We start from the raw sequence: 112,357 nt of genomic DNA, 5'->3' as shown, positions 1-112,357 counted from the left end.
AGATCGTCGGGACGGAGGTCCTTCCCTTCGACGACGCGACCGAGGCACGAGCCGCCGTGGCAGAGGTTGGAGCAGCATGAGCGAGGCCAAGACCGTCCTGTGGACCGCCGAGGACGCCGCCGCCGCCACCAGCGGTCAGGCGACGCGCTCCTGGGCGGCGACCGGGGTCAGCATCGACAGCCGCAAGGTGGCGCCGGGCGACCTGTTCGTCGCCATCAAGGGGCCGAACTTCGACGGACACGACTTCGTGGCGAAGGCGCTGGAGGCCGGCGCCGCCGCGGCGCTGGTCAGCACCGTGCCGCCCGGCGTGCCGGGCGACGCCTCCCTTCTGGCGGTGGAGCAGGACACGCTGGCGGCGCTGGGCGATCTCGGCCACGTCGCGCGGTTGCGCACCCAGGCCAAGGTGGTGGGCGTCACCGGCTCGGTCGGCAAGACCAGCACCAAGGAAGCGCTGCGCCACGTCCTGTCGGCGCAGGGCCGCACCTTCGCCACCGAAGGCAGCCTGAACAACCATTGGGGCGTGCCCCTGTCGCTGGCCCGCATGCCGGAGGACAGCGAGTTCGGCGTGTTCGAGCTGGGCATGAACCACGCCGGCGAGCTCGGGCCCCTGTCGCGGCAGGTCATGCCCGACGTCGCGGTCATCACCACGGTCGAGGCGGCGCATCTGGAGTTCTTCGACTCCGTCGAGGCGATCGCCGACGCCAAGGCCGAGATCTTCGAGGGCATGAACCCCAACGGGGTCGCCGTGCTGAACCGCGACAACCCGCATTTCGGGCGCCTGCTGGCCGCCGCGCGCACCCAGGGGCTGAGCCGCATCTGGAGCTTCGGCTCCCACGCCGACGCCGACGCGCGTCTGGTGGACTGCTCCCTGCACGCCACCTGCAGCGCCGTGACCGCGATCGTCCGGGGCGAGCGCATCCAGTACAGCCTGGCGCTGCCCGGCCGGCATTGGGTGATGAACAGCCTCGCCGTGCTGCTGGCGGTGAAGGCGCTGGGCGCCGACGTCGCCGCCGCGGGGCGCGCGCTGTCCACCATCGCGCCGGTGAAGGGCCGCGGCACGCGCAAGCGCGTCCAGTCCGCCCGGGGCGCCTTCACCCTGATCGACGAGAGCTACAACGCCAGCCCCGCCGCCATGGCCGCGACCTTCGCGGTGCTCGGCAAGACCGACCCCGGTGCGGGCGGCCGGCGCCTCGCCGTGCTGGGCGACATGCGGGAGCTGGGCGACCGCGCCGACGCCCTGCACGCCGCGCTGGCCGAGCCGCTGCGCGCCGCGCATGTGGACGCGGTCTACGCCTGCGGTCCGCACATGCGCGCCCTGTTCGACCGCCTGCCCGCCGCCAAGCGCGGCGCCTGGACGGAGACCAGCGCCGAGCTGGCCCCCCTCCTGGCCGGCGTGGTGCGCGGCGGCGACGTGGTGCTGATCAAGGGGTCGCTGGGCAGCCGCATGGCGACGGTGGTGGACGCCCTGTCCGCCCTGGACACCAAAGACGACAAACAAACCGAAAAGAACAACAACGGCTCCTCGCCCGCGGCTGACACGGATCAGACCGCGGCGCAGGGCCACAAAGGCTGACCGCTTCACGATGCTCTACAACCTGCTCTTTCCCCTGGCGGACGTCTTCACGCCGTTCAACCTGTTCCGGTATCTGACCTTCCGGACGGGGGGCGCGGTGCTGACGGCGCTCGTCATCAGCTTCATGTTCTTTCCGCGCCTGATCGCGTGGCTGAAACGCAAGCAGGGCGAGGGCCAGCCGATCCGCTCCGACGGGCCGGAAAGCCATATGAAGAAGAAGGGCACGCCCACCATGGGCGGCCTGATGATCCTGATCGCCGTGTCGATCAGCACGCTGCTGTGGGTGGACCTGACCAACGCCTACACCTGGATCGTGCTGCTGGTGACGATCGGTTACGGGCTGATCGGCTTCGGCGACGACTATCTGAAGCTGACCAAGCGCAACACCAAGGGCCTGTCGGGCCGCTTCCGCCTGACCTGGGAGATCATCATCGGCGTCTCCGCCGCCGCCGCCATCATGTATGTGTCGGCGCCGCCGCTGTCGGGCGGTCTGGCTGTGCCCTTCGTCAAGGACTTCCTGATCCAGCTCTCCTGGTTCTTCATCCCTGTCGGCGCCTTCGTCATGGTCGGCGCCTCGAACGCGGTGAACCTGACGGACGGGCTGGACGGGCTGGCCATCGTGCCGACGATGATCGCGGCGGGCTGCTTCGGCCTGATCGCCTACCTCACCGGCAACGCGATCTTCGCCAACTATCTCCAGATTCACCATGTGCCCGGTGCTGGTGAGCTTGCCGTTTTCTGCGGGGCTCTGGTCGGTGCGGGCATCGGATTCCTCTGGTACAACGCGCCCCCCGCCATGGTCTTCATGGGCGACACCGGCTCGCTGGCCCTCGGCGGCGCGCTGGGAGCCGTCAGCGTGGTCACCAAGCACGAGATCGTGCTGGCGATCATCGGCGGCCTGTTCGTGCTGGAGACCGTGTCGGTGATCGTCCAGGTCGCCTCGTTCAAGCTGACCGGCAAGCGGGTGTTCCGCATGGCGCCTCTGCACCATCACTTCGAGAAGAAGGGATGGGCGGAGTCCACCGTGGTCATCCGCTTCTGGATCATCGCCTCCATCCTGGCCCTGGTCGGCCTGTCCACGCTGAAGCTCCGCTGAGGGTCGCCGCCCGATGATCAACCTGTTCTATATGGAAGGACTGCCGGTGGCGGTCATGGGGCTTGGCAAGTCGGGCCTCGCCACGGCGGAGGCACTCGTTCAGAGTGGCGCCGACGTGTGGGTGTGGGACGACAACGAGTCCAGCCGCGCGGCCGCGCTCGCCAAGGGCTACAAGGTCGTCGACCTGACCACGGCGGATCTGACCGAGCTGACCACCATCGTCTGGTCGCCGGGCATCCCGCACACCCACCCCAAGCCCCACCCGGTGGCCCTGCGCGCCCGCGCCGCCAACATCGAGCTGGTCTGCGACATCGAGCTGCTGGCCCGGTCGGAGCGCGATTCGGCCTACATCGGCATCACCGGCACCAACGGGAAGTCCACCACGACGACCCTGATCGGCCATGTGATGGAGGCCGCCGGGCGGCGCATCGCGGTGGGCGGCAACCTGGGCACCCCGGCGCTGACCTTCCCCTCCGTCGGGGCCGGCGGCAGCTACGTTCTGGAGATGTCGAGCTACCAGCTCGAGCTGACCTACTCGATCACCTTCGACGTCGCGGTGCTGCTCAACATCACGCCGGACCATCTGGCCCGGCACGGCGGCATGGACGGCTACGTCGCCGCCAAGAAACTCGTCTTCCACCGCCAGACCAAGCCGCGCACCGCGGTGATCGGCGTGGACGACCCGACCTGCCGGGCCATCTGGGAGGACCTCAAGGCCAAGGACGACCAGGTGATCTGGCCGGTCTCCGCCCTGGGGCCGGTGGCCGGCGGCGTCTACGCCGCGGACGGCTGGCTGGTCGACGACACCTTCGGCGCCGCGGAGCGCGTGGCCGAACTGGCTGCCTTCCCGGCGCTGCTCGGCACGCACAACTGGCAGAACGCCGCCGCAGCCTATGCCGCCTGCAAGGCGGCGGGCGTGCCGACCCCGGCCATCGTCGCCGCCATGACCACCTTCCCCGGTCTCGCCCACCGCCAGCAGCTGGTGCGGACCATCGACGGCGTGCGCTTCGTCAACGACAGCAAGGCGACCAACGCCGACGCGACGGAAAAGGCGCTGGCGACCTTCGACCCGATCTACTGGATCCTCGGCGGTCAGGCGAAGGAGACCGGGCTGGACGGGCTGGAGGCCTACGCGCCGCGCGTCCGCCACGCCTTCCTGATCGGTGAGGCGTCGGACCGCTTCGCGGTGTGGCTGGAGGCCAACACGGTTCCGCACACCCGCTGCGGCACGCTGGACGTGGCGGTCAACGCCGCGGCGGAGCTGGCGCTGGCCGAGGCGCTGCCCGGCGCCTGCGTGCTGCTGTCGCCGGCCTGCGCCTCCTGGGACCAGTTCGCGAATTTCGAGAAGCGCGGCGAGGCCTTCGCCGACGCCGTGAACCGCCTCGAAGGCAACGCCGTTCCGGGGGACCGCGCCTGATGATCACCTTCGACCGCACCGACCAATCCGTCTTCGGCCGCTGGTGGTGGACGGTGGACCGCTGGCAGCTCGCCGCGCTGGCGGCGCTGATGGCGCTCGGCACGGTCCTGATCACCGCAGCCAGCCCGCCGGTGGCGGAGCGCATCGGCATCCAGGACACCTTCTACTTCGTCGAACGCCACCTGATGATGCTGATCCCCAGCGTCGCCATCATGTGCGGCGTCTCGCTGCTCAGCCCGCGCGGCGTGCGGCGGGCGGCGCTGGTGGTCTTCCTGATTTCGGTGGCGATGGTCTACGCGACGCTGGTCGTCGGCGTCGAGATCAAAGGCGCGCGGCGCTGGATCCACATCCCCGGCCTGTCGATCCAGCCGTCGGAGTTCGTGAAGCCGGCCTTCGCGGTGGTCGGGGCGTGGCTGTTCTCCCTGTCGCGCACCAACCCCGGCTTTCCCGGCACGATCCTGTCGATCCTGCTCTACGGCCTCACCGTCGGCGGCCTGCTGCTCCAGCCCGACCTGGGCATGACGGTGGTGGTGTCGGCGGTGTGGTTCTCGCAGTTCTTCCTGGCCGGGCTGAACATCATGCTGGTCGGCGGGCTCGGCGTGCTGGGCGTCGCCGGCCTCGTCGGCGCCTACTTCACGCTGCCGCACGTCCACAGCCGCATCAACCGCTTCCTCGACCCGTCGAGCGGCGACACCTATCAGGTCAGCCGCTCGCTGGAGGCCTTCGCCAACGGCGGGCTGATGGGCACCGGCCCCGGCCAGGGAACGGTGAAATATTCGCTGCCGGACAGCCACGCCGACTTCATCTTCGCCGTCGCCGGCGAGGAGATGGGGCTGATCTTCTGCCTGATCATCATCATCCTGTTCGCCTTCATCGTGCTGCGCGGCTTCGCGCGGGTGTTCAACGACACCAACTACTTCGTGCTGCTGGCGGCGAGCGGCCTGCTGATCCAGTTCGGCCTCCAGGCGGCGATCAACATGGGCTCCGCCCTGCATCTGATGCCGACCAAGGGCATGACGCTGCCCTTCATCTCCTACGGCGGCTCCTCGCTGCTGGCGCTGGGCTTCGGCATGGGCATGGTGCTGGCGCTGACCCGCAAGCGCTTCGGCCCGGCGGAGTGACGCGCATGGCCGACACCCAACGTCCTATTGTCCTCGCTGCCGGCGGCACCGGCGGGCACTTCTTCCCGGCGGAGGCGCTGGCGCGCGAGCTGCTGGCCCGCGGCGAGGCGGTGGCGCTGGTCACCGACAAGCGCGGCCAAGCCTTCGGCGACAGCCTGCCGGAGGTGACGGTCCACCGCATCCGCTCCGCCGCCCCCGGCGGCAACCTGCTGGCCAAGATGAACGCGGCGTGGCAGATGGGCCTCGGCCTGCTCGGCGCCAACGCGCTGATGCGCCACCTGAAGCCGGCGGCCGTCGTCGGCTTCGGCGGCTACCCCTCCGTCCCCACGGTCTACGCCGCCGCGCAGGGCCGCGTGCCGGTGATGCTGCACGAGCAGAACGCCGTGCTGGGCCGCGCCAACCGGATGCTCGCCGCCGCCGCCCGCCGCATCGCCGTCGCCTTCCCCGAGGTCGCCGCGGTGAAGGAGGAGCACCGGCCGCGCCTCGTCCGCACCGGCAACCCGGTCCGCCCGGCCATCGCCGCCAAGCGCGACGCCGCCTACGCCGTTCCCACGCCCGGCGGCCCCGTCCGCATCCTGGTGATGGGCGGCAGCCAGGGCGCCCGCGTCTTCTCCGAAGTCATCCCCGAAGCGCTGGGCCGGCTGCCCGCCGCGCTGCGCGCCCGCATCCATCTGGCGCAGCAGTGCCGGCCCGAGGACCTGGAGGCCGCTCGCGCCGCCTACGCCGGCATGGGGCTCGGCGGGCTGGAGCTGGAGAGCTTCTTCCGCGACGTGCCGGACCGGCTGGCTGCCTGCCATCTCGCCATTACGCGGGCCGGCGCCTCGACCATCGCCGAACTGACCTGCATCGGGCGCCCCGCCATCCTTGTGCCATATCCCCATGCCATGGACGACCACCAGACGGCCAACGCGCGGCAGCTCGCCGCCGCCGGGGCCGCCTGGGTGATGGCGCAGCCGGATTTCACCGCCGACGCGCTCGCCGCCCGCCTGACGGCGCTGCTGGAGTCGCCGGACGCGCTGACCGCCGCGGCGCAGGCCGCCCACGATTGGGGCATGGCCGACGCCGCGCGCCGGCTGGCCGACGCCGTGCTCGACATGATCGCCAACCCCAACCACGCCCGAACCAAGGAAGCCGCGGAATGATCAAGGCAACGCGCAGCACCATCGCACGCCCCCGCTCGTCCCGGCCGTCCCGGTCCCTGGGCGACTGGCCAGCGGACATGACGCGGACCGAAGGCGCCTGGAGCAACCGGCCAGACTGCCCGCTGCTGCCCCGCGCCGGCGCCGGCTTCCTGCGCGACCGCCTGCACGTCACGATCGGTTCCCAGCCCCTTCCCTACGGCCTGTCCGACATGGCCGTGGACGCCACCCTCAGCCTGATGCTCCGCCGCGGAAAGTAATCCAGACATGCGCGCCCTCCCCCTCTCGATCGGCACCATCCATTTCGTCGGCATCGGCGGCATCGGCATGAGCGGCATCGCCGAAGTGCTGCGCAACCTCGGCTACACCGTCCAAGGCTCCGACCTGGCGGAGAGCGCCAACGTCAAGCGCCTGCGCGGGCTGGGCATCCAGATCAGCATCGGCCACCGCGCGGAGAACATCGCCGGGGCCGCGGTCGTCGTCGTCTCCTCCGCCGTCAAGCGCGACAACCCGGAGGTCGTCGCCGCCCGCGCCGCCCTGGTCCCGGTGGTCCGCCGCGCCGAGATGCTGGGCGAGCTGATGCGCCTGAAATGGGCCATCGCCATCGGCGGCACCCACGGCAAGACCACAACGACCTCTATGGTCGGCAACATGCTGGAGCACGCCAACCTCGACCCCACGGTCATCAACGGCGGCATCATCAACGCCTACGGCACCAACACGCGGCTGGGCTCCGGCGACTGGATGGTCGTCGAGGCGGACGAGAGCGACGGCACCTTCATCAAGCTGCCGGCCTGCATCGCCGTGGTCACCAACATGGACCCGGAGCATCTGGACTATTACGGCACCTTCGACAACATGCGGGCCGCCTTCGACAGCTTCGTCCAGAACATCCCCTTCTACGGCTTCGCGGCACTCTGCATCGACCATCCGGAGGTGCAGGCGATGATCCCGCGCGTGTCGGACCGTCGCATCATCACCTACGGCTTCAGCCCGCAGGCCGACGTGCGCGCCGTGAACATGCGGCTGGGCACCGAGGGTGCGGAGTACGACGTGGTGATCGACGACCGCCACACCGGGGAGAGCCGGACGATCATCGGCGTCCGCCTGCCGATGTACGGGCCGCACAACGTCCAGAACTCGCTGGCCTGCTTCGCCGTGGGCAACGAGATGGGCCTGCCCGACGTGGTGATGCGCGACAGCATGGCGAAGTTCCAGGGCGTCAAACGCCGCTTCACCAAGACGGGCGAGTCGAACGGCATCACCGTCATCGACGACTACGGCCACCACCCGGTGGAGATCGCCGCCGTCCTCAAGGCCGCGCGCACCGCCGGCACGGGCCGCACCATCGCCGTCGTCCAGCCGCACCGCTATTCGCGCCTCGCCAACCTGTTCGAGGAGTTCTGCACCTGCTTCAACGACGCCGACGCGGTGATCGTGGCCGACGTCTACGCCGCCGGGGAGCAGCCGATCGAGAACGTCAACCGCGACAGCCTCGTCGAGGGGCTGCGCATGCACGGCCACCGTCAGGTGCTCGCCCTGCACGGCCCGGACGAGCTGCCGCAGCTGGTCCGCGAGATCGCGCGGTCCGGCGACCTCGTGGTCTGCCTGGGCGCCGGCAACATCACCCAATGGGCCAACGCCCTGCCGGGCGAGCTGGACAAGCTGTCGGGCAAGGCGTGACGGATCGTCCGATGACAGCCACCACCGCCTCCCTCATCGACCGGATGCCCGCCTGCCGCGGACGGCTGACCGCCGCGGCACCGCTGGCCAACGTGACGTGGTTCCGCGTCGGCGGGCCGGCGGAGGTCATGTTCCGGCCGGAGGACGCCGACGATCTGGCGGGCTTCCTGGCCGGACTGCCGGACGACGTGCCGGTGACGGTGCTGGGCGTCGCCTCCAACCTGCTGATCCGCGACGGCGGCATTCCCGGCGTGGTGATCCGGCTGGGCCGCGGCTTCGCCGGCATCGCGGCGGACGGGCTGACGCTGGAGGCCGGGGCCGCGGCGCTCGACCTGAACGTCGCCGCGGTGGCGCGCGACGCCGGCGTCGCCGGGCTGGAGTTCCTGTCGGGCATCCCCGGCACCATCGGCGGCGCGCTGCGCATGAACGGCGGCGCCTACGGCCACGAGATCAAGGACGTGCTGGTCTCCGCCCGGGGCGTGACCCGCCGGGGCGAGCGCGTGTCCTACGACAACGCCGGCATGGGCTTCACCTACCGCCACGCCGGGGTGCCGGAGGACGTGATCTTCACCGGCGCCACCCTGCGCGGCACGGCCGGCGACCCGGCGGCGATCGCCCGGCGCATGGCGGAGATTTCCGAGCAGCGCGCCGACACCCAGCCGGTCCGCTCCCGCACCGGCGGCTCCACCTTCAAGAACCCGCCGGGCCACAAGGCGTGGGAGCTGATCGACCGGGCCGGCTGCCGCGGGCTGACCATCGGCGGCGCGCAGGTGTCGGAGAAGCACTGCAACTTCCTCATCAACCAGGGCACCGCCACCGCGGCGGAGCTGGAGGCGCTGGGCGAAGAGGTCCGGCGCCGCGTGTTCGAGGCCTCCGGCGTCACGCTGGAGTGGGAAATCAAGCGGGTCGGCGTGCCTTTGTCTCCCTCCCCCGCCCCGGGGGAGGGCTGGGGTGGGGGTACCGCCGAGAATCACGGCGCTGATCCTTGCTCGACCCTCACCCGGCCGGCGGAGCCGGCCACCCTCTCCCGGGACGGGAGAGGGAACAGCGGAGACCTCGCATGACCAACAAGAAGCATGTCGCCGTCCTGATGGGCGGCTGGTCGGCGGAGCGCGAGGTGTCGCTGGTCAGCGGCGCCGGCGTCGCCAAGGCGCTGGAGGAGGAAGGCTACCGCGTCACCGCGGTGGACGTGCAGCGCGATCTGGAGGGGTTGCTGCGCGCCCTGACCGATCCGCGCCCCGACGCGGTGTTCAACGCCCTGCACGGGCGCGGCGGCGAGGACGGGACGATCCAGGGCGTGCTGGAGTTCCTCGGCATTCCCTACACCCATTCCGGCGTGCGCGCCGCCGCGGTCGCCATGGACAAGGCGATGACCAAGGCGCTGCTCGCCCCGGTCGGCGTGCGCTCGCCCAAGGGCCTCGTTCTGACCAAGGGCGAGCTGACCGGCGGCGCCCACCCGATGCCCGCCCCCTACATCGTCAAGCCGGTGGACGAGGGTTCGACCGTCGGGGTCACGCTGGTGCGCGAGGGGCAGAACAGCCCGGTCGGCGACGCCTGGACCTTCGGCGAGCGCGCCCTGGTCGAGGAGTTCATCCCGGGCCGCGAGCTGACCGTGGGCGTCATGGGCGGGCTGGACGGCGAATGCCGCGCCCTGACCGTCACGGAGATCCGCTTCGAAGCACAGGTGTATGACTACACGGCTAAATACAGCGCCGGTCATGCCGTTCATACTGTGCCCGCGCAGATTCCCGAGAACGTCGCGGAAGAAGCCAAGAGGTTGGCGGTCCTGGCCCACCGGACCCTGGGATGCCGCGGCGTTTCGCGCAGCGACTTCCGCTGGGATGATCGTAAAAGTGGGACCGACGGACTCTTTTTCCTGGAAATCAACAACCAGCCGGGCATGACGCCGCTGTCGCTGGTTCCCGAACAGGCCGCCGCCGTGGGGCTCACCTACGGGGCTCTCGTCGCTTGGATGGTGGAGAACGCCGCATGTCAACTCGACTGAGCATCGATCCGCAGTTCCGCGCCGGCTTCGGGGGCTCTGCGAATCGGGCCCGCGATGACAGGCCCGTGCCGCCGCGCGCCATGGCGAAGTCGGCCCAGAAAGGCAACCGCCGCCGCGCCTGGCCGCGCTGGACCCGTCCCGCGGTCAAGGCGGCCATCCTGCTGACGCCGATCCTGGTCGTCGCCGGCATGGCCGCGTCGGCCTGGCAGCGTGGCACCTTCGCCGAGACCACCGCGGCGTTGCAGGAAAGCCTGATCCAGACCAGCGCGTCCGCCGGCTTCGCCATCGCCGACGTGCTGGTCGAGGGCCGGACCGAGACCGACCCGGCGTCCATCCTGCGCGTGCTCGGCGTGCAGCGCGGCGACCCGATCCTCGCCGTCACGCTGTCCGACGCCAAGGAGAAGCTGGAAAGCCTGCCCTGGGTCGCCTCGGCCTCCATCGAGCGGCACCTGCCCGGCATCCTGTTCGTCCGCCTGACGGAGCGGCAGCCGATGGCGATCTGGCAGCACGACCGCAAGTTTACCGTCATCGACCGCGAAGGCCGCCCGCTGGCCGACGCCACCGAGCTGGCGCGGCGCGGCAACCGCCGGATCGAGACGCTGCCGCAGGTCGTCGGCGCCAACGCGCCGATGCAGGTGCCGAAGCTGCTCGCGGCCCTCGACAACGTGCCGGCGCTGCGCGACAAGGTGAGCGCCGCCTCCTGGGTCGGCGACCGCCGCTGGGATCTCAAGTTGAAGAACGGTGTCGTGGTGAAACTGCCGGAAGCCCGCATGCCGTCCGCGCTGCGCCAGTTGGCGGAGATGGACGCGACGGGACAGGTCCTCGACCGCGACATCGTGGCCATCGACCTGCGCCAGAACGACCGCGCCGTGCTGCAGACCTCTGCCACCGCCGTCCTGCCCTGGACGGAGGAGGAGAACAAGAAGAAGCCGGGCAAGAAGACGTGATCCTCCGCCACTCCTCTTTTTGAACCCCTCTTTCTGAAACGCGAACGACCGGACGCATCGAGGCCATAGGGTTGTGCTGAACATGGGCTTCAACGGGGCGAAAAAGCCAAAACGAGCCACCCGCGGCGGGATCATCGCCGCGCTGGACGTCGGCTCGACCAAGGTGTGCTGCCTCATCGCCCGCGTCGAGGATGCGGGGGCCGTGCGCATCCTGGGGATCGGCCATCAGATCGCCACGGGCGTGCGCGCCGGCGCCATCATCGACATGGAAGCGGCGGAGACCTCCATCGGCGCCGCCGTCCATGCGGCGGAGCAGATGGCCAACGAGACGATCCGCGACGTGATCGTCAACGTGTCCTCCCCGATCTCCCACGGCTTCAACGCCGAGGTCGCCGTCTCCGGCCAGGAGGTGACGGACGGCGACGTCCGCCGCGCGCTCGCCCACGCCCGCAGCCTGCAGGTCGGCCCGGACCAGGCGCTGGTCCACGCGATCCCCGTCGGCTTCGCGCTGGATGGCAGCCGCGGCATCCGCGACCCCAAGGGCATGTACGGCGAGCGGCTGGGCGTGCAGGCACACGTCATCACCTCGCCCGCCGGGGCCGTGCGCAACCTGCAGACCTGCGTGGCCCGCTGCCACCTCGACATCGAGGGTTTGGTCGCCAGCCCCTACGCGTCCGGCCTCGCCTGTCTGGTCGACGACGAGATGGAGATGGGCTCCGCCTGCATCGACATGGGCGGCGGCACCACGACGATCTCCGTCTTCTCCGAAGGCACGCTGGTCTGGTCGGACTGCATCCGGCTGGGCGGCAACCACGTCACCAACGACATCGCGCGCGGGCTGACCACGCCGGTCGTCCATGCGGAGCGCATGAAGACGCTGCACGGCAGCGCCATCACCAGCCCCGCCGACGAGCGCGAGATGATCGACGTCCCCCAGGTCGGCGAGGAGGAGCGCCTCGGCGCCAACAACCTGCCGAAATCCTATCTGGTGCGCATCATCCAGCCGCGGCTGGAGGAAATCTTCGAGCATGTCCGCTCGCGGCTGGAGCATTCCGGCTACGCGAAGCTGGTCGGCCGGCGCGTCGTCCTGACGGGCGGCGCCAGCCAGTTGCCGGGCATGCGCGAGCTGGCGCAGCTGATCCTGGACAAACAGGTCCGCATCGGGCGACCGACGCGGATCACCGGTCTGAACGAGGCGCAAGGCGGTCCGTCCTATTCGACCGCCGCGGGCCTTCTTCTCCACGCCGTGCGCAATCCGGCGGAACTTCCCGTGGCGGGCCATGAGGCTGGCGCCGGCACGGGGTTCTTCGGGCGCGTCGGCCTGTGGCTGCGGGAGAACCTATGACTTTACCGACATTGGTTCTCGGCCCGAAAAAGGCTCCCGCCGCACCACCGCATTCCTGCCTAAAAACACCACCCGGACCCAACCGGGCAAAGACCCGCGACGCAAAGCATCGAACCAATCAAAAGGTTGTGGAGGCCATAACATGATCAACGTGACCATCCCCAGCATCGAACCCGAGCTGAAGCCCCGCATCACCGTCTTCGGTGTCGGCGGCGCCGGCGGCAACGCCGTGAACAACATGATCAAGTCCAACCTCGAAGGCGTGGACTTCGTGGTCGGCAACACCGACGCGCAGGCCCTGAAGGGCTCGCTCTGCGAGAAGCGCGTCCAGCTCGGCACCACCATGACCCGCGGCCTGGGCGCCGGCTCCAAGCCGGACGTCGGCCGCGCCTCCGCCGAGGAACAGCTCGAGGAGATCATCGGTCACCTCGAAGGCGCCAACATGGTGTTCATCACCGCCGGCATGGGCGGCGGCACCGGCACGGGTGCGGCTCCAGTCATCGCCCGCGCCGCCCGCGAGCGCGGCCTGCTGACCGTCGGCGTGGTGACCAAGCCCTTCCATTTCGAGGGCGCGCACCGCATGCGGCTGGCCGAATCGGGCATCGCCGAGCTGCAGCAGTATGTCGACACGCTGATCATCATCCCGAACCAGAACCTGTTCCGCATCGCCAACGAGAAGACGACCTTCGCGGACGCCTTCAAGATGGCCGACGACGTTCTGCATTCCGGCGTGCGCGGCGTCACCGACCTGATGGTGATGCCCGGCCTCATCAACCTGGACTTCGCCGACATCCGCTCGGTGATGACCGAGATGGGCAAGGCGATGATGGGCACCGGCGAGGCCGGCGGCGAGCGCCGCGCCATCGAGGCCGCCGAGGCCGCCATCTCCAACCCGCTGCTCGACGACGTGTCGATGAAGGGTGCCCGCGGCGTCCTCATCAACATCACCGGCGGCTACGACATGACCCTGTTCGAGGTCGACGAGGCGGCGAACCGCGTCCGCGACGAGGTCGATCCGGACGCCAACATCATCTTCGGCTCGACCTTCGACAGCTCGCTGGACGGCGTGATGCGCGTGTCGGTGGTCGCCACCGGCATCGACGCTGCGGCCATGTCCAACCCGCGCACCCTGCACCCGGTCAACCTGTCGCTGGTCTCCGACCGCAACGGCGGCAACGGCGGCGCCAAGAAGCCCGCCGGCGCCGCCGGCCTGACCCAGGCCGCCCCGGCTCCGCTCGCCTCCCCCGGTCAGGTCGCCCCGGCGATCCCCGGCGCCGGTCTGGCGCCGCGCCCGATGGGCGGAGTCGCGCAGCCCCAGGTTCAGCAGCCGCACCCGTCGGAGTTCCAGCAGCACGTTCCGGTGCAGCAGCCGGCGCCGCAGCCGATCCAGCAACCCATGGACCCCATGGCTCAGCACGCCCCGCAGCATGCGCCCCACCCGCACATGCCGATGGGCCATGACGGCATGCAGCCGGTGGAAACCGCCCCGGCCCGCAACGTCGCCACCGGGCCGCTGCACAGCGAGCGCCGCGACGGCCACTTCATCGCCCCGAAGGCCGCCGATCCCGGTCCGCGCCAGTCCTCGGTCCCGATGTCGAGCCAGCTCGCCGCCGCCGCCCAGGCGGAGCCGCCGGCCCGCAAGCCGAACTTCCTGTTCGGTCTGGTCACCGGTCTGGCCGGCCGCAAGGCCGATCCGGCGCCGCAGCCGGCCCCCCAGCCCCAGCATCAGCCGCACCACCATCAGCCCCAGCAGCACCAGCCGCAGCACCAGCAGCCGGTGATGCCGCAGCCGCCGATGGCCGCGCAGCAGCCGCCGATGCAGGCCCCGCGCCCGCAGGCGACGGGCGTCGACGGCACCACCCAGAGGATCGACGAGGAAGCGCTGGACATCCCCGCCTTCCTGCGCCGTCAGGCCAACTGACGCGTCACCGAGGCTGGCCCAATTGATCTGAGGGCAACAGCAACCCGCCGGTCGCCGCCGCCTCTTTCGAAGCGGCACCGGCGGGTATCCACAACCTGTTAGACTTCAACCGCCTCCAGAGCTTCGCAAGAACGCTCCGGGGGCGGTCTTTTCGTGTCTGGGGAGCGCCCTGGTTCGCGCCCGGCGACGGTGCTCTACCGCCCTGCAACAAACGGTAACAAAGAGTGATTTGTCGTCCACAGGGGGCAGTGCTACCTAGCATATGCGGCCATAAGCGCTGACCCGCCCCTCCCAAGAGAGACCGGCGGCAAGTCGCGGACCGATCGCACAAAGACCAAGATTGAAACGGGACAGACACCGTGGCTCAGAATCGCATCAAGACCGAAGGCATGCTGCAGCGTACCCTGGCGAAGCCGGTGCGTTGCTCGGGCGTCGGGCTGCATACGGGCGCGACGGTCACCCTGACGATTTCCCCGGCCGAGCCGAACAGCGGCATCGTCTTCCGGCGCACCGACCTCAGCGGCCCCGCTGCCGTGATCCCGGCACGCTGGGACCATGTGGTCGACACCAAGCTGTGCACGGTCATCGGCAACGCCCACGGCACCACCATCGGCACCATCGAGCATCTGATGTCGGCGCTGGCCGGCTGCGGCGTGGACAACGCCCTGGTCGCGCTGGACAACATCGAGGTGCCGATCATGGACGGCAGCGCCGCCCCCTTCGTGGAGGCGATCGAGCGCGTCGGCACCGTGTCGCAGAACGCGCCGCGCCGCGCCATCCGCATCCTGAAGCCGGTCACCGTGACCGAGGGCAACAAGACCGCCACCTTCACGCCCGACCACACGACGGGGTTCAGCTTCGAGATCGACTTCGCCAGCAAGGCCATCGCCCAGCAGAGCCACGAGGTGGAGCTGGACGCCGAGACCTTCCGCGACGAGATCAGCGCCGCCCGCACCTTCGGCTTCCTGCACGAGGTCGAGGGCCTGCGCAAGATGGGCCTCGCCCGCGGCGGCTCGCTGGACAACGCGGTGGTCATCTCCGGCGACGAGGTGATGAACGAGGGCGGCCTGCGCTTCGACGACGAGTTCGTGCGCCACAAGATCCTGGACGCGGTCGGCGACCTTTACTTGGCCGGCGCGATGTTCGTCGGCCACTTCCACGGCGTGCGCTCCGGCCACGCCCTGAACAACCAGCTGCTGCGCGCTCTGTTCGCCGACGCCAGCGCCTGGTGCTACGAGACCCCGCCGAGCACGGCTCTGCCGGGCGCCGTCTGGCACGCGACCGAACGGCTCGCCGTCGCCTGAGACGCGCCTCACAGGTCGGGTTTGCCCCTGCCCTCCCCTTCCGGGGAGGGCATTTTCGTTTAGTGCACCCCCCTCCCCTCTCGGACTCGCGCTTGAGGAGTTTCGTGCGCACTCCCCTCCCCTTCCGGGAGTAGGAGAGAATGATGTCTGCGCCGCTTTTACCAGAATTAAAGAACTATTGAATTATATCAATACTTTATGTGGTTTTTTTAAGTCTTCGACTGAGGTGAGGGGGCGAAATCCCCTCTCCCCTCCGGGGAGAGGGTCAGGGTGAGGGGGGTGCGCTTTTGCCGAACACACCACCACGCGCATCCCCCTCACCCTTCCCACGCCGGTGCGGCGTGGGCCCCTTCCCTCTCCCCGCTTTCGGCGGAAAGGTCCGCCTGCCGCGTCAGCGCAAACGTCGTTTGCGCGTGAGCGGAGGGGAGAGGGCCACTCATTCACTGCTCCGCGGCGTAGGCGCCGAAGCGGGTGTCTTCCTTCAGGATGTGCTTGCCCAGCCAGTCGGCGCAGAATTCGAACACCTCGTTGCCGGTGATGGTGTCGCGCTGGGCGTGGAAGCGTTCACGGTAGGATTCGACGTTGCGCGTCAACGTGTCGTGCAGGGCCTTATGCGCGGCGAAGGTCGGATAGTTGGCCTGGGCCATGTGCGCTTCTTCGCGTGCGAAATGATCCTTGGTGTAGTGGATCAACTCGTCCAGGATCGCTTCAACGATGTCAGGGGAGGCGCGGTTTTCGTCTGCGCCCAGCTTGTTGACGATGTCCACGAGAACGCGATGATCCTCATCGAGTTCTTCGATGCCGACGCTCATCCAGCGCGACCATTGAATGGAGTCCATAGCGATCCCCCGTCTCGTTTTTCTTATGGTGCTTAGCCCCTTTTATGGAACCGCCGGCAGTGAGCGTCAACGCGGCACTCGGCCGCGCCGCCCCTCCCCTTCCACCTCTCCCCTGCCGTCCCCCGTCAACCGGCGATCAGTTCGGCCCACTCCTGCTCGCTGAGGATGGTCACGCCCAGGTCGCGCGCCTTGGCGGCCTTGCTGCCCGCGTCCGCCCCGCAGATGACGTAGTCGGTCTTGGCCGAGACCGAGCCGGCGACCTTGGCGCCCAGCGACTCAGCGCGGGTCTTCGCCTCGGTGCGGGTCATGGTCTCCAGCGTGCCGGTGAAGACCACCGTCTTGCCGGCGACGGGGGAGCCGCTGGCGGCCTTCGGGCGTTCGGCGTCGGCCACCCGCACGCCCTCGGCGCGCAGGTCGTCGATGATGGCGCGGTTGCGCTCCTCCTGGAAGAAGCCGGCCAACTCCTCCGCGGCGACCTCGCCGACGTCGGGGATGGCGACCAGTTCGCCCCAGCCGGAGCCGGGCTGCGCGGCGACCGCGGCGAGCATCGCCGCCTTCCACTCCGCCAGGGCGCCGTAGCGTTCGGCCAGCGCCTGGGCGGCGCGGCTGTCCACCTTCTTGATGCCCAGCAGCTTGATGACGCTGTCCAGCCGCAGCGCCTCCTGGCCGGCGTAGAAGTCCAGCTTCGGCAGATTCTCCGGGTCGGCGAACCAAGCGAGCAGAGCGTCGGCCTTCACCGGGCCGAGCCCGCTCAGCGCGTGCAGGTCGCGCCATGCCTCCCCCGGCATGTTGGCGACGGCGCGCTCCATCCCCTCCAGCCAGCCGTCGATCGAGCCGTATTGGCGGGCCAGCGACTTGGCGGTCACCTCGCCGATGTGGCGGATGCCCAGCGCGAAGATGAAGCGGTGCAGGTCGATGCGCGCGCGCCGCTGGTTGATGGCGGCGAACAGGTTCTCGACCGACTTCTCCTTCCAGCCCGGACGGCCGAGGATGGCGATCTCCACCGCCGCCACCCGGCGCTCCAGCGTGAAGATGTCCACGGGGGAGCGGATCAGCCCATCCTCCCAAAACTCCTCGATGGTCTTCTCGCCCAGCCCTTCGATGTCGAAGGCGTTGCGCGACACGAAATGGCGCAGCCGCTCCTTGGCCTGGGCGGCGCAAATCAGGCCGCCGGTGCAGCGGCGCACCGCCTCGTCCGGCTCGCGCACGGCGAGGCTGCCGCAGACCGGACAATGGTCGGGGAAGACATAGGGCACGGCGTCGGCGGGGCGCTGCTCCGCCACGACCCCGACGATCTGCGGGATCACGTCGCCGGCCCGCTGGACGGTCACCAGGTCGCCGATGCGGACGTCCTTGCGGGCGATCTCGTCCTCGTTGTGCAGGGTGGCGCGGCTGACCACCACGCCGCCGACGGTGATGTCCTCCAGCTCGGCCACCGGGGTCAGGGCGCCGGTGCGGCCGACCTGGATGGTGATTCCCTTCAGCCGGGTCTGCGCCTGCTCCGCCGGGAATTTGTGGGCGATGGCCCAGCGCGGCGCCCGGCTGACGAAGCCCAGCCGCTGCTGAAGCTCCAGGCTGTTGACCTTGTAGACCACCCCATCGATGTCGAAGGGCAGCGCCGAGCGCTCCTCGCCGATCTTGCGGTAATGGGTCAGCAGCGCCTCGGCGCCGTCGCACAGGTTGGCCGGGCGGTTCAGCGAGAAGCCCCAGCCGCGCAGCCGCTCGCGGATGCCCCACTGGGTGTCGGCGATCGGCTCCGACAGCTCACCCAGGGCGTAGCCGAAGAAGCAGAGCGGGCGCGACGCGGTGACCGTCGAATCCTTCTGGCGCAGCGACCCGGCGGCGGCGTTGCGCGGGTTGGCGAACAGGTCCTCCCCCCGCTCCGCGTAGGCGCGGTTCATGCCCAAGAAGTCGTCGCGGTTCATGTAGACCTCGCCGCGCACCTCCAGCACCGCGGGATAGGGCGCCTCCAGGGTCTGCGGCACGTCCCTGATGGTGCGGACGTTGGCGGTCACGTCCTCGCCCTCCGTGCCGTCGCCGCGGGTGGCGGCCAGGACCAGCCGGCCGTTCTCGTAACGGAGCGAGCAGGACAGCCCGTCGATCTTCGGCTCGGCCACGAACTCCAGCGGGGCGTCGTCGGACAGGCCGAGGAAGCGGCGGACGCGGGCGACGAACTCGTGCGCCTCCTCCGGCTCGAAGGCGTTGCCGAGCGACAGCATGGGCAGCGCGTGGCGCACCTTGCGGAAACCCGCCGCCGGGGTCGCACCGACGCGCAGCGAGGGCGAATCGGCCCGGCGAAGCTCCGGATAGCGCGCCTCGATCCCGTTGTTGCGGCGGACCAGCGCGTCGTAGGCGGCGTCGGAAATCTCCGGCTTGTCCTGCTGGTGATAGAGCCGGTCGTGGTGGGCGATCTCCTGGGCCAGCGCGGCCAGTTCCGCCTGCGCCTGCTCCACCGTCAGCTCCTCCACGGAGATGCTGCGGAGCGCGGCGGGGGTATCGAACAGGTCGTTCATGGCGGGTCTCTTCGGTGCCTTCTTATGGGGATGACGCTGGGGGACGGTGCTGTGGATCGGCGGGCGCCGCCGGGGGCGCAGCATAGCGCCGCGGGGGCTTGCCGTGGAGTCCGGCCTGTGCCGGTCTGGCATTTGGCCCCCATCGCACCAACCTTGAAACCGCAGACCTTGAGCAGACCTGGAAAGATGCGGGGGCGCGAGGGTTGCGTGTATGATGAGCCGGCGCCCGTGAACGGATGTGCTGCATGACCGAGCCGACCAGCCGTGCGACCGCCGGCAGCCTGACCATCGACGATCGATTCGTCATCGCCGCGGCGCTCGACCGCATTCTGTACGACGATCCCGACCATTTCGCGACGGCGGACGCGCGCCTGCTGCGCCGCATGATTCCGCGCACCCGCTCCGCCTGGCTGCGGCTGGGCTTCCGCGCGGAAAGCCAGGGGCCGTCGATGTCGGGCCGCGCCGCCGGAGTGGGCGACGTGAAGATGGACGGCGACAAGAAGGTGGTCGAGGGCGGCGTGGGCGAGGCCCCGGTCTGGCGCTGCGGTCAGTACAAGATCTCCAACCACGGCGACGACCTGGAGATCTGGCAGGTGATGAGCGACGAGTTCGCCGAGGAGCCGAAGGGCGCGCGCCTGGAATACGGCCCCACCGGCGCCCCGGAACGCCTGACCTTCTTCCAGCCGCGGGATTTGGAACTGCGGATTCCCTTTACGGGCATCGCCGTCGGACTGCGCCTGGGCGGTTGGCAGCCCTGGAAACGCGCCGCCTGACACCAGCCTGGGCCTGGGCCTGGGCCTGGGCCTGGGCCCGCTTGCCGCACGCAACGGTGTTGATCCGCAAACAATTCCAATAAGAGGCCAGCCAGTCCGCCGACTGGCCGACGGCGCGCGGTCGGTCATGGCGTCGGTCGATGACGCCTTCCTCATCCCCGCTCAATTGATCGGGACGACGGAGGGGATGCGCGCCGTGCCGGACAGGCGCCCTGTCATACGGCCGGCGCATGAATGCGTCCATGATCGGCCGGCCGTATGACCCTCTCGCACATTGCTGCACAATGTGCTTCCGGGTTGAACCAAGGGCGTTTGATGGAAGGCATCAAGCGCCCTTGGTATCACACATGATCCCCCTGCGCCAGGCGGCGTGACGGGCGCCCCGCCTCAGGCGGCGTCGAACGGGTGCAGCGGGTCGGGATGATGGTCCATCAGCGCGGCGTGGGCATAGGCATCCGCCGTCAGGCCGACGTCCGCCATGGCGAAGGCGGCATCCGCATGGACCGGCGCCGCAGCCTCCAGCCCCTGGGCGACGAGATGCTGCCACACGGTGTCCTGCCCGTCCGCGGACTGGCTCGCGGACAGGGCCGACGCCACGGCGGCCGTCCCGGCGGAGGGAAACCATGACTTGTCGGCGTCGACCACCAGCGTGCCGTTCCACCACAGGCCGGCCTGCCCCTTCACCACGTCCTTCCCGTCGAGCGCGCCCTTGTCGTAGGTGACGTTCGACGCCGTGGGAGCGACGGCATGGCCGTTGATGGTGAGCTTGTTGACGAACAGCGAGCGGTCCTGCCCGTTCACCACGGCGTCGTTGTCGTACTGGACCTGCACCTTGTGGGCCTGATCGGCGGTCAGGTTGGTGGCGAATGTGAAGTCCTTGGCCGCGGTGCCGACCGTGGCGCCGCCGATGGCCTTGCCGTCGACCAGCAGGTTGAAATGGGCGTTCACCCCGCCCGCCGCGACACCGGAGGCGTTGACGGTGATCGTCGTGTTGGCGGGCGCATCCTGGGCCGGAAAATCCTTCGCCGGAGCGTCGACCACGAGCGTGCCGCCCCACCACATCGACGACTGGCCCTTCACCACGTCCTTGCCGTCGAGTGCGCCCTTGTCATAGGTGACGTTGGCGGCGGTCGGGCTGTGGGCGGTGCCGTTGATGGCGATCTTGTTGACGAACAGGTTGCGGTCCTGGCCGTTCACGAAGCCGTCGTTGTCGTACTGGACCTGCACCTTGTGGGCCTGGTCGGCGGTCAGGTCGGCGGTGAAGCTGTAGTCCTTGGACGCCGAATCCACCGTGGCCTGCCCCACCGTCTTGCCGTCCACCAGCAGCTTGAAATGAGCGTTCACCCCGCCCGCCGGTGCGCCGGAGGCGTTGACGGTGATCGTCGTGGCGCTCTGCGCCGTGGGAACCGGGGCGGACTGGGCGATCTTGGCCAGCAGGGCGTCGGTGTCCAGCTCGAAATAGCCGGCGGTGCCCATGGCCTTGCCGGTGCTGCGGGCGAGATCGAGGAACTCCCCCTGGGTCAGCCGGGTGCCGGTCTGCTCCACCCACGCCTGCTGCGCCTGCGCCACCGCCGCGGTTACCGCCGGGGCGGCGAAGGAGGAGCCGTTCGCCGTGTAGGTGACGCCCGAGAGATTGGTGATCCGCACGTCGGTGCCGTCGGCGCAGACGTCGGTCAGGGTCGGGCTGCGCTGCGCCCAGGACGGGAAGGCGCCGTCGCCGGTAGAGGCCGAGACGCAGATCTGGTTCACGTCGGCCGCGTAGCTGGAGACGCTCTGCGACGCCCCGCCGTCGCCGCTGTTGCCGGCGGCGGCCACGGTCAGCACGCGCTTGGCGGTCAGCGCCGCCAGTTCGTCGGAGATCGAGGTGGTGGCCGCGGTCGTCTGCGCGCCGCCGCCCAACGACAGGTTCACCGCCGTGATGTTGTAGGCGTCGGCGTTGGCGACGACCCATTGCAGGGCCTTCTCGATGTTGGCCTCGCTGGCGCCGCTGCCGTCGTCGGGCATGACCTTCAGCGCGATGATGCCGACGTCGGGCGCGTTCTCCAGGATCTCCGCGGTGACCAGGGCGCCGTGCGTGTTCGCGTTGGCGACCATGACGTCGTTGTCGTTTCCGTAGAAGTCATGCTGGTAGACCAGCCGGCCCGTGTTCCAGGCGGAGGACAGGCCGCTGTCGATCACGACGACGTTGCCGGCGGAAGCGGAGCTGTTCGACATCTTGCCAACCTTGTTCGTTCTTGGGAGAACAGCGCCCGTTTCCGGACGCGCAAGGCTGGACTATGCGTGTTTTGCTGTGGCCGCCGTATGACCGCTGCGGGCGATTGCTGTGACCTGGACGGAGGATTTAGCCCTCTCCCCTCTGGGGAGAGGGGAGAGAGGCATTCCGCTACCCCCGCCCGGCGATCAGACTGTCGGCGGCGGCGCGGGCCTCGGCGGTGACGGTGGCGCCGGACAGCATGCGGGCGATCTCCTCGCGACGGTCGTCGCCGTCCAGCTCGACCACGCCGGTCGTCACCTGCTCGCCCTTCACCGACTTCTGCACCTTGAGGTGGATGGAGCCGCGCGCGGCGACCTGCGGGCTGTGGGTGACGACGAGCACCTGGAGCCCCTGCCCGAGCGTCTTCAGACGCTCGCCCACCGCGGCGGCGACGGCGCCGCCGATGCCGGTGTCCACCTCGTCGAACACCAGCGTGCCGACGGTCGAGGTCTGGGCCAGCACCACCTTCAGCGCCAGCATGAAGCGCGCCAACTCGCCGCCCGACGCGATCTTGTTCAGTGCGCCGGGGGGGGAGCCGGGGTTGGTGGCGACCTGAAAGGCCACGCGGTCCATGCCCGACGCCGTCCAGTCCGATTCGTCGGCCAGCGGCTCGACCAGCGTGCGGAACTTCGCCTTCTCCAGCTTCAGCGGGGCGAGTTCGGCGGCGACCGCCGTGTCCAGGCGGCCGGCGGCCTGCTGGCGCTCCCGGCTCAGCGACTCGGCGGCCTTGCGGTAGGCGTCGCGGGCGACCTCCGCCTCACGGGCGAGGCGGGCCAGCAGATCGCCCTGATCTTCGATCAGCAGCAGACGGTCGGCCATGTCCTTGCGCAGGGGGGCCAGCGCGTCCACGTCCACCCCGTGCTTGCGGGCGGCGGCGCGCAGGGCGAACAGCCGCTCCTCCAGCTTCTCCAGGGCCTGCGGGTCCATGTCCACGTCGGAGGACACGGCCTGGAGCCCGGCGATGGCCTCCCCCGCCTCGGTCGCGGCGCGGTCCAGGGCGGCGATGACCGGGTCGAGCTTGCCGGCGGCCTTGTCGGCGATCCGGCTCAGCGTGCGGATGGCCGAGGACAGGGCGCGCTCCACCCCGCGGTCGCCCGACAGCTCGCCATAGGCGGCGTTCAGGGCGTCGACCAGCTTCTCCCGGTGCATCAGCACGGCACGGGTCTCGGCCAGTTCCTCTTCCTCGCCCGGCTTGGGAGCCAGCGCGTCCAGCTCGGCCACGGCGTGGCGGAGATACTCCTCCTCCGAGCGGGCGCGGGCGATCTCGGCGGCGGCGTTGGCGCGCGCGTCCTCGACCTGCCTCCACGCCCGGTGGGCGGCGGCGACCTGGGCGGCCTGGCTGGACAGCCCGGCGTAGGCGTCCAGCACGCCGCGATGGGTCTGCGGATTCAGGAGGCCATGGGTGTCGAACTGGCCATGGACCTCGACCAGCTCCTCGCCCAGCCGCTTCAGCAGGCCGACACCGACCGCCTGGTCGTTGACCCAGGCGCGGCTGCGCCCGTCGGCGCTGACGGTGCGGCGGACCACCAGCCGCTCCTCGGGGTCGAGCCCTTGCTCCCTGAGGATGGCGAGCGCCGGGTGGTCGCCGGACAGATCGAACTCCGCCGTCACCGACGCCTGATCGGCGCCATGGCGGACGAGGCCCGAATCGGCCCGCGCACCCAGCGCCAGACCCAACGCGTCGAGCAGGATCGACTTGCCCGCACCGGTCTCACCGGTGAGGACGCACAGACCCTTGCGGAAGCCCAGCCCCAGCCGTTCGATCAGGACGACGTCCCGGATCGTCAGCGACGCCAGCATGGATCGTCCTAGAACAGGGAGCTCCAGGCTCTGCTGATCCAGGACTTCTCGTTTCGCTCCGGACGCACGTTGGCGTCCACCAGCAGTGCGTAGCTGTCCGTGTACCATTCGCTGCCGGGGAAGTTGTGGCCGAGCACGGCGGCGGCGGTCTTCGCCTCGTCCGTGATTCCCAGCGCCAGATAGCACTCCACCAGCCGGTGCAGCGCCTCAGGGACGTGGGAGGTGGTCTGGTAGTTTTCAATCACCATGCGGAACCGGCCGATGGCGGCGGTGTACTGCCCCTGCTTCAGATAGAAGCGTCCGACCTCCATCTCCTTGCCGGCGAGATGGTCGTTGGTCAGGTCGATCTTGATCTTGGCGTCGCGGGCGTACTGGCTGTCCGGGAAGCGGCGCACGACCTCCGACAGCGCATCGAGCGCCAGACGGGTCATGCGCTGGTCGCGGCGGACGTCGGTGATCTGCTCGTAATAGGACAGCGCCCGCATGTAGTAGGCGTAGGCGACGTCGGGGCTGCCCGGATGAAGCTGGATGTAGCGGTCGAGCGCCAGGATCGCGTCGTCGTACTTCAGATCCTGGTAATGGGCGTAGGCCGCCATGATCTGCGCCTTGCCCGCCCATTCGGAATAGGGGTGCTGGCGCTCCACCTCGTCATAGAGCTTGGCGGCCACCTTGAACCGCTCCTCCCGCATGGCGGCGTCGGCCTCTTGGTAGATCTGCTCGGCCGGACGCTCGACATACTGGTCCTCGGGTTTGGTCGAGGAGCAGGCGGTCAGGGCGGAAGCCAGGAGGAGGGCCGCAAGCGGCAGACGGGAAAAACGGCAGGGCATGGTCGTCGCGGTGCTTTCGAAGTTGGCCCTATATAGCACGCCGGGGCGCGGGGGCGGCAAGCCGCTTCGGCGAACAAATTTCGAACCTCGCCGCCGTGAGGCGGCCGGGCTCTCCGGAACGGAGGCCCGAATGGTGGTCCGGTCAGCCGAACTGATCAACCAAAGAGGGCGTCGATGTCGGCCTGGCTGATGTTGCCCATCTCCTGATGGTCGGCCGGGCCGTGCAGCTCCAGCGTTTCGTCCATCTTGGTGACGGTGGGCGGCAGGGGCATCGCCTCGAACTCGCGCTTGTTCCAGTGGCTCATCATCGCGTCGACGCGCTCTTCGATGAAGGACAGGGCGCGGACGACCTTGGTGATGCGCTGGCCGGTCAGGTCCTGGAAGTTGCAGGCCTCGTAGATGCGGACGATCACGTCGTTCATGTCGTTGACGCGGTCGGCGTGGTAGCCCTCCGGCAGCGACGACTTCAGTTCGTGAACGACCTCCTCCAGCTCCTCGGCGCAGGCCATGATGGTGTTGGTCGCGGCCTCCGTCGCCGAGACGACGGCGTTCAGTTCCTGCGACGCCTGCACGAACTTGTCGTCGCCGGCCAGCGGGTGGCGGATCGCCGCCATCTCCACCTTGGTGGCCTTGATCCGGCCCGAGATGTCGGCGATCTCGACCTGGATCTGGTCGATCTGCTGGGCGTCCATGGTCAGGAAGCGGTCGAGCTTCGCGCCGAGGTCGCTGATGGCGCGGATGACGTCGCTGTTGTCCACGGTGACCGGGCCGGACGGCAGCGACGCCAGCGCCGGCGCCAGGGCGGAGGCGTCATCCACCACCGCCTGATAGGGATTGCCGGTCCGGCGAGCCTTCTGAAGCTCCGCCATGAAGGGTTTCGAGAGATTCCTCATGCGGGCTGCGCCTCTTTCCGAAGGGACGTCCGGGGCGTCCGTGCACGCCGGCCCGTCTGGTCAGGACTGCCCGCCAAAGCCGGCATCGGCCCGGCGGGCGACGATCGTCATAGCAAACTTCATGTCCCAATTCGCCCGCCGATTGGAGCGGCGGCAACTCTTCACAAATCCGACGCCGAACCGTCTTGTTGACCGTGAGGTCAGCCGAACAGGGCGTCGATCGCCGCCTGATCCAATGGCGCCGGAGGCTCGTCCGCCGCGGGCGGCGGGGCGGCCGCCGGCTTGGCAACCGGCTTGGGGGCGGGCTTGGCCGCCGAGGCGGGCTTCGGCACCGGCTTCTTGGCGGCGGGGACCGCAGCCGGAGCCGGGGCGGAAACCGGCGGAGCCGCAGCCGGAGCCGGACTGTCGAACAGGCTGTCGATGTCCGCCTGACTGGCCTTCGCCGGAGCGGCCGGCACAGGGGCCGAGGCCGGGGCCGGGCTGTCGAACAGGTTGTCGATGTCGGCCTGACTCGCCTTGGCTCCAGTCTGGGCCGCCGGGGCGGGGGCCGGAGCGGGTGGCGGTTCGGAAACCGGCGGCGGCGGTGCCGCCATCGCCGGGCTGTCGAACATGCTGTCCACGTCGGCCTGGCTGACGCCGAGGCCGTCGAGCTGGGGACCGTTCAGCAGATGGGAGTCGGGCCGGGTGTCCGTGTTTTCCTGCGCAATCTGGAGGCCGGCGAGCTTCTCGACGCCCCAGATGTTGATCATCGCGTTGACGCGCTGCTCGATGTAGCGGAGCGCGTTGACGACCTTGCTGGTGCGCTGGCCGGTCAGGTCCTGGAACGAGCAGGCGGTGAAGATGTTCGTCACCTCCCCCTCGATCTCGGAGCACAGGCCGGGGTCGGCGCCGTCCGCCTTCAGCTTGCCCGACAGGTCCATCAGCCGCTCGGCGGCGTTCAGGATCTCGAAGGACGCGCGTTCGGTGGAGATGACGATGGCGTCCAGCTCGTTGGTCGCCGACATGATCTTGTCGCCGCCGGCGTCGGGCGGACGCAGGGCCGCGACCTCGCGCCGCGCCTGCTCGATGGAGGCCGCCATCTCCATCAGCTCCAGCCGCAGCACCTCGACGTGCTTGGAGGCTTCCACCGCCTCGCTCTGCTGATGCCAGGAGCTGCGGAACTCCAGCAGCATATTGCGCACCTCCTCCGCCGCAGCCCCATGGGCCCGGCGGTGGAAGCGGCGCAGGAAGGCTCGCCCCTTTGTGGTGCGGGCGATCGCTTCCTCGATCTGGTCGAACTCTTCCTCGGAAAGCTGCGGAAGCTGATCCAACCCAACCACTCCTTACCCGCCGATGACGGCCTGAATCTTCTGCTTCAGGGTGTCGGCGTTGAAAGGCTTGACGATGTAGTTGTTCACACCGGCCTGCTTGGCGGCGATCACGTTCTCGGTCTTGCTTTCGGCGGTGACCATGATGAACGGGGTCGAGGCGAGCTTGGCGTCGGCGCGGATCTCCTTGAGGAGCTGCAGACCGGTCATCGGCTCCATGTTCCAGTCGGAAATGATGAGGCCGAACTTGCTCTCGCGCAGCTTCTGCAGGGCCGAGACGCCGTCGCCGGCCTCGTCGATGTCCGTGTAGCCGATCTGGGTCAGGAGGTTCCGCACGATGCGCCGCATGGTGGCGTAGTCATCGACGACAAGGATCTTCATCTACGCGTCTCCGCATTCTTCCGTTGCTAGGCCCCGGCCCGGCGTTCAGCCCGCCCGGCGCGGCATGGCGTGCGCCGAGGTCGGTCTGGTCCGACTGTGATGCCTTAAGTCTGCCGAAAAGTCATCCCTCACGGCGACAGTGACGCACGCCCGTAAATATCGGGTTACCAAGACCGCCGAATTTCCGCCGCGCCCCGACGCGATGAGGCATCGTTTGAGGGCACGGGCGAGCGTCCGGCGGCGGCCCGAACAGGCATGCCCCTGCGCCGGGTGGGGACCTTGCCAGATTTCACAGGCGAACGCACGGGCTGATTCTCGCTCCATACGCCCCCACCCGCCGGCAATGGTCCACCCCGGGCCATTTCCCTCAATCGATGATCGGGGAGGTCGCCTGTCTCAACCATTGCGTGATACCACCGCCCTCCTCACCCGCGACCCGAGGCTCCAGCGCCTCGCGCACGTGGGTGTGGTAGGCGTTCAACCAGGCGATCTCCGCCTGGGTCAGCAGCGCCGGCTCGACCAGATTGCGGTCGATCGGGGCCAGGGTCAGCACCTCGAACCCCAGCATGGGCCGCTCCGCCATGGGCAGGTCGAGCGGCTGGACGACGATCAGGTTCTCGATGCGGATGCCATAGGCGCCGGTCTTGTAGTAGCCGGGCTCGTTGGACAGGATCATGCCGGGCTGCAGCGCCACGCTGTTCGGCACCTTGGAGATCCGCTGCGGCCCCTCATGCACCGACAGGTAGCTGCCCACCCCGTGGCCGGTGCCGTGGTCGTAGTCCAGCCCCAGGGACCACAGGGGCAGACGGGCCAGCGTGTCGAGCTGCGACCCCGTGGTGCCGCGCGGGAAGCGCGCCGTGCTGACGGCGATGTGGCCCTTGAGGACCAGGGTGAAGCGCTCGCGCATTTCCGGGGTCGGCGCGCCGATGGCGATGGTGCGCGTCACGTCGGTGGTGCCGTCCTGATACTGGGCGCCGCTGTCCAGCAGGAACAGGCTGCCCGGCTCCAGCCGGCGGTCGGTCGCCTCCGACACCCGGTAATGGACGATGGCGCCGTTCGGCCCCGCCCCGGAGATCGTGTCGAAGCTGAGGCCGCGGAAGCGGTCGTTGGCGCGGCGGAAGGCCAGCAGCCGCTCCGCCGCCGCGATCTCCGTCACCGTGCCCGACGGCGCCTCCCGCGACAGCCAGTGCAGGAAGCGGACGAGCGCCGCGCCGTCGCGGATGTGGGCGGCGCGGGTGCCGGCCAGTTCCGCCTCGTTCTTGCAGGCCTTGGGCAGGGCGCAGGGATCGGGGTCGCGCTCCAGCTTGGCGCCGGCCATGTGCAGCCGGTCGAAGATCCAGGCCGATGTGCCGGCCGGGTCGGCCATCACCTTGCGCCCCTCGCGCCCCAGCCCGTCGAGCGCGGCGCCCAACTCGTCCGGCGCGCGCACGGCGACCTGGTTGCCGAGGTGGGATTCCACGCCCGGCGCCAGCTTGCGGCGGTCGATGAACAGGTCCACCTGCCCGTCGTCCTTCAGGATCGCGAAGGACAGCGGCAGCGGCGTGCAGGGCACGTCCGCGCCGCGCAGGTTGAGCAGCCACGCGATGGAGTCGGGCTGGGTCAGCACCACGGCGCCGATGCCGTTGCGCGTCAGGTCGCCGGCGATGCGGGCGCGCTTGTCGGCGGCGCTGTCCCCGGCGAAGGCGATGTCCTGGGCGACCACCGGTGCCAGCGGAGGCGGCGGCTGGTCCGTCCACACGCGGTCCACCGGGTTGTCCGGGCAGGGCACCAGCGATAGGCCGATGCGCTCCAGCTGCTGGCGGGTGCGCTCCACCCAGCCGGCGGTGTGCAGCCACGGATCGTAGCCGAGCCGTCCGCCGCGCGGCAGCGCCTCCCCCGCCCATTCGGTCAGCGGATCGTCGACCAGATGCCGGTATTCGTAGAGGTCGCCCGACACCTCCGCCTGGACCTGCAGGGTGTAGCGCCCGTCCACGAAGAGGGCGGCGCGCTGCCGCCCCACGATGGCGTGGCCCGCCGACCCGGTGAAGCCGGTCAGCCAGGCGAGGCGCTGGGCACGCGGCGGCACATACTCACCCTGATGCTCGTCGCCGCGCGGCACGATGAAGCCGTCCAGGTCGGCGCGCGCCAGGACGCCGCGCAGGGCGGCGATGCGGGCGGCGTAATCCGGCGCCCCGGCGGCGCGGCCAGCGGCGAGACAGCTGTCGGCAAGTTCGGCCTTCAGGGCGCGGAGCTGCCCGGCGAGATCCTCGGGAAGGCTTGCCCCGACCAGAACCATCCAGCCGTCGGGATCCTCCCCCTCCGGCGCGGCAAGCACCCCGGCGACGAGGCTGCGGATGTCCGCGGGGGTTTGGGGCAGGCCCGCTTGGGCCAGGAGCTGCGCCAGGGTTTCGTCGCCGCGGTAAGCGCTGGACACGGGGGCTGATCCTCATCCGGTGAAGCCGACCGCGACAGGCTAGGCAGGGACGCCCCACCGCGCAAGCGTGGGAAAGGGCATAGCCGCGCGAAAGCCCCCGGACGGCTCTACAGCCCGGAATCGTCGGGCAGGCCCAGCCGCTCCAGGACGCGCTTGCGTGCAAGGCCGCGGTCGACGTCGGGCACATGGAGCAGGCCGCCGATGCGGCGCAGCAGATTCGCCTCCAGGTCGTTCAACTCGCCGTCGGCGTAGGCGACCTCCCACAGCATCTCGATGATCCACAGCCGCTTGTCCGGCGGGCAATGGTCGTTGATCACCGTGACGTAGCGGTAGTAGGGGGAGGCGCCCTCCGTGTCGAACACGGCGGCGGACAGCAGGTCCTGCGCCTCTTCCTCGCTCAGATGGAAGTGGCGGCGGGTGACGTCGAGGATGCGCTCGCGCTCCGCCGGGGAAATGGAGTTGTCGGTGCGTGCGGCCTCGACCAGAAGGGCGGCGGCGGCGGCCTCCAGCCTGTGGCGGTCGTCGCCGGGGTCGTTCTCCTGGAACAGCGCCCTGATCCGGTTCAGCATCGGTCCTCCGCAGATCGTCCATATGTCCGCAAGACATTGGCGACGGGGGGACCGAAATCCAGGGGTGTCAGCCCTTTACGGCTTTCCGCTTCGGGCGCTTCACCACAAGGGTGGTCCATTCGCCGACCGGGATGCGCGCAACCAGATGCAGGCCCTGCGTGCGGTGCGCCTGGATGACGTGGCGTTCCTGCCGGTTCAGCAGGCCGGCCAGCACGGCCACGCCGCCGCGCTGCAGATGCCGCTTCAGCTGCGGCGCCATGCGGGCCAGCGGACGGGCCAGGATGTTGGCGGTGATCAGGCGGTAGGGTTTGTGCCTGCCCACGATGGCGGTGTGGTAGCCGTCGCCGCCCTGCGAGCGGATGCGCGCCTTCACCCCGTTGAGGGCGGCGTTGACGCGGGTGACGCGCACCGCCTCCGGGTCGATGTCCACGGCGGTGACGGGGACCCGCCAGCGCTTGGTCACCGCCAGCGCCAGGATGCCCGAGCCGCAGCCCATGTCGAGCGCCCCGCCCCGCCCGCGGTGCGGCAGCGTCATCCGGCGGGCCAGCCGGTCCAGCGCCATCAGGCAGCCCTTGGTCGACCCGTGCTCGCCCGTGCCGAAGGCGGTGGCGGCGTCGACCAGCAGCGGGATGCTGCCCGCCGGGACAAGTCCCTCATGGTGGGACCCGTGGACGAAGAAGCGCCCGGCCTGGATCGGCGGAAAACCCTGATAGCTGTGCGACACCCAGTCGATCAGGGGCAGTTCCTCGACGATCAGCTTCGGCTCGGGGATGCCCACGGCCTCGGCCAGCACGGCGACGCGGGCGTTCAGCCGCGGCTCGTCCGGCTGCCCGTAGACCGTCGCCTCGACCAGCCAGTCGCCATGCTCCTCCAGCTCGAAGGTGGACACCGCGTCGGCATGATCGCCAATCGCCTCGGCGAACGCGGGGGCGTGGGCTTCGGGAATGACGAGCGCGATGCGCCAGAGCTTGGAGGAGGACATGGGGAGAGGTCGCCAATGGTGGGGTGGTCGTTGTCTAGGGAGAGACTTAACCACAGAGGCACGGAGACACAAAGATTTCCTGCACCCAAACGCACGCGCACCGTTGCCGCGTCCCATCACCGCATCAACGGACGAATCGCCGGATGCCGTTCTTGATTCGTGGAACGTTGAAATTGATCAGAAGGCCGACCCGTGTGTCCGTCAGCTTCAATTAGGTGAGGAGTTGCGCGTCGTGGACAGGCAGCAGCCTTTCCACCGCCTTCACCTCGACCACGACCGTTCCCTCGACCAGCAGATCGATTCGGAACCCTTCATCGAACCGCAGCCCGTCATAGACAACGGGAATGACCAATTGCCGGCGGGTGTGAAGACCTCGCTTACGCAATTCGTGCTCAAGGCAGGTTTCGTACAGGGACTCCAACAAACCCGCCCCCAACGTCGAATGAACGGCAAAGGCTGCATCCACAATCATTCCCGTCAAGCTGTTGAGCGATGGAGAGAGGGCTTCCTCTCGAATAATCTCTGTGCCTCCGTGTCTCTGTGGTTCATCGCTCCTCATCGATAGACGCTCCTCACCGTCCCGACAACCGGTCCGCGATGTCGTGCATTCCCTGCTCGCGCAGGATCGCCTGACGGTGGCGGATCAGGCGGCGGGCCAGCGCCTTCTCCGCCTCGGCACCACCGAGCAGGCGCCCTTGCGGATCGCGCAGATGGGTGGCGAGGTGGTCGGCGAACAGCGCCTCCTTCTTCGGGTCGCGGCGGTCGAGCGGCTGGGTGCCGTTCAGCGATTGCTGGATCCGTTCCAGCAGAACGGCGCGGCAGCACGGTGCGCGCCCCTGGACGATCAGCGCGCCGACATGGGCCAGCAGGGGGCTGACCGGCTCGCTCTTCGGCTGCGGGTCGCGGCCCAGGATCAGGTCGGCCAGCGCACACAGCCCCAGGGCGAGGTTCGGCTGCGCGCCGAGAAGCTCCTTCACCAGCTCGGCGGAGCCCAGCGCGTCGGCCATCACCCCGTCGAGCAGGGCGAGGTGCCGCGGCTCGACCTCCGGCCCGATCAGGTCGAGCAGCATCTCCAGCTTGCCGGCCAGCGAATTGCGGTCGGCCAGATGGACGGTGAGCTGGCTGAGGAAGGCGAAGTCGTGTCCCTCCTCCCCCACCGCCATGACCAAGGCGCGGCTGGACCGGGACAGGTCGGCGGGATCAAAGGCCGGCAGCGCCTTGCGCTCGGCCTGGACGTCGCGAGCGCGCGCCATCACCACGTCGGCAAAGGCCCGCAATTCGCGCGCCCGCGCCGGCACCGCGACGCCATGGCGGTCCGCATGGTGGCGGGCCACCGCCTGGAGCGCCGCACCCAGCAGCAGGCCCTGCTCGTCCAGTTTGCGCAGGTAGGTCCAGGAATGGAGAAGCTCGGTCGGGGTGATGCGGAATTTGTCGAGGAAGGGGCGCAGCAGCCGTCCGATGACCACCCGCGACTCGAACCCGTAGAGATCGCCGGGGGCCGTGCAGTAGGGCGCGCCCTCCGCCGTGCCGCCCAGCGTCATGGGCTTGTCCGTCACCACCGGAACGGCCTTCTGGAAGATCACCGTCTCCAGCGACAGCCCGGCCAGCGAACGGAACTTGAGGGTCTTGACCTCCTCCACCCCACTGACCGCCAGCCAACTGCGGGCAGAGGTCAGGGCCCGGCGCTCGTCGTCGTAGGTCCCCTCGATCGTCCAGCGGCCCTCGCGGCGGATCTGGACCTCGAACGCGGTGCTGCTCTTGCCGAACACTGGGCGGGTTCCGTGGTTGTGGGCGCGCTGTCGGAACCCCACCAGTAGCCGAACGCAGCCGCCGGACCTGTGATGACCGTCACCGCGGCGGGGCGCTGCGGCAATCGGTCACCCTGCCCTCACCAACCCGCCCCCTGATTTTGTCAGCCCGCCTTCTCCGCCGGCACCACGAAGCTGTCCATCACCTTCTTGCTGCCGGCCTGATCGAAGTCGATCTCCAGCTTGTCCTGGTCGACCGCCGTGACGGTGCCGTAGCCGAACTTCTGGTGGAACACCCGCGCGCCCTTCGGGAAGGGCGCGTTCGGGCGGGCGCGCGGAGCGACCTGATAGGAGCCGCTGTCCAGCGTGATGGTGCGCGGCGACGAGGGCTGCTGGCGGCCCGCCGCCTGCTGGCCGGCGCGGAAGGCGGCGTAGCTCGACGAATCGCGGAAGCTCCCTCCCCCGCCGAAGCTGTTGCCGGCGTTGCCGCCGGGATAGAGGCCGCTCGCCGCCTCCGCCTCGACGTCGCCGCCGGGGATCTCCTCGACGAAGCGGGAGGGGATGGCGCTGACCCAGTTGCCGTAGAGCCGCCGGTTGGCCGCGTGGCTGATGTAGGCCCGCTTGCGCGCCCGGGTCAGCCCGACATAGGCGAGGCGGCGCTCCTCCTCCAACCCAGCGATGCCGGTCTCGTCCAGCGCGCGCTGGTTGGGGAACACGCCCTCCTCCCAGCCGGGCAGGAAGACCATGTCGAACTCCAGCCCCTTGGCGCCGTGCAGGGTCATCACCGTGACCTGATCGACGCCGGCGGCCTCGGCGTTCTCCATGACCAGGGCGACATGCTCCAGGAAGCCCGACAGGTTCTCGAACTCCGCCATGGCGGTGATGAGTTCCTTCAGGTTCTCCAGCCGGCCCGGCGCCTCGGGCGTCTTGTCCTCCTGCCACATGCGGGTGTAGCCGGACTCGTCCAGCACCATGCGGGCCAGTTCAGTGTGCGGCATGGTCGCCGACAGGGTGCGCCAGCGGAAGAAGTCCTGAAGCAGGTTGCGCATCACGCCGCGCACCTTGGGCTTCAGCTCGTCCGTCTCGGTCAGCGCCCAGCCGGCCTCGGTCAGCGGCATCCCGCGCGACCGCGCCGCCTGATAGAGGCATTGCAGGGCCGCCGGGCCGACGCCGCGCTTGGGCACGTTGACGATCCGCTCGAAGGCCAGATCGTCGTCGGGCGAGTTGACGACGCGCAGATAGGCCAGCGCGTCGCGGATCTCCTGCCGCTCGTAGAAGCGCGGGCCGCCGATCACCCGGTAGGGCAGGCCCAGCGTGATGAAGCGCTCTTCGAACTCGCGGGTCTGGAAGCCGGCGCGGACCAGCACGGCGATCTGGGCGAGCGACACGCCCTGGCGCTGGAGCGCCTCGATCTCGTCGCCGACCCAGCGGGCCTCCTCCTCGCCGTCCCAGACGCCGCGCACGCGCACCGGCTCGCCGCCGTCCGCCTGGGTCCACAGCGTCTTGCCGAGCCGCCCCTTGTTGTTGGCGATCAGGCCGGAGGCCGCGGACAGGATGTGCCCGGTGGAGCGGTAGTTCTGCTCCAGCTTGACGACCTTGGCACCGGGGAAATCGGCCTCGAAGCGCAGGATGTTGCCGATCTCCGCACCGCGCCAGGCGTAGATCGACTGGTCCTCGTCGCCGACGCAGCAGATGTTCTTGTGGGCCTGCGAGAGGATGCGCAGCCACAGATACTGGGCGACGTTGGTGTCCTGATACTCGTCCACCAGGATGTACTTGAACTTGCGGTGGTATTCCGCCAGCACGTCGGGATGCTTCTGGAACAGCGTGATGTTGTGCAGCAGCAGGTCGCCGAAGTCGCAGGCGTTCAGCGTGCGCAGCCGCTCCTGGTAGGCGCGGTAGAGCGCCACCACGCGCCCGCCGGCCACGTCGCCGCCGTCGCCCTCGTTCAGCCGGTCCGGGGTCAGGCCGCGGTCCTTCCAGCGCTCGATCACGCCCAGCACCTGCCGCGCCGGCCACTTCTTGGAATCGACGTTCGCCGCCTCCAGAAGCTGCTTGATCAGGCGGATCTGGTCGTCGGTGTCGAGGATGGTGAAGTTGGACTTCAGCCCCACCAGCTCCGCATGGCGGCGCAGGATGCGCGCGGCCAGCGCGTGGAAGGTGCCCAGCCACCAGCCCTCCGGTTCGATCCCCATCAGATGGGCGACGCGCTCCCGCATCTCGCGGGCGGCCTTGTTGGTGAAGGTCACCGCCAGGATCTGAAAGGCGGCGGCGCGGCGCGTCATCAGCAGATGGGCCAGCCGGGTGGTCAGCACGCGCGTCTTGCCCGTGCCGGCGCCGGCCAGCACCAGAACCGGGCCGTCCAGAGCCTCGACCGCCTCGCGCTGCACGGGGTTCAGCCCGTCCAGATAGGCGAAACGCTGCGCCGGCGCGGGGGCCGAAGCGCCCGCGTGGCTGAGGGGATCATGGCCCAGCGGATCGTCGTAGGCGTAGGGATCGGACATGCGGCACCGGAGTTCCTGGGCGGGCTCCCCCGCGGTCGGGAGACGCCCTTCGTCGAAAGAGGACACCGTATATAGCACGCCCCCCGGCCCATCGAACCCCTTCCCTCGACGGAACGGCCGGGACGCTCCGCCAATCGGCATGGGACTAGGCCCATGGGCCGAAATACGCGTGACCAGCGCTATGCCTCACCCCATAGCGGTGGTCTTATCTCAATGGCCCGAAGTCACATCGGCCATAAGAGCCCAAGAATCACCCGCAGTCACAGACAAATCACAGGCTGAACCGAATTCAGAACCGAATGATTATTCCGCGTGGGACATTCGTGAATGGTTCGTTGGACGGTTTGTCTTATTTCGGCTTAGGGCATATGCCCATTGCGAGACATAGTTTTTCCTTTGGGGAAATTTTCTGTTCCGCAAATCCGGGGTAAGGTCCAATCAGATCGTGGCACCCCGGAACCAAACGGACAGCCGCGGAGAGCGGCCCTCCCACCGGACCGGATGTCCACGGAGGCGCCAGACGAACGACCGAATTGAAACAAACAGAGGGCGGGTAGGAACAATGGACCCCGTGAACGTTTTCCTGATCGACGCGAACAAGCTCTTCCGCGAAGGCATGAAGCGTCTGTTCGAGAACACGCCCTTCAAGGTGATGGGCGAGGCGGGCACCCTGCGTGAGGGTGTTCCGGCGGTCGAGGCGGCGGGCACCCAGCCCGACCTGGTCCTCATCGATCTCGTCAACGGCGGCGAGGACGAAGCCGACCAGCTTCGCGCCCTGCGCGACGGCCATCCCGGCATCCGCGTCGTCATCCTGACCACCGACCTTTGCACCCGCCGCCTGTCGGGCGCGCTCGGCGCCGGCGCCCATGGCTACCTGATGAAGGACATCGCCTGCGAAGCGCTGATGCAGTCGCTGAAGCTGGTGATGATGGGCGAGAAGGTGTTCCCCACCCACCTGGCCGAGCTGCTGATCAACGGCCGCAGCGAAGAGCTGGCGACCGAGGTCCCGGCCCGCCGCAAGGGCCTGTCCCAGCGCGAGATCCAGATCCTGCGCTGCCTGCTGAACGGCAATTCCAACAAGATGATCGCCAACCACCTCCACATCACGGAGGCCACGGTGAAGGTTCATCTGAAGAGCCTGCTGCGCAAGATCAACGCTTCGAACCGCACCCAGGCGGCGATCTGGGCGTTGAACAACGGCATCGGCGATCAGCCGGCGGAAGCCGCCGGGGTCAACGCCAGCGTGGTCTGACGCATCCTTGCGGTTCTGCTTTCCCGGCACCGACAACGCCGGCCGCGCCATCCCGCGGCCGGCGTTGTCGCATCCGGAGCAACCGTTTTGGATGCGGCGGCACGCCATAGGTGGTGTGCCATAGAACCAAAGGCCCTCTTCCGCCTCGAAATGATGATGGCTATTTCGGCAATACGTTCCGAATTTGTTTGGATCGCAGCCCCGACACGATGAGCATCATGGAAGCCAGCGCGGAAAAGCCGACCCTGAACGTTCTGCTTGCCGACGATCACCTGCTGTTCCGGGACGGGCTGCGGCGTCTGCTCGCCCAATCCGACGACAGCATGGTGTTTCACGAGGCGGGGACGTTCGACGATGTCCGCCGCCTCTGCGACGGCGCCATCGCCTTCGACCTCATCCTGCTGGATCTCGGCATGCCGGGATGGAACGGCTTCTCCCTGCTCGGCGACATCCACCAGCGGCTTCCCAAGGCGCTTCTGGTCGTGGTGTCGGGATCGGAAAAGCGGTCGGACCTGCTGGCCGCGCTGGAGAATGGCGCCGCCGGCTTCATCCCGAAGTCGAGCAGCGCCAAGGTGCTGATGGGCGCCCTCCAGCTCGTGCTCGCCGGGGGCGTCTATCTGCCGGAACAGGCGATCCGCGGCGACCGGATGACCGACAGCACGCCGCACGCCGGCAACGGCGCCGGGGAGTCCGATCCGATGGGGTCCTTGGCCGACGGTGCGGGCGACCAGCTGACCCCGCGCCAGCGCGACGTGCTGAACCGCCTGCGCGACGGCAAGTCCAACAAGCAGATCGCGCATGAGCTGGGCCTGACCGAAGGCACGGTGAAGGTCCATGTGACCGCCATCCTGCGCCAGCTCGGCGTCCGCAACCGGACCCAGGCGGCGATCACCGCAAACGGTTTCTGACCGGGCGCCCTTTCGCAGCCCCTCTCAGGCCCCTCCGCGCTCCACCGAGGCGACCAACGCGGCCAGGGCGCCGCGGATGGCCGATTCGTGCTTGGCGGGCAAAACCTGCTGCCCGGGGACGGTCACCACGGTCAGGTTGCGGCAACCGGTCAGACGCTGCTCCAGAAAGGACCCGCCCGCAAAGCCGTCCGGCATGTCCTTTCCCTGCACCAGAGTGACCGGCACGCGGATCGCGTCGAGCGCGGGCGCCATGGCCTGAAGCTCCGCCGCGCTGTCGCGGACGACGGGCGGCAGGATGCGGGCGGCGATGCGGCGGAACATGCCCGGCCGAGTTGCCTCCTCGGCCATCGGGTCGATCAGCAGCAGGCCGCCGACCAACTCCGGAAACTCCAGAACAGCCCGCAGCGCCACCGGCACGCCGCCGGCGCTGCCGATCAGCAGCGGCTTGCGCGAGCGGCGGAGCGCCAGAAGCGGACGCAGCGCCGCCGCCGGCACGCCGGGGTCGCCGCCGCGCAGCCGGGAGGCGCCGTTGATCGGCGTCGGATCGGGACGCGGCACGGCCACCCATTCCTGCCCCGCCGGCACGGCGCGCAACAGGCGGGTCCAGGCCCTGGAGTCGCTGGACGTCGCGTGGATCAGGATGATTCGCCGCCCGGCGGGATCGCCGGCGACGATGCAGCCCGGCCCCATCTCCCGCGATGCGCCGCAGCTTGCGGTTGGCACTTCGCCCGGCGACGACGGCACGAGGCCGAACGCGGCTCCCGCGGGCCGCCCGGCGCTGCTGTGTATGGTCAAGGCTCCGCTCCCCGATTCCCGAACACGTCGCGGAGATCGTCTCCGCCGATTGACAGGGAGCCTAATGGAGGGTTCGCAGCCCTGTCCCGTACCATAAAAAGGCCCGAAATGGCGCGAACGGTGGCTGCAAGTCACGAAAATCGCAGGTTTTTACCCCAATTGTTGTGCAGTCCCGCCATTCCTGGCGGAACCCGCACAATGACCTTGCAACATCAGTGAATGGTGTTGCCGTCGGGGAGCGCCTCGACCGGACGGTCGTCGCGCGGCTCGGACGGACGGTGCAGTTCGCGCATCAGGTCCCGCCAGTCCGGCGACCCGCCAAGCTGCTGGATCAACTGCGTGGAGAAGGCGAAGACGGCCATCTCCAGCGGCCCGTTGTCCTCGGCGTGGGCGTTGACGGTCAGGCAGGATTCCGCGGCGCTGACGAAGATGGCCGACGCGATGGCCACCCCTGCGCCCGGTTCGGGCAACGGCACCGGGACCGGGGCGAACCCGGTGGTGCGCAGCACCGACAGGTTTTCCACCAGCAGGCGCGTGCGGATGGCGGTGTCGATGGCCGCCCCCATGGTGTAGCCGGCCTCCGACTCCGCGGCGGAGCGCAGCAGGCGCAACCCCGCGATCACCCCATGGGTGACGTCGGCGGTGCCAGCGCGCTTGAGAGCCGCGGCGATGGCGGTGCCGAGAATGGCGGTGACCACCGGCGCCATGCTCTCGGCGTCGTCGCCCATGACGGCGGCGTCGGTGGACTCTTCGTGGTTCTGGACCTCGTTCATGCGGCCTCCGATCCGGTGATACCCTGGATGGCGTGCGGCGCGGACCCCGATTCCCTGCGGAACCGCTTTTTGCTCAAAGGTCCCTCGTTCGATCTGTGGCTTTTCCGGAGGGCATTCAAGCCGCCGGAAGCCGGGAGGGGCTGAATCTTTCGATACGCCACTTTCGCCGATCCCTCCTCTGGGCGAAGCCACCCGCCATCCCCACATGTGCGGGCAAAAGGAGAAACACCCGATGCCCTTCCTCAGCCTTCTTCTCAACATCCTGTGGGTGGTGACCGGCGGCATCTGGATGGCCGCGGGATGGCTCCTCGCGGCCGTTCTGATGGTCCTCACCATCGTCGGCATTCCGTGGGCGCGATCGGCCGTCACGATCGCCTGGTACACCCTGTTGCCCTTTGGACAAACCGCCGTCCGCCGGGATGAGTTCCGTGGCCGCGAGGACATCGGCACCGGCCTGCTCGGCACGCTGGGCAACATCCTGTGGTTCGTGCTGGCCGGCTGGTGGCTGGCGCTCGGCCATCTGGTGGCCGCGGTCACCCTCGCCGTCACCATCATCGGCCTGCCCTTCGCCTGGGCGCATCTGAAGCTCGCCCTGCTGGCCCTCTGGCCGGTCGGCACCGAGATCGTGACGGTGGACGAAGCGGAATCCCGCCGCCGCCTGCTCGGCCGAGGAACCTACTGAGCGGACGGCTCCCGTTCCGCCATCCGCTTCAGCATGACCGACGCCCGCCAGAAGCCGAGGTCCGCCCCATCCACGAAATGCACATGCCGGTCGGCGGCGAGGTCGCCGACCAGGCAGGTCACCGTGGACGCCGACGCGCGCGCCGTGCCGTAGCGGATGCGCCCCGCCGCCGCATGGCTGGCCAGCATGGCCTCGATGGCGCCGGCCTCCCCCTCCGTCACGTCCAGGACGAGACGCGGACCGCCGGCCGACTTGCGGAAGTCCGACCGTTCCGCCATGCCGCGGCGGTAGCGCTCCGGATCGAAGCCGGCCAGCCGCCAGCCGCCCCCCAGCATCGCGGCGAGCAGGGCGGATTTCCCGAGAATCGACAGGGCGCAGGCCAGCCGCCGGCCGCGCGGGCGTGTCCGCGCCTCCAGCCACAGCGACCGCCAGGAGGGCGGCCAGCGCACCGCCAGCCGCTCCCCCATGCCGAGCGGCGCCGCCGAGGCGGTCGGCACGATCCGCTCGATGTCGGCCTGGACCCGGGCCAGCACCGGCAGCCCCGGACCGCCACCGGGCAGCGGGTCGACGATCACGCACAGGATCACCCCGCGCCCGCTGTCCACCGGATTCCAGCGGCAGGACACGCTCTCCAGTCCGGTCAAGGGGCCGGGCCGCGGCTCCAGCCGCCAGCGCGGATCGGCCTTCACCCAGGCGTCCGCCGCGGTGACTCCGCGCCCGAGGAACAGGCCGAAGGCGTCGCCGTTGCCGAAATCCTGCAGGGCGACCAGAACCTCCAGCCCCTCGTCGAGAAGCGCCCGCACGGGCACGAGGCCGACCCGCAGAGGCACGTCCATCTCCGTCCCGGCCCAATGGGCGAGCGCCGCCAGCGCCTGCTCCGCCGCCGCGCGGCGGCCCGGCGGGACCGCGGCGATGGCGCCATCCCCGCCGAACTGGCAGGCGGGGGCCTGCTCCGGCTCCCGCACCGCCTCCGACAGGACGGCGACCACCGCGGCGGCGACGAAATTCACGTCGCGGTGCCGCCCCTCCCCGGCCAGACGGGTGCTCGCCACCACGTCGGCGACGGCCAGCGACCAATCGCCGTCCAGCGCCGCATAATGGGCGGGGTCGGCGGCTTCGGCGGTGAAGTCGCGGATGGACGGCAGAAGCATCGCCTTCCTCACGCCAGGAGTTTCCGGGGACGGGCCGCTCCAGTCTACGCCCCGGCCCGCGCCCTGTGAATCACCCCCGTGAAGCGTTCCCTGAACCCATCCGCAATGGACCCATCCCGGATTGTCGGTCCAACCCGTCCGTTCCATCGTTCCGCCGTCCAATCCGGGGAGGAACGCCATGGGATTCGCGAGCGACTGGAAATCCGCCAAGACGACGTTTGAGACGGCCACCGGCAAGAAGAAGCCGAGCGCCAAGTTCATGGGCGTCTTCCACAAGTCCGGGCTGGAGGACGTGACCAAGGCGCTCGACACCGCCCTTGGCAAGAGCGACGCCAAGGCGCTGGAGAAGGCGCTGCTCGACTATGTGAAGAGCGCCACCGCCTATCAGACGACGCTGGAAAAGTCGGCCAAGGCCGAGGGCGTCGCGACCATCGCGGCGGAGCTGAAGAAGCTCGGTCAGTCGCTGGACGACATCGGGCGCCGCGCCGGCGTGGCCGTCAACGAGCGCATCGCCGAGATGCGCGAGGACGCCGAGGCGGAAAAGGCCAAGGAGGTCGAGGAGCAGGGCAAGGCCGCCCGCGCCATCGCCGACAAGGCCGCTGTGCAGATCGACGGGCTGCTGAAGACCACCAACGCCGACGTCAAGCTGCTCGATCAGGCCGCCGCCAACGCCGACCTCGCGCTGCGCAACGTGCTGGAGGCCCAGGGGGCGGGCAACGCCAAGGAGGCGAAGGCCCAGGCCGCCGCGGTCCAGACCGCCGCCAAGGCGGTGGATACCCAGGCCAAGAAGATCGCCGCCACCGCCACACAGGCCGCCAAGCTGTTCTCCCAGGCCAAGGCCGCCGTCGCCAAGATGAAGCTCGACCCCAAGCAATATGGGGGACGCGACCCGGCCCAGGGAGCCTTCGACCGGGCCGACGGCATCGTCATGAAGCTGGACCAGATGAAGGATGAGGCCGCCGAGGCCGCCACCGAGGCCGCCGGCATCGTCAAGGAAGCCGCCCAGGCGCTGAAGGGCGCCCTGGACCTGCGCGCCACCTATCTGGCGAGTTGCCGCAAGCTGGCCAAGCGGGCACAGGACGCCGACTCCTTCTACGACACGGTCGCCCGCGACGTCGGCGGGCAGGCCGACCGCGCGCAGCAGGAGCAGATGGTCGCCGACGAGGCGGAGGACGACAAGCGGGCGGCCTCGATCAAGACGGCGACCTTCTACGTAACCCAAGTGCGCCAGCAGGCCGCCCAGGCGAAGAAGGAGATCCTCGCCGCCGCCAACGAGATCACCGGCACCCGCAAGTCCTTCCCGTCCATGGTCTCCGACAAGGACCCCGACTTCGGCCCGCTGCTCGCCGCTGCGAAGGTGTCCCTGGACGGGCTCAAGGAATCGCGCGCCGCCCTGACCAAGGCCGAGACCAAGATCGACAAGGTCGAGACCGCCCTGAAGAAGCTGGGCTAGAAGCTGGGGTAACAGGCCCGCGCGAATCCGCCCGTGCCACCCGGAGGGCGTGGGCGGATTCGCGCGCCGTCACATCATGACTTCGGTCAGGCTGTCCATCACCTCCTGCTCGTGCTCGATCAGCATCAGTTCCTCGCCCATGAAGTCGCGCATGGACACGACGCCGACGACGCGGCCGTCGCGGACGACGGGCAGGTGGCGCAGGCCATGGTCGGCCATCCGGCGCAACGCCTCACCCACCGTGACGTCGTGGCCCACGGTGACCGGGCACGGGGTCATCACCGCCGACAGCGGGGTCTGATCCGGATCCAGCCCATCGGCCACCACGCGGTCGGTCAGGTCGCGCTCGGTGAAGATGCCTTCGATCTGCTCGTCGATGGAGGCGGTGACCACGACGGACGCCACATGGGCGGCCTTCATCTGCCGCGCGGCGTCCCGCACCGTCGCCCCCGCCGGAAGGCTGACCACGCGGCGGCGGTTCATAAGATCTCCGATGTTGCGATGCATCATGGCTTTCCTCCTCCAAGTGCGGATGTTTCGGAAGACCACGGCGGCTGTTTTCTTTTGCGGACCGCCGCGCCGCGCCTCGTCGTCGGTTCCTGCCTCCTTTCGCTGTTCATTTGCAGACGCGAAGAAGATGCTGCATCCGCGAAATGCCGAAACGGGCGAAGTTTGTCCACAGACCTATTTATCAAGTGTTGAAAAGGTAATCACTTTCTCATCACTTAACGAGCAAAGCCACCGCAAAGCAACGTCATGGTTGCCATGACGGCGCAACATGCGACAAAACCACTCACCATTGGCTGGCGGCGGTGGTTCTGGCATGAAAAATCAGACCTTTTCCGCTGGCGGATCAGGCTTAACCATTATTAAAGGAAATAGGTCCGAAACTCCGGACAATTGCAGTTCTGTCACGATGTTGTCTGGAAGGGGCCTGGGCCGCCATGTCGTGGTTGTCGAAATTGAGCGGACGAGGCAAATCCACCGCCGCTTCCACGGCGTCCGCCAAGGAACGCCCCACCGATCCCCCGACCATCCGGATCGACAGCCACGAATATGTGCCGGAGGAGTTCGTCCTCGGGTCTTTCCGCATCCGCCCCTATGACGGCGACTTGATCGCCAAGCAGCAGTTCGACTTCCGCATCCTCTTCCGGCTCGGCGAGGAACATTCGGATTTCGCCTGCCGGGGCGTCGTCGTGAAGATGGACGAGCAGGCCGGTCTGGTCGCCCGCTTCCACCAACCGCCGCCGGCTCACACGCGCAAGTTGATCGACTACCTCAAGCTTTGGAAAGGCCTGTAGAAAGCAGGCGCCCCCTCCGGCAAAACGAAGGCCCGCCGTCTCACAACGGCGGGCCTTCTTCCTAGGCGGCATCAACCAGAAGACCGCCGGTCAGGCGGTCTCCAGCGCCTTGCGGCTGTGCAGGGCGATCATCTGCTCCTCGTCGGTCGGGATGACGTAGACGGGGATGCGGCTGGTCGGGGCGGAGATCAGCGGGCCGTTGGCCTCGTTCGCCGCCGGGTCGATGACCACGCCGAGCCAGGCCAGCTTGTCGCCCACCCGTGCCCGCACCGGGGCGGAGCGCTCGCCGATGCCGGCGGTGAAGACCAGCGCGTCGATGCCGCCCATGGACGAGGCGAGCGCGCCCGTCTCCTTGGCGATGCGGAAGCAGAACAGCTCCACCGCCTCCTCGGCTTGCGGGTCCGCGCTGTCCAGCAGGGCGCGCATGTCGTTGGAGAGGCCCGACACGCCGAGAAGCCCCGACTTGTTGTAGAGCAGCTTCTCGATGGCGTCGGCGCCCATGCCCTTCTGGCGCATCAGATAGATCAGCACGCCGGGATCGATGTTGCCGCAGCGGGTGCCCATGGGCAGCCCGTCCAGCGCCGTGAAGCCCATGGTGCTGTCCACGCTGCGCCCGGCGTGGATGGCGCACATGCTGGCGCCGCTGCCCAGATGGGCGACGACCACGCGGCCGTCGGCCAGCTCCGGAGCCAGCTCCGGCAGGCGGCGGGCGATGTACTCGTAGGACAGGCCGTGGAAGCCGTAGCGGCGCACGCCCTCGTCGGTCAGCTCCCGCGGGATGGCGAACATCTGCGACTGCCAGGGCTGGCCGCGGTGGAAGGCGGTGTCGAAGCAGGCGACCTGGGGCAGTTCCGGATGGGCCTCGGCCAGCGCGCGGATGGCGGCGAGGTTGTGAGGCTGGTGCAGCGGAGCCAGCGGGATGAAGCCCTCAAGCTCCTCCATCACCGCCGGGGTCAGCAGCACCGGCGCGGCGTGGCGGGTGCCGCCATGCACGACGCGGTGGCCGGCGGCCAGCAGCTTCGCGCCGTCCAGCCGCCCTTCGATCCACTCCAGCAGGAAGGCCAGCAGGGCGGTGCGGTCGGACGGCTCGCCCGCCGCCCAGACCCGCTCGGCCAGCGGGCGCTTGGCGGCGTCCTTGGCCTCGAACCTCGGCTCGGTGCCGATGCCGGAGATCTGGCCGTTGATCGTCACCCGCAGCCCCCCCGCCCCGCTTTCCCGGAAGACCGAGAATTTCAGGCTGGAGGAGCCGGCGTTGATGACCAGGATGGCGTTGCCGCCACCCGCGTTCTGGCTGGTCATGACGGGTGCCCCTCTCACTCGGCCGCGGCGGCGGCGCCGCGGCGGCGGGCGGCGGCGGCCAGGACGGCCACGGCGCAGGATGCCAGACGGGTGCGGACGTTGTCGGCGCGGCTGGTCAGGATGATCGGCACGCGGGCGCCCAGAACGATGCCCGCCGCGTCGGAGTTCGCCAGGAAGGAGAGCTGCTTGGCCAGCATGTTGCCGGCCTCCAGGTCGGGGACGAGCAGGATGTCGGCTTGGCCGGCGACCTCGGACACGATGCCCTTGGTGCGGGCGGCCTCCAGGCTGATGGCGTTGTCGAAAGCCAGCGGGCCGTCGAGGATGCCGCCCTTGATCTGGCCGCGGTCGGCCATCTTGCACAGCGCGGCGGCCTCCAGCGTCGAGGCGATCTTCGGGTTCACCGTCTCGACCGCCGACAGGATGGCGACGCGCGGCGTCTCGACGCCCAGGACCTTGGCGAGGTCGATGGCGTTCTGGACGATGTCGACCTTGTCTTCCAGCGTCGGGTAGATGTTGATCGCCGCGTCGGTGATCAGCAGCGTGCGCGGGTAGGTCGGCACGTTCATCACGAAGACGTGGCTGAGCCGCCGGCCGGTGCGCAGGCCGGTCTCCTTGCGGACGACCTCGGCCATCAGCTCGTCGGTGTGCAGGCTGCCCTTCATCACCGCCTCGCACTCGCCGGAGCGGGCCAGCCGGACGCCGGTCTCGGCCGACGCGTGGGAATGCGCCACATCCACGATGCGGTAACGGCTGATGTCCAGCCCATGGGCCTCGGCGACCGACTTGATCTTGGAGGCCGGGCCGATCAGCACGGGGTCGATCAGGTTGGCCTCGGCGGCCTCGACCGCGCCCTTCAGCGAGCTTTCGTCGCAGGGATGGACGACGGCGGTCGGCACCGGGGGCAGCGATTCGGTCTTGCCCAGCAGCTCGTCATGGCCGTCGTGGCGGATGACCTGGACCTGCGGCAGCTCGTGCGCGGCGCGGCGGACCTTGCGGGTCGGCGCGATCACCTCGGCAAGGCCGGAGACGACCTCCTTGCCGTCCTGGTTGCGGGCGACGCAATCGAAGACGACGATGTTCTTCTCGGCGTGCTTCTCCTTGGCGGTGACCGTCACGGTGATGACGTCGCCCAGGCCCACCGGGCGCTTGAAGCGCAGGTCCTGGCCCATGTAGATCGTCCCCGGGCCCGGCAGCAGCGTGCCGAGGACGGCGGAGATCAGCGAGCCCGACCACATGCCGTGGCCGATCACCTTGTGGAACTGGCTGTCCGCCGCATACTCCTCGTCGAGGTGTGCGGGGTTGATGTCGCCGGACACCGTGGCGAACAGCTCGATGTCGGACATGGTCAGACGCCGCGACAGGCTCGCCTGCTGGCCGATCTGGATTTCCTCGAAGGTGACGTTCTCGATCATGGCTGAGCCGTTCTTGCCGAAGTCGGGGGTGGCGGGCGCGGTAACACGGTCCATTGGAGAAGCTCCTCAATCGGATAGCGGCTCGGAATCGCATGATTCCCGGGCCGAATCCTCCCGGCCTGCGGATCGCCCTGTCGTCCGCGGCCTTTTTGTTGGACCCCTGGATCAGCCGGCCCGGGAAGAGCCGCCCGCCAAGGGCCGGTTCGGGGTGCCCTGAATAGCGTGGCACCGTGAAAGAGATGTGACAGGGTGGCGCATTTCGCGGTTCCGTTGCGGTGCAACAATGTCGCACCCCTCTGTCGCCACCGATCGCGCCGCCTCGCCGCACCCCACGCCGCCCGTCTTTGCCGATCGGCGGAAATGTCGTTCCGTCACGGTCTTACGACGGCCCAAGGTCTCGCCCCATGACCTATGTCAAGCGGTTGGAGGACGGAGTCCGTTTACTTTCCGGTAACACAATCCGCTCGCGCAGCATTGTATCACTGAGCAGGCGCAGCATGGCAAGACCTTGCGGGTTGGAGCGCAGGATTGGCGGAACGTTGAGCTTTCCGTGAGAAATTGACTATGGGATCCACCCACCCCTGCCGATTCCGCGACGCACACACACGCCGTGCGCATGGCAGGAGGCTCAGGCGCTCGCCACCGACGTGGTGGGTTCTTCGGGCAACGGGTTGTGACGGTCGCCGACCATCACCACGGAAATGGAGAAGACCGTGCCCTTGCCCACACGGGACCGCACGTCGACCTGATGGCCCAGGATCTGGGCGGTGCGCCGGACGATCGACAGCCCCAGCCCCAGCCCGCGCCCGCTGTCCCGCTGGTCGGTGCCGCAGCGGTAGAAATCGTCGAAGATCAGCTTGAGCTGGTCGGCGGGAATGCCCGGCCCGGTGTCCCACACCTCGACCAGCGCATGCCCGTCGCGGCGCCGGCAGCCCAGCAGGATCGTCCCGGTTTCGGCGTAGCGCAGCGCGTTGACCAGCAGGTTGCGCACCATGCGCTCCAACAGCACCGGATCGCTGAGCACATAGGCGGAGGTCGGCACCATGCGCAGGACCATGCCCTTGCCGGACGCCTGCTCCGCGAATTCGCGGTTCAGCCGGTCGGCGATGTCCTGGAACGGGAAGACGGTGGGACGCGGCTTGACGTTGCCGGCCTCCAGCGCGGAGGTGTCGAGCAGCGTGTTGAGCAGCGTGTTGCCGGCGGCGATCGCCTCCCCCAGCTTGCCGGCCACCTCCAGCTGCTTGGCGTCCGACAGGCGGGCGGACAGGATGTGGTGGAACAGGCTCATGGCCTGGAAAGGCTGGCGCAGGTCGTGGCTGGCCGCGGCGAGGAAGCGCGACTTGGCCCGGTTGGCCCGCTCCGCCTCGGCGTGGGCCTCGGCCAGCGCCTCGCGGATGCGCACCCCGTCGGAGATGTCGATGGCGGCGCAGATCACGCCCGACACCACCCCGGCATCATCCCTCAGCGGCTCGACGATCAGGTCGAACACCTGTTCCTTGCCGGGCGCCGCCCCGACGCGGACCTCCTGCCGGGAGCCGGTGCCGGTGTCCAGCACGGACCGCTTGACCGCGTCCAGCCGCGCCGCGTCGTCCGGCGCGTGGATGTCGGTGTTGGTCCGGCCGATGAAGGTTTCCGCCGCCCGTCCGGTCTGCGGGTTGTACATCCACATGTAGCGAAGGTTGCGATCCAGGCTGAAGACGGCGACCCGCGAATGGCGCAGCGCCATGCGGAACCGTTCCTCGCTTTCGCGCAGCGCGCGGGCCATGGCGGCGCGGGCGCGGGCCTCGGTCACCAGAAAGCGCTTGGCCTGGGCCTCGCGCCGGGTGTAGCCGGCCAACGCGCCGGTCAGCAGAAGCCCCATCGCCACGACGATCCAGGCCGGATAATCCATCGGCGCCAGCCGCGGTTCGGGCGGAATCGCCAGCACCAGGGTCCAGCGCCGCCCGCCGATCACCAGATCGCGCTCGAGCACCGCCTCGCCGTCCTTGCGAAGCTCGCCGAAGGGAACGCCCTCCTGGTTCGCGGACGGAACGGCGAGATCGCGGGACGCCAGGACGCGCCCGCCGGCGCCCGCCGGCCCGTCAAGCAGGTACACGGCCCCGTGCAGGCCGTCCACACGGTTGCCCGCCTCCTCCAGAAGGCGGGCGATGCCGAAGACCGAGGAAACGTAGCCGGCGACCTCCGCGCAGCGGTCGGCCCCGTCCATCTCGTCGACGGGGTAGCGGTAAACGGGAAGATACAGGCCGATGCTGCGCCCGGCCTCCCCCCGCGGACGCGGCGGCAACGCCTCCGTCGCCGTCAGGTCGCCCGACGCGCAGGCCCGCGCCAGCACCTCCGCCCGGTTGGGCAGGGACAGGATGTTGATCCCCTGCCCGAAGGCGCCGCCCCGCTCCGGCTCCATCAGCGTGTTGACGAACAGATCCCCCTGGGAAGCCGGGGGGGCCGTGCCGGGGACGCCGTCGCCCGTCTCGCCCGCGTCCCGGACGGCGAAGTCCCGGCGACCGGCGGCCCGCATCGCCGCCTCCAGCGCGGGAACCTCCGCCGCGGGCACCCGGCTTACCCACGCGACCGACCACAAGCCGGGATAGAGCGGCATGATCGGCCGGACCGCCGCCGAGAATCCGTCGCGGGTGGCCGGACGGGGGTCCGAAAAGGCCGAGCGCAGCGTGCGCAGCAGCAGCGCATGGCTGCCGATCCGCTCCGTCAGGGCATCATGGAACTGGGCGAACTGCCGCTCGTGCTGCGAGCGCTCCGCCTCCCGGTTGGCGGCGCGCATCTGGAAAAAGGCGCCAAAGGTCAGCGTCAGGCCCGCGGCGACCAGCACCGGAACCGCAAACGAGACCCGCCCCCTTCTGTCCAGCAGCGGCATTGCACCCGTTCCCAACGGCGTTTTCACCAAAATCGTCGGATCATCCGACTATAGCAAGCGGCCCGGCACCCCGATAATGGAAAAGCCCTCATCCTCCCAAATGGATAGTCGGCTCCGGCGAGGACACGGGGCGTCCCGACTATTGATTGTCATTTGCAGAGGGATTGCGCACTCATTTCGATGTCAATTCTGCAATACAAGGCGCCATGCTGCGCCCAAGCATCGGCAGCGACACGAAACCTTCTCAGGACTTCAGGCGCTCGCGGCCGAGAAGCCGTGCCACGGCGCCCCGCAGGGCCATCGGCGCCACCGGCTTGTGCAGCAGCGGATAGCCGGACAGCCGCGCCTCGCGCAGGCGCATCGGGTCGGTGTCGCCGGTCAGGATCAGGCCGGGCAGCGCGGCGTCGAGCGCCTTGCCGATCTGACGGATGGCGACGATCCCGTTCATCGCACCCTTCAGCCGCAGATCGGAGATGACGAGATCGGGCGCCTGCGGACCGGGGCCCAGACGCTCCAACGCGGCATCCACCGAGTCCGCGGCGATCACCGCGCAGCCCCATTGGCCGAGCAGCGCGCCCAGCGCCTCCAGCACCATCGGGTCGTCCTCGATGACGAGCACGCGGGCGCGGCTGACATCCTCGCCGGGCGCCATGGCGTCGACTCCGGCAGGCCCGGCGGGCTCCGCGAGTGCCGACGGCTCGTCCGCGCCGTCCGCGGCCCGCGGCACCAGAACCGCCAGCATGGTGCCGCGACCGGGCGCCGAGTCCACCTCCAGCTGGTGCCCAAGCCGCCGCGCCAGCCCACAGGCCAGCCGCAACCCGAGGTCGATCACCAACGGATCGCCCGCCCCGTCCGGGCGCCGGAACTCCTCCCGCAGGGTGCGCAATTGTTCGGGCAGCAGGCCGCGCCCGGTGGACCACAGTTCGATCCGCAGGTCCGGTCCCTGGCGGCGGCAGCCGAGCACGACCCGCCCCCGCTCGGTGTGGCGCAGGGTGTTGGCGATGAATCCCTGGAGAATCCGCTCAAGAAGCGAAGCGTCGGTGGCGACCCGCACCGAACAGGGCAGCACCGAGAAGCGCAGCCCCCGCCCGTCGAAGCGCGGGGCCGCGTCGAGCGCGATCCGAGTCAGGAGGCCGTTGACCACGGGCGCGCCGATGTCCGGCTGGACCAGACCGGCCTCCAGCCGCACGAGGTCGAAATGCCCGTCCACCATGCCGCGCAGCGACTGCACCGCGTTGCCCATGGCGTTCAACAGGTCGCGCGCCGCCGGATCGTTCAGGGCGCCGCCCCGCCCTGCGGCGCTCTTCCCGCCGCCGCTGGCCGCCCCGTCAAGCCGCCCTTCCAGCGCCCCCAGCAGCAGCGACAGGGCGGCCAGCGGCTGGCGCAGGTCGTGGCTGGCCGCGGCGAACAGGCGGCCCGACAGGTCGGCTCCCGCCGTGGGCCCGTTCGCGGTGGCGCTCTCTCCGGCCGGGCCCTCTCCAGCGGTGCGACGGACGAACCCGCCGCCGCTGAGCGGCCAGTCGATGACGGTGTGGCCGGCCGGCAGACCGCGAAAAAGAGGAGCCAGCGTTTCCGGCAGGGCGCCCTGGACCAGCAGGCGCCCGGCGCTGGGCAGCGCCTCCGCCTCCTCGTTCCAGGCGGACAGCCGGTCGTTGGCGTCGAAGACCAGGACCGCGCCACGCCGTCCCGCGCCTTGCCGATATGCTCCCTCGCTCGTCACGGGCGGCATCCCCCACTGCGTGCACGCGGTTTTCCCGACGACCGCAAGCGGCCCGGTGCAATCCAGGCTACGGAAGCGGCGTCCAGGATCAAGCCCGCCGTTCGTCCGACCCCTGCAGGATAATCGGGCCGCAGCATGCCCCCGCCGCAAGAACGATCCGGCACAACGCCCGAAGCCGCTGGGCTCCCGAACAGTTCGGTGCATTTTTATATAAAAGTCAAGAAAAGGCACTGAATTGACGTCACAGCCTCACAATAACACGATGGATTGTCGCAATTTGTCGGTTGCATGTTTCTCGAATCTTTTCGACTATGCGACCAATGGATGCCGTAACCGAAACCCCTTTCCGCGACCGACGACCGGAGGCGGCGACGCCGGCTGGCGCGGAGCATCCTGCGCTTTTGGACGGTGGAAGGCCGGGCGCCGGTGAATTGGCCGGTGATGCGTTGGCGGGTGCAGCGATGGCGGCCCTCGCCGACGGAATCGGCGTTCTGACCGCGGTCCACGACGCCACGGGCGCCATCGGCGATTTCGAATGGCTGACGGCCAACCGCGCGGCGGAACGGCTGTTCGGGCACCCCCTGGCCGGGCGCCGGCTGCGCGCGGACGATCTTCAGGATGGTGGGGAAGCCGGCCTGTTCGCCAGCCTGGCCGACTGCCTGGCCGAGAAACAGGCGGTGCGGCGCCTGGTGATTGCTCCCGGCGGGGCGCGCTGGCGGATCGCCGCGACCCCGTTCGACGCCGGCATGGCGGCGCCATCCGTCTGCGTGACCCTCGTGGAGCTTGGCCCCGAGGTTCCCGCCGTGCCGGAATCGGACCGCGCCCACCGGGCGAAGGCCGAATTCCTGGCGCACATGAGTCACGAGCTGCGCACCCCGCTGAATGCGGTGCTGGGTTTTTCCGAAGTGCTGCTGGCGGAGACTTTCGGCCCGCTCGGTTCCCCCCGCTACCGAAGCTACGCCGCGGACATCCACGCCAGCGGCACGCATCTTCTTTCGCTGATCGACGGCATCCTCGACCTGTCGCAAAGCGAGACCGCCCGGACGGAGATGCAAGAGGAGGCCATCAACGTGGCCGACGCCGCCCGTCAGGCGCTGACCCAGGTGGGCGACAAGGCCGCGGCCCGCGGCGTGGACATCGGGGAGGATCTGTCCAGGGACCTGCCCCTGCTCTACGGCGACGCCCGGGCGCTTCAGCGGATGCTGACCAACCTGCTGTCGAACGCGGTGAAGTTCACCCCGTCGGGCGGGCAGGTGATGCTGTCGGCCAGCCCCATGCCGGACGGCGGAATCGGGCTGATGGTGGCCGACACCGGCGCCGGCATCGGTGAGGACGAATTGGCCCGCGTCCTGGAGCCCTTCGGCAGTGCCGACATGGCGGTTCCCCGCGGCGCCACCGGGACCGGCATCGGCCTGCCCGTGGTCAAGCGGCTGATGGAGATGCACGGCGGTCGCCTGGACCTGTACAGCGAACCCGGCGCGGGCACGACCGCCATCCTGATGTTCCCGCCGCGGCGCAGCCTGCCTCATTCCACCTCTCACGGGGCCACCTCTCACGGGGCCACCTCTCACGGGGCCAGCTCCTACGGCATGGCCCATGCGGGAATCCGCGCCTGACCCTTTCGCGCCGCCCGGATCGACGAAAGCCCCTTGGCAAAGGCGTGAAGCCGGGTCATTGTGCCGCTTCGTTCCCGAACTGTTCCGTTTCACATGGCCGATATCCTGTTGCAGGGCGATGAGCCGACGATTCCGGCGAGCGGCGCCGTCCCGATCTTCCGTGGGGTGCGCCGGGCGTTGGCCGCGCGCGGCTTCGTCAGCATGGCGGAGTTCCGGCTGGCCAGCGGCCGCCGCGCCGACGTTCTGGCGATGGACGGCGCCGGCACCGTCGTCATCGTCGAGGTAAAAAGCTGCGCGGCCGACTTCCGCTCCGACCAGAAATGGCCGGAATACCGGGACTGGTGCGACGCCTTCTACTTCGCGGTGGACGATGCCTTTCCGGCGGAGCTGATTCCCGACGACTGCGGCCTGATGGTCGCCGACTCCTATGGCGCTGAAATCCTTCGCGAGGCGCCGGAACACCGGCTGGCCCCGGCCCGGCGCAAGGCGCTGACCTTGCGCGCCGCGCTCACCGGGGCCGGGCGCCTGCACCGGATCGAGGACCCGTCCTGGACCCAGGACACCTCGCCGGTGTGATTGCCCCCGGTTTGATCGTCCAACGCGCGATTGCCCGGTGCGTGATTGTTGGGTGTGACCGAAGTCCCATGGCAAACCCTCGTCAAGCCGGTGTAAGCTCCACCGAGAACGGGAACGGTCGGGCGGACATGCACGCACAGGATGCCAGCCCATCCGCCGAAGCGGAAGCGCGCCATGAACGCCGCAACCTGCGGCTGGGCGCCCCCTGGATTGGGACAACATGGCTCGGCACATCTCGGATCGGCGCACTGGCACTGGCCGCGCTGCTGTCCGGTGCCAGTGCCGGCGGTTCCGCATGGCTCGCCCTGGCCGAGATGGACGCCCGCGCGCGCGGCCAGGCCGCCCGCAGCCTGGATGAAGCACTCGACCTCATGCGCGTCGCGGCGTTGGCCGCCGGGCTGTCCTCCAGCGCGGCCGAGCTGGAAGCGGCGGGCACCGCCCAGCGTCGGCTGACCGCCCACAACGCGCTGCGCCAGAGGACGCAACAACTCGCCGCCATGCTGGAGGCCCTGCCAAGGGATTGGCGTGCGGAACTGCGGTTCGCCGCCTTGGCCATCCGCGCGGAAGCGGACGAGCTGAACGCCACGGTGGAACGCCGTCTGGCCGGGCAGAGCAGCCTCCAGGACCTCACCGAACAGGTGGCGGGCCGCAGCGAGGCGCTGGCGCAGGCGCTCGCCGCCGCGCACACGCCGTCACCGGGCGCCGAAACGATGCGCCGGATCGACGCCTCACGGCAGGCGGTGGCCCTCCGGCTGCTCGCCGCCGGGTCGGCGCCGGCCTCGGCCAGCTCCGCACGGTCCGAATTCCGCAAGGCCGCCGGGGCGCTGTTCGACGCGCTGAACGATCTGCCGATCGATGCCGCCAGCCCGCGCCGCGCCGACGCCGCGCGCCAGCTTGTCGCGCTGGGAATGGACGAGCAGAACGTCTTCGACCTCCGGCAGGAGCAGGAGGCGCTGACCGCCAAGGCGGCGGGGATCGCCACGCTGCTGGGCGGCACCGCCAGCGACCTCGCCCATCGGGCCGGCCGCGGCGCGCTGGCCCTGCGGGACGGGCTGCGGGACGGGCTGGATGGTCCGATCACCCAACGGGCCGGGGTGGACCTGTCGGCCGCCGCTCCTGCCGGTGTCGGGCTGCTCACCGGGCTGGCGGTCTTCGCGGTCGGCTTGGGCGTCGCGCAGACCCGCGCCCAGCGCACCGCGCCGCCCGATCCGGACAAGACGGAGCCGGCCGGCCCGACGCGCGAACGGCCCTCGCTGCGCATCCTGCTGGCGGAGGACGAGCCGGTCAGCCAGCAGGCCGCGGCGATGCTGCTGCGCCGCGCCGGCCACGCGGTGACGGTGGCGGGCGACGGGCAGGCCGCCGTGGCAGCGATGGAGCGGGAGCGCTACGACCTCGTGCTGATGGACATGCAGATGCCGGGCATGGACGGGGTCGAGGCGACCCGCCGCATCCGCGCCCTGCCCGACGGGGCCGGAACCGTGGCGGCGGGGCTGCGCATCGTCGCGCTGACCGCCTCCGCCCTTCCCGACGTGGCGGAGCGCTGCCGGGCGGCGGGGGCCGACGCCGTCCTGGAAAAGCCGCTGCGTCTGTCCGCGCTGGACGCCCTGCTGGACCGCCTGTCCGCCGCCGCCGACGACGACGACGACGACGCCGACGACAACGACGCCGCGGGCATTCCCCCTCCGCTGGACGGCGACCCCGGCCTTCCCGTGTTCGAGGAGGACGCCATCCGCCAGATGCGCGAGCATCTGCCGGCAGAGCGTGTGGCCGTCCTCGTGGCCAACACCCTCGTCACGTTGCGTGGTTACCACGCCGCCCTGAAGCAGGCCTGGAACGCCGGCGACCGGGCGACCACCGGGGCCATGGCCCACAAGATCGCCGGGGTCGCCGGCATCTATGGCTGCATGGCGCTGCGCGGCGCGGCGCAGGCGCTGGAACGCGCCCTGGACACCGGGGAGGGCGACCCCGACGCCCTGTGCCGTGCGCTGGACACCGCGGTTCCGCCAGCGCTCGCCGCCTTGGACCGGTGGAGCGGCGGCTAACGCACCGCCACCGGCTGGCTCGGCCCCTCGCCCTCCGGAATGTCCGAGCGGCCCGCGCCCAGATCCTTCTGCATCATGACCACGTCCAGCCAGCGCCCGAACTTCAGCCCCACGGCCTCGACCACGCCGCAGGTGCGGAAGCCCAAGGCGGTGTGCAGCCCGATGGAGCCGGCGTTCTCCGACCCGCCGACCAACGCCACCATCTGGCGGTAGCCCTGCGCCACGCAGCGGTCGATCAGCGCCTGGAGCAGCAGGCGCCCGAGGCCCTGGCCGCGCGCCTCCTCGGCGATGTAGACGGAATCCTGGATGGTGAAGCGGTAGGCGGAGCGGACGTGGTAGGCGCTGCCGTAGGCGTAGCCGAGGACCGCGCCGTCGCGCTCGGCGACCAGCCAGGGCAGCCCGGCGCCGGTGATGGCGCGGAAGCGCGTCTCCAGCTCCGCCACGTCCGGCGGCTCCTCCTCGAAGGTGCCGACGCCGTGAAGGACATGGTGCTCGTAGATTCGCTGGAAGGCGGGGACATCCTCGATGCGGGCGTCGCGGATGGTCGGTGCGCTGGTCATGGCCGGATGAATCCGAAGGATGGGCAGGTCCACCATCCTGCCGCACGTATTTTGCTGTCGCAACCGTGCCACCCAGCCGATATGTACAGAACTGGAACGCGCTGTGTGCAACAGGGCTTTAGGGCAGGTCTTTTCAGGGCAAGGGGTTGGAAGCGATGAAGATCAACGGCCGGACGGTGCTCGTCTGCGATTGCGCCCACAGCATGGCGCTCGACGGCAAGGCGTTGGCCAGGGCCTGCGGGGCCGCGGCGGGGGCGGAGGGCGAGCTGTCCGTCGCCACCCAGCTCTGCCGCACCCAGCTCGACCGGTTCGAGGCGCGCGTGGCGGAGGGCGCCCCGCTGCTCGTCGCCTGCACCCAGGAGGCCCCGCTGTTCGCGGAGATCGCGGCGCAAGACAACCCGGACGCCGCGCTTGCCTTCACCAACATCCGCGAGCGCGCCGGCTGGTCGGACGAGGGCGCGCTCGCGGGGCCGAAGATCGCCGCCCTGCTGGCCGAGGCGGCCATGGACATCCCGCCGACCGGCACCATCACCCTGGCGTCGGAAGGCACCGCGCTGGTCTACGGCACCGACGAGCGCGCCATCGAGGTGGCCCGGCAGCTGTCCGGCAGCCTGGACGTCACCGTTCTGCTGAAATCCCCCAAGGACGTCGCCCCGCCGCGCGTCATGGATGTGCCGGTCTTCAAGGGCACCATCCGCGCCGCCAAGGGCTGGCTCGGCAACTTCGAGATCGTGGTGGACGACTACGCCCCGGCCATCCCGGCCTCGCGCGCCGTCCTCGGCTTCGAGCCGCCGCGGCACGGCGCCGCTTCGCGCTGCGACGTCATCGTGGACCTGACCGGCGGCGCCCCGCTGTTCCCCGCGCACGGCAAGCGCGACGGCTACCTGCGCCCCGACCCCGACAGCCCGGCCGCCGTCGCCAAGGCGGTGTTCGAGGCCGCCGATCTGGTCGGCGAGTTCGAGAAGCCGCGCTACATCGACTTCAAGGCCGACCTCTGCGCCCATTCGCGCAGCCGCAAGACCGGCTGCACGCGCTGCCTGGAGGTCTGCCCGACCGGCGCCATCACGCCGAACGGCGACCATGTGGCGATCGACCCGCACGTCTGCGCCGGCTGCGGCTCCTGCGCCTCGGTCTGCCCGACGGGGGCCAGCACCTACGCCCTGCCGCCGCTCCAGACCGTCTACGAGCGGCTGCGCACGCTGCTCTCCTCCTACGCCAAGGCCGGTGGGACGGAGCCGGTGCTGCTCGTCCACGACCCGCGGCACGGCGACGAGATGATCTCGCTGATCGCGCGCTACGGGCGCGGCCTGCCGGCCCGCGTGCTGCCCTTCGCGGTGAACGAGGTGACGCAGCTCGGCTTCGACGTGTTCGCGGCGGCGCTGGCCTACGGCGCGGCGCGGGTGCGCGTCCTGGTCGGGCCGGGCAACGCCGGCGAGACGGCCGGGCTGGCCAGCCAGATCGGTCTGGCCGAGACGGCGATGGCGGGCCTGGGCTACGGCTCGGGCCGGGTGTCGATCATCGACGCGCAGGACCCCGACGCGGTGGCCGCCGAGCTGTGGAGCCTGCCGCGCGAGGATGCCCCCGCTCCCGGCACCTTCCTGCCGATGGGCGGCAAGCGCACCGTCACCATGCTGGCGCTGCGCCACCTGCACAAGGTCGCTCCGGAGCCGGTGGAGGTCCTGCCGCTGCCGCCGGGCGCCCCCTTCGGGCGGGTGCAGGTGATGACGGAGGGTTGCACGCTCTGCCTGTCCTGCGTCGGCGCCTGCCCGACCGGCGCGCTGCTCGACAACGCCGACAAGCCGATGCTGTCCTTCTCGCAGGACGCCTGCGTGCAGTGCGGCCTGTGCAAGACGACCTGTCCGGAGAAGGTCATCGCGCTGGTCCCCGAGATCGATTTCCGCGACAGCGCCCGCGGCGCCAAGGTGCTGAAGGAGGAGGAGCCCTTCTGCTGCGTCAAGTGCGGCAAGCCCTTCGCCACCAAGTCCTCGATCGACAAGATCGTCGCGGTGCTGGCCGGACGGCACGCCATGTTCGCCACACCGGAGGCCGCCGACCGCATGCGCATGTGCGGCGACTGTCGCGTGGTGGACCAGTTCGAGCGGGGCGACTCGCCCTTCGCGCTCGGCGCCCCGCGCGCGCCCCGCACCACCGAGGACTATCTGCGCGAGCGGGAACTGGCCCAAAACGGCAAGGACGGTGGCCCGGACGGCGGCAGCATCCACTGAGCGCTTCCGTCCGAACCGTGCACGGTGCCGGGATTTGATCCCCGTCAAGTCCCGGCGCCGCGCGCCGTGGTCTGCTGCGCCTGAAATTCCAGGTGGCGAAAAATCCGCAACTCGGACCTATATATCAGGATCGGGTTCGGGGTCATAATCGCCGCCCGGACTGCACGATACGGACCCCCTTGGGGAGAAGCCTGACGATGACGACCGTTCCGCCGACCGCCGCCGCCCCGCTCGTCGATCCTTTTGGGCGGACCGTCAGCTATCTGCGCGTGTCCGTCACCGACCGCTGCGACCTCCGCTGCGTCTACTGCATGGCGGAGGACATGAGCTTCCTGCCCAAGGCGGAGGTGCTGACGCTGGAGGAGATCGACCGCGTCTGCTCCGCCTTCGTCAAGCTGGGCACCCGCAAGCTGCGCCTCACCGGCGGCGAGCCGCTGGTCCGCAAGGGCATCCACGAGCTGATCCACAGCCTGGGCCGCCATGTGAAGGCCGGCGACCTGGACGAGCTGACCCTGACCACCAACGGCACCATGCTCTTCAAATATGCCGGCGATCTGGTGGAGGCCGGGGTGCGCCGGATCAACGTGTCGCTGGACACGCTCGACCCCCACAAGTTCCAGGCAATCACCCGCTGGGGCCGGCTGGACAAGGTGCTGGGCGGGCTCCAGGCCGCCAAGGAGGCGGGGCTCCAGGTCAAGATCAACACGGTCGCGCTGAAGGGCGTGAACGACGACGAGTTCCACCGGCTGGTCGGCTGGTGCGGCGAGCAGGGCTTCGACCTGACCTTCATCGAGGTCATGCCGATGGGCGAGATCGGCGACGAGGCGCGTCTCGACCAGTATCTGCCGCTCAGCCTCGTCCGGGCGGAGTTGGCCAAGCGCTGGACGCTGGACGAGATCGACTACCGCACCGGCGGCCCGGCCCGCTATGTCCGGGTGGCCGAGACCGGCGGGCGTATCGGCTTCATCACGCCGCTGACCCACAATTTCTGCGAAAGCTGCAACCGTGTGCGGCTGACCTGCACCGGCACCCTCTACATGTGCCTGGGCCAGGAGGACGCCGCCGACCTGCGCACCCCGCTGCGCCTCAGCGACGACGACGGACTGCTGGTCCAGGCGGTGCGCGACGCCATCGCCCGCAAGCCCAAGGGCCACGACTTCATCATCGACCGCCGCCACCAAGGCCCGGCGGTGCCCCGCCACATGAGCGTGACCGGCGGATGAGCCGCCCGCAGGCGAGCACCTTTGCCCCTCCGGGGAGAGGGGACTTGACGTGCAACAGCCCCGCCCTTTGACCGAAGCGGCCTTCTGCAACCGGGCATCCTGCGCTATGGTCCCCCCGACATGACCGAAACCGCCGCCAAGCTGCCCGCCGATCCAACCCTGGACCCGCTGGCGCCCGATTCCTCGACCCGCAAGCCCGCCGACCTCCGCATCGCCTTCTGCGCGGCGAACACGGAAGAGGCGATGCGGGCGCGCACACGGCTGGTCCACCGCTATGGCAACGCGCCGCTGGAGGACGCCGACGTCGTCGTGGCGCTGGGCGGCGACGGATTCCTGCTGGAGACGCTGCACCGCGCGCTGAAGCGCGACGGGCAGAATCCCCCGCCCGTCTATGGCATGAACCGGGGATCGGTCGGCTTCCTGCTGAACGTCTTCCGCGAGGACGAACTGGCCGAGCGGCTGGCCAGCGCCCAGAGCGTCAAGCTGCACCCCCTGCGCATGAGGGCCACCCGCTGCAACGGCGAGCAGGTGGAGGCGCTGGGCATCAACGAGGTGTCGATGCTGCGCGAGACGCGGCAGGCCTCGAAGCTGCGCATCACCGTGGACGGCGTCGTCCGCCTGCCGGAGTTGATCTGCGACGGCGTGCTGGTCGCCACCCCCGCCGGCAGCACCGCCTACAACCTGTCGGCCCACGGGCCGATCATCCCGCTGGGCGCCGGGGTGCTGGCGCTGACGCCCATCAGTTCCTTCCGGCCGCGGCGCTGGCGCGGCGCGCTGCTGCCTCACAGCTCCAAGATCACCGTGGACATCCTTGAGGAGGTCAAGCGCCCGGTCAGCGCCGTGGCCGATTCGACCGAGGTGCGCGAGGTCATCCGCGTCAACGTGGAGGAGGCCCGCGACGTCACGCTGACCCTGCTGTTCGACCCGGAGTTGAACTTCGAGGAGCGGATTCTGATGGAGCAGTTCTCGCCGTAACGCTTGTTTCCGGCGTCGCCCTTACTCGGCGGCGCGGCGCTCGGTGTTGGCCTGCGCGTGGGCGCAGATGCGGCGGGTCAGCGTGGTCAGGTCGGCCTGGAGCCGGGCGAAGCCCTCGTTCCGCTCCAGCGTCTCCTCGTTCATGTAGAGACGACGGTTGATTTCGAGCTGGAGGGAATGGCGGCCCCGCGCCGGGTCGGAATGGCGGGACACCAGTTCCACCCCCTTGAAGGGATGGTTCCGCGCGACCTTGTAGCCGAGCCCGGTCAGCACCCGCTCGACCAGCGCGGTGAAGCCCGGCTCGCAGGTGGTGCCGTCGCGGTCGCCCAGCACGAAATCCATGCCCAGCTTGTGCGCCGCCCCCGGCCCGACCGCGGAGGGCATGGAGTGGCAGTCGACGTGCCATACGGCGCCGAACCGGGCGGCCAGATCGTCCATCACGCTGGACACCTGGAAATGATAGGGACGGTAGTAGCGGTCGATGCGCTCCGCCACCTCGGCCGCCGACAGCCGCCCGTCGTAGAGCGGCATCCCCGGACGGCACAGCGTGCGGATCAGCCCCATGCCGGCGGCGCTCTTCTCCGTCGGGCGCAGCGGCTCCGGCCAGCGCCCGTCGAGAATCGCCGGGTCGATGTCGTCGATGGCCCGGTTCGCGTCGATGTAGGTGCGCGGGAACAGGGCGCAGAGCAGCGTCGCGCCATGCTCCGGCGCGTGGGCAAACAACTCGTCCACGTGGGTGTCCTCGGCCTGCCGCAGGGTGGACAGCGGGCAGACGAAGGCGAAGTCGCGCGGGTAGACGGTGCCGCTGTGCGGTGAATCGAAGAACACCGGCAGGCGCGGGACGATCGGATCGTTGCGGACGAGCACGTCCTCGATCACGAAACTCATGGCTGACCCCGGTGTACCAACGGCTCCAACGCGCCACGGCACCTGCCCGGATGGCATAGCGTGGCGCTGCGGCGGATGGATTCGGGTATAGACGATGGCCGGGTGTCCGTCGACCAAAAACCGTCATACACCGGTAAGGCAAAGGACATGATGGACGCGTGGAAATGGCGGGGCTGGCGCACCGCCGGACTCTCCGCCATACTGACCATTCGGCGAAAGCGCCCGGCACCGGCCAGACCCGCAGAGGCGAGATCCGCTTGACCGAATCCCTGCCACCGATCGAACTGACGCCGCCGGACATCGGTCCCTACCGTCGTGGAAACACCGGCATCGACCACGTCACGACGCTGGACTCCGGGCGCCCCGGCCCGCAAGCCGTCATCGTGTCGCTGATCCATGGCAACGAGATCGGCGGCGCGGTGGCGATGGACCGGCTGTTCCGGATGGGCATCCGGCCCACCCGCGGGCGGCTGACTCTGGTCTTCGCCAACACCGCCGCCTATCAGAGCTTCGATGCCGAGCGTCCCTACGCCTCCCGCTTCGTCGACGAGGACATGAACCGCGTCTGGTCGCCGGAGGTGCTGGACGGCCCACGCGACAGCATGGAACTGCGCCGCGCCCGGCAACTCCGCCCGGTGTTCGACGCCGCGGACGTCATCCTCGATCTGCATTCCATGACGGCGGACACCCCGCCCCTGACGCTGTGCGGACGGACCGACCGCGCCCGCGCGCTGGCCCGCCGGCTCGGTTACCCGGCTTGGGTCGTCGCGGACGAGGGGCACGCGGCGGGGCGGCGGATGATCGACTACGCGGATTTCGCCGCGGCGGACGGGAGGCGCACCGCCATCCTGGTCGAATGCGGCCAGCATTGGCGGAACGAGACGGCGCTGGTTGCCCTGGAAAGCGCCATGCGTTTCCTGCTCGCCCAGGAGATGATCGACCCGTCGCTGGCCGACCGCCACATCCGCCGCCACCCCGATCCGCTGCGCACCGTCGAGGTGACCGAAGCGGTGACCGCGGAAACCGACGAATTCTTCTTCGACCAGGCCTATGTGGGGATGGAGATCATTCCCCGCGCCGGAACGGTCCTCGGCCATGACGGCAACCGCCCGATCGTGACGCCTTACGACGACTGCGTGCTGATCATGCCGGCGCGGCGCCCGAAATCCGGGCAGACCGCCGTCCGGCTGGGGCGGATCGTTCCTTGAACCGGACACAACGAGCGGCATGACCATCGGACCGGGGCTCCGCCCCTTCGCGCTCGCCCTCGCGCTGGGGACGGCGGGGGGCGCGCTGTTCAGCTATTTCCATCTGCCGCTGGCCTGGATGATCGGCGCCATGACCGCCACCACGGTCGCCGCCATGGCCGGTGTTGCGCTGCATGTGCCGAAGCCGCTGCGCAACGCCATGATCATGATCCTCGGCGTGATGCTGGGCAGCGGCTTCACCCCGGATATCCTGGGGCGGCTCGGCGAGTGGAGCCTGTCGCTGAGCGCGCTGGCCGTCTATCTCGTGCTGGCGACCACGCTGGGGGTCCAGTATCTGCGCCGCGCCGCCCGGCTGGATCCGCCGACCGCTTTCTTCACCGCCACCCCCGGCGGGCTGAACGAGATGGTGATGGTCGGCACGCAGATGGGCGGCGACAGCCGGACCATGGCGCTGTCCCACGCGCTGCGGGTGATGCTGGTGGTGCTGGTCATCCCCTTCGCCTTCCAGGCGCTGGGGCTGTACGACCCGGCGCGGCGCGGCGCGCTCGGCCCGCCCCTGCTGTCGCTCGCCCCGCTGGATGTGGCGCTGCTATCCGCCTGCGCGCTGGGCTACCCCCTGGCGAAGCTGCTGCGCATCCCCGCGGCCCAGATCGTCGGGCCGATGCTGCTGTCCGCCGCGATCCACCTCGCCGGGCTGACCGAGGGCAAGCCGCCGGGCGTTCTGGTCGCCGCCGCCCAAGTGGTGATCGGCGCGTCGCTGGGCTGCCGCTTCACCGGGCTGGACATTCGCCGCATCGGGCGCGACGGGCTGACCGCGCTGGGTCTCACCGGGCTGATGCTGCTGGTCACCACGGCGGCGGCCTGGATGGTCGACGAAGCGACGGGGCTGGGGCTGGCCGCGCTGATCCTCGCCTTCGCACCGGGCGGGCTGGCCGAGATGACGCTGGTCGCGCTGGCGCTGAACATCGACGTGGCGCTGGTCGCCACCCACCACATGGTGCGCATCATCCTAATCGTGACGCTGGCCCCCGGCTTTTACCTGCTGTGGCGCAAGTGGCGGTCCCGCCGCGGCAAGACCTGACGAATCGCCACGGGCTCGGCCGGCCAATCCGCCGCACACGCATGTGTGGAGTTTCCGTTGCGCCCGTCCCGCACCCCGTGCGAGGTGGAGGCGCGGACGGGTGGTGAAGCGCCACCACCCCGCCGCTCAACGAGGAGGCTCGGAGGATGAAGGAAATCCTCGGTCTCCTGATCCTGCTGCTTCAGATCGTCAAGGCAATCCTTGATCTTCTGAACCGACAGTGATCGGGCCGGGAGGCGGGGGATTCCGGCCCCTGCCTCCCAAGCCTGATGATGGCGCCGCGTCCGCCCGATTGCAAGCCATCCGATCATTTCACGGCAGGCTTACCCTTTTCCCACTGAGGGTTCGTATCGATCAGCGGCACGCTGGAGATGGACATCTTCGCCGAAGCGTCCTTCACCTGCCGGCTGTAGACCACATAGATCAGCGTGTCGTTCACCCGGTCGTAGATGCGGCGGATGGCGATGGACTTGAAGACCAGGCTCTTGCGCTCGGAGAAGACCTCCTCGCCCTTCTGCGACAGCTCGATGTCGCCGATCACCAGCGGCCCGGTGCGCCGGCAGGCGATGGAGGCGTTGGACGGGTCCTCGAACCAGTTTCCCTTGGTCAGCCGGTCGAGCACGCTGCGGTCGAAATCCACCAGATGGCAGGTGATGCCCTTGACCTTCGGGTCCTCGATCGCCTGCACCTGAAGCCCGTTGCCGGTCCAGTCGTTGGAGAAGCGCCCGACGACCGGATCGTCGGCCAAAGCAACGGTGGAGGCGGCCATCGGTGGCAGCACGGATAGCGCCAGGACCATCAGGCCGCGGCGGATGTTTATCGAAGGGAACGGGCTGCGCATCTCGTGGAACTCCGGTCATCGCGAAGCGGGGCCGCGTGGGCGCGGTCCTGGAATACCCCTAAATCGGGCGGGGGTCCGGCGCCGTCAAGCGCCCCCCGGCCCGCTACTCCCGGAGTGCCTGCCCCCGATGAGCGACCGCACGATCGATCCACCCTTGACCCCGCCGCCGGAGCCGGTGACCGAGCCCCTGCCCCCGGCCCGGAACCCCCGCGACCCGGTGCGGGTGGCGGTTGTGGGGCTGTTCGTCATCGCGCTGCTGTTCACGCTGTATTTCGGGCGCGACGTTCTGCTGCCGATCATGCTGGCGCTGATCCTCAGCCTTCTGCTGCGCCCCTGCGTGCGCGGCCTCTACCGGCTCGGCCTGCCGGAGGCGCTGGGCGCGGCGGTGGTGGTGATCACGGTGTTCGGCGCCGGGCTGGGGGCCATCTACACGTTGGCGACCCCGGCGACCGAATGGGTCAACCGGATGCCCCGCGTGGTCAACGAGTTGGAGTTCAAGCTGGGCGACATCCGCGAAGGGATCGACCGCGCCCGCGAAGCCTCCCGCCAGATCGAGCAGATGGCCTCCGACCGCAACGGTGCCGCGCGGGAGGTGGTGGTGCGCGGCCCGTCGCTGGCCGAACAGGTGCTGCATCAGGCGGAGGCGGTGATCGCCAACGTGGTGATCCTCCAGGTGCTGCTCTATTTCTTCCTGGCCCGCGGACGGCAGAGCCTGGAGGCGCTGATCGGCACGATGCGCGACGTGGATGACCGCGTGCATTACGCCATGGTCGCCGCCACGGTGCAGCAGAACATCGCCGCCTATCTGGCGACCATCACGGTCATCAACATCGGGCTCGGACTCGCGACGACGCTGGCGATGTGGCTGTGGGGGGTGCCCAACGCGGCGCTGTGGGGAACGCTCGCCGGACTCATCAACTACGTCCCCTTCATCGGGCCGGCGGTGATGACGGCGGTGCTGTTCCTGGTGTCGGCGCTCACCTTCGACGGGGGCGTGCAGATCTTCGGACCGCCGCTGACCTTCGTGGCGCTGACGATGATGGAGGGCAACTTCATGACTCCGATGATCGTCGGGCGGCGGCTGGCGCTGAACCCCATCGGTGTGTTCGTGTCCATCCTGTTCTGGGGCTGGATGTGGGGCATTCCCGGCGCGCTGCTGGCGGTGCCGATCCTGGCCATCCTGAAGATCCTGTTCGACGCGCACGAGCCGCTGAAGCCGATCGGCGCCCTGCTGGGCTGACGCTGTAGCTCTGGCCGGGGCGGCCCCGCCGTGGCATGGTCCGAGGGAGGAAACGACCGGATGGGAGGTGGGGTGATGGTGCTCAGCGGCTTGACGCTCTTCGTCATCGCGCTCCTGATCTTCGCGCTGGCGCTGGTTCTGTTGGGGGTGCGGACCGTGGCGCAGGGCCAGGAATGGACGGTGGAGCGGTTCGGCCGCTACACCCGCACGCTCCAGCCCGGCCTGCATCTGATTCTCCCGCTGATCGACCGCATCGGGCGCAAGCAGAGCATGATGGAGACGGTGCTCGACGTGCCCTCGCAGGAGGTCATCACCCGCGACAACGCCATGGTCACGGCGGACGGCGTGGTCTTCTTCCAGGTGATCGACGCCGCCAAGGCCTCCTACGAGGTCAACAATCTGGAGCTGGCGATCCTGAACCTGACCATGACCAACACCCGCACGGTCATGGGCTCGATGGACCTGGACGAACTGCTGTCCCAGCGCGACCAGATCAACGCCCGCCTGCTCGGCGTGGTGGACGAGGCGACCAGCCCCTGGGGCGTCAAGGTGACGCGCATCGAGATCCGCGACATCCAGCCGCCGCGCGACCTCGTGGACAGCATGGCCCGCCAGATGAAGGCGGAGCGCGACCGCCGCGCCTCCATCCTGGAGGCGGAGGGCCAGCGCCAGGCGGCCATCCTGCGGGCGGAGGGCGCCAAGCAGGCCGCCATCCTCCAGGCCGAGGGCCGGCGCGAGGCCGCCTTCCGCGACGCCGAGGCGCGGGAGCGCTCCGCCCAGGCCGAGGCCGAGGCCACCCGGCTGGTCTCCGACGCCATCGCCGGGGGCAGCGCCCAGGCCATCAACTACTTCGTCGCCCAGCGCTATGTCGATGCTCTGACGGCGGTGGCCGCCGCCCCCAACCAGAAGGTGCTGTTCATGCCGCTGGAGGCCGCCAACGTGATCGGCGCCATCGGCGGCATCGCGGAGATCGCCCGCGAAGCCTTCCCGAACCGCCCTGTGAACCAACCGGCGTCCTCCGGAACGGCCGCCGCCCCGCCGCCGGCACCGCGCAGCCCCTGGAATCGCGATGAACGGAATCGCGACGACCGGAATCAGGACGAACCGAACAGGCGCGATGCGCCGGTGCCGCCGGTGTCGTAGGATTGGACGAAATCCCGAAGGCGGGCCCGCGATGATCGAATTCTGGCACTGGTGGGTTCTGGCCGTGCTGTTGGGGGCACTGGAGACGGTGGCGCCGGGAGCGGCTTTTCTGTGGCTGGGCGGGGCCGCCGCGCTGGTCGGCTTCGTGCTTCTGGTCTGGCCGTCCCTGCCGTGGGAGCATCAGGGGTTGCTGTTCGCCCTGCTCGCCATCGCCGCGCTGGTGGGAACCCGCTTCCTATCCCGCGGGTCAGCGCATACGACGCACACGCCGCATCTGAACCGCCGGACGGCGCAATACATCGGGACGCTGCACACGCTGGACGGCCCCATCGTCAACGGGCGTGGCCGGGCGCAGATCGGCGACGGGCTTTGGACCGTCGAGGGACCCGACCTCCCCGCTGGAACCCGTGTCCGCATCGTCGGGGCCGAGGGCACTCTGCTGAAGGTGGAGAAGGCCTAGGCGCCATCCGAACCGCCGCGTCGGGGCTTCGGCGAGGTCGTGCCGGATCTGTTCGGCATGGCGTTCCAACCGTTGTGCCAGAGCGTCCATGCTGCCGTCGCCGGTGGCCGCCGCGCGCTCCGCCGCCTGACGGCTGAAGGCTTCCAGTTCCCGCGCCATGGCGCGGTAATCGGGCACGTCGCCTCTCGATCCGGATGTCCCGTCCATGGCCCCCGCCATGCTGCATTGCCGCAAACTACGAGGGTATGCTGGCACAGCGTGGAGGGGTCTGGAATCAGGCTTACGGCGGGTCCGGCTTCTCTTTCGGCACAATAAACAGGGCCGTACGGCCCTTTGGCCTATGTCATTCTGGAGAGCGGAGGCGTCAGTCGATCAGTTCGTCCAGGGTCGCGCGGACGACCTGCACGATCTCCCCGCCGAAGTGGCCCACGCCGAGGTCGCGGGCGCCGACGATGATGGACAGCTCGCGCTCCGTCGTAGGGGCGAATCGAGCGATTTCCGGCACCAGCTCGTCCGGCAGCACGGCGTCGCGCGACAGCCCTTCGCGAGCCGCCGCGCGGTCCCGCCAACCGTTGAGGGCGGCGTTGATAGCGGCCTCGATCTGGAGGGATTCCTCCTTGCGCTTCAGATCCTTGTAAAGCACGAGAATGCGCCAGGCGCCGTCGGCGTAGGCGGTTTCGATGCGTTGCACCTCGACCGCGCGCAGGAAGGAGGAGAGTTGCCCTTGGGCCTCGTCCGCGCTCGCGTCGGGGATCATGAAGGTGCGGATTTCGGTGCTCATCCTGTTCCTCGATGCGTGCCTCGCCTTTCGCGCAAGACTACACGAAAGCGCCAGCATCCGGCTACTCCGGCACGATCCGGACGGATGCCCCCTTCGTCATAGGAAAACATGGCGGCACACGGGACCCTGCTCCCTCCCGGAGTGTTTGAATCATAGGACACCGCACATCGCCGGGCACACCGCTGGGAGGAGCAGAGGGACCATGACCGGGCCTGTTGAACCGCAAAAGCACCGGACGGACCGGACCGGGCCGCAAGCGAAGCCGCGGCGGTTGTGGATCACCTTGCTGGCGGTGATCCCCGCCCTGTTCGCGGCCGGGACGGCGGGGGCCTTCTGGACCGGCTACAGCCTCCACGACCGGCCCTTCGCCTGGTATAACAGCAACCGCATCGCCGCGACGGCGGAGCGGGCGGCGCGGGACCTGTCCCCCGTCGTGGTGGTGGCACTCGGCGACTCGGCGCTGCGCCACGCCACCCTGGACGAGTCCGGAATGGCCGCGCTGGCGGCGAAGCACGGGGTGGAGAGCCTGCATTTCCTGCGCATCGTCCACGACCACGCCCGCATCGAGGACTTCGAACCGCTGCTGGGCGGCGTGCTGAAGCTGAAGCCGGCGCTGGTCCTCCTGGACGTGGACCTGCTGTTCGCGGAGCGCAGCGAGGTCGCCGGGTTGCGCCGCTACGGCGCGCACCTGACCGAGGTGGCGATGCTGGGCCGCTCCTACCTGCCCGACCAGAGCGCCCTGCAATACGCCAAGCCGTGCCACGCCGTCGGCCCGCAGGGCTGGACCGCCACCGCCGCCGACCGTTGGGTGGAGACCCGCGACGCCGCCGTCCGGATGAACGACGCCTCGCCGGCCTTCGACCGGGTGCGCCGCTTCGCCGATCAGGCGCGCGCCGCCGGGGTCGGGATCGCCCTGTTGCTTCCGCCCCGCCCGGCGGCGGTGGAGGAGCGGCTGTACGGCGCGGGCAACGGCTACCGCCCGGCGGCGCTCGACCGGCTGAGCGGGCAGGCCGACCTGCCGCTCTGGCGATTCCCCGACTCGGCGCGTCCCGAGCCGGCCAAGGCGTCGGCCTTCTGCCGCAGCGGCATGCTCGGGCCGGAGGGCCGCGATGCCTATTCGGCATGGCTGGCCGGCGGAATCGCCGAACGTCTGTCGCATCCAAGGGTGGAAGAGGCCGCGCTGCAATAAGATCCGGCCATCCCGGCCGGATGATGCGCCCCGAATAACCCGATGCTGACACGGCAGCGTCATCAAAGTGCAATTCCCGGCGACCTAGAATGCGCCCGCATCCCCGCCGGCCCCGGAGCCCACCGGGCCGACCGGCGGGGGATTGCGCCTCTCTTCGGCCACGGGTGAACCACAGATGAGCGCCGCCATGGATTTCTCCGTCCGCGAGGCCCCGGCCAGCACCGAGATCGTGCTGAGCGGGCGCATGACCTTTGCCGACCACGACACCTTCCGCGACGTCATCGCCACCTTCGAGCGGCCGGCGGGGCACCGGGTGATCTTCGACCTGTCGCGGCTCGACTTCGTCGACTCCTCCGGCCTCGGCATGTTCATCATCGCCCGCGACACCGCGCAGCGGCGCAATCTGGACTTCGCGATCCGCGGCGCCCGCGACGAGGTGCGGCGCCTGATCACGATCGCCAAGTTCCACACCATGTTCAACATCGACGACTGACGCGGCGGCGACGGACGCGATGGGCCACATACGCGCCGTGGCGGTGCCACCCGGAACGGAGGGCGACGACGCTCCACCCCGCCCCGCCCGTTCCGGCGCGGGCACCTCGGTCTACGGGATGGAACTGGGCATCCCGCTCGGCGGCTGCCGGGTTCTGATCGCCGACGACAGCGCCTTCAACCGCAAGACGCTGACCCGCTTCCTGCAATGGGCCGGCATCACCCAGGTGGCCTTCGCCTCCTCCGCGGAAGAGGTGATGGAGCGGCTGGAAAGCTTTGCCCCCGACCTGCTGCTGCTCGACGCGGCCATGCCGCGGATGGACGGCATCGGCGTGTGCCGCAGCCTGCGCGGCGACCCGCGCTGGCGCGACCTGCCGATCCTCATGCAGAGCGCGCTGCACTCCGACCAGATGAGGACGGTCTGCTTCAGCGCCGGGGCAACCGACCTGATCGCCAAGCCGATCAACCCCGGCGAATGCATCGCCCGCGTGCGCTACCACCTGGAGCGCCGGTCCATGGTGCAGGAGTTGCGCGCCTTCCACGAGCGGGTGGAGCGCGACCTGCGGCAGGCCCGCGCCATGCAGCTCGCCCTGGTGCCGGAGCCGGCGGAGCTGGCCGCCCTCGCCGAGCGGAACGGGCTGGCGGTGGACTCGGTCTTCCGCGCGTCGGACGAGATCGGCGGCGACTTCTGGACGGCCTTCGCGTTCGACGGGAGCCGTGTCGGGGTCTTCGCCGCCGACCTGTCGGGCCACGGCATCGCCGCGGCGATCAACGCCTTCCGCCTCCACACGCTGCTCACCCGCACCCCGCCGGAGGAGATGCGCGACCCGGCCGGCCTGCTGCGCCAACTGAACGGGCGGTTGTGCGAGATCCTGCCGCTGGGCCAGTTCGCCACCGCCTTCTATGGGGTGATCGATCGCGCCGACGACACGTTGCTCTACGCCGCCGCTGCGGCTCCCAGCCCCCTCCTGGCGACCAACTTCGGCTTCCAGCCGTTGGACGCGTCCGGCCCGCTCCTCGGCGCCTTCCCGGACTCGGCCTACACGAACCAGCGCGTGCCGCTGCGGCGCGGCGACAGCCTGTTCCTCTATTCCGACGGGCTGAGCGAAGCCCGGGACGCCGACGGCGCCATGCTGGGTGAGGACGGCCTGCTCCGTCTGGCCGAGCGCGCGGCGGCGGACGCTCCTGACCGCCCCCTGCCCGCCCTGATGACCGGCCATGCCGCAATCCATGGCGAACACTTGAACGACGACGTGACCGCGCTCTGGATCACCCGCCGCTGACGCGCCACAGCAATTTATCCATTGGCCCCATATCCTTATTCGCGTTATGGATATTGCTGCGTCGGGCGACGTGTAACAGGAGACGGAACGGATATGGCTTCGATCATGATCAAGAAGGCCGGCGAGGGCCTGATTTCCCAGGCTCACCGCAACGCCGACGTTGGCCCGACCAGCGGCAGCTCGGTCGTGTACGAAATTCTCAACGTGCCGGCGGGCGTGTCGGTGGACGACATCATCGCCGCCTTCAAGACCTTCAAGCCGGTGGACAAGAAGTACGAGTACGACTACGCCGAGCTGTCCAAGTAAGGCGCTCGTTCGCCCTTCCCGCGGTTCCCGCAAGGGCGGAAACCGCGGGAAACGGCCTTTACCCCTTCTTGGGGAAGCGCTCGATCCAGCGCTCCAGTTCCGCCACATGCTCCGCCTCTTCGGAGGCGAACTCCTCGGCCATCATGCGGACCTCCGGGTCCGTGGTGGTGGTGGCCACATCGGCGTAGAAGGCGTGCCCGCGCTTCTCGCTGTCGAGCGCCAGCTCCAGCGCGTAATCCACCGTCATCAGATAGTGCGAGCCTTCCATGGAGGCCGCTTCCGGGCTCTCGTCGTCCGGCCACTGGAAGTCTTCCGGGGCGAGCACCGGCACGTCGCGGAAGGCGGAGCGCTTGCGGGCGTCCGCCAGATGCAGGCGCGAGAACTCGGCCATCTTGGCGAAGAAGGCCGCGACGTCCGCGTTGCCGTAGGTCTTCATGGCCTCCGACAGGTCGGCGAAACGGTTGGCGGCGTCCTCCTCCAGCGCGCAGGCGTGGGCGAGGAACAGGGCGGGGTCGTGAATGTTGGCCATAGGGTCCCGAGATCGTTAAGTCACAAATGGATTGTGGTTATTTGAACCATAACGCCTTGTTGCGAAAGGTTCTCGGATCGCTGGCCGGTTGCGGATCATTGCGACGATTTAACGCACCCCTCATTCATCCGCGCTTGGTGCCTCAACCCGCCCGGCCTAGAGATCCTGAAACATCGTCACGAACGGCAGGGGATGTCCGCCATGAGCGCCGCGCACAACGGATTGAAAGGCCATCCGGCGAACGGCCTGCACCCTGTCGCCCTGGGGCACGAGGATCTGGAGCGGCTGCACCTTCTGCGGCAGCACCGGCGCGAGACGCGCGGCGCGGGGACACCGGCGCGCACGGCGGGCCAGTGGGTGGCCGACGGGGTGGCGGCCCTGGTCGGGTCCTGGCGCTTCATCATCGTCCAGTCGGCGCTGCTGGCCCTGTGGATCGGCGCCAACGCGCTGGGCTGGGCCAGGGCGTGGGACCCCTATCCCTTCATTCTGCTGAACCTCGTCCTGTCCTTCCAGGCGGCCTATACGGCGCCGATCATCATGATGAGCCAGAATCGGCAGGCCGACATCGACCGCAAGCGGGCTAGCCAGGATTACGACGTGAACCTGAAGGCGGAGCTGGAGATCGAACTGCTGCACCAGAAGATCGACCTGCTGCGCGAGCAGGAGATCGCCCGGCTGACCCGCATGGTGGAGGACTTGACCGAAGCGCTCGCCGCTGCCAGGAACACGGCGCTGCCGCCCACACCAACGACCTGACAGCCACCATGAGCATCCCGCCCCTTCCCATCGATCCCGTGCTTCCCGAGCTTCTGGCCGCGCTGGACGGGGGCGGCGTGGCGGTGCTCCAGGCGCCGCCGGGGGCGGGCAAGACCACCCGCGTGCCTCTGGCCCTGCTCGACCGCCCTTGGCTGGCTGGGCGCAAGGTGATCGTGCTGGAGCCGCGGCGGCTGGCCGCCCGCGCCGCCGCCCGCCGCATGGCCGCGATGCTGGGGGAAGGCGTCGGCGAGACGGTCGGCTACCGCGTGCGGCTGGACACCAGGGTCGGCCCGAGGACCCGGATTGAGGTGGTGACCGACGGCCTGTTCCTGCGCCAGCTTCAGGAAGACCCCGAACTGCCGGCGGTCGGCGCCGTGCTGTTCGACGAGTTCCACGAGCGCGGCATCGACAGCGATCTGGCCCTGGCCCTGGTGCAGGAGGCGCGCGGCGCGCTGCGCGACGACCTGCGGCTGGTGGTGATGTCGGCGACGCTGGACGGCGGCCCCGTCGCCGCCCTGCTCGGCGACGCCCCGATGGTGACCAGCGAGGGCCGCGCCTTCCCGGTGGAGACCCGTCACCTCGACGCCACCACCACCAGCAACGGCACCGGCACCCGCATCGAGGACGCCGTGGCCGCCGCCGTCCGCCGCGCGTTGCGGGAGGAAAGCGGCAACGCGCTGGTCTTCCTTCCCGGCGCGGGGGAGATCCGGCGGGTGCAGAGCCTTCTGGAGGCGGCGGACCTCGGCCCCGGCACGGTGATCGCCCCGCTCTACGGCGACCTGACGGCGGACGCCCAGGACCGCGCCATCGCCCCCAGCCCGCCGGGCACGCGCAAGATCGTGCTCGCCACCCCCATCGCCGAGACCAGCCTGACCATCGAAGGCATCCGCATCGTCGTGGACGGCGGGCTGATGCGCGTTCCCCGCTTCGACCCGCGCAGCGGCATGACGCGGCTGGTCACCACCAAGGTCTCCCAGGCGTCGGCGGAGCAGCGGCGGGGCCGCGCCGGCCGGCTGGAGCCCGGCGTCTGCTACCGCCTGTGGCCGGAGCCGTCGCACAAGGCGCTGGCCGCCTTCACCCCTCCGGAGATCATGGACGCCGACCTCGCCCCGCTGGCGCTGGAGCTGGCGGTGTGGGGCGTGTCCGACCCGGCGTCGCTGGCCTGGCTCGACCCGCCGCCCGCCGCCGCCATGGCCCAGGCGCGGGAGCTGCTGCGCGAGCTGGGGGCGCTGGACGCCGACGGAGGCATCACCGCCCACGGCCGCCGCATGGCCGGCTTCGGCGTGCATCCCCGGCTGGCCCACATGATGCTGAAGGGCAAGGCGATGGGGCTGGGCGCGCTGGCCTGCGAGGTCGCCGCCCTGCTCGGCGAGCGCGACATCGTCCGCGCCCAGCCCGGCTTCCGCGACGCCGACCTGCGGCTGCGCGTGGAGTTGCTGCGCGGGCTGGACGATGACGGCCGGGTGCGCGGCGCCGGGCGCGGCCTGACCGTGGAGCGCGGCGGCGCCCAGCAGGCGTTGAAGCAGGCCCGCAACTGGAAGCGCCAGTTGGGCGTAAAGGGCAATGGTGGCGATCTCGGCGCCACCGGCCTGCTGGTCGCCCTGGCTTATCCCGACCGCATCGGCCAGCGCCGCCCCGGCGGCAGTACGGGCGGTGCTGCCGCCCAGTACCGGCTGTCCAACGGGCGCGGCGCCTATTTCCAGGACGCCGAGCCGCTGACCGCCGAGGACTGGCTGGCCGTCGCCGACCTGGACGGGGCCGCCCGCGAGTCGCGCATCTTCCTCGCCGCCCCGCTCTCCCTGGCGGAGCTGGAGGACGCCTTCGCCGAGCACATCCGCAGCGAGACGCTGGTCGCCTGGGACGGGCGGGAGCAGACGGTGCTGGCCCGCCGCCGCCGCATGCTGTTCGCCCTGGCGGTGGACGACAAGCGCCTGCCCAACCCGCCCGCCGAGGCCATCGCCGCCGCCATGCTGGAGGGCATCCGGGAAATGGGGCTGACCGCCCTGCCCTGGACCGACGAGCTGCGCAAGTGGCAGACGCGCGTGCTGTTCCTGCGCCGCCGGGAGGGGGAGGAGTGGCCGGACGTCTCCGACGCCGCCCTGCTGGAGACGATGGAGGACTGGCTGGTGCCCTTCCTGAACGGCGCCTCGCGCCGCGCTCATCTCGACCGGGTGGAGTTGGGCAACGCGCTGCGCGGGTTGCTGCCCTGGGCGATGCAGCAGCGGCTGGACAAGGAGGCGCCGACCCACGTCGAGGTGCCGAGCGGCTCCCGCATTCCCATCGATTACAGCGGGGACGAGCCGGTGCTGGCCGTCCGGCTTCAGGAGATGTTCGGGCTGGCCGAGACGCCGCGCATCGCCGGTGGGCGGGTGCCGCTGCTGCTCCATCTGCTGTCCCCCGCCCGCCGTCCGGTGCAGGTGACACGCGACCTCGCCAGCTTCTGGGCCAATGCCTACAAGGCGGTGAAGGCCGACCTCAAGGGGCAGTATCCCAAGCATCATTGGCCCGACAACCCGCTGGAGGCCGAACCCACGGCGCGGGCGAAACCACGCGGACGATAACAGGAGGGCGGTCATGGCGATCATCGGGGTGATGGGGTCGGGGCAGGAGGAATGGGCGGATTACGCGGAGCCGCTCGGCGTTTGGATCGCCGGGGCTGGGCACGACCTGCTGACCGGCGGCGGCGGCGGGGTGATGCGGTCGGCCGCGCGGGCCTTCCACGGCACGCCGGGGCGCCGGGGCCGCTCCATCGGAATCCTGCCGTCCGAGCCCGACCCGGTCCGCGGCCATGCGCCCCTGCCCGGTTACCCCAACCCCTACATCGACCTGCCCATCCTGACGCCCTTCGCGCGCAAGCCGGCCGGCGCGCCGCCGACGGAGCTGAGCCGCAACCACGTCAACATCCTGACCAGCGATGCGATCGTCGTCCTGCCGGGCCGCCACGGGACCTTGGACGAGGTGCGGCTCGCCCTGCGCTTCGGAAAGCCGATGATCGGTTTCGGACCAGAGCTTGACTTTCGGGCCATGCCCGCCGAATTGCGGACAACCGGCGACTTCGGAACGGTCACGGCCTTCATCGCGGACGCCCTGTCCCGCCGCTGACCCTCCGTTCCCGAAAAACGCGACCTGTGGCAGGATGGCGGGCATGGATGCGCAAGGGATTCTCGACCTCAGCCGCTGGATCGCGGAGGCCGGGCTGCGGGGGGTGCCGGAGACGGACCTCGTCGGCGGCTTCTGCGAGCGGCTGGTCGCGGCGGGCGTGCCGCTGACCCGGACGGTGGTCGGGGCGGACACGCTGCACCCGACCATCGCCGGCCATGTCGTCACCTGGGACAGCAGCGGGCGCAACGCCGCCGAGGTGCGCCGGACCGAGTATGGCGGCGACGGCAGCGATCCCGACATCGACGAGAAATGGCTGCGCAGCCCCTTCCACCGGCTCTACACCTCCGGCGAGACGATGCTGCGGCTGCGGCTGACCGACGGCACGGAAGGCGGCGAGTTCCCGATCGTCGACGAGCTGCGGGCGCAGGGCGCCACCGACTACATGGCCATCGTCAACCGCCTCGGCCCCCGCGCCGCCATCGGGGAGCTGGACTGCATCTTCTCCTCCTGGGTGTCGCACCACCCGGACGGCTTCAGCGACGCCCAGCGCGACGCGCTGCTCACCCTCACCGGCAGCCTGGCGCTGGCGCTGCGCGGCCACGCCATGGCGAACATCGCCAACACGCTGGCCGAGACCTATCTCGGGCGGGACGCGGGCCACCGGGTGCTGCGCGGGCACATCCGCCGCGGCGTCGCGGAGGAGCTGGACGCCGTGCTGTGGTTCAGCGACCTCCAGGGCTTCACCCGCATCACCGACACCGCCGCCCCGGAAACCATCCTGCCGCTGCTGAACGACTACGCGGAGCTGGTGGTGACGGCCATCCACCAGCACCACGGGCAGGTGCTGAAATTCATGGGCGACGGCATTCTTGCGGTCTTCGACCGCTCCAGCGCCGAGGACGCCTGCCGCGCCGCCCTCGACGCGGCGGAGGAGGCCCGGGAGCGCTGCAAGGAACTGAACAGCCGCCGGTCCGCCGCCGGGCTGCCGGTGACGCGCTTCTATCTCGGGCTGCACCAGGGAAAGGTGTTCTACGGCAACATCGGCGGGGTGGATCGGCTGGACTTCACTGTGGTCGGCCCCGCGGTGAACGAGGCCAGCCGCATCGCCGCCATGTGCCGGTCGCTCGACCAGGACATCCTGCTGTCGTCCGCCTTCACCGAATCCGCTCCGGAATGCCGGCAGCGGCTGATCTCGGTCGGGCGCTACTTGCTGCGCGGGGTGGGCCGCCCGCAGGAGCTGTACACGCTGGACCCGGAAGCATCGCCCCCACCCTAACCCTCCCCCGCTGCCGCAGGGGAGGGTTGGGGTGGAGGCAAACACGCGGCCCCACCCTGCCCCATCACCCCCCGATGCCGCTGGGCGCGGTGACGGCATGCTCCTTCAGGATGGCGTCGGACAGGGCCGACACCTCGACGAGCTGGACCTCGTAGCCCCACAGGTTGGCGATGTGGCGCAGCACCGCCTTGGCGTCGCTCTCGTCCAGCAGCACGCCGTTGGTCACGCGGTGGTGCAGGATCAGCTTGCGGTCGCCCGCCAGATCGACGTCGACGATCTGGATGTCCGGCTCCAGGAAGCCGAGGTCGTACTGCCGCGCCAGCAGCTTGCGGATGCCGCGGTAGCCGCGCTCGTTGTGGATGTTCTCGACCAGCAGATAGGGGTCTTCCGCGTCGTCGCGCACGCTGAACATCTTGAACTTCCGCATCAGGTGCGGGCTGAGATACTGGAGGACGAAGCTCTCGTCGCGGAAGTTGGCCCAGGCGTCGCGCAGGGCGCCCATGCCGTCGCCCCGCCCGGCCAAGTCGGGGAACCAGTAGCGGTCCTCGTCGGTCGGAGTCTCGGCGATGCGCTGGATGTCCTGCATCATCGCGAAGCCCAGCGCGTAGGGGTTGATGCCCGAGAAGCGCTGGTCGTCGAACTCCGGCTGGAACACCACCGAGGTGTGCGAATGCAGGAACTCCAGCATCGCGCCTTCGCTGATCATCCCCCGCCGGTGCATCTCGTTCAGGATGGTGTAGTGGGTGTAGGTCGCACACCCCTCGTTCATCAGCTTGGTCTGCTTCTGCGGGTAGAAATACTGGGCCATGTGGCGGACGATGCGGAGGATCTCGCGCTGCCAATGCTCCAGCCGCGGCGCCTTCTTCTCCAGGAAATAGAGCAGGTTCTCTTCCGGCAGACCGAGAAGCTTCTTGCGCTCCGACACCGACTTGGACGGGCGGTTGCCGCCGACGGCGGCCTTCGGCACGGTGCGCCACAAGTCGTTGAAGGTCTGCTCCTGATACTCCTGCCGCTCCCGCTCGCGCTTCTGCTCCAGCCGCAGGTCGAGGCTGCGCTTCTTCGGGTACTTGTGCACGCCCTGGTTCATCAGCGCGTGGGCGGCGTCGAGCACCCGCTCCACCGCGTGGTGGCCGTAGCGGTCCTCGCATTGGGCGATGTAGGACTTGGCGAATTCCAGATAGTCGAGGATGCCCTCGGCGTCGGTCCACTGCTGGAAGAGTTGGTTGTTCTTGAAGAAGTGGTTGTGGCCGAAGGCGGCGTGGGCGATCACCAGCGTCTGCATCGTCATGGTGTTCTCTTCCATGATGTAGCTGATGCAGGGGCTGGAATTGATGACGATCTCATAGGCGAGGCCGCGGTAGCCCTTGCGGTAGAGCATCTCGTCGCGGGCGAAATGCTTGCCGAAGGACCAATGCTTGTACATCAGCGGCATGCCGATGGACGAATAGGCGTCGAGCATCTGCTCGGCGGTGATGACCTCGATCTGATTGGGATAGACGTTGAGGCCCATGTCCTTCAGGGCGATGTCCTCGATGGCGTCGTAGACGCGCTTGATCTGGTCGTAATCCCAGTCCGCCCCGTCGTAGAGCAGGCTGTCGGGCTTGTCGATCACAGCGGTCATGCCTCGCATCCTCTCAAAACTCTATGGGGTGTTGGCCCCGATTCTCTGCTTCGGCCTTGCGGTGGCGGGCATTGCCCCCTCCCTAGCCCTCCCCCGCTACGCGGTGGAGGGAACCGGCCCCCTCTCCCGCGCAAGCGGGGGAGGGTTGGGGTGGGGGCAATCGCTTTTACGCCCCCGCCTTCTCGCGGGCGAACAGGTCGCGGAAGACCGGGAAGATCTCCCGACGGGAGCGGACTCGGCGCATGGCGATCGGCAGGTCCGGCCCTTGGACCGTCTTGTAGGTCCGCCACAGCTCCGTCTCGCGGCCCAGCGCCGACAGGCCCATGTTGTGCTCCGCCGCCACCTCGATGTAGGCGAAGTACTGGCACAGCGGCAGGATGCCGTCCCGCAGCAGGCCCGCCGACCGCGCGTTGTCCGACGACATGTTGTCGCCGTCCGACGCCTGGGCGGCGTAGATGTTCCACTCGTTCTCCGGATAGCGCTCCTTGACGATGCGCTGCATCTCCTCCAGCGCCGTGGAGACCACGGTGCCGCCGGTCTCGGTGGAGTAGAAGAACGTGTCCTCGTCCACCTCCTTGGCCTCGTGGGTGTGGCGGATGAAGACGATGTCCACCGAGCGGTAGCGCCGCTTCAGGAACAGGAACAGCAGCATGAAGAAGCGCTTGGCGAGGTCCTTCATGTGCTCGGTCATCGAGCCGGAGACGTCCATCAGGCAGAACATGACCGCCTGCGCGATGGGCTTCGGCACCGTCTCGAACCGGTTGTAGCGGACGTCGATCGGGTCGATGAAGGGGATGCGCTTGGAGCGGAGATAGTGCCGCTCCAACTGGTCGCGCATCTCCCGCAGCTTCTCGGGATCCTCACCGCGGTCCTCCGCCTCGCGCAGAAGCGCCTCCAGCTCCAGCATCTCCGCCGGCTTGGGCCGCTTCAGCGCGATGCGCCGGCTGAGGCTGTTCCGCATGGTGCGGACGAGGTTCAGGTTGGCCGGCGAGCCGGTCACCGAATAGCCCGCCCGCGTCAGCGAGTGGGATTCCGTCTGCTTGACCTTCTGCTTGACGAGGTCGGGAAGCTCCAGGTCCTCCAGGAAGATGTCCAGGAACTCCTCGCGGGACAGGACGAAGCGGAAATCATCGTCGCCCTCCCCGTCCGGACTGCCTTCGTTGCCGCCGCGGCCACCGCCGCTCTCGGGCCGCGCGATGGTGTCTCCCTCCACATACTCCTTGTTGCCCGGCACGACGTAGTCGCGCACGCCGCCGGCGCCGGAGCGGTGGAAGGAGGGCTCCCGCACGCCGCCGGTCGAGATGGTCACCTTCTCGCCGTTTTCGATGTCCTGGATGCCGCGTTTGCCGGAGGCATCCCGCACCGCCTTCACCACCTGCTCCTTGGCACGGCGCAGGAAACGCTGGCGGTTGGCCAGGCTCTTGCCTTGCGGATTCAGGCGACGGTCGATGATGTTCATCAAGGGGGAGCCCCTCCTACCCGTTCACGCTCGTGTGGCGAAGCGGGCCGTCAGCCGGCCTGCTTCACGCGCATGTACCACTCGACCAACCGACGGACCTGCCGCTCGGTGTAGCCGCGCGACATCATGCGCGACACGAACTCGTTGTGCTTCTTCTCGGTCTCGCCGTCCTTCTTGGACCCGAAGCTGATGACCGGAAGCAGATCCTCCACCTGGGAGAACATGCGTTTCTCGATCACCTCACGGATTTTCTCGTAGGACGTCCAGGAGGGGTTGCGCCCGGCGTTCGCCGCCCGCGCGCGCAGCGCGAACTTGACGACCTCGTTGCGGAAATCCTTCGGGTTGGCGATCCCGGCGGGCTTCTCGATCTTGGTCAGCTCCTGGTTCAGAAGCTCGCGGTTCATCAGCTGGCCGGTGTCCGGGTCCTTGAAGTCCTGGTCCTCGATCCACGCGTCGGCGTAATCCACATAGCGGTCGAACAGGTTCTGCCCGTAGTCGCTGTAGGATTCCAGATAGGCCTTCTGGATCTCGTTCCCGATGAACTCCGCGTAGCGCGGCGCCATCTCGGCCTTGATGAACTCGATGTACTTCTTCTCGGTGTCGTCGGGGAACTGCTCCCGCTTGATCGACTGCTCCAGGATGTACATCAGGTGGACGGGATCGGCCGAGATCTCGTTGGAGTCGTAGTTGAAGGTCGCGGCCAGGACCTTGAAGGCGAAGCGGGTGGAGATGCCGTCCATGCCCTCGTCCACGCCCGCCTGGTCGCGGTATTCCTGCATGGACTTGGCCTTGGGGTCGGTCTCCTTCATGCTCTCGCCGTCATAGACGCGCATCTTGGAGTAGAGGCTGGAGTTCGGATGGTCGCGCATGCGCGACAGCACCGAGAACTTCGCCAGCATCTCCAACGTCGACGGGGCGCAGGGCGCGGTCGCGAGGTCGGAGCTCTTGACCAGCTTGTCGTAGATGCGCTGTTCCTCCTGCACCCGCAGGCAGTAGGGAACCTTGATGACGCAGATGCGGTCGATGAAGGCTTCGTTGTTCTTGTTGTTCTTGAAGGACTGCCATTCCGCCTCGTTCGAGTGGGCGAGGATGATGCCCTGGAACGGGATGGCGCCGATGTTCTCCGAACCGACGTAGTTGCCCTCCTGGGTCGCCGTCAGCAGCGGGTGGAGCATCTTGATGGGGGCCTTGAACATCTCGACGAATTCCAGCAGGCCCTGGCTGGCCCGGTTCAGGCCGCCGGAGAAGCTGTAGGCGTCGGGATCGTTCTGGCTGTAGACCTCCAGCTTGCGGATGTCGACCTTGCCGACCAGCGAGGAGATGTCCTGGTTGTTCTCGTCGCCCGGCTCCGTCTTGGTGACGCAGATCTGGCGCAGCTTGCTGGGGTGCAGCTTGACGACGCGGAAGCGGGAGATGTCGCCGCCGAACTCGTCCAGCCGCTTCACCGCCCACGGGCTCATCAGGCCGGTCAGGCGGCGGCGCGGGATGCCGTAACGGTCCTCCAGCAGGTCGCCCATCTCGTCCGGGTTGAAAAGGCCGAGCGGGCTTTCAAAGACCGGGCTGATCTCCTTGCCGGCCTTCAGGACATAGACCGGGCATTTCTCCATCAGCGACTTCAGCCGCTCCGCCAGCGACGACTTGCCGCCGCCCACCGGTCCCAGCAGATAGAGGATCTGCTTGCGCTCCTCCAACCCTTGCGCGGCGTGGCGGAAGAAGCCGACGATCCGCTCGATCGTCTCCTCCATGCCGTAGAAGTCGGCGAAGGCCGGGTAGATCTTGATCGTCCGGTTCATGAAGATCCGGCCAAGGCGCGGGTCCTTGGCGGTGTCGACGATTTCCGGTTCGCCGATGGCGGCGAGGATGCGCTCCGGCGCGGAGGCATACATCATCGGGTCGTCGCGGCATTCCTGGAGGTATTCCGTGAGGCTCATCTCGACCTCACGGCGCCCCTCGTAGGACTGTGTGTAGCGCGTGAACAGTTCGTCGGCCGGGAACATTCCGCTCTCCGTGTCTCTTAGTCCGATGCGTCGGGGCTGCCGCCGGGGGACCCGGGCGGCGGGGGCGGCACCTGCCGCAGGTGCGAACTCTGGGGCGTCACGGACACAACGGTCCCGCGGCACCCCCGCTCACCGTCGAAAGCCAGACCTTTTATCCAGTTGCGGTTCAAATGAAGCGCCCCCTTCGGAGTGCTAAACTCGAATGCTTCAAAACTGAATGTAATGCTCGACCTAGAGCTTTCCAGGAGGAAAGCCTTGATAGTCTGAAAAGAGAGGCGGCCGGACACCCCGGTCATCAGTAATAGACCACGCGGCCGGGTTGTCCGAAAAGGCCGGGGTGCAAGCACCGGCGGGATGGATGGCAAGAAGAACGAAGGTCGACAGGGCTGAGACTTGCAACCGGCTTCCGGAGCGCGGCCCGGATGCCGTTCGTCGGGGACTCGCTGGACCTTGCCGATCACCCATCGACCTCCAGTGCATCCATGCGCCTTAACCAACTAAGGCGCTACGGTTAACAACGAGCGTGACGGATATTCCTTAACAACCCGCTTCCGCGTCCATCGCCGCCGCCTTGCCTCACGATATTAACGCATGGGCGACGGGCATGGTCCACACCTTCCAAAGAAGGATGGTGAGCCTCATCACAGCAGATCAACAAGGCAGAATTTGGATGAGCCGCCTTTGCCATTGCGGCGCACAATCGGCAGGGGATCCGGAAGACGGCTGGAATCAAGCACTTGGCCGCGTTCTTGCAGTCCTGCCACAGGTTGGGGAAAAAGTGTGACCGGCGGGACCGCCCTTGGCCGTCCCGCGTCCTCAGCCGAGCTTGGCGCCCAGCGTGCCCTTCAGCGACTCCGGCGTGGCCGGCTTGACGATGAAGGTGTCGGCGCCGAAGGCCGCGGCTTCGTCCATGCGGCTCTGATCGGCACGGTTCGTCATGAAGACCACCGGCAGCGCGCGGTGACGGGCGTCGGGGCTGGCCCGCAGGGCCTTCAGGAACCCCAGCCCGTCCATCGGCTGCATCTCCACGTCGCAGACGACCAGATCGGGCGCGTGCGTCTGTACGGCTGCCAACCCGGCCTCGCCGTCGGCGGCCTGGTGAACGGTGCGGAAACCCAGCGTGGCCAGCATCTTCGCCAGCACCATGCGGGTGAAGCTCTCGTCTTCGATCACAAGAACCGAAAAATCCCCGAACGCCGCCGGCATCGCCCTGTTCCCCCAAGTCCGATAGGCCGTGTGTGTACGCCGCATGCACGCCCTTTGCAACCGGCTGGCCGGCTGACCGGGAACGGCTCACGGAAGAACGGTTGCACGGCGGGGGGTGCTGCGGCTACACGGAGTCGCATGAGCTTCCTCGACCACATCCGCGCGTGCAACGCGCACGACCTCTCCGGCTTCCGTCCGTTCGAGCTGGAAGGGCATCGCCTCGGCTGGGTCCGCCACGCGCTGGCCGAGCAGCTTCCCGGCGTCGATCCGGGCTTCGTCGTCACCGCCGACCGGGTGACGCTGGCCCCGGAGGTCCGCGATTTCGAGGCGCGGTCCTCGGTGCTGGCGCACGCCGCCCAGTTCCTCGTCGAGACGGGGACGGTCTCCGCCCTGCGCGGCGAGTTCTACCCGGTCATGCCGGCCTGGGGGGCGGAGCCGCTGATGCGCATCGACCGCGCGGTTGTGGCGCAGTTCGGCACCCCGGCCTACGGGCTGCACGTCAACGGCTTCGTCCGCCAGCCGGACGGCGGCCTGTCGCTGTGGATCGGACGGCGCGCCAGAGACCGCGAGGTGGCGCCGGGCAAATTGGACAACCTGATCGCCGGCGGCCAGCCCATCGGCCTGACGCTGGCGGAGAACCTCGTCAAGGAAGCGCAGGAGGAGGCGGGGGTGGACGCTGCCCTGGCGGCCCGCGCCGTACCCGTCGGGGCCGTCACCTACCGCATGGAGACGGAGGCCGGGCTGAAGCAGGACACGCTGTTCCTCTACGACCTGGAACTCGACGCGGATTTCGTCCCGCGGAACACCGACGGCGAGGTCGAGCACTTCGAGCTGTGGCCGCTGGACCGCGTCGCGGAGTCGGTGCGCACGACGAAGGACTGGAAATTCAACGTGCCCCTCGTCGTCATCGACTTCCTCGTCCGTCACGGCTGGCTGACGCCGGAGGAACCGGACTATCTGGAGATCGTCACGGGCCTGCGGCGGTAGACGCCGCAACCTCGACGGTCACGGCCACGGTCACTCCGCCGCGGCGCGCGCCCGCGCCTCCTCCAGGTGGGACGACAGCTCCGACAGGGTGACCGGTTTGTGCAGGACGGTGAAGCCGCTGCGCCGCGCCTCGCGGATGCGGTCGGGACTGGTGTCGCCGGTCAGCAGGATCGCCGGGATGAGGTCACCGGCGAAGGCGTGGATGTCGCGGATGGCGTCCACCCCCGTCCGGCCGTAGCGCAGGCGGTAGTCGGCGATGATGACGTCGGGAAGCCGCTCCGCCCCGTCGAGTTGGCGCAGCGCCTCCTCTCCCGATGCGGCGGCCAGCACATCCCACCCCCATTGCTCCAGCACCAGCCGCAGGCTTTGCAGGATCAGCTCCTCGTCGTCGATGATCAGCGCCAGCGCACCGGATCGGTCCAACGACGGCATGGCGCGTTCCATCGCGTTGGGATTCCAGGAAGCGTGCAAGGGAACCTCCACCGTAAAGCAAGTGCCCCGCCCCGGACGCGACCGCACGCGGACGGGCAGGCCGAGCAGATGCGACAGCCTCTTCACCACCGCCAGCCCGAGGCCGAGGCCGCGGCTGCGGTCGCGCTCCACGTTGCCGAGCTGAACGAACTCTTCGAAAATCTCGTCGAGCTTGTCGGTGGGGATGCCGACGCCCGTGTCCGCCACCTCGATGCACAGCATCATGCCCCGCCGCCGACACCCCAGGAGGACGCCACCCGAAGCCGTGTAGCGCACCGCATTGTCGAGCAGGTGGCGCAACAGCCGTTCCAGCAGGGCGGCGTCGCTGCGGACCTGCGCCTTCAGCGGGCGCACCCGCAGCTTCAGCCCCTTGGCGGCCGCGCGCGGGCCGTAGTCGGTCTTCAACCGCTCCATCATTTCGGCCAGCGCGAAAGGGGCCATGTCGGGCGAGACGATCCCGGAGTCGAGCCGGGCCACGTCCAGCAGCGCATCGAGCAGGCCGCGCATCGCCTCGACCGCCCGGTTCATCGTCTGGACCAGCGGCAATTACGGATGATCGGACAACCGCTCCGCCAGGACCGCGCCGAACAGCGTCAGCGACTGGGCGGGCTGGCGCAGGTCGTGGCTGGCGGCGGCCAGGAAGCGCACCTTGGCTTGGCCGGCGCGCTTCACCTCGTCCCGCGCGGCGCGCAGAGACTCGCCTTGTCCGCGCAGCCGTGCCTCCACGGCCATGCGGCGGCTGGCGTCCGTCGCGGTCATGACGATGCCCCCGGCCTCTCCGCCGGACTCCGCCGGCAGCGGCGTCAGCACGATGTCGAGCCAGTTTCCGTCACCCGTCAGGGCCAGTTCCTGGACCAGCCCACGGCCCGCGGCGGCCATCGCCTGGGCGAAGCGCTCCGCCGCGTCCTCCCGGCCGCCCCAGACGAACGCGCCGGCCATGGCTTGCCCGATCAGCAGATCTTGCGGGCATCCGATGGCGCGCTGCATCGCCGCGTTGAGATCGACAATGCGTCCTTGCCGATCGAGCAGGGCAATCGCCACGCCGATCGTGTCGAAGACCCGCCGCAGTCCGGCGGGGTCGGCGGGACGACGGTCGCCCCCCGCCACATCCTCCTCTCGCATCGCTTGCCCCCTTCGGATTGCAAGCCGGCCAACCGTTTGGCGCCATCCGTTGGGCAGGACAAACAATCGGTCGAGATTCAAAAGATACGTGCAAGAGGAAGAAGATTCCAGGCGACCCGCCTCAAACGGATAGATTTCCCGCCACTGTAATACACAATTGGTTGTAGATCATAACTCTTCCGGAAAGCCGGACAGGGCGCGCACCGCCGCCGCCGTTCGCCCCGTTTCCCGAAGAGATCGCAAGGTCTTGGCGTTGTCGCGCTTGGCAAGGCGCTCACCCCGTTCATTCACCATCAAAGAGTGATGATGATAATCAGGAGCGCCGACTCGAAGGAGTTCCTGAAGCAGGCGATGCACGTGTGTCGCGAAAAACAGGTCGTCGCCACGGGTCACCAGGGTCACACCCTGAAGATGGTCGTCCACGGTGACCGCCAGATGATAGCTCGTCGGGGCGTCCTTGCGGGCCAGGACGACGTCGCCCAGGATGCCCGGCGTGGCATCCTGCCAGCCGCGCCGCCGGTCGTGCCAGCGCAGCGGCCCGGTCATGGCCATGGCCTTTTCCACATCCAGCCGCAGGGCATAGGCCGCGCCCGCGGCGATGCGATCCTGCCGTTCCAGGTCCGACAGGCCGCGGCAGGTGCCGGGATAGAGCGGACCGTCCGGCCCGTGCGGCGCGTGGCCGGCGCGGGCGATCTCGGCGGCGATGTCCTTGCGGGTGCAGAAGCAGGGATAGACGGCGCCCAGATCGGCGAGGCGCGCCAGCGCGGCGCGGTAATCGTCCAGATGCTCCGACTGGCGGCGCACCGGCTCTTCCCAGGTCAGGCCCAGCCAGGCCAGATCCTCGCGCAGGTCGCGGTCGAACTCGGGACGGCAGCGCTGCGGGTCGATGTCCTCGATGCGCAGAAGGAAGCGCCCTCCGGCCTTGCGGGCGGCGGTCCAGCCGAACAGAGCGGAATGGGCATGCCCGAGGTGGAGATGGCCGGTCGGGCTCGGCGCGAAGCGGGTGACGACGTCGGTCATCCCCGCCTTATACCCCAACCGCGCCCGGCCTGCATGCGGGACTACGGGCGCAACGGGTGGGGGTGCAAAGGGCGGTCAGATGTAGGGGCAGTCAGATGTAGGGGCGGTCAGATGTAGGGATTGTCCTTGATCGGCTCGACCGGGATGTCCTCACCCTCCAGATACATGGCGAGGCGGCGGCGCAGTTCGCGGTCGAAGGCGTCGATGCGGCGCTGGCGGTCGCGCTCCTCGCGCTCGGCGCGTTTCTCGGCAAGGTCGATGATCGTGGCGCTCATGGATGTTCCCTTTGAAAGCGTCCCCCTAGGGCGCTGCCACCATCCCAGAGCATGGTTAACGCTCAGTAACCACGATGTCGGAAAATGCACGATCAAGGCTTCACAACCAAATGTCACAGGCATCCTGCCGGTCGCCCGGAAACGTCGGAGCCCTGCCCATCGAAAGGGTTACAGGATCGTGAAGAAATGACGCAGTGCGGCGCGACATATTGAGTTCGAACCACAAATCAACTATGTATCTGGTGTTCTGGTCACCCGGCGGCGTGTCATCCCGCATGGGGGAGCGGAACACCAGACAAGGTTCCAGACACGTCTCAGATAAGGGAGTGGCCATTGGCTCCACCACCCGATCACTGTCCGGCCCTGGTGCTGAACGCCGACTTCCGGCCGCTCAGCTACTTCCCCCTGTCGCTCTGGTCCTGGCAGGAGGCGGTCAAGGCCGTTTTTCTGGACCGGGTGAACATCATCTCCGAATATGACCGCGTCGTCCGATCCCCCACGTTCGAGATCAAACTGCCGAGCGTCATTTCGTTGAAGGAGTTCATCCCGGCGACGCGGCGGCCGGCCTTCACCCGTTTCAACGTCTTCCTGCGCGATCGCTTCACCTGCCAGTATTGCGGCCACCACTTTCCCACGCAGGAACTGACCTTCGACCACGTCATCCCACGGTCGCGCGGCGGGCGCACCACCTGGGACAACGTCGTCACCTCCTGCTCGGCCTGCAATCTGGCGAAGGGAAACTGGCTGCCGCACAGTTGCGGCATGATCCCCCTCAGTCCCCCGTTCCAGCCGAGTGCCTACCAGCTTCAAGAGAACGGACGTGCATTCCCGCCAAACTTCCTTCACGAAAGTTGGCGGGATTTTCTTTATTGGGACACCGAACTCGATCCGATGTAGAAACGCCGCAATCGGGAAGAATGGACCGGGGAAGATTTGGGTATGGACGACGAGAATCCCTGCGTGGGCATCTGCATCATCGGCGAGGACGGCTATTGCGAAGGCTGCGGGCGGAGCGAGGACGAGATTTACGGCACGCCGCCCGCCCCGGCGCCCACTCCGGCCTCTACTCCGGCGCAGACTGGAGCGGACGGCAAGGCCGCCTGAGTCCGCTCCGGTTTCCGCCGGAGTGGGCGCCGGTCACACCCGCTCGGCCACCCAGATGACCGCCTTGGTGCCGGCCTTGATGGCGGCGGACAGCACCGGATAGGCCGGGGCCTGCTCCGCGCCGTTGAGCAGGCCGATGTCGCGGTGCTCCACCTCCTCCGCCTGGAACTTGAGGATGGAGGTCTTCAGCTCCTCCTCTTCCGGGCCGAGGTGCTTCAACTGCGCCTCGTAATGGCCGTCGATGACCTGCTCGACGGCGACGGTGCAGGCCATGGCCGCCCGCTCGCCCATCACCGCCGTCCCGGCGCCCAGCAGGAAGCCGGCGACGTGCCACAGCGGCTGCAGCACGGTCGGCCGCACCTGACGGGCGACGAGCTGCTTCTCGAAATACTGGAGGTGCTCCAGCTCCTGGTCGGCCATGTGGCGCAGGGTCTTGGCGTGCCGCCCCCGGCCCATGACCGAGAGCTGGCCTTCGTAGATGCGCTTGGCCCCATACTCGCCGGCATGGTCCACGCGCACGATCCGCGCCAGCCGCTGTTCCGGGGTCGGGTCGCCGGGCAGGCGCCCGCGCGGGCGGGGCCGCGGAGCGGGCGACTCGCCGGCGGACGGGGGGGCGGACGGGGCGGAAGCGGCGGCGATGCTGATGGCAGTGCTGTCGGGCGGGGTCATGCGAAGGTCCTGGAAACCGAGGTCCGGATGTAGGCGGCGCGGGCCGCCGCGAAGGCGAAGGCGGACAGCGCCAGCGAAATCACGACGTTGTAGCCCGCCATCGAAATCCCGAACAGCGACCACGCCACTTCGTCGCAGCGGGTGACCGGGGCGGCGAGCACCTGGGCGCGCAGCTCCTCCAGAGTCTGGGGCGCGCGTCCGCTGGCGCCGCAGGCCGAGGTGCCGGCCCACCAATGCTGCTCCACCCCCACATGGTAGGCGGCGATCCCGGCGCCGGCCAGAAGGGCCAGCCCGCTCGCCACCAGCAGCGCATCGCCCAGCCCGCGCCACTGGCGGAACAGCAGGGTGACGATGCCGAAGGCCATCACCGCGCCGTAGGGCACGCGCTGCCACAGGCACAGGACGCAGGGCTGGTAGCCCAGCACGAACTGGAAAAACAGCGCGGCGGCCAGCACGCCGGCGCTGGCGATGGCCAGAAGCCCGGCGGTGTAGCGCGGATCGTCGATGGGGAGGCGGTTCGTCATGCGGGTGAGATTAGCGCGCCCCACAGGCTTAGGCCAGACACGCCGACGCGTCCGCACAAAACACTTTGTCCCAGGGCGGTTTCCCCTCTATATAGCGGGCACCGGTCGCCGCAAGCGCCGGGTCCGGCAGGCACCGTGCGGGCGTGGCGGAATTGGTAGACGCAGCGGACTCAAAATCCGCCGTCCTCACGGATATGTCGGTTCGAGTCCGACCGCCCGCACCATCTTCCCTCCTGTGCCTGTTCCACGGACCGCCGCAAGGCCACATCCGCCCTCCCCGCCTGTTTCTGCCAGACGGCCCCGGATTTGGGGCAGCGAGCGGAGGATTCGACCATGGACATCACCCGGGTTGGCGCGCAGCCATCCGTCACCGGACCGGCCGACTGGTTCACCGGCACGGTCCGCATCGACCCCATCATCCAGGCCAACGCCCCGGCCCGCACGGCGGCGGCCAGCGTCACCTTCGAACCCGGCGCCCGCACGGCGTGGCACACCCATCCCCTGGGTCAGACCCTGATCGTCACCGCCGGCTTCGGCCGGGTCCAGCGCGAAGGCGGCCCCATCGAGGAGATCCGCCCCGGCGACGTCGTCTGGTTCCCGCCCGGCGAGAAGCACTGGCATGGCGCCTCGCCGACCACGTTCATGACCCACATCGCCATCCAGGAGCAGCTTGACGGCAAGGCCGTCGATTGGATGGAGAAGGTCACCGACGAGCAGTACGGGGCGTGAAGCGGCGGAAACGGCCCCAAGACCTCATTGCCATTGCGGGCTTGTTCCAAAGTCCAATTCGGCGGCCCGACCCAGCCCCTTAAAATGCGCGGCATCGACCGCCGCCGCGACCGGCGCCGCGGAGTTTTGGCTGGGGAGCCATCTCACATGACCGTTTCCAGATTCGTCATCGCCGCCGCCCTTCTGCTTGCTGCCGGCACGGCCAACGCCGAAAGCGGGCCGCAGCCCAAGACGGCGGAAGAGGCCGCCGGCAAGCAGATCTTCCATCAGTGCGCGGCCTGCCACTCGCTGGATTCCAGCAAGAACGCCTTCGGCCCGAGCCTGTACAACGTCGTCGGGCGCAAGGCCGGCTCGATCCCGCGCTTCGACTATTCCAACGCGCTGAAGGCGTCCAACATCACCTGGACCGAGGACAACCTGCGCCACTGGATCGCCGGCAACGACAATTTCGTGCCGGGCACCCGCATGCGGCACGTCGCCATCACCGATCCGGCGGAGCAGGACTATCTAATCGCCTTCCTGAAGTCGCTGAAGCAGTAAGCATCGAAAAGCCGGTTACGGTGCGGCGACCGGAACCGGCTTCCCGTCCTCGGTCGGCAGGCCCGCCTCGGCCCAGCCGTCCGCCCCGTCGCGGTACCAGAGGACGCGTCGGTAGCCCATCTCCAGGGCGCGCTTGCCCGCGTTCCACGACATCCAGCAATCCGCCAGACAGTAGAACAGCAGGCCGCGCCCGCGGTCGCCGCCGGTCAGCCGCTCCAGGTTGGCCCGGAAATAGCCATCCAGCTCGGGCGTCAGCGCCCCAAGCCCGACGTTGGGAAGCCAGACGCTGCCGGGGATCTGCGGAAAGGGCTTCGCCACCAGCCAGGGGCCGCCGGGCAGCGTGCTGCGGTCCAGCTTCATCACGTTGATGGGAAGAGCGGCACCCGACTCCACCAGCGCGCGGGCCTGCGCCGTGTCCACCGTTTCGGCACCGGGCAGCGAGGCCGGAGTCGGCGACCGGTATTCGGTCATCCGGTAGCCGTCCGGCACCGGGACAACATCCGCCGCGGCGTCTCCCGCCGGCCCGGCCAGCAACAGCGCCAACCCGGCGGCGCCCAGCCATCCTGCGCGCACCACGTTCCCTCCCCCATTGTTCTGCGGCATCCACGAAATCCCCCCGTGCCCAACAGGGTCAAGTTGCCCGATAGTCGAATACCGGGAACCGGCGGGCGGGGCCTAAGCTCAGCGTTCGCCGTCGTGGGATTCCCGCGTTCCGCTGCGCCACCGCACCGCAGAGGCCTGCCTTGCAAACGACCGCAGGACGCATCATCATCAGGCTAGGGAGACAGGAGATTTGCCCCTCCTGCCTCCCGGCCCGATCCTTAGCGGTTCAGGAGATCAAGGATGTCCCTGATCACCCGAAGCAGCAGGATCAGGAGAGTGAGGATCTTTTCCATCCTCCACGCCTCCTTGTGATGGGACACGGGCGGTGGCCAATCCGCCGCCCTGTCCACCGCGCAACCATGGCGCGGCACGATCTCCATACAAATGCAATTTTTGACGCAGGGGTGGCGTCATGCGCCTGATGCCTCTCGTCCGGCTCCTGCTGGTCCTGGCGCTGGTCTGCGTCGCCACGGTGGCACGCGCGGCGGACCGGCCCTCGGTGACCATCGGGGTGCTGAAGTTCGGCACGGTCAGCTGGGAGCTGGACGTCATCCGCCACCACCGGCTGGACGCGGCCGCCGGCTTCGAGCTGAAGCTGATGGAGCTGGCGAGCGGTCAGGCAGCGCAGATCGCCCTGCAGGGCGGCGCGGTGGACATGATCGCCAGCGACTGGCTGTGGGTGGCCCGCCAGCGCGCGGCGGGGGCCGACCTGACCTTCATCCCCCATTCCGCGGCGGTCGGCGCGCTGATGGTGCCGGCGGCCTCCCCCATCGCTTCGGTCGCGGACCTCAAGGGCAAACGCATCGGCGTCGCCGGAACGCCCATCGACAAGAGCTGGCTGCTGCTGAAGGCGCTGGCCCGCGACCGCTACGCGCTCGACCTCGACGCCACGGCGACGCCGGTCTTCGCCGCCCCGCCCCTGCTGAACCAGAAGGCCGCGACGGGGGAGCTGGACGCCGTGCTGAATTTCTGGCCCTACGCCGCCCGGCTCCAGGCGGCGGGGATGCGGACGGTCATCGGGGTTGATGGGATGATGCGGGACCTCGGCCTGACGGCCCAGGTGCCGGCGGTCGGCTTCGTCTTCCATGAGGGCTGGGCCAAGGCCAACCCGGCGGCGCTCGACGCCTTCGTCGCCGCCTCGCGCAAGGCCAAGGCGATCATGGCCCAATCGGACGCGGAGTGGGACCGGCTGCGCCCGCTGATGAAGGCGGAGGACGAGGCCACCTGGGCGGCGTTGCGCGACCAGTTCCGCGCCGGCATCCCCGAGCGCTGGACGGAGGAGGAGCGGGAGGCCGCGGCCAGGCTCTACGGGCTGATGGCCAAGCTCGGCGGACGGGAACTGGTGGGCAACGCCATGGCCCTGCCGGACGGCACCTTCTGGCCGGGGGTCCGCTTCTGATGCGGTGGCGGCGGCTGGCCCCGGTCCTGTCGCTGGCTCTGCTGGTCGGGCTGTGGGCCGCCGCCGCGGAACTGGCGGCCAGCCGCAGCCTGCCCGGCCCCGCCGCCGTGCTCTCCGTGCTGGTCCGCGAGGCGGCGGACGGCGCGCTGTTCCATCACCTGGGGATCACGCTGGCGCGCATGGCCGCGGCCTTCGCCATCGCCATGTCCATCGGCTCGGCGCTGGGCATCCTGCTCGGCCGCTCGGCCACCGCGGACCGGCTGTTCGGGCTGTGGCTGACCGTGTTCCTGAACATCCCGGCGCTGGTCGTGATCGTGCTCGCCTATGTCTGGTTCGGCCTGACCGAGGCGGCGGCGGTCGGCGCGGTCGCCGTCAACAAGATCCCCAACGTCGTGGTCGTCCTCCGCGAAGGGACGCGCGCCATCGACGAGCAGTATGTCGAGATGGCGCGGACCTTCCGCATGGCGCGGTCCGATGTGCTGCGCCATGTGCTGCTGCCCCAACTCACCCCCTACTTCGCCGCGGCGGCGCGGTCCGGCCTTGCGCTGATCTGGAAGATCGTGCTGGTGGTCGAGCTTCTGGGCCGCAGCGACGGTGTGGGATTCCAGATCCACCTCTTTTTCCAGATGTTCGATGTGGCCGGCATTCTTGCGTACACCGTCGCCTTCGTGGCCGTCGTCCAACTCCTTGAACTCTGCGTCCTGCAACCCGTCGAGCAGCGGCTCACCCGCTGGCGGCCGGTACGCGCTGAGGCTTGAGATCCGCTCCAAGCGCTTCGCCGGGCGGGAGGTCATCCGCGGCCTGTCGCTGACGGCCGCGCCGGGCGAATTCCTGGCGCTGGTCGGCCCGTCCGGCTGCGGCAAGACCACCGCTCTGACCATCGCCGCCGGGCTGGACCGCGACTTCGACGGAACGCTGGACTTCGGCGGGCCGGAGCCGGTGCTCGGCTGCGTCTTCCAGACGCCCCGCCTGCTGCCCTGGCGCACGGTGCGGCAGAATGTGGCGCTGGTGCTCCCCAAGGCGCGGCGGAACGATGGGACGGCGGAGCGCTGGCTGGCCGCCATGGGGCTGGAGGCGGTGGCCGACGAATACCCGGCCCGCCTGTCCGGCGGCATGGCGCGGCGGGTGGCGCTCGCCCGCGCCTTCGCGGTGGAGCCGGGCCTGCTGCTGATGGACGAGCCCTTCGTCTCGCTGGACGAACCGACGGCGCAGCGGATGCGCGCCCTCCTCGCAACGATGCTGGAGCGGTCCCCGGCCACCGTGCTGTTCGTCACCCACAATCTGCGCGAAGCGATCCAGCTGGCCGACCGCATCCTGGTGATGGCCCCCGGCCCGACGCGGGTGGCGGCGGAGGTGCCGCTGGAAACGCCGCGCGCGCTGCGCGACGACGCGCTGGTCGAGCGCGTGCGGGCGGAGCTGTTGTCCCGGCCCGACCCGGCCTTCCGGCTGCTCGCCTGACACTTTCGCCGAAACTGTGAAGCGGCTCACACCCGCCGCCGTCCGCCGGGCGCAGCCTGTCCCGCTGCGACGAAACCGGCGGAGACGACGATGCACACCCTGTTCCTGCCCCTGTTCCTGCTGGGCGCCGGCCTGGCGCTCCCGTCCGGCGCGGCGCGCGCCGGGGAGATCGTGATTTTGCAATCCGGCTCCCATGGCCCCAACCACGCCGACCGGTCGCGCGATCTGGCGATCATCGGCGATTCGGTCACCGGGTCCTCCATCGTCATCATCGAACGGACGACGCGCGACGAGCAGCTCGGGCGGCGCGACCCCGGCCTGGAGGCCCGGCGCGCCGTGCGCAAGGCGGAGGCGAAGCGGCGCAGCAAGGACAAGGACTGGTCGGATTGGACGGAGTTCGACGGCCACGCCCTGGACGGCTTCGGATGGCTTGACGGCCCGGTGCCGCTCGGCTTCGGGCGTGGCGATCCGGGGCAGGAGGCGGCGCGCGCCGCCGCGGACGCGCGGCGGATGCGGAACCGCTGAACGGTAAAGGCCCGCAGGGCCATCGTCATTGGCGCTCCACCCCTCTCCCGCCCCGGGAGAGGGTGGCCCGAACGGCCGGGTGAGGGTCGTGCGAGGATCAAGCCACCGATCCTTGGCGGTACCCTCACCCTTCCCACGCTTCGCGCGGGCCCCTTCCCTCTCCCGGGACGGGAGAGGGAACCTCAGATGCCGAAGCGGGCCTTTTCCAGTTGCAGCCGGTTGGCGAAGACCACGGCCTGGGTGCGGCTGTAGACCTTCAGCTTTTGCAGGATCGCCGAGACATGGGCCTTCACGGTGGTTTCCGTGATGCTCAGCTCATAGGCGATTTCCTTGTTGAGCTTGCCGGTGCCCAGCATCTCCAGCACGCGGAGCTGCTGTGCGGTCAGGGTGGACAGGCGGCGGGCGATCTCCGCCGTTTCCTCATCCTCCGCCGCCGCCCCCTCCTCGACCGAGGCGGGCAGATAGACCTCCCCGGCCAGGATCTGGCGCAGCGCGCCGGCGATGGCGTCCCGCGGCGTCGATTTGGGGATGAAGCCGGCGGCGCCGCAGCGCACCGCCTCCAGCATCACCTTGCGGTCCTCGTGCGCCGAGACGACGGCGACGGGGATGGCCGGGAAGCGGCGGCGCAGGGCGATCAGCCCGGTCAGCCCGTTCATGCCCGGCATGTTGAGGTCGAGCAGGACGAGGTCCGGCTCCCCCTTGCCGCCGTGCATGGAGTCGAGGATGGAGATGGTTTCGTCCAGGCAACCGGCCTCGTGGATCTCCTGCGCCTGGCAGGAATAGAGGACGGCGCTGCGCAGGGCGTCGCGCACCAGCGGATGATCGTCCGCAATCAGAATTCGGCTCATGGCGTGGTTTCCACGCTCATTGTTTCGGGGCGTTTCCGAGTGCGATCATGCCGGACCGTTCAAGAATGCGCAAGGACGGGAACGGGTATTCGCCAAAACAGCCGATCGTAGGCAATTCCGTTTCAAATCCCGCTCCAAATCCTGTTGCAAGCGATTCGCAAGAAAAGACGGCCCGAAGCTTTCGGGCCGCCCTTTCCTGGTCCGGTCACGGCACGGGCTTTTCCCCCTCAGGCCTTCGGCAGCTTGAAGACCCAGAGCGAGCCGCCCTGGTTGATGTCCTTGACCAGCTTGGCAACGTCGCCGCCCCACAGCGGCACCGCCCCGCCCCAGCCGGAGACCACGGCCACATACTGCTCGCCGTCCTGTTCCCAGGTGACCGGGGAGCCGACGACGCCGGAGCCGGTGTTGAACTTCCAGGCTTCCTTGCCGGTCTTGGCGTCGAACGCCTTCAGATAGCCCTCCGGCGTGCCGGTGAAGACGAGGTTGCCGCCGGTGGTCAGCACGCCGCCCCACAGCGGCGCCGGGTTCTTGTATTCCCAGACGATCTTGCCGGTCTTCGGGTCGATGGCGCGCAGCGCGCCGATGTAGTCGTCATACAGCGGCTTGATGGTGAAGCCGGCGCCCAGATAGGCGGCGCCCTTCTTGTAGGTGATCGGCTCGTTCCAGATGTCCATGCCCCACTCGTTGGCCGGGACGTAGAACAGCTCCGTCGCCGGGCTGTAGGCCATGGGCATCCAGTTCTTGGCGCCGAGGAAGGCCGGAGCGGAGAAGACCGACGTGCCCTTTTCAGCACCGACCGGGGTGCCCGGACGGTTGTCGTCGTTGTAGACCGGCCGCCCGGTCTTCACGTCGATCTCCTTGGCCCAGGTGATCTTGGTGACGAAGGGCGAGGCGCTGAGCAGCTTCCCGTTGGTGCGGTCCAGCACGTAGAAGAAGCCGTTGCGGTCGGCCTTGGCGCCGGCCTTGATGGTCTGCCCGTCCTTCTTCAGGTCGAAGGACACCAGCTCGTTCACGCCGTCGAAGTCCCAGCCATCGTGCGGCGTGGTCTGGTAGTGCCACTTGATGTCGCCGTTGGCCGGGTCGATGGCCAGGGTCGAGGAGGTGTAGAGGTTGTCGCCCGGACGCAGGTGCGAGTTCCAGGGCGCCGGGTTGCCGGTGCCGAAGAACAGCGTCTTGGTTTCCGGATCGTAGGTGCCGCCCAGCCAGGTGGCGCCGCCGCCGGTCTTGTAGAGATCACCCGTCCAGCTGGCGTTCATCACGCCGGTCATGGTCGATTCCTTGCCATTGAGGGTGCCCATGTTGCCCTCGATGGTCGGGCGCTGCCAGACCAGCTCGCCCGTCTCGGCGTCGCGCGCCTCGACCATGCCGATGATGCCGAACTCGCCGCCGGAATTGCCGGTGATGACCTTGCCGTCGACGATCAGCGGGGCGGCGGTCGCCGAATAGCCGGCCTTGTAGTCCTCGATCTTCTTCGACCAGACGACCTTGCCGGTGTCCTTGTTCAGCGCGACCAGACGGGCGTCCAGCGTCGCGAAGTAGATCTTGTCCTTGTAGAGCGCGGCGCCGCGGTTCACCACGTCGCAGCAGGGCATGATGCCTTCGGGCAGGCGGTGGTCGTACTGCCACTTCTTCTGCCCGGTCTTGACGTCCACGGCGTAGAGGCGTGAGTAGGAGCCGGTGACGTAGATCGTGCCGTCATGGATGATCGGCTGCGACTCCTGCCCGCGCTGCTTCTCGCCACCGAAGGAGAAGGACCACACCGGCACCAGCCCCTTGACGGTGTCCGGGTTCAGCTTGTCGAGCGGGCTGAAGCGCTGCGCCTGAGGACCCATGCCGTAGGTCAGGACGTCGCCCGTCGACTTGGCGTCGTTCAGCAGGTCGTCGTTGCTCGGCCCATCGGCGGCCAATGCGGGGCCGCTCAGGCCAAGGCCGGCGGCCATGGCGCTCGCAAGAAGGCAGGTGCGGAAGAGACGCTTCATGGTGCGGATACCTCCCAGGGGAATGGACAGCCGGAGTCGCGGGCAGAGATCATGTGTAGACAAATGATCATGCGCAGACGAATTGGCGGAATCCGTCTGCCTCGTCCGCCCGTCCTCGGCTTCTTTTCGGAACAATCAGGGGTTCGACGCAGGGGCGATGCGGCATCGCGAAGCCCCTATCCTTCTGACAATAAAGCAGTTTACCGGCGCTCCGATTGAGGTCCATTGGCAAATAGTCGAATGGGCGGAGCGTTCTGCTGGAGGACACGAACCGTTTCATTGCGAACGGCTTCAATTCACCCGCGGCAATACGGCCTGCTCGATCCGCGGCCAGAGGTGGGAGACGGAGCGCCGGTACTCCTCGCGCAGCACGCCCATCCCGGCGAAGCGCTCGAGGATCGGCGCGTCGAGCAGTTCGGCCATATCGGCCCCGGCCTCCGCCCGCTCGCGCAGCGTACGGTCCAGCCAGGTCAGCCAGTTGCGGGTCTGGGCGATGGCGGCCTTGTCGGAGCGGATGCGCCCGTGGTTCGGCACCAGAACCGTCACCTCCAGCGCGTCCAGGGCGTCCAGCGCCGCCAGCCACTTGGCAACATCGGCGTGGGGAGTCGTCGGCGTCCGGTCGGAGAAGACGACCCCGCCGGCGAACAGCACCCCCGTCGTCTCGTCCAGGATGGCGAGGTCGGCGGCGGTGTGGCCCTCCAGCGGGATCAGCCGCAGCCGGTGCGCGCCGAAGACGACGGTGGAGCCGTAGACCGTCTCGGTCGGGACCAGCGGCTCGGTGCCGCGCATCCAGTCGCCGACGAGGCGGTACATGTTCTCGGTCATCCCCGGACCCTCGGCCTTGATGCCCTCGATGGTGCCGGGCAGCGCGGCGATGGGCACGTCGGCGAAGGCGCGGTTGCCCAACCAATAGTCGGGGTGCAGGTTGCTGACGAAGACCTTGCGGATCGGCTTGTCGGTGACCGTGGCGATGGCCGCGCGCATCTCCTCGCCGAAGCGGCGCGACGGGCCGGTCTGGATCACGATCACCCCGTCGTCGGTCACGATGAAGCCGGGGTTCAGGATGTTGCCCCCGTTGGTGCGGGTGAAATGCTCCCGCGTGCCCTCGAAGACCCAGGTGTCCGGCGCGATGGCGACGGGCTTCAGGTGATAGCTCAGCGGGCCCGCGGCCCAGCCGGGCGCGGCGGAGGCGATCAGAAGGAGAAGGGCGACGAGCGCTCTCATGGCAGCACCCCTTGGACCCAAGGCAGCGGGATGGCCGCCTTGACCTCGCCGCCCTGGTTGTCGCGCCCGTCGAGCGTCAGGCTGCGCGCGCCCGCTGCGGGCTGAACCTCCAGCGTGAAGACGGGGTTCTCGGACAGCGGCTCCGCCGTCTGCAGCCGGGCCAGCGCCCGCCCGTCGGCGTCGCGCAGGGTCAGCGCCTCGATGAAGTAGGCGGGGATGCCGGCGACCAGACCGGTGTCCATCGGGTGGCGGACGAGGAAGCGCACGCGCGTCGCCTTGTCCTCTCCGCTCGGCGCCCAGGCACGGCCTTGCACCTCGCCCACATGGTCGGCCCAGTCGGCGGCGGCGTAGGTGGCCGGCGGCGCGGTGCAGCCGCCGCCCGCCGCGTCGAGCAGCTTGCCGCCGATGTGCCAGACGCCGTCCGGCGTGCGGGCGGCGGCGCGCAGCGGCGTCGCCTGCTGCACCTTGAAGCGCGTGGCGATCACCGGCTTTGCCGCCAGCGGCTGGAAGCGCAGGATGACCGGGAAGGGGTTGAGGTCGGCGAACAGCACCATCTCTTCCACCGCGCCCAGCGCCGTGGCGTCGGCCATCACCGGGACGGCGGCGGCGTTCTCGGCGTTGTCGGGGGCGGTGACGGTCACGCGGTCGTCGAATTGCACGGGAGCCGTTCCGAACAGCTCCGGCCGCAGCACGTCCCACATGACGGAGGCGAGCGGGTCGGCGGGGTCCGGCGGGCCGGCATAAGCCGGGTTGGAGAGCGCGGCCAGGAGCGCCGCGGCGGCGAGATGGCGGTTCATGTACCCCCCGTTCTCAGTCTTGTGCGAACTCTCGGCCCCCTCCCTAACCCTCCCCCGCCTTTGGCGAGGGAGGGGATTTGGGCAAAGGCGGCGGCAGTCCCCTCTCCCGCGAGAGCGGGGGAGGGTTAGGGAGGGGGCCGCAGACGCATCACTCCACCGGAATCGCGTTGTGCGTCACCCCGTGCTTCCGGAAGATCTCCGGCAGCGTCCCGTCCTCCAGCATCGCGGTCACCGCATCCCCCACCGCATAGGCGAGGTCGCGGGAGTTCTCCTTCACGGCCATGCCGATGTCCCAGCTCGACGCCATCATGCCGGGGAAGGTCACCGGGGTGATGGGGAAGCCGGCGGCGCGGTCGCCCAGCGCGGCCTCCACCTGGCTCTGCGTCGCGACGACGGCGGCGACATCGCCCTTGACCAGGGCCTCGACCGCCTCGGGGATCGTCATGTAATGGACCAGACGCTCGCGCAGCCGCCCGCCGAAGGCCCCCAGCAGATAGAAGTCGGGGATGCTGTCGATCTCCACCCCCACCGGCTCGTCGGGCAGGGAGGCCAGCATCGGCTGGGTCATGCGCATCGGGTTGCGGGCCAGCGCGAAACCCTCCCGCTGGTAGGGGCCGAACAGCACGGCCTCGGGGTTGCGCAGCCCGAACTCCTTCTGATAGGGCACATGCATCATCACGTCGGCCACGCCGCCCCCGACGACCGGGCCGCGCCACACCGCGTTGCGCAGGTCGTCCGACACGGCCTCCCCGGCGGTCAGCTCCATGAACTCGACGCCGACGCCCAGCCGCCCGGCGATGGCGCGGGCGATGTCCACGTCCACACCGACCAGGGCACCGTTCTTGCGGTGGGAGAAGGGCGGGTTGTCGCGGTAGACCGCGACCATCAGCCGCCCGGCGGCCACCACGTCGTCCAACGGGCGCGCGCCGGCGCGCCGGGGGAGAACCCCGGCGGCCAGCGCGGCGGCGGCGAAGGAGAGCAGGTGGCGTCGCGTCGGAAGCCCCGTCATTCCAAACGCATTCATTCCTCGTGCACCGTCTCCAGCCACGACCGGATGGCCCACAGCGCCTCCTGGCCCAGCGCCTCGCCGAAGCGCGGCATGTAGGTGACCCCGTTGCGGATCGAGCCGTTGATCACCCGCTCCTTGAACCACTCGTCGCCGATGTCGCCCTTGTCCAGAAAGCGCAGGTCCGGGGCGATGCCGCCCGACACCGCGCCCAGCCCGTGGCAGCGCGCGCAGTTCTGGTTGAAGGCGGAGGACCCGATCTCGATCGCGCGCGGGTTGCCGCGGTAGGGGTTCGCGTCGCGCCAGTCCTCGCCCAGCTTGTCGAGGCCGGTGGTGTCCACCGCCTGGGGGGTCACGTCGCCGTGGGCGAAGGCCGCCGTGGGGACAACCGTGGAGGCGACGGCGGCCGCGCCGGTCAGGAAACCGGCCGTCACAAGCCGGAGAAGCCGTGCGTTCATAAGGGGCGTCCTCATTCAGAAAAATGCGAAGGGAGCGTTGTCCGTTGGCCCGGAGCATAGCGGGCGGTCCGCGACGCCAATAATTGGACTTTGGTAGCAACCGTGCGCCGAGCCCGCCGCGATCGGACCGAACCGCAATTTTCCGACCGCGCAATCGTACCAAAGTTGCATTCCGGGACGCCGCCCGGCGGGGATACCCTGGTCTCCCGAAACCAGGCGAGTGCAAACCCGCGATGCGTTTCAGCCTTTGGTTACCCTCCTTGATGCAGATCGCCTTGCTGGCCGGCGGGCTGTGCGCCTCGCCGGCCGCCTTTTCGCAGGAGGCGGCGCCCGCGGACACTTCGATGGTCCGCATCGCCTACCTGACGCAGGAGGTCGAGCATCCCCCCGCCCTGTCCAACCTCGACGAACCGCCCGACGACGATGGGTTGGCCGGCGCCCAACTCGCCGTGGCGGACAACAATTCCACCGGCCGCTTCCTCAAGCAGCGCTTCGAGCTGGAGGCGGTGACCGTGCCCATCGGCGGCGACCCGGCGCAGGCGCTGCGCGACCTCGCCGCCGCCGGGCACCGCATCGTCGTGCTGGACCTGCCCGGCGAGACGCCCGGCGCGCTGGCCCGCCTGCCGGAGGCGGCGAACCTGCTGCTGTTCAACGCCGGCTCCACCGACGACATCCTGCGCAACGCGCTGTGCGCGCCCAACCTGCTGCACACGGCACCCGACCGCGCCATGCTCGCCGACGCGCTGGCCCAGTATCTGGCGGTCAAGCGCTGGACGAAATGGCTGCTGATCGTCGGCACCCGGCCCGAGGACCGGCTCTACGCCGCCGCGGTCAAGCGGGCGGCCAAGCGCTTCGGCGCCGAGGTGGTCGAGGAGAAGACCTGGAGCGAGGACCACGACGCCCGCCGCACCGCGCAGGCCGAAATGCCGGTCTTCACCCAGGGCAAGCGCCACGACGTGGTGATCGTCGCCGACGAGATCGGCGACTTCGGCGATTACGTCCTGTATCGCACCTGGGAGCCCCGCCCGGTCGCCGGCACGCAGGGCCTCGTCCCCACCAACTGGCACCGCGCCCACGAGGCGTGGGGGGCGGCACAGCTCCAGTCCCGCTTCAAGGCCGCCGCCCAGCGCGTCATGTCGTCCCGCGACCACGCCGTCTGGGCGGCCATCCGCGCGGTGGGCGAGGCGGCGACGCGCACCCGCTCCACCGATCCGGCGGCGCTGGCCGCCTACATCCGCGGGCCGGATTTCACGCTGGCCGCCTTCAAGGGCGTACCGCTGTCCTTCCGCAGCTGGGACGGGCAGCTCCGCCAGCCGGTGCTTCTCGCCGCCGACCGCTCGCTGGTGTCCGTCTCGCCGCAAGACGGCTTCCTGCACCCCAAGACCGAACTCGACACGCTGGGCCACGACCAGCCCGAAACCGGCTGCCGACGCTGATTCGTCTCAATCATTTCCGCCAAGAGGACGCCGCCCCGATGACCACCGCCCGCTCCCTTCTCCTCGCCGCCCTGCTGGCCGGCTGCGCCCTGCCCGCCCTGGCGGAGACCGTCTATGTCTCGAACGAGAAGGACAACACCCTGTCCATCATCGACGGCGCGACCCTGACGGTGACGGAGACGGTGAAGGTCGGACGGCGCCCCCGCGGCATCACGCTGAGCGCGGACGGCAAGCACCTCTACATCTGCGCCAGCGACGACGACACGGTGCAGGTGATGGACCTCGCGACCAAGAAGATCCTGCACAACCTGCCCTCGGGCGAGGATCCGGAGCTGTTCGCCCTGCATCCCGACGGCAAGCACCTGTTCATCGCCAATGAGGAGAGCAACGTCGTCACCATCGTGGACGTGCCCAGCCGCAAGGTCGCCTATCAGGTGGATGTGGGTGTGGAGCCGGAAGGCATGGCGGTCAGCCCCGACGGCAAATGGGCGGTGAACACGTCGGAGACGACGAACATGGTCCATTGGATCGACACCGAGAAGCGCGCCGTCGTCGACAACACGCTGGTCGACGCCCGCCCGCGCTACGCCCAGTTCAACAAGGACGGCAGCCGCCTGTGGGTGTCGGCGGAGATCGGCGGCACCCTGTCGGTGATCGACACGGCCAGCCGCAAGGTGGCGCAGACCATCCGCTTCAAGATCAAGGGCGTGCCCCAGGACCGCATCCAGCCGGTGGGCATCAAGCTGACCGATGACGGGCGCTATGCCTTCGTGGCGCTCGGCCCGGCCAACCATGTCGCGGTGGTGGACGCCCAGACCTTCGCGGTGAAGGACTATCTGCTGGTCGGCCGCCGCGTCTGGCAGCTGGACCTGTCGCCAGACCAGAAGCGGCTCTACGCCACCAACGGCGTGTCGGGCGACGTGTCGGTGATCGACGTGGACAGCCTGAAGGTCGTCAAGTCGATCAAGGTCGGCCGCTACCCCTGGGGTGTCGCGGTGAAGGGCTAAGCTGTTGAAGGGATAAGGGCATGGCGGAACCGGCGCTATCGGTCGAAGGGCTGAGCTACGCCTACGGACGCGGAACCTTCGCGCTGAAGGACGTGTCGTTGGCGGTCGGGGCGGGGTCCTTCACCGCCCTGCTCGGCCCCAACGGAGCCGGCAAGACGACGCTGTTCGCTCTGGTCACCCGCCTGTTCGAATCGCCGGGCGGCACCATCCGCATCGGCGGCATCGACCTGCGGCGGGAGCCGGCAAGGGCGCTCGGCCGCATGGGGGTGGTGTTCCAGCAGCCCACCCTCGACCTCGACCTGACGGTGCGGCAGAATCTGCTCTATTTCGCCGCCCTGCACGGCATCCCCCGCCGCACCGCCGAGGCGCGGGCGCGGGAGTCGCTGGAGCGGCTGGGCATGGCGGAGCGCATCGGCGAAACGGTGCGGGCGCTGAACGGCGGGCACCGCCGCCGGGTGGAGCTGGCCCGCGCCCTGCTGCACGAGCCGGCCCTGCTGGTGCTGGACGAGCCGACCGTCGGACTGGACGTCCCGGCGCGGCGCGCCATCGTCGAGCATGTCCACGCGCTGTGCCGGGAGCGCGGCATCGCCGTGCTCTGGGCCACCCACCTGATCGACGAGATCAGCGACGGCGACCGCGTCGTGGTGATCCACCGCGGCCGGGTCCGCGCCGCCGGACCGGTGACGGAGGTGAACCGCGCGACCGGGGCGGACACGCTGACCGAGAGCTTCACCCGGCTGACCGCGAAGGAGGCGGCGTGACGGCTTTTGCCCATTACGCGCGCGCTCTCGGCGGGATCGTCGGGCGCGAGGTGCTGCGCTTCGTCCACCAGCGGGAGCGCTTCCTGTCGGCGCTGGTCCGCCCGCTGCTCTGGCTGTTCGTCTTCGCGGCGGGCTTCCGCGCGGCGCTGGGCATCGCCATCACCCCGCCCTACGAGACCTACATCCCCTACGAGGTCTACATCGTCCCCGGCCTCGCCGGGATGGTGCAGCTGTTCAACGGGATGCAAAGCTCGCTGTCGATGGTCTACGACCGCGAGATGGGCAGCATGCGGATGCTGCTGGTCAGCCCCCTGCCCCGCTGGTTCCTGCTGACGGCGAAGCTGCTGGCCGGGACGGCGGTGTCGATCCTCCAAGTCTATGCCTTCCTCGCCGTCGCCTGGGTCTACGGGGTGCAGGCGCCGCCGCTCGGCTACCTCACGGTGCTGCCGGCGCTGGTGGTCAGCGGGCTGATGCTGGGGGCGCTGGGGATGCTGCTGTCCTCGGCCATCCGGCAGCTGGAGAATTTCGCGGGCGTGATGAACTTCGTCATCTTCCCGACCTTCTTCCTGTCCACCGCGCTCTATCCGCTGTGGAAGATGCAGGAGGCGGGAGAGCTTCTGTACGTCCTGTGCACCGTCAACCCCTTCAGCCAGGCGGTCGAGCTGATCCGCTTCGCGCTGTATCTGGACGTGAACCTGCCGGCGCTGGCCTGGACGGTGCTGGCGCTGGCGGTGTTCCTGGGCGGGGCGGTCTACGGCTACAACCCGGGGCGCGGGTTCCTGGCGCGCAAGGCGGGCGGGGAGTAGCGTTTTCCCCCTCCCCGGCCCTCCCCCGCTGCGCAGGAGAAGGAGTTTGTCCCCTCCCTCGCCAAAGGCGGGGGAGGGTTAGGGAGGGGGCACGGCTACCCCAGCAACCCCGTCATCACCGCGCGAAGCTGCGCCGGTCGCACCGGCTTGTTCAGCACATGGCAGCCCCTGGCCTGCGCCTCCTCCACCACCTCCGCGGTGCGGTTGGCGGTGATCAGGACGGACGGCAGATCCGCCCCGCAACGCTCGCGCACCCGCGCGATCTCGGTGAAGCCGATCACCCCGTCATCCAGGTGATAGTCGGCGAACAGCACGTCCGGCGCCACCGCCCCCAGCCCAGCCAGCGCCTCGTCGCCGGACGCCGCGGTGGCGACGCTGCACCCCCAGCCCTCCAGCAAGGCGCGCATGCCGGCCAGGACCGCCGGCTCGTTGTCGATCACCAGCACCCGCGTGCCGGCCAGCCGGTTCGAGGCGGTCTGCACCGGCGCCTCCAGAGCGCGCACCGGCCGGGCGTAGCGGCCGAAGGGCACCGTTACCGCGAAAACCGAGCCCCGGCCCGGCTGCGAGCGCACGGTGATTGGATGGTCGAGCATCCGCGCCACCCGCTCCACGATGGCGAGGCCGAGGCCCATGCCGCGCACCCGCTCGTTGGCGCAGGGCGTGTCGAGGCGGCGAAACTCCTGGAAGATTTCGCCCAGCTTGTCGGCCGGCACGCCGGGGCCGGTGTCCCACACCTCGATCCGCAAGCCCTCGCGCGTCCGCCGGCAACCGACCAGCACACGCCCGGCGCCGCCCTTCGCCCCCCTCCTCGCCTGGGTGTAGCGCAGGGCGTTGGACAGGAAATTTTGCAAAATCCGGCGCAGCAGCCGAATGTCGCTGCGCACCACAGCGTGGCTGGGAACGACGCAGAGGTCCAACCCGCGCTCCTTCGCCACCGCCGCGTATTCGGTGGCCAGCGCGCCGAACAGGCTCTTGATCGGGAAATCGGCGATCTCCGGCCGCACCGCCCCGGCGTCCAGCTTGGAGATGTCCAGCAACGCCGACAGCAGGTCCTCGACCGAGGCCAGGGCGACGTCGATGTTGTCGACCAGCCCGCGGTTCGGCTCCGGCTGCTCCAGGTCGCCCAGCGCCGAGACGAACAGCCGCGCCGCGTTCAGCGGTTGCAACAGGTCGTGGCTGGCCGCCGCCAGGAAGCGCGTCTTGGACAGGTTGGCCTGCTCCGCCTCCGCCTTGGCCAGCCGCAGGGCCTCCTCCGCGGCGATGCGCTCGGCGATCTCCTGCTGGAGCTGGCCGTTGAGGCGGGTCAACTCGGCGGTGCGTTCGACGACGCGGCGTTCCAGGCTGTCCTTGGCGTCGGCCAGCGCCTCCGCCGCCATGCGCCGCTCGGTGATGTCGTGGATCAGGCCGAAATAGCCCAACACCTCCGGCTTGCCGCCGCCGCGCCGCTCGCCAAAATGCGGGATGTAGGTGGCGACGGCGTAGCGCGGCGACCCGTTCTCGCCCGGCAGTTCCAAATCGAAGGTCACCTCCTCGCCGGCCAGCGCCCGCAGCACGTAGGAGCGCCGCACCTCGTAATAGAGGTCGCCCAGCGCCGCCCACATGGGCTGGCCCTCGATCTCCTCGCGCTTGCGGTTGAACCAGCCCTCGTAGGCCTTGTTGACGAAGCGGAAGCGCTGCTCGGCGTCGACATAGGCGATCAGCGCCGGCACGGCGTCGGTGACCAGCCGGATGCGTTCCTCGCTGTCGCGCAGCGCCTGCTCGGCACGCTTGCGCTCGGTGATGTCGGTGAAGGTCAGCACGAAGCCGCCGCCCGGCATGGGGTTGCGGCTGATCTCCAGGACCGTGCCGTCCAGCCAGGGCTGTTCGACGAGGCAGCTCGGCATCATCAGCGCCTTCAGCGACAGGCCGCGGTCGCCGAGCGCCGCATGGTGCAGCACGAAGTCGGCGAAGCCCGCCCCGCGCTCCGCCACGTTGGCGGGCAGGCGCAACAGGCCGGTGAAGCGCTCGTTCCAGGCGACCAGCCGCTGGTCGCGGTCGTACACCCCGACCCCCTGGGCGATGTTGTCCAGCGTCGCCTGGAGGAGCGCCGACTTCTCGGCCAGCTCGCGCTCGCGGCGGCGGGTCTCATGCTCCTTGATGTCGGTGATGTCGGTGTAGACGCCGACCACCCCGCCGTCGCGGGTGCGCCGCTCGTTCACCTGGACCCAGCGCCCGTCGGCCAGCCGGTATACGTAGGGACCCTTCAGAGCCCGGTGCTGGGCCAGCCGTTCCGACAGCCAGCGGTCGGGCCGCGGGTAGGCGTCGGCGATGGTGCGCGAGGAGGCCGCCAGCTCGGCGATCTCCTGGAAGCGGATGCCCGGCAGGATGCGGTCACGGATTTCCGGCCACAGGGCGAGATACTTGCTGTTGCACAGCACCAGCCGATCGTCGCTGTCGAAGATGGCGAAGCCTTCATTGACGGACTCGATGGCCTCCGACAGGCGGCCGCGCATGGTGTCGGCCAGCTCCTTGGCGCGGGCCAGCGCGCGGTGGCTGTCCTCCAGCTCGCGCAGGGCGCGCTCCAGCTCCAGCGTGCGCTCGCGCACCTTCTGCTCCAGGACGATGGCGGTCTGGAACAGGGAGAAGGCGCCCCCCTGCACGTCCATCGACCGCTCCACCCGGTCCATCAGCACTTGGTTGATGCGGCGGAGCTTGGCGTTCTCGCGCTCCAGCGCCTCCAGCCGGCTGCGCTCGTCGGATGAGGGCGGATGGGTGGCGAGCGGCGGTTCGGCGGGTGGGCGGGACGGTTCCCGCCAGTCGAAGATGAGCGTCATCGCGCACCTATCGCGACACCGGTGAAGGTCTGGTTGACGTGCATGGCGTTGTACTGCTCGCCGTAGGCGCAGAAGCCGATGACGTTGTGCCGCGCCAGCGCCGCCGACATGACGTGCTTGAGCTGCCGCTGCTCCAGCTCCAGCCGGCGCAGGATGCAGTCGCAGCCGAGCACGAGATCCGGCGGCCCGCCGACCTCCGCGGCCAGCTTGCGCATCATCTCCTCAAGATTTTCCACGGGGTCGACGCCGCGGGCGACGGTCAGCACGATCCCTTCGTCGATGGCGCAGTAGAAGGTCAGGCTCTCGTCGTCGTTGACCTTCTGGATGGAGCGGACATGGTACTCGCCCCCCACCCGCACGACGACGGGATAGGCGGCGAAGATCAGGGGGGTCAGCGGCTCCCCCTCCAGCCCGACCATGCGGGCGTACTCGCGGCCCGCCGGCTCGGCGTTGATCTCGGTGACGATGCGGCGCTGCGGATCGGCGCCGGTCACCACCATCTTGGCGTCGGACGCCACGAAATGCTCGGTCCGGAAGACGACGAAGCGGCGCGCCGTGGTGACCAGCATCAGCACGGCGGCGTTGGTGTGGAACCGCCCCTCGTGCAGGACGAAGGTGCGCTCGAAGCGCAGCTCGTCCCCGGCGGAACCGCCGAACAGCGGGATGTCCATCAGCACGCTGTGCAGCGCGCTGACCACCATCTCCTCCGCCCGCGACATGCCGTCGATCATCAGGAAGGCGAAGCTGCCATGGTCGGGGAAGGCCTCGGCGCGGGCGGCCAGCGCGACGTCGCGCTGCTCCATCAGGCTGCGCAGGACGCGCGGCGCGTCGGCGATGGAGAAGCGGTCGAGGTCGTCGATGCGCTGGGTGGCGATGGTGAAGTCGGCGCGCGGAAAGCCGATCCCGACCAGCGACCCGGCGGCGTAGCCGAAGGGCGTGATCTCGCCCGCCGTGGTGCAGCCGACCACCGGCACCGGCCCGAACAGCTCGGCCAGGGCCGCCGCCAGTTCCACCCGGTCGTAATGGGCGGAGCAGAAGACCAGCACCATCTCCAGCTCCGCCGCGGCGGCGGGGTTCCGTCCGCACAGCCCCTCGAACAGGTCACGTGCGGCGGCGCGGGCGTCCTCCGCCATCGAGACGGCCCGCGGCAGGGACGGGCTGGTCGCGGGAGAACTGGGCGGAGCATCGGAGTGGAGAGCGTCCGAGGCCGGTTGGCTGGTCACAATGCGGGTCCCGAAAAGCAACGGCATGGCATCCATCACCCCAAGCCGCCCCCCTATGCGCGAAACGCGGGTCGGGGACCGTGGGCGGATGACCTATAGGTTACTTCAGCGCCGCCCGCCGGGCAAAGCCGGCGCAAGGGTGCGGGCATGCGACCATGGTCTAAGAACGAAAACGGGATTGTTTCCCACGCGCCGAAAAAGGCGCCTTCCGCCGTCGCGGAAAGCGCCTGAGTTCGGTTCCATATGCACCGCCACGCGGGGGAGCCGGTCTGAACACGGATCAGACCGCCCGGGGGCCGTGCCGACTGGGAAAGCCCCAAAGTCGAATCCTGCATACCGCATTCCACGGAACAGCGCTATGCTTTTTTCGTCATATCGTGCGGATCGGAACGCAGCGCCTCCACCTCGCCATCGGAGAACAGGCGGGAACGGGTGAGGAAGCGCACGCCCTCCGGCGCCTCCAGCGAGAAGCTGGCGCCGCGGCCCGGCACCACGTCGATGATGAGCTGGGTGTGCGACCAGTATTCGAACTGCGCCGCCCCCATGTAGAAGGGACAGCCCCCGATCTCGCCCAGCCGGACGTCCTGCCCGCCGGGGCGGAACTCCCCGTCCATGAAGCACATCGGCGCGCTGCCGTCGCAGCAGCCGCCGGACTGGTGGAAGAACAGCGGCCCGTAGAGCCCGCGCAGCTTTTCGATCAGCGCCAGGGCCGCCGGTGTGGCGACGACTCGTTCGACCATGGGCGGACGCTCCCAGAAGAAAGCCGGCCGGAAATGAATCCTGCCGTAAGAGAGAAAAAGGGCCGGAAGCCGAATGGCCGCCGGCCCAAGGTCATCAGGGAGGAGACAGGACGGTTAGAAGAAGCCCAGGGCCTTCGGGCTGTAGCTGACCAGCAGGTTCTTGGTCTGCTGGTAGTGGTCGAGCATCATCTTGTGCGTCTCACGGCCGATGCCCGACTGCTTGTAGCCGCCGAAGGCCGCGTGGGCCGGGTACAGGTGGTAGCAGTTGGTCCACACGCGGCCGGCCTGGATGGCCCGGCCCATGCGGAAGGCGCGGTTGCCGTCGCGGCTCCACACGCCGGCGCCCAGGCCGTAGAGCGTGTCGTTGGCGATGGCGAGCGCCTCCTCCTCGGTCTTGAAGGTGGTCACGGACACCACCGGCCCGAAGATCTCCTCCTGGAAGATGCGCATCTTGTTGTGGCCTTCGAAGACCGTCGGCTGGACGTAGTAGCCGCTCTCCAGCTCGCCGCCCAGATGGGCGCGCTCGCCGCCGATCAGCACCTTGGCGCCCTCGGCCTTGCCGATGTCGATGTAGGAGAGGATCTTCTCGAGCTGGTCGATGGACGCCTGGGCGCCGATCATCGTCGCGGGGTCGAGCGGGCTGCCCTGCTTGACCGCGCCGACGCGGGCGACCGCCCGCTCCATGAACTTGTCGTAGATCTTCTCCTGCACCAGGACGCGCGACGGGCAGGTGCAGACCTCGCCCTGGTTCAGCGCGAACATGGCGAAGCCTTCCAGCGCCTTGTCCAGGAACTCGTCGTCGTCGGCCATCACGTCGTTGAAGAAGATGTTCGGCGACTTGCCGCCCAGCTCCAGCGTGACCGGGATGATGTTCTCCGCCGCGTACTGCATGATCAGGCGGCCGGTCGTCGTCTCGCCGGTGAAGGCGATCTTGGCGATGCGCGGGCTCTGGGCCAGCGGCTTGCCGGCCTCGATGCCGAAGCCGTTGACGACGTTCAGCACGCCGTCGGGCAGCAGGTCGCCGATGATCTCCATCATGACCATGATGGCCATCGGAGTCTGCTCGGCGGGCTTCAGCACGACGCAGTTGCCGGCGGCCAGGGCCGGGGCGAGCTTCCACACGGCCATCAGCAGCGGGAAGTTCCACGGGATGATCTGGCCGACGACGCCCAGCGGCTCATGGAAGTGATAGGCGTAGGTGGTGTGGTCGATCTCCGCGATGGTGCCTTCCTGGGCGCGGACGCAGCCGGCGAAGTAGCGGAAATGGTCGATGGCGAGCGGTAGGTCGGCGTGGGTCGTCTCGCGGATCGGCTTGCCGTTGTCCAGCGTCTCGGCCAGCGCCAGGACGTCCAGACGCTCTTCCATGCGGTCGGCGATCTTGTTGAGGACGCGCGCGCGCTCCGCCGGGGAGGTGCGGCCCCAGGCGTCCTTGGCCTTGTGGGCGGCGTCCAGCGCCTTTTCGATGTCTTCCGCGGTGGAGCGGGCGACCTCGCACAGCGGCTTGCCGGTGATCGGGGTCAGGTTGGTGAAATACTGGCCCTTCGTCGGCGCCACCCACTGGCCGCCGATGAAGTTGTCGTAGCGCGGCCGGATGGCGACCTGCTTGCTGAGCGTTTCCAGGGCCTGATGGATCACGGCGGTTTCCTCCCGAAGCGGATTGCCCGAACTGAAATTCGTGGAATGGCGTTTGGCGGGTTGTGCGCCCTGTGTCCGTTCGTCCGATGATCGGTATCCGTCACAGCGCCCCGCCGTTATCGCGGTTTCGGGGAAGGCCGGTAAATTCGACTTTGGTTGCAGAAGCTGGACGGTTCAGATTCGGGTCCGACCGCCGGGCGGCAGATGATACCTTGGGCGGAGACCCTTCCGTTCCCCGGCGAGACTCCAGGACATGACGACCGACATCCGGCTGCGCTTCCTTCACCCCTCCGGCGCCATCGGACCCGGCAAGGTGTCCCTGCTGGAGGAGATCGACCGCACCGGTTCGATCTCCGCGGCGGCGCGGGCGCTCGGCATGTCGTTCCGCCGCGCGTGGTTTCTGGTGGAAACCATGAACTCCGCCTTCCGCGAGCCGGTGGTGCGCACCAACGTCGGCGGACGGGAGGGCGGCGGGACCGGCCTGACCGCCTTCGGCCAGGAGGTGATCGCCCGCTACCGCCGCATGGAGGAGGAGGCCCGCCGCGCCGCGGCGCCCCATCTCGCCTGGCTGGACGAGGCGCTGAAGCCGGAAGCGGTGCTTGAAAAGGGCGCGGACTCCGCTGATCCAAAGTCCAATGGTCCGGACTCCGGCGATCCGTAAAGTCTCCCTCGACGCCGCGACCTTCCGCCGCGGCGAAACGAAGGAGGCTCCCGACCCATGCGCACCGCCGCCCGAACCGCCGCCCGCACAACTCTGGCCGCCCTGATCCTTCTTGCCGCGGCGCCGCTCCCGGCCCTGGCCGACGGCGATCCGGCGAACGGCGAGAAGCTGTTCCGCCAGTGCAAGGCCTGCCACACGGTGGAGGCGGGCAAGAATCGCGTCGGCCCCACGCTGCACGGGCTGTTCGGGCGGAAAGCCGGCGCGGTGGACAGCTTCGCCAACTACTCCGAGGGGCTGAAGGCCTCCGGCATCGCGTGGGACGCCAAGACGCTCGACCCCTATCTCGCCAACCCGAAGGCGGTCATCGCCGACAGCCGCATGGCCTTTGCCGGGGTCGCGAAGCCGGAGGACCGCGCCGACCTGATCGCCTATCTGGAATCCGCGACGAAGTGAGCGTCAGCGGGACGGGAACCGCGGCGGCGCCCATCTGTTG

At 69.2% G+C, this 112,357-nt stretch carries 103 protein-coding genes and 1 tRNA gene (1 of these 104 running past the window's edge); 56 read left to right on the top strand and 48 right to left on the bottom strand.

Translation table 11 applies throughout. The annotated features are described in order from the left end of the window. The 14 genes from DS837_RS01045 to lpxC all read left to right on the top strand — a co-directional run. Positions 1–80 carry the end of a UDP-N-acetylmuramoyl-L-alanyl-D-glutamate--2,6-diaminopimelate ligase gene (locus DS837_RS01045; protein ID WP_425599230.1) on the top strand. Its footprint begins 1,390 nt before the window's first position, so 80 of the gene's 1,470 nt are visible here — the last part of the coding sequence; the start codon falls outside the window, past its left edge; the stop codon is at positions 78–80. After that, positions 77–1,573, top strand: coding sequence for a UDP-N-acetylmuramoylalanyl-D-glutamyl-2,6-diaminopimelate--D-alanyl-D-alanine ligase (locus DS837_RS01040; RefSeq protein WP_149163061.1), 1,497 nt, complete (start codon positions 77–79; stop codon positions 1,571–1,573). The genes DS837_RS01045 and DS837_RS01040 overlap by 4 nt, the downstream gene beginning before the upstream one ends. 10 nt (positions 1,574–1,583) lie before the next feature. Next, positions 1,584–2,669 (top strand): phospho-N-acetylmuramoyl-pentapeptide-transferase, encoded by a 1,086-nt coding sequence (gene mraY / locus DS837_RS01035; protein WP_149163060.1) that lies wholly within the window; start codon positions 1,584–1,586, stop codon positions 2,667–2,669. A 13-nt stretch (positions 2,670–2,682) separates the two neighbouring features. After that, entirely contained in the window at positions 2,683–4,086 is a 1,404-nt protein-coding gene (gene murD / locus DS837_RS01030; protein WP_149163059.1) for a UDP-N-acetylmuramoyl-L-alanine--D-glutamate ligase, read from the top strand. Further along, a complete protein-coding gene (gene ftsW, locus DS837_RS01025) occupies positions 4,086–5,207 on the top strand; it encodes a putative lipid II flippase FtsW (RefSeq protein WP_211102035.1) in 1,122 nt (373 codons plus the stop codon). Before murD ends, ftsW begins: the two co-directional genes overlap by 1 nt. A gap of 5 nt (positions 5,208–5,212) precedes the next feature. After that, complete coding sequence (murG, locus tag DS837_RS01020) at positions 5,213–6,349, top strand: undecaprenyldiphospho-muramoylpentapeptide beta-N-acetylglucosaminyltransferase (protein WP_149163058.1); 1,137 nt, start codon at positions 5,213–5,215, stop codon at positions 6,347–6,349. Beyond that, complete coding sequence (locus tag DS837_RS01015) at positions 6,346–6,606, top strand: hypothetical protein (RefSeq protein WP_149163057.1); 261 nt, start codon at positions 6,346–6,348, stop codon at positions 6,604–6,606. The genes murG and DS837_RS01015 overlap by 4 nt, the downstream gene beginning before the upstream one ends. A 7-nt stretch (positions 6,607–6,613) precedes the next feature. After that, positions 6,614–8,029, top strand: coding sequence for a UDP-N-acetylmuramate--L-alanine ligase (gene murC, locus DS837_RS01010; RefSeq protein WP_014241223.1), 1,416 nt, complete (start codon positions 6,614–6,616; stop codon positions 8,027–8,029). 11 nt (positions 8,030–8,040) lie between these two features. Continuing rightward, positions 8,041–9,093 (top strand): UDP-N-acetylmuramate dehydrogenase, encoded by a 1,053-nt coding sequence (murB, locus tag DS837_RS01005; RefSeq protein WP_247889713.1) that lies wholly within the window; start codon positions 8,041–8,043, stop codon positions 9,091–9,093. After that, on the top strand, positions 9,090–10,034 hold the full coding sequence (locus DS837_RS01000) for a D-alanine--D-alanine ligase (protein WP_149163056.1): 945 nt from the start codon (positions 9,090–9,092) through the stop codon (positions 10,032–10,034). Before murB ends, DS837_RS01000 begins: the two co-directional genes overlap by 4 nt. Continuing rightward, positions 10,019–10,981: a cell division protein FtsQ/DivIB gene (locus tag DS837_RS00995; protein ID WP_149163055.1), complete on the top strand. Its 963-nt coding sequence runs from the start codon at positions 10,019–10,021 to the stop codon at positions 10,979–10,981. Before DS837_RS01000 ends, DS837_RS00995 begins: the two co-directional genes overlap by 16 nt. 82 nt (positions 10,982–11,063) lie before the next feature. After that, positions 11,064–12,326: a cell division protein FtsA gene (gene ftsA, locus DS837_RS00990; RefSeq protein ID WP_170295699.1), complete on the top strand. Its 1,263-nt coding sequence runs from the start codon at positions 11,064–11,066 to the stop codon at positions 12,324–12,326. Positions 12,327–12,468: 142 nt separating this feature from the next. Next, positions 12,469–14,247: a cell division protein FtsZ gene (ftsZ, locus tag DS837_RS00985; RefSeq protein WP_149163054.1), complete on the top strand. Its 1,779-nt coding sequence runs from the start codon at positions 12,469–12,471 to the stop codon at positions 14,245–14,247. Between the two features lie 359 nt (positions 14,248–14,606). Further along, positions 14,607–15,551, top strand: a complete 945-nt coding sequence (lpxC, locus tag DS837_RS00980; protein WP_149163053.1) for a UDP-3-O-acyl-N-acetylglucosamine deacetylase — start codon at positions 14,607–14,609, stop codon at positions 15,549–15,551. A gap of 440 nt (positions 15,552–15,991) precedes the next feature. On the opposite strand, the gene DS837_RS00970 is transcribed toward lpxC, so the two are convergent. Further along, complete coding sequence (locus DS837_RS00970) at positions 15,992–16,390, bottom strand: bacteriohemerythrin (protein ID WP_149163051.1); 399 nt, start codon at positions 16,388–16,390, stop codon at positions 15,992–15,994. Between the two features lie 125 nt (positions 16,391–16,515). After that, positions 16,516–18,903, bottom strand: a complete 2,388-nt coding sequence (gene ligA, locus DS837_RS00965; RefSeq protein ID WP_149163050.1) for an NAD-dependent DNA ligase LigA — start codon at positions 18,901–18,903, stop codon at positions 16,516–16,518. A gap of 245 nt (positions 18,904–19,148) precedes the next feature. On the opposite strand from ligA, the gene DS837_RS00960 reads away from it, so the two are divergent. Further along, positions 19,149–19,676, top strand: a complete 528-nt coding sequence (locus tag DS837_RS00960) for a hypothetical protein (RefSeq protein WP_149163049.1) — start codon at positions 19,149–19,151, stop codon at positions 19,674–19,676. A 387-nt stretch (positions 19,677–20,063) separates the two neighbouring features. Here the strand turns inward: DS837_RS00960 and DS837_RS32485 are convergent, their stop codons facing one another. The 12 genes from DS837_RS32485 to DS837_RS00900 all read right to left on the bottom strand — a co-directional run bounded on the left by DS837_RS32485 (position 20,064) and on the right by DS837_RS00900 (position 35,354). Next, positions 20,064–21,890, bottom strand: coding sequence for a carbohydrate-binding domain-containing protein (locus DS837_RS32485; protein ID WP_247889712.1), 1,827 nt, complete (start codon positions 21,888–21,890; stop codon positions 20,064–20,066). Between the two features lie 169 nt (positions 21,891–22,059). Next, positions 22,060–23,730: a DNA repair protein RecN gene (gene recN, locus DS837_RS00950; protein ID WP_149163048.1), complete on the bottom strand. Its 1,671-nt coding sequence runs from the start codon at positions 23,728–23,730 to the stop codon at positions 22,060–22,062. Between the two features lie 8 nt (positions 23,731–23,738). After that, positions 23,739–24,557, bottom strand: coding sequence for an outer membrane protein assembly factor BamD (locus tag DS837_RS00945; protein WP_149163047.1), 819 nt, complete (start codon positions 24,555–24,557; stop codon positions 23,739–23,741). Positions 24,558–24,712: 155 nt separating this feature from the next. Then, positions 24,713–25,450 (bottom strand): protein phosphatase CheZ, encoded by a 738-nt coding sequence (locus DS837_RS00940; RefSeq protein ID WP_014241238.1) that lies wholly within the window; start codon positions 25,448–25,450, stop codon positions 24,713–24,715. A gap of 200 nt (positions 25,451–25,650) precedes the next feature. Then, positions 25,651–26,769 carry a protein phosphatase CheZ gene (locus DS837_RS00935; RefSeq protein ID WP_149163046.1) on the bottom strand — a complete coding sequence of 373 codons (1,119 nt, stop codon included), beginning with the start codon at positions 26,767–26,769 and terminating at the stop codon, positions 25,651–25,653. Positions 26,770–26,772: 3 nt separating this feature from the next. Then, positions 26,773–27,138, bottom strand: a complete 366-nt coding sequence (locus DS837_RS00930; protein ID WP_014241240.1) for a chemotaxis response regulator CheY — start codon at positions 27,136–27,138, stop codon at positions 26,773–26,775. 367 nt (positions 27,139–27,505) lie between these two features. Then, positions 27,506–29,551 carry an aminopeptidase P family protein gene (locus DS837_RS00925; RefSeq protein WP_149163045.1) on the bottom strand — a complete coding sequence of 682 codons (2,046 nt, stop codon included), beginning with the start codon at positions 29,549–29,551 and terminating at the stop codon, positions 27,506–27,508. Between the two features lie 107 nt (positions 29,552–29,658). Then, positions 29,659–30,120, bottom strand: coding sequence for a tellurite resistance TerB family protein (locus tag DS837_RS00920; RefSeq protein ID WP_149163044.1), 462 nt, complete (start codon positions 30,118–30,120; stop codon positions 29,659–29,661). Between the two features lie 67 nt (positions 30,121–30,187). Next, entirely contained in the window at positions 30,188–31,102 is a 915-nt protein-coding gene (locus tag DS837_RS00915) for a 50S ribosomal protein L11 methyltransferase (RefSeq protein WP_149163043.1), read from the bottom strand. Positions 31,103–31,313: 211 nt separating this feature from the next. Further along, a complete protein-coding gene (locus tag DS837_RS00910) occupies positions 31,314–31,661 on the bottom strand; it encodes a GxxExxY protein (RefSeq protein WP_425599229.1) in 348 nt (115 codons plus the stop codon). A 13-nt stretch (positions 31,662–31,674) separates the two neighbouring features. Beyond that, positions 31,675–32,871, bottom strand: coding sequence for a hypothetical protein (locus DS837_RS00905; protein ID WP_149163042.1), 1,197 nt, complete (start codon positions 32,869–32,871; stop codon positions 31,675–31,677). Positions 32,872–33,014: 143 nt separating this feature from the next. Then, positions 33,015–35,354, bottom strand: a complete 2,340-nt coding sequence (locus DS837_RS00900) for an ATP-dependent helicase (RefSeq protein WP_149163041.1) — start codon at positions 35,352–35,354, stop codon at positions 33,015–33,017. Between the two features lie 562 nt (positions 35,355–35,916). Between DS837_RS00900 and DS837_RS00895 the strand changes: the two genes are divergently transcribed. Together DS837_RS00895 and DS837_RS00890 are read left to right on the top strand one after the other, a co-directional pair. Beyond that, positions 35,917–36,606 carry a LuxR C-terminal-related transcriptional regulator gene (locus tag DS837_RS00895; RefSeq protein WP_149163040.1) on the top strand — a complete coding sequence of 230 codons (690 nt, stop codon included), beginning with the start codon at positions 35,917–35,919 and terminating at the stop codon, positions 36,604–36,606. A 245-nt stretch (positions 36,607–36,851) separates the two neighbouring features. Continuing rightward, complete coding sequence (locus DS837_RS00890) at positions 36,852–37,514, top strand: LuxR C-terminal-related transcriptional regulator (RefSeq protein ID WP_149163582.1); 663 nt, start codon at positions 36,852–36,854, stop codon at positions 37,512–37,514. Positions 37,515–37,538: 24 nt separating this feature from the next. Here the strand turns inward: DS837_RS00890 and DS837_RS00885 are convergent, their stop codons facing one another. Next, positions 37,539–38,309: an alpha/beta fold hydrolase gene (locus tag DS837_RS00885; RefSeq protein ID WP_149163039.1), complete on the bottom strand. Its 771-nt coding sequence runs from the start codon at positions 38,307–38,309 to the stop codon at positions 37,539–37,541. A 212-nt stretch (positions 38,310–38,521) separates the two neighbouring features. Further along, positions 38,522–39,082: a hypothetical protein gene (locus DS837_RS00880; RefSeq protein WP_149163038.1), complete on the bottom strand. Its 561-nt coding sequence runs from the start codon at positions 39,080–39,082 to the stop codon at positions 38,522–38,524. Positions 39,083–39,314: 232 nt separating this feature from the next. Between DS837_RS00880 and DS837_RS00875 the strand changes: the two genes are divergently transcribed. Further along, entirely contained in the window at positions 39,315–39,764 is a 450-nt protein-coding gene (locus DS837_RS00875) for a YccF domain-containing protein (protein ID WP_149163037.1), read from the top strand. On the opposite strand, the gene DS837_RS00870 is transcribed toward DS837_RS00875, so the two are convergent. Further along, complete coding sequence (locus DS837_RS00870; protein ID WP_149163036.1) at positions 39,758–40,915, bottom strand: DUF3095 family protein; 1,158 nt, start codon at positions 40,913–40,915, stop codon at positions 39,758–39,760. The two genes, DS837_RS00875 and DS837_RS00870, sit on opposite strands and share 7 nt — an antisense overlap. Positions 40,916–41,093: 178 nt before the next feature. Here DS837_RS00870 and DS837_RS00865 point away from each other — a divergent pair, with 178 nt between their 5' ends. Beyond that, positions 41,094–42,368 carry a hypothetical protein gene (locus DS837_RS00865; protein ID WP_149163035.1) on the top strand — a complete coding sequence of 425 codons (1,275 nt, stop codon included), beginning with the start codon at positions 41,094–41,096 and terminating at the stop codon, positions 42,366–42,368. 69 nt (positions 42,369–42,437) lie between these two features. Here the strand turns inward: DS837_RS00865 and DS837_RS00860 are convergent, their stop codons facing one another. Continuing rightward, positions 42,438–42,851 (bottom strand): CBS domain-containing protein, encoded by a 414-nt coding sequence (locus tag DS837_RS00860; RefSeq protein ID WP_247889710.1) that lies wholly within the window; start codon positions 42,849–42,851, stop codon positions 42,438–42,440. A 25-nt stretch (positions 42,852–42,876) separates the two neighbouring features. Between DS837_RS00860 and DS837_RS00855 the strand changes: the two genes are divergently transcribed. Continuing rightward, positions 42,877–43,137 carry a hypothetical protein gene (locus DS837_RS00855; RefSeq protein WP_149163034.1) on the top strand — a complete coding sequence of 87 codons (261 nt, stop codon included), beginning with the start codon at positions 42,877–42,879 and terminating at the stop codon, positions 43,135–43,137. 193 nt (positions 43,138–43,330) lie between these two features. After that, positions 43,331–43,669, top strand: coding sequence for a hypothetical protein (locus DS837_RS00850; protein WP_247889709.1), 339 nt, complete (start codon positions 43,331–43,333; stop codon positions 43,667–43,669). A gap of 90 nt (positions 43,670–43,759) precedes the next feature. On the opposite strand, the gene DS837_RS00845 is transcribed toward DS837_RS00850, so the two are convergent. The 4 genes from DS837_RS00845 to DS837_RS00830 form a co-directional block, all read right to left on the bottom strand. Then, positions 43,760–44,968, bottom strand: coding sequence for an acetate/propionate family kinase (locus tag DS837_RS00845; protein WP_149163032.1), 1,209 nt, complete (start codon positions 44,966–44,968; stop codon positions 43,760–43,762). Positions 44,969–44,982: 14 nt separating this feature from the next. After that, positions 44,983–46,434, bottom strand: coding sequence for a bifunctional enoyl-CoA hydratase/phosphate acetyltransferase (locus DS837_RS00840; protein WP_170295698.1), 1,452 nt, complete (start codon positions 46,432–46,434; stop codon positions 44,983–44,985). Between the two features lie 574 nt (positions 46,435–47,008). Then, complete coding sequence (locus DS837_RS00835; protein ID WP_149163031.1) at positions 47,009–49,249, bottom strand: sensor histidine kinase; 2,241 nt, start codon at positions 49,247–49,249, stop codon at positions 47,009–47,011. 244 nt (positions 49,250–49,493) lie between these two features. After that, complete coding sequence (locus tag DS837_RS00830) at positions 49,494–50,969, bottom strand: hybrid sensor histidine kinase/response regulator (RefSeq protein WP_247889708.1); 1,476 nt, start codon at positions 50,967–50,969, stop codon at positions 49,494–49,496. Between the two features lie 461 nt (positions 50,970–51,430). Here DS837_RS00830 and DS837_RS00825 point away from each other — a divergent pair, with 461 nt between their 5' ends. The 3 genes from DS837_RS00825 to DS837_RS00815 all read left to right on the top strand — a co-directional run bounded on the left by DS837_RS00825 (position 51,431) and on the right by DS837_RS00815 (position 55,203). Continuing rightward, positions 51,431–52,585, top strand: coding sequence for a sensor histidine kinase (locus DS837_RS00825; RefSeq protein WP_149163029.1), 1,155 nt, complete (start codon positions 51,431–51,433; stop codon positions 52,583–52,585). A gap of 93 nt (positions 52,586–52,678) precedes the next feature. Then, a complete protein-coding gene (locus DS837_RS00820) occupies positions 52,679–53,161 on the top strand; it encodes an MmcB family DNA repair protein (protein ID WP_149163028.1) in 483 nt (160 codons plus the stop codon). 128 nt (positions 53,162–53,289) lie between these two features. Further along, complete coding sequence (locus tag DS837_RS00815; RefSeq protein WP_170295697.1) at positions 53,290–55,203, top strand: response regulator; 1,914 nt, start codon at positions 53,290–53,292, stop codon at positions 55,201–55,203. Here DS837_RS00815 and DS837_RS00810 read toward each other — a convergent pair. Next, entirely contained in the window at positions 55,200–55,763 is a 564-nt protein-coding gene (locus tag DS837_RS00810; RefSeq protein WP_149163026.1) for a GNAT family N-acetyltransferase, read from the bottom strand. The genes DS837_RS00815 and DS837_RS00810 overlap by 4 nt on opposite strands. 155 nt (positions 55,764–55,918) lie before the next feature. Between DS837_RS00810 and DS837_RS00805 the strand changes: the two genes are divergently transcribed. The 3 genes from DS837_RS00805 (at position 55,919) to DS837_RS00795 (ending at position 60,186) form a co-directional block, all read left to right on the top strand. After that, a complete protein-coding gene (locus DS837_RS00805; RefSeq protein ID WP_149163025.1) occupies positions 55,919–57,988 on the top strand; it encodes a 4Fe-4S binding protein in 2,070 nt (689 codons plus the stop codon). A gap of 197 nt (positions 57,989–58,185) precedes the next feature. Then, positions 58,186–59,211 carry a GTP 3',8-cyclase MoaA gene (gene moaA / locus DS837_RS00800; RefSeq protein ID WP_014241273.1) on the top strand — a complete coding sequence of 342 codons (1,026 nt, stop codon included), beginning with the start codon at positions 58,186–58,188 and terminating at the stop codon, positions 59,209–59,211. A 120-nt stretch (positions 59,212–59,331) separates the two neighbouring features. Further along, the gene (locus DS837_RS00795; RefSeq protein ID WP_149163024.1) at positions 59,332–60,186 is read left to right on the top strand and encodes an NAD kinase; all 855 of its coding nucleotides are present in this window, start codon (positions 59,332–59,334) and stop codon (positions 60,184–60,186) included. A 21-nt stretch (positions 60,187–60,207) separates the two neighbouring features. On the opposite strand, the gene DS837_RS00790 is transcribed toward DS837_RS00795, so the two are convergent. Next, entirely contained in the window at positions 60,208–61,074 is an 867-nt protein-coding gene (locus DS837_RS00790) for an N-formylglutamate amidohydrolase (RefSeq protein WP_149163023.1), read from the bottom strand. A 257-nt stretch (positions 61,075–61,331) separates the two neighbouring features. Between DS837_RS00790 and DS837_RS00785 the strand changes: the two genes are divergently transcribed. Both DS837_RS00785 and DS837_RS00780 read left to right on the top strand, forming a co-directional pair. Then, entirely contained in the window at positions 61,332–62,282 is a 951-nt protein-coding gene (locus DS837_RS00785; RefSeq protein WP_247889707.1) for a M14 family metallopeptidase, read from the top strand. A gap of 19 nt (positions 62,283–62,301) precedes the next feature. Next, entirely contained in the window at positions 62,302–63,363 is a 1,062-nt protein-coding gene (locus DS837_RS00780) for an AbrB family transcriptional regulator (protein ID WP_149163021.1), read from the top strand. Between the two features lie 307 nt (positions 63,364–63,670). Here DS837_RS00780 and DS837_RS00775 read toward each other — a convergent pair whose 3' ends face one another. Next, positions 63,671–64,204 (bottom strand): CreA family protein, encoded by a 534-nt coding sequence (locus tag DS837_RS00775; RefSeq protein WP_149163020.1) that lies wholly within the window; start codon positions 64,202–64,204, stop codon positions 63,671–63,673. A gap of 127 nt (positions 64,205–64,331) precedes the next feature. Here DS837_RS00775 and DS837_RS00770 point away from each other — a divergent pair, with 127 nt between their 5' ends. The 3 genes from DS837_RS00770 to DS837_RS00760 all read left to right on the top strand — a co-directional run bounded on the left by DS837_RS00770 (position 64,332) and on the right by DS837_RS00760 (position 67,047). Further along, positions 64,332–65,444 (top strand): AI-2E family transporter, encoded by a 1,113-nt coding sequence (locus DS837_RS00770; protein ID WP_149163019.1) that lies wholly within the window; start codon positions 64,332–64,334, stop codon positions 65,442–65,444. 75 nt (positions 65,445–65,519) lie between these two features. Next, positions 65,520–66,587: an SPFH domain-containing protein gene (locus tag DS837_RS00765; protein ID WP_247889706.1), complete on the top strand. Its 1,068-nt coding sequence runs from the start codon at positions 65,520–65,522 to the stop codon at positions 66,585–66,587. A 31-nt stretch (positions 66,588–66,618) separates the two neighbouring features. After that, positions 66,619–67,047, top strand: a complete 429-nt coding sequence (locus tag DS837_RS00760; RefSeq protein ID WP_014241283.1) for an NfeD family protein — start codon at positions 66,619–66,621, stop codon at positions 67,045–67,047. Between the two features lie 364 nt (positions 67,048–67,411). Here DS837_RS00760 and DS837_RS00755 read toward each other — a convergent pair whose 3' ends face one another. Continuing rightward, on the bottom strand, positions 67,412–67,828 hold the full coding sequence (locus DS837_RS00755; RefSeq protein ID WP_145622668.1) for an HRDC domain-containing protein: 417 nt from the start codon (positions 67,826–67,828) through the stop codon (positions 67,412–67,414). A gap of 202 nt (positions 67,829–68,030) precedes the next feature. On the opposite strand from DS837_RS00755, the gene DS837_RS00750 reads away from it, so the two are divergent. From DS837_RS00750 to DS837_RS00735, 4 genes are all read left to right on the top strand, one after another. Next, entirely contained in the window at positions 68,031–69,017 is a 987-nt protein-coding gene (locus DS837_RS00750; protein ID WP_149163017.1) for a hypothetical protein, read from the top strand. Between the two features lie 175 nt (positions 69,018–69,192). Next, the gene (locus DS837_RS00745; RefSeq protein WP_247889705.1) at positions 69,193–69,510 is read left to right on the top strand and encodes an STAS domain-containing protein; all 318 of its coding nucleotides are present in this window, start codon (positions 69,193–69,195) and stop codon (positions 69,508–69,510) included. A 19-nt stretch (positions 69,511–69,529) separates the two neighbouring features. Continuing rightward, positions 69,530–70,792, top strand: coding sequence for a PP2C family protein-serine/threonine phosphatase (locus tag DS837_RS00740; protein ID WP_149163016.1), 1,263 nt, complete (start codon positions 69,530–69,532; stop codon positions 70,790–70,792). 93 nt (positions 70,793–70,885) lie between these two features. Further along, positions 70,886–71,098, top strand: coding sequence for a hypothetical protein (locus DS837_RS00735; protein ID WP_149163015.1), 213 nt, complete (start codon positions 70,886–70,888; stop codon positions 71,096–71,098). Between the two features lie 58 nt (positions 71,099–71,156). Here DS837_RS00735 and DS837_RS00730 read toward each other — a convergent pair whose 3' ends face one another. After that, a complete protein-coding gene (locus tag DS837_RS00730; protein WP_149163014.1) occupies positions 71,157–71,627 on the bottom strand; it encodes a ferritin-like domain-containing protein in 471 nt (156 codons plus the stop codon). Between the two features lie 201 nt (positions 71,628–71,828). On the opposite strand from DS837_RS00730, the gene DS837_RS00725 reads away from it, so the two are divergent. Genes DS837_RS00725 through DS837_RS00710 form a run of 4 tightly spaced genes read left to right on the top strand, consistent with a single transcriptional unit; the run spans position 71,829 to position 76,761 of the window. After that, positions 71,829–72,383: a DUF1003 domain-containing protein gene (locus DS837_RS00725; protein WP_149163013.1), complete on the top strand. Its 555-nt coding sequence runs from the start codon at positions 71,829–71,831 to the stop codon at positions 72,381–72,383. 8 nt (positions 72,384–72,391) lie between these two features. Continuing rightward, on the top strand, positions 72,392–74,944 hold the full coding sequence (gene hrpB / locus DS837_RS00720) for an ATP-dependent helicase HrpB (protein WP_149163012.1): 2,553 nt from the start codon (positions 72,392–72,394) through the stop codon (positions 74,942–74,944). A 13-nt stretch (positions 74,945–74,957) separates the two neighbouring features. Next, positions 74,958–75,485, top strand: coding sequence for an SLOG cluster 4 domain-containing protein (locus DS837_RS00715; protein WP_149163011.1), 528 nt, complete (start codon positions 74,958–74,960; stop codon positions 75,483–75,485). 43 nt (positions 75,486–75,528) lie between these two features. Further along, entirely contained in the window at positions 75,529–76,761 is a 1,233-nt protein-coding gene (locus DS837_RS00710) for an adenylate/guanylate cyclase domain-containing protein (RefSeq protein WP_149163010.1), read from the top strand. 64 nt (positions 76,762–76,825) lie between these two features. Here DS837_RS00710 and DS837_RS00705 read toward each other — a convergent pair whose 3' ends face one another. The 4 genes from DS837_RS00705 to DS837_RS00690 all read right to left on the bottom strand — a co-directional run bounded on the left by DS837_RS00705 (position 76,826) and on the right by DS837_RS00690 (position 83,044). Next, positions 76,826–78,382: a SpoVR family protein gene (locus tag DS837_RS00705; protein ID WP_149163009.1), complete on the bottom strand. Its 1,557-nt coding sequence runs from the start codon at positions 78,380–78,382 to the stop codon at positions 76,826–76,828. A gap of 166 nt (positions 78,383–78,548) precedes the next feature. Beyond that, positions 78,549–79,841: a YeaH/YhbH family protein gene (locus DS837_RS00700; protein WP_041811201.1), complete on the bottom strand. Its 1,293-nt coding sequence runs from the start codon at positions 79,839–79,841 to the stop codon at positions 78,549–78,551. A gap of 50 nt (positions 79,842–79,891) precedes the next feature. Further along, positions 79,892–81,838 carry a PrkA family serine protein kinase gene (locus tag DS837_RS00695; protein ID WP_149163008.1) on the bottom strand — a complete coding sequence of 649 codons (1,947 nt, stop codon included), beginning with the start codon at positions 81,836–81,838 and terminating at the stop codon, positions 79,892–79,894. An 816-nt stretch (positions 81,839–82,654) separates the two neighbouring features. Beyond that, positions 82,655–83,044 (bottom strand): response regulator, encoded by a 390-nt coding sequence (locus DS837_RS00690; RefSeq protein ID WP_149163007.1) that lies wholly within the window; start codon positions 83,042–83,044, stop codon positions 82,655–82,657. A gap of 138 nt (positions 83,045–83,182) precedes the next feature. Here DS837_RS00690 and DS837_RS00685 point away from each other — a divergent pair, with 138 nt between their 5' ends. Then, the gene (locus tag DS837_RS00685) at positions 83,183–84,031 is read left to right on the top strand and encodes a DUF4743 domain-containing protein (protein WP_149163006.1); all 849 of its coding nucleotides are present in this window, start codon (positions 83,183–83,185) and stop codon (positions 84,029–84,031) included. A gap of 30 nt (positions 84,032–84,061) precedes the next feature. Here DS837_RS00685 and DS837_RS00680 read toward each other — a convergent pair whose 3' ends face one another. The 4 genes from DS837_RS00680 to DS837_RS31930 form a co-directional block, all read right to left on the bottom strand. Next, positions 84,062–85,048 carry an ATP-binding response regulator gene (locus DS837_RS00680; protein ID WP_149163005.1) on the bottom strand — a complete coding sequence of 329 codons (987 nt, stop codon included), beginning with the start codon at positions 85,046–85,048 and terminating at the stop codon, positions 84,062–84,064. Then, the gene (locus DS837_RS00675) at positions 85,049–85,624 is read right to left on the bottom strand and encodes a PAS domain-containing protein (RefSeq protein ID WP_149163004.1); all 576 of its coding nucleotides are present in this window, start codon (positions 85,622–85,624) and stop codon (positions 85,049–85,051) included. Positions 85,625–85,792: 168 nt separating this feature from the next. Then, positions 85,793–86,644, bottom strand: a complete 852-nt coding sequence (gene gluQRS, locus DS837_RS00670) for a tRNA glutamyl-Q(34) synthetase GluQRS (RefSeq protein ID WP_149163003.1) — start codon at positions 86,642–86,644, stop codon at positions 85,793–85,795. A gap of 107 nt (positions 86,645–86,751) precedes the next feature. Next, positions 86,752–86,919, bottom strand: coding sequence for a hypothetical protein (locus DS837_RS31930; protein WP_014241314.1), 168 nt, complete (start codon positions 86,917–86,919; stop codon positions 86,752–86,754). A gap of 333 nt (positions 86,920–87,252) precedes the next feature. On the opposite strand from DS837_RS31930, the gene DS837_RS00665 reads away from it, so the two are divergent. After that, positions 87,253–87,816 carry an HNH endonuclease gene (locus DS837_RS00665; RefSeq protein ID WP_149163002.1) on the top strand — a complete coding sequence of 188 codons (564 nt, stop codon included), beginning with the start codon at positions 87,253–87,255 and terminating at the stop codon, positions 87,814–87,816. A gap of 42 nt (positions 87,817–87,858) precedes the next feature. Beyond that, positions 87,859–88,023, top strand: a complete 165-nt coding sequence (locus DS837_RS00660) for a DUF1289 domain-containing protein (protein ID WP_149163001.1) — start codon at positions 87,859–87,861, stop codon at positions 88,021–88,023. 33 nt (positions 88,024–88,056) lie between these two features. Here the strand turns inward: DS837_RS00660 and DS837_RS00655 are convergent, their stop codons facing one another. After that, positions 88,057–88,692 (bottom strand): demethoxyubiquinone hydroxylase family protein, encoded by a 636-nt coding sequence (locus DS837_RS00655; RefSeq protein ID WP_149163000.1) that lies wholly within the window; start codon positions 88,690–88,692, stop codon positions 88,057–88,059. After that, complete coding sequence (locus DS837_RS00650) at positions 88,689–89,216, bottom strand: disulfide bond formation protein B (protein ID WP_114857606.1); 528 nt, start codon at positions 89,214–89,216, stop codon at positions 88,689–88,691. The genes DS837_RS00655 and DS837_RS00650 overlap by 4 nt, the downstream gene beginning before the upstream one ends. Before the next feature lie 137 nt (positions 89,217–89,353). Here DS837_RS00650 and DS837_RS00645 point away from each other — a divergent pair. From DS837_RS00645 to DS837_RS00635, 3 genes are all read left to right on the top strand, one after another. After that, positions 89,354–89,440, top strand: a tRNA-Leu gene (locus DS837_RS00645). Positions 89,441–89,549: 109 nt separating this feature from the next. Then, positions 89,550–89,945, top strand: coding sequence for a (R)-mandelonitrile lyase (locus DS837_RS00640; protein WP_149162999.1), 396 nt, complete (start codon positions 89,550–89,552; stop codon positions 89,943–89,945). A 147-nt stretch (positions 89,946–90,092) separates the two neighbouring features. Beyond that, positions 90,093–90,485 (top strand): c-type cytochrome, encoded by a 393-nt coding sequence (locus DS837_RS00635; protein ID WP_137103422.1) that lies wholly within the window; start codon positions 90,093–90,095, stop codon positions 90,483–90,485. Positions 90,486–90,500: 15 nt separating this feature from the next. Here DS837_RS00635 and DS837_RS00630 read toward each other — a convergent pair whose 3' ends face one another. Continuing rightward, positions 90,501–91,088 carry a PQQ-dependent catabolism-associated CXXCW motif protein gene (locus tag DS837_RS00630; protein ID WP_149162998.1) on the bottom strand — a complete coding sequence of 196 codons (588 nt, stop codon included), beginning with the start codon at positions 91,086–91,088 and terminating at the stop codon, positions 90,501–90,503. 412 nt (positions 91,089–91,500) lie between these two features. On the opposite strand from DS837_RS00630, the gene DS837_RS00625 reads away from it, so the two are divergent. The 4 genes from DS837_RS00625 (at position 91,501) to DS837_RS00610 (ending at position 94,470) form a co-directional block, all read left to right on the top strand. Then, positions 91,501–92,487, top strand: a complete 987-nt coding sequence (locus DS837_RS00625) for an ABC transporter substrate-binding protein (RefSeq protein ID WP_211102031.1) — start codon at positions 91,501–91,503, stop codon at positions 92,485–92,487. Further along, positions 92,487–93,245, top strand: a complete 759-nt coding sequence (locus tag DS837_RS00620; RefSeq protein ID WP_149162997.1) for an ABC transporter permease — start codon at positions 92,487–92,489, stop codon at positions 93,243–93,245. The genes DS837_RS00625 and DS837_RS00620 overlap by 1 nt, the downstream gene beginning before the upstream one ends. Further along, positions 93,175–93,945 carry an ABC transporter ATP-binding protein gene (locus DS837_RS00615; protein ID WP_247889704.1) on the top strand — a complete coding sequence of 257 codons (771 nt, stop codon included), beginning with the start codon at positions 93,175–93,177 and terminating at the stop codon, positions 93,943–93,945. Before DS837_RS00620 ends, DS837_RS00615 begins: the two co-directional genes overlap by 71 nt. Before the next feature lie 90 nt (positions 93,946–94,035). Continuing rightward, positions 94,036–94,470, top strand: a complete 435-nt coding sequence (locus DS837_RS00610) for a hypothetical protein (RefSeq protein ID WP_149162995.1) — start codon at positions 94,036–94,038, stop codon at positions 94,468–94,470. 182 nt (positions 94,471–94,652) lie between these two features. Here DS837_RS00610 and DS837_RS00605 read toward each other — a convergent pair whose 3' ends face one another. The 6 genes from DS837_RS00605 to pedF form a co-directional block, all read right to left on the bottom strand. Next, positions 94,653–95,318 carry a response regulator gene (locus DS837_RS00605; RefSeq protein WP_014241328.1) on the bottom strand — a complete coding sequence of 222 codons (666 nt, stop codon included), beginning with the start codon at positions 95,316–95,318 and terminating at the stop codon, positions 94,653–94,655. A gap of 227 nt (positions 95,319–95,545) precedes the next feature. After that, positions 95,546–97,297, bottom strand: coding sequence for a methanol/ethanol family PQQ-dependent dehydrogenase (locus tag DS837_RS00600; protein ID WP_149162994.1), 1,752 nt, complete (start codon positions 97,295–97,297; stop codon positions 95,546–95,548). Between the two features lie 291 nt (positions 97,298–97,588). Continuing rightward, positions 97,589–98,521, bottom strand: coding sequence for a quinoprotein relay system zinc metallohydrolase 1 (locus DS837_RS00595; RefSeq protein WP_149162993.1), 933 nt, complete (start codon positions 98,519–98,521; stop codon positions 97,589–97,591). Beyond that, positions 98,518–99,318, bottom strand: coding sequence for a quinoprotein dehydrogenase-associated SoxYZ-like carrier (locus DS837_RS00590; protein WP_149162992.1), 801 nt, complete (start codon positions 99,316–99,318; stop codon positions 98,518–98,520). The genes DS837_RS00595 and DS837_RS00590 overlap by 4 nt, the downstream gene beginning before the upstream one ends. 148 nt (positions 99,319–99,466) lie before the next feature. Continuing rightward, complete coding sequence (locus DS837_RS00585) at positions 99,467–100,327, bottom strand: substrate-binding periplasmic protein (RefSeq protein ID WP_149162991.1); 861 nt, start codon at positions 100,325–100,327, stop codon at positions 99,467–99,469. A gap of 11 nt (positions 100,328–100,338) precedes the next feature. Next, entirely contained in the window at positions 100,339–100,782 is a 444-nt protein-coding gene (pedF, locus tag DS837_RS00580; protein WP_149162990.1) for a cytochrome c-550 PedF, read from the bottom strand. A 263-nt stretch (positions 100,783–101,045) separates the two neighbouring features. On the opposite strand from pedF, the gene DS837_RS00575 reads away from it, so the two are divergent. From DS837_RS00575 to DS837_RS00560, 4 genes are read left to right on the top strand one after another with little or no spacing between them, the layout of a single operon-like run. Then, positions 101,046–102,218: an ABC transporter substrate-binding protein gene (locus DS837_RS00575; RefSeq protein WP_149162989.1), complete on the top strand. Its 1,173-nt coding sequence runs from the start codon at positions 101,046–101,048 to the stop codon at positions 102,216–102,218. A gap of 38 nt (positions 102,219–102,256) precedes the next feature. Continuing rightward, the gene (locus DS837_RS00570) at positions 102,257–103,225 is read left to right on the top strand and encodes a YVTN family beta-propeller repeat protein (RefSeq protein WP_149162988.1); all 969 of its coding nucleotides are present in this window, start codon (positions 102,257–102,259) and stop codon (positions 103,223–103,225) included. Between the two features lie 20 nt (positions 103,226–103,245). Then, the gene (locus tag DS837_RS00565) at positions 103,246–103,986 is read left to right on the top strand and encodes an ABC transporter ATP-binding protein (protein WP_149162987.1); all 741 of its coding nucleotides are present in this window, start codon (positions 103,246–103,248) and stop codon (positions 103,984–103,986) included. Next, positions 103,983–104,792, top strand: a complete 810-nt coding sequence (locus DS837_RS00560; protein WP_149162986.1) for an ABC transporter permease — start codon at positions 103,983–103,985, stop codon at positions 104,790–104,792. The genes DS837_RS00565 and DS837_RS00560 overlap by 4 nt, the downstream gene beginning before the upstream one ends. A 95-nt stretch (positions 104,793–104,887) precedes the next feature. On the opposite strand, the gene DS837_RS32480 is transcribed toward DS837_RS00560, so the two are convergent. The 4 genes from DS837_RS32480 to adh form a co-directional block, all read right to left on the bottom strand. Next, a complete protein-coding gene (locus DS837_RS32480; protein WP_149162985.1) occupies positions 104,888–107,605 on the bottom strand; it encodes a NahK/ErcS family hybrid sensor histidine kinase/response regulator in 2,718 nt (905 codons plus the stop codon). Continuing rightward, the gene (nosP, locus tag DS837_RS00550; protein ID WP_149162984.1) at positions 107,602–108,855 is read right to left on the bottom strand and encodes a nitric oxide-sensing protein NosP; all 1,254 of its coding nucleotides are present in this window, start codon (positions 108,853–108,855) and stop codon (positions 107,602–107,604) included. Before nosP ends, DS837_RS32480 begins: the two co-directional genes overlap by 4 nt. Before the next feature lie 329 nt (positions 108,856–109,184). Continuing rightward, positions 109,185–109,568 (bottom strand): DUF779 domain-containing protein, encoded by a 384-nt coding sequence (locus tag DS837_RS00545; protein ID WP_149162983.1) that lies wholly within the window; start codon positions 109,566–109,568, stop codon positions 109,185–109,187. A gap of 114 nt (positions 109,569–109,682) precedes the next feature. Next, complete coding sequence (adh, locus tag DS837_RS00540; RefSeq protein WP_149162982.1) at positions 109,683–111,203, bottom strand: aldehyde dehydrogenase; 1,521 nt, start codon at positions 111,201–111,203, stop codon at positions 109,683–109,685. Between the two features lie 253 nt (positions 111,204–111,456). Here adh and DS837_RS00535 point away from each other — a divergent pair, with 253 nt between their 5' ends. Next, positions 111,457–111,864: a winged helix-turn-helix domain-containing protein gene (locus DS837_RS00535; protein WP_149162981.1), complete on the top strand. Its 408-nt coding sequence runs from the start codon at positions 111,457–111,459 to the stop codon at positions 111,862–111,864. 57 nt (positions 111,865–111,921) lie between these two features. Continuing rightward, positions 111,922–112,317, top strand: coding sequence for a c-type cytochrome (locus tag DS837_RS00530; RefSeq protein ID WP_149162980.1), 396 nt, complete (start codon positions 111,922–111,924; stop codon positions 112,315–112,317). Positions 112,318–112,357: the final 40 nt, after the last annotated feature.

The sequence above is a fragment of the Azospirillum brasilense genome, from assembly GCF_008365405.1.
Taxonomy (GTDB): Bacteria; Pseudomonadota; Alphaproteobacteria; order Azospirillales; family Azospirillaceae; genus Azospirillum; species Azospirillum brasilense_D.
The sequence above is the reverse complement of the archived record's forward strand: the minus strand, read 5'-3'. Positions and strand labels throughout refer to the sequence as shown.

What these genes read in the sequence shown, in the direction of transcription:
- DS837_RS01040 (WP_149163061.1), top strand. Translation starts at nt 77, where the DNA reads ATGAGCGAGGCCAAGACCGTCCTGTGGACCGCCGAGGACGCCGCCGCC.
- mraY (WP_149163060.1), top strand. Translation starts at nt 1,584, where the DNA reads ATGCTCTACAACCTGCTCTTTCCCCTGGCGGACGTCTTCACGCCGTTC.
- murD (WP_149163059.1), top strand. Translation starts at nt 2,683, where the DNA reads ATGATCAACCTGTTCTATATGGAAGGACTGCCGGTGGCGGTCATGGGG.
- ftsW (WP_211102035.1), top strand. Translation starts at nt 4,086, where the DNA reads ATGATCACCTTCGACCGCACCGACCAATCCGTCTTCGGCCGCTGGTGG.
- murG (WP_149163058.1), top strand. Translation starts at nt 5,213, where the DNA reads ATGGCCGACACCCAACGTCCTATTGTCCTCGCTGCCGGCGGCACCGGC.
- DS837_RS01015 (WP_149163057.1), top strand. Translation starts at nt 6,346, where the DNA reads ATGATCAAGGCAACGCGCAGCACCATCGCACGCCCCCGCTCGTCCCGG.
- murC (WP_014241223.1), top strand. Translation starts at nt 6,614, where the DNA reads ATGCGCGCCCTCCCCCTCTCGATCGGCACCATCCATTTCGTCGGCATC.
- murB (WP_247889713.1), top strand. Translation starts at nt 8,041, where the DNA reads ATGACAGCCACCACCGCCTCCCTCATCGACCGGATGCCCGCCTGCCGC.
- DS837_RS01000 (WP_149163056.1), top strand. Translation starts at nt 9,090, where the DNA reads ATGACCAACAAGAAGCATGTCGCCGTCCTGATGGGCGGCTGGTCGGCG.
- DS837_RS00995 (WP_149163055.1), top strand. Translation starts at nt 10,019, where the DNA reads ATGTCAACTCGACTGAGCATCGATCCGCAGTTCCGCGCCGGCTTCGGG.
- ftsA (WP_170295699.1), top strand. Translation starts at nt 11,064, where the DNA reads ATGGGCTTCAACGGGGCGAAAAAGCCAAAACGAGCCACCCGCGGCGGG.
- ftsZ (WP_149163054.1), top strand. Translation starts at nt 12,469, where the DNA reads ATGATCAACGTGACCATCCCCAGCATCGAACCCGAGCTGAAGCCCCGC.
- DS837_RS00970 (WP_149163051.1), bottom strand. Translation starts at nt 16,390, where the DNA reads ATGGACTCCATTCAATGGTCGCGCTGGATGAGCGTCGGCATCGAAGAA.
- ligA (WP_149163050.1), bottom strand. Translation starts at nt 18,903, where the DNA reads ATGAACGACCTGTTCGATACCCCCGCCGCGCTCCGCAGCATCTCCGTG.
- DS837_RS00960 (WP_149163049.1), top strand. Translation starts at nt 19,149, where the DNA reads ATGACCGAGCCGACCAGCCGTGCGACCGCCGGCAGCCTGACCATCGAC.
- DS837_RS32485 (WP_247889712.1), bottom strand. Translation starts at nt 21,890, where the DNA reads ATGTCGAACAGCTCCGCTTCCGCCGGCAACGTCGTCGTGATCGACAGC.
- recN (WP_149163048.1), bottom strand. Translation starts at nt 23,730, where the DNA reads ATGCTGGCGTCGCTGACGATCCGGGACGTCGTCCTGATCGAACGGCTG.
- DS837_RS00945 (WP_149163047.1), bottom strand. Translation starts at nt 24,557, where the DNA reads ATGCCCTGCCGTTTTTCCCGTCTGCCGCTTGCGGCCCTCCTCCTGGCT.
- DS837_RS00940 (WP_014241238.1), bottom strand. Translation starts at nt 25,450, where the DNA reads ATGAGGAATCTCTCGAAACCCTTCATGGCGGAGCTTCAGAAGGCTCGC.
- DS837_RS00930 (WP_014241240.1), bottom strand. Translation starts at nt 27,138, where the DNA reads ATGAAGATCCTTGTCGTCGATGACTACGCCACCATGCGGCGCATCGTG.
- DS837_RS00920 (WP_149163044.1), bottom strand. Translation starts at nt 30,120, where the DNA reads ATGCTGAACCGGATCAGGGCGCTGTTCCAGGAGAACGACCCCGGCGAC.
- DS837_RS00915 (WP_149163043.1), bottom strand. Translation starts at nt 31,102, where the DNA reads ATGTCCTCCTCCAAGCTCTGGCGCATCGCGCTCGTCATTCCCGAAGCC.
- DS837_RS00910 (WP_425599229.1), bottom strand. Translation starts at nt 31,661, where the DNA reads ATGAGGAGCGATGAACCACAGAGACACGGAGGCACAGAGATTATTCGA.
- DS837_RS00900 (WP_149163041.1), bottom strand. Translation starts at nt 35,354, where the DNA reads ATGTCCGATCCCTACGCCTACGACGATCCGCTGGGCCATGATCCCCTC.
- DS837_RS00895 (WP_149163040.1), top strand. Translation starts at nt 35,917, where the DNA reads ATGGACCCCGTGAACGTTTTCCTGATCGACGCGAACAAGCTCTTCCGC.
- DS837_RS00880 (WP_149163038.1), bottom strand. Translation starts at nt 39,082, where the DNA reads ATGAACGAGGTCCAGAACCACGAAGAGTCCACCGACGCCGCCGTCATG.
- DS837_RS00875 (WP_149163037.1), top strand. Translation starts at nt 39,315, where the DNA reads ATGCCCTTCCTCAGCCTTCTTCTCAACATCCTGTGGGTGGTGACCGGC.
- DS837_RS00870 (WP_149163036.1), bottom strand. Translation starts at nt 40,915, where the DNA reads ATGCTTCTGCCGTCCATCCGCGACTTCACCGCCGAAGCCGCCGACCCC.
- DS837_RS00865 (WP_149163035.1), top strand. Translation starts at nt 41,094, where the DNA reads ATGGGATTCGCGAGCGACTGGAAATCCGCCAAGACGACGTTTGAGACG.
- DS837_RS00860 (WP_247889710.1), bottom strand. Translation starts at nt 42,851, where the DNA reads ATGAACCGCCGCCGCGTGGTCAGCCTTCCGGCGGGGGCGACGGTGCGG.
- DS837_RS00855 (WP_149163034.1), top strand. Translation starts at nt 42,877, where the DNA reads ATGGCTTTCCTCCTCCAAGTGCGGATGTTTCGGAAGACCACGGCGGCT.
- DS837_RS00845 (WP_149163032.1), bottom strand. Translation starts at nt 44,968, where the DNA reads ATGACCAGCCAGAACGCGGGTGGCGGCAACGCCATCCTGGTCATCAAC.
- DS837_RS00840 (WP_170295698.1), bottom strand. Translation starts at nt 46,434, where the DNA reads ATGGACCGTGTTACCGCGCCCGCCACCCCCGACTTCGGCAAGAACGGC.
- DS837_RS00835 (WP_149163031.1), bottom strand. Translation starts at nt 49,249, where the DNA reads ATGCCGCTGCTGGACAGAAGGGGGCGGGTCTCGTTTGCGGTTCCGGTG.
- DS837_RS00825 (WP_149163029.1), top strand. Translation starts at nt 51,431, where the DNA reads ATGGCGGCCCTCGCCGACGGAATCGGCGTTCTGACCGCGGTCCACGAC.
- DS837_RS00820 (WP_149163028.1), top strand. Translation starts at nt 52,679, where the DNA reads ATGGCCGATATCCTGTTGCAGGGCGATGAGCCGACGATTCCGGCGAGC.
- DS837_RS00815 (WP_170295697.1), top strand. Translation starts at nt 53,290, where the DNA reads ATGCACGCACAGGATGCCAGCCCATCCGCCGAAGCGGAAGCGCGCCAT.
- DS837_RS00810 (WP_149163026.1), bottom strand. Translation starts at nt 55,763, where the DNA reads ATGACCAGCGCACCGACCATCCGCGACGCCCGCATCGAGGATGTCCCC.
- DS837_RS00805 (WP_149163025.1), top strand. Translation starts at nt 55,919, where the DNA reads ATGAAGATCAACGGCCGGACGGTGCTCGTCTGCGATTGCGCCCACAGC.
- moaA (WP_014241273.1), top strand. Translation starts at nt 58,186, where the DNA reads ATGACGACCGTTCCGCCGACCGCCGCCGCCCCGCTCGTCGATCCTTTT.
- DS837_RS00795 (WP_149163024.1), top strand. Translation starts at nt 59,332, where the DNA reads ATGACCGAAACCGCCGCCAAGCTGCCCGCCGATCCAACCCTGGACCCG.
- DS837_RS00790 (WP_149163023.1), bottom strand. Translation starts at nt 61,074, where the DNA reads ATGAGTTTCGTGATCGAGGACGTGCTCGTCCGCAACGATCCGATCGTC.
- DS837_RS00780 (WP_149163021.1), top strand. Translation starts at nt 62,302, where the DNA reads ATGACCATCGGACCGGGGCTCCGCCCCTTCGCGCTCGCCCTCGCGCTG.
- DS837_RS00775 (WP_149163020.1), bottom strand. Translation starts at nt 64,204, where the DNA reads ATGCGCAGCCCGTTCCCTTCGATAAACATCCGCCGCGGCCTGATGGTC.
- DS837_RS00770 (WP_149163019.1), top strand. Translation starts at nt 64,332, where the DNA reads ATGAGCGACCGCACGATCGATCCACCCTTGACCCCGCCGCCGGAGCCG.
- DS837_RS00765 (WP_247889706.1), top strand. Translation starts at nt 65,520, where the DNA reads ATGGTGCTCAGCGGCTTGACGCTCTTCGTCATCGCGCTCCTGATCTTC.
- DS837_RS00760 (WP_014241283.1), top strand. Translation starts at nt 66,619, where the DNA reads ATGATCGAATTCTGGCACTGGTGGGTTCTGGCCGTGCTGTTGGGGGCA.
- DS837_RS00755 (WP_145622668.1), bottom strand. Translation starts at nt 67,828, where the DNA reads ATGAGCACCGAAATCCGCACCTTCATGATCCCCGACGCGAGCGCGGAC.
- DS837_RS00750 (WP_149163017.1), top strand. Translation starts at nt 68,031, where the DNA reads ATGACCGGGCCTGTTGAACCGCAAAAGCACCGGACGGACCGGACCGGG.
- DS837_RS00745 (WP_247889705.1), top strand. Translation starts at nt 69,193, where the DNA reads ATGAGCGCCGCCATGGATTTCTCCGTCCGCGAGGCCCCGGCCAGCACC.
- DS837_RS00740 (WP_149163016.1), top strand. Translation starts at nt 69,530, where the DNA reads ATGGGCCACATACGCGCCGTGGCGGTGCCACCCGGAACGGAGGGCGAC.
- DS837_RS00735 (WP_149163015.1), top strand. Translation starts at nt 70,886, where the DNA reads ATGGCTTCGATCATGATCAAGAAGGCCGGCGAGGGCCTGATTTCCCAG.
- DS837_RS00730 (WP_149163014.1), bottom strand. Translation starts at nt 71,627, where the DNA reads ATGGCCAACATTCACGACCCCGCCCTGTTCCTCGCCCACGCCTGCGCG.
- DS837_RS00725 (WP_149163013.1), top strand. Translation starts at nt 71,829, where the DNA reads ATGAGCGCCGCGCACAACGGATTGAAAGGCCATCCGGCGAACGGCCTG.
- hrpB (WP_149163012.1), top strand. Translation starts at nt 72,392, where the DNA reads ATGAGCATCCCGCCCCTTCCCATCGATCCCGTGCTTCCCGAGCTTCTG.
- DS837_RS00715 (WP_149163011.1), top strand. Translation starts at nt 74,958, where the DNA reads ATGGCGATCATCGGGGTGATGGGGTCGGGGCAGGAGGAATGGGCGGAT.
- DS837_RS00710 (WP_149163010.1), top strand. Translation starts at nt 75,529, where the DNA reads ATGGATGCGCAAGGGATTCTCGACCTCAGCCGCTGGATCGCGGAGGCC.
- DS837_RS00705 (WP_149163009.1), bottom strand. Translation starts at nt 78,382, where the DNA reads ATGACCGCTGTGATCGACAAGCCCGACAGCCTGCTCTACGACGGGGCG.
- DS837_RS00700 (WP_041811201.1), bottom strand. Translation starts at nt 79,841, where the DNA reads ATGAACATCATCGACCGTCGCCTGAATCCGCAAGGCAAGAGCCTGGCC.
- DS837_RS00695 (WP_149163008.1), bottom strand. Translation starts at nt 81,838, where the DNA reads ATGTTCCCGGCCGACGAACTGTTCACGCGCTACACACAGTCCTACGAG.
- DS837_RS00690 (WP_149163007.1), bottom strand. Translation starts at nt 83,044, where the DNA reads ATGCCGGCGGCGTTCGGGGATTTTTCGGTTCTTGTGATCGAAGACGAG.
- DS837_RS00685 (WP_149163006.1), top strand. Translation starts at nt 83,183, where the DNA reads ATGAGCTTCCTCGACCACATCCGCGCGTGCAACGCGCACGACCTCTCC.
- DS837_RS00675 (WP_149163004.1), bottom strand. Translation starts at nt 85,624, where the DNA reads ATGCGAGAGGAGGATGTGGCGGGGGGCGACCGTCGTCCCGCCGACCCC.
- gluQRS (WP_149163003.1), bottom strand. Translation starts at nt 86,644, where the DNA reads ATGACCGACGTCGTCACCCGCTTCGCGCCGAGCCCGACCGGCCATCTC.
- DS837_RS31930 (WP_014241314.1), bottom strand. Translation starts at nt 86,919, where the DNA reads ATGAGCGCCACGATCATCGACCTTGCCGAGAAACGCGCCGAGCGCGAG.
- DS837_RS00660 (WP_149163001.1), top strand. Translation starts at nt 87,859, where the DNA reads ATGGACGACGAGAATCCCTGCGTGGGCATCTGCATCATCGGCGAGGAC.
- DS837_RS00655 (WP_149163000.1), bottom strand. Translation starts at nt 88,692, where the DNA reads ATGACCCCGCCCGACAGCACTGCCATCAGCATCGCCGCCGCTTCCGCC.
- DS837_RS00650 (WP_114857606.1), bottom strand. Translation starts at nt 89,216, where the DNA reads ATGACGAACCGCCTCCCCATCGACGATCCGCGCTACACCGCCGGGCTT.
- DS837_RS00640 (WP_149162999.1), top strand. Translation starts at nt 89,550, where the DNA reads ATGGACATCACCCGGGTTGGCGCGCAGCCATCCGTCACCGGACCGGCC.
- DS837_RS00635 (WP_137103422.1), top strand. Translation starts at nt 90,093, where the DNA reads ATGACCGTTTCCAGATTCGTCATCGCCGCCGCCCTTCTGCTTGCTGCC.
- DS837_RS00630 (WP_149162998.1), bottom strand. Translation starts at nt 91,088, where the DNA reads ATGCCGCAGAACAATGGGGGAGGGAACGTGGTGCGCGCAGGATGGCTG.
- DS837_RS00625 (WP_211102031.1), top strand. Translation starts at nt 91,501, where the DNA reads ATGCGCCTGATGCCTCTCGTCCGGCTCCTGCTGGTCCTGGCGCTGGTC.
- DS837_RS00620 (WP_149162997.1), top strand. Translation starts at nt 92,487, where the DNA reads ATGCGGTGGCGGCGGCTGGCCCCGGTCCTGTCGCTGGCTCTGCTGGTC.
- DS837_RS00610 (WP_149162995.1), top strand. Translation starts at nt 94,036, where the DNA reads ATGCACACCCTGTTCCTGCCCCTGTTCCTGCTGGGCGCCGGCCTGGCG.
- DS837_RS00605 (WP_014241328.1), bottom strand. Translation starts at nt 95,318, where the DNA reads ATGAGCCGAATTCTGATTGCGGACGATCATCCGCTGGTGCGCGACGCC.
- DS837_RS00600 (WP_149162994.1), bottom strand. Translation starts at nt 97,297, where the DNA reads ATGAAGCGTCTCTTCCGCACCTGCCTTCTTGCGAGCGCCATGGCCGCC.
- DS837_RS00595 (WP_149162993.1), bottom strand. Translation starts at nt 98,521, where the DNA reads ATGAGAGCGCTCGTCGCCCTTCTCCTTCTGATCGCCTCCGCCGCGCCC.
- DS837_RS00590 (WP_149162992.1), bottom strand. Translation starts at nt 99,318, where the DNA reads ATGAACCGCCATCTCGCCGCCGCGGCGCTCCTGGCCGCGCTCTCCAAC.
- DS837_RS00585 (WP_149162991.1), bottom strand. Translation starts at nt 100,327, where the DNA reads ATGACGGGGCTTCCGACGCGACGCCACCTGCTCTCCTTCGCCGCCGCC.
- pedF (WP_149162990.1), bottom strand. Translation starts at nt 100,782, where the DNA reads ATGAACGCACGGCTTCTCCGGCTTGTGACGGCCGGTTTCCTGACCGGC.
- DS837_RS00575 (WP_149162989.1), top strand. Translation starts at nt 101,046, where the DNA reads ATGCAGATCGCCTTGCTGGCCGGCGGGCTGTGCGCCTCGCCGGCCGCC.
- DS837_RS00570 (WP_149162988.1), top strand. Translation starts at nt 102,257, where the DNA reads ATGACCACCGCCCGCTCCCTTCTCCTCGCCGCCCTGCTGGCCGGCTGC.
- DS837_RS00565 (WP_149162987.1), top strand. Translation starts at nt 103,246, where the DNA reads ATGGCGGAACCGGCGCTATCGGTCGAAGGGCTGAGCTACGCCTACGGA.
- DS837_RS32480 (WP_149162985.1), bottom strand. Translation starts at nt 107,605, where the DNA reads ATGACGCTCATCTTCGACTGGCGGGAACCGTCCCGCCCACCCGCCGAA.
- nosP (WP_149162984.1), bottom strand. Translation starts at nt 108,855, where the DNA reads ATGCCGTTGCTTTTCGGGACCCGCATTGTGACCAGCCAACCGGCCTCG.
- DS837_RS00545 (WP_149162983.1), bottom strand. Translation starts at nt 109,568, where the DNA reads ATGGTCGAACGAGTCGTCGCCACACCGGCGGCCCTGGCGCTGATCGAA.
- DS837_RS00535 (WP_149162981.1), top strand. Translation starts at nt 111,457, where the DNA reads ATGACGACCGACATCCGGCTGCGCTTCCTTCACCCCTCCGGCGCCATC.
- DS837_RS00530 (WP_149162980.1), top strand. Translation starts at nt 111,922, where the DNA reads ATGCGCACCGCCGCCCGAACCGCCGCCCGCACAACTCTGGCCGCCCTG.